Source organism: Streptomyces sp. RPA4-2, assembly GCF_012273515.2.
GTDB lineage: Bacteria > Actinomycetota > Actinomycetes > Streptomycetales > Streptomycetaceae > Streptomyces > Streptomyces kaempferi.
In genome coordinates this window covers 6705865-6821207 of the sequence record NZ_CP050975.2, presented here as the reverse complement: position 1 = coordinate 6821207, position 115343 = coordinate 6705865, and the positions used below count along the sequence as shown (strand labels likewise).

At 70.9% G+C, this 115343-nt stretch carries 90 protein-coding genes, 2 pseudogenes and 1 riboswitch (2 of these 93 only partly in view); of the genes and pseudogenes, 38 read left to right on the top strand and 54 right to left on the bottom strand.

Annotation, left to right across the window (positions count from 1 at the left end; translation table 11 throughout):
• From HEP85_RS29840 to ngcE, 6 genes are all read right to left on the bottom strand, one after another.
• Positions 1-563, bottom strand: the 5' portion of a protein-coding gene (locus HEP85_RS29840) for an ATP-binding cassette domain-containing protein (protein ID WP_168530652.1). It extends 229 nt beyond the left edge of the window; the window shows 563 of its 792 coding nt (coding positions 1-563); its start codon is at positions 561-563; its stop codon lies off the left edge, out of view.
• A 181-nt stretch (positions 564-744) separates the two neighbouring features.
• A complete protein-coding gene (locus HEP85_RS29835) occupies positions 745-1842 on the bottom strand; it encodes a substrate-binding domain-containing protein (protein WP_168534155.1) in 1098 nt (365 codons plus the stop codon).
• A gap of 133 nt (positions 1843-1975) precedes the next feature.
• Positions 1976-3175: an ROK family transcriptional regulator gene (locus HEP85_RS29830; RefSeq protein ID WP_168530651.1), complete on the bottom strand. Its 1200-nt coding sequence runs from the start codon at positions 3173-3175 to the stop codon at positions 1976-1978.
• Between the two features lie 493 nt (positions 3176-3668).
• Positions 3669-4589: a carbohydrate ABC transporter permease gene (locus tag HEP85_RS29825; RefSeq protein ID WP_168530650.1), complete on the bottom strand. Its 921-nt coding sequence runs from the start codon at positions 4587-4589 to the stop codon at positions 3669-3671.
• A gap of 1 nt (position 4590) precedes the next feature.
• A complete protein-coding gene (locus HEP85_RS29820) occupies positions 4591-5514 on the bottom strand; it encodes a carbohydrate ABC transporter permease (RefSeq protein ID WP_168534153.1) in 924 nt (307 codons plus the stop codon).
• 59 nt (positions 5515-5573) lie between these two features.
• Positions 5574-7025, bottom strand: a complete 1452-nt coding sequence (ngcE, locus tag HEP85_RS29815) for an N-acetylglucosamine/diacetylchitobiose ABC transporter substrate-binding protein (RefSeq protein WP_168530649.1) — start codon at positions 7023-7025, stop codon at positions 5574-5576.
• A 673-nt stretch (positions 7026-7698) separates the two neighbouring features.
• Between ngcE and HEP85_RS29810 the strand changes: the two genes are divergently transcribed.
• Positions 7699-11460, top strand: coding sequence for a GH92 family glycosyl hydrolase (locus HEP85_RS29810; RefSeq protein WP_211118259.1), 3762 nt, complete (start codon positions 7699-7701; stop codon positions 11458-11460).
• 77 nt (positions 11461-11537) lie between these two features.
• Here HEP85_RS29810 and HEP85_RS29805 read toward each other — a convergent pair whose 3' ends face one another.
• Both HEP85_RS29805 and acnA read right to left on the bottom strand, forming a co-directional pair.
• The gene (locus tag HEP85_RS29805; protein WP_168530648.1) at positions 11538-14810 is read right to left on the bottom strand and encodes a GH92 family glycosyl hydrolase; all 3273 of its coding nucleotides are present in this window, start codon (positions 14808-14810) and stop codon (positions 11538-11540) included.
• A gap of 590 nt (positions 14811-15400) precedes the next feature.
• Entirely contained in the window at positions 15401-18115 is a 2715-nt protein-coding gene (gene acnA / locus HEP85_RS29800; protein ID WP_168530647.1) for an aconitate hydratase AcnA, read from the bottom strand.
• A 288-nt stretch (positions 18116-18403) separates the two neighbouring features.
• Between acnA and HEP85_RS29795 the strand changes: the two genes are divergently transcribed.
• Positions 18404-18772, top strand: a complete 369-nt coding sequence (locus HEP85_RS29795) for a hypothetical protein (RefSeq protein ID WP_168534149.1) — start codon at positions 18404-18406, stop codon at positions 18770-18772.
• Between the two features lie 226 nt (positions 18773-18998).
• Complete coding sequence (locus tag HEP85_RS29790; protein WP_168530646.1) at positions 18999-19451, top strand: nuclear transport factor 2 family protein; 453 nt, start codon at positions 18999-19001, stop codon at positions 19449-19451.
• Between the two features lie 137 nt (positions 19452-19588).
• On the opposite strand, the gene HEP85_RS29785 is transcribed toward HEP85_RS29790, so the two are convergent.
• Entirely contained in the window at positions 19589-20296 is a 708-nt protein-coding gene (locus HEP85_RS29785) for an SDR family oxidoreductase (RefSeq protein ID WP_168530645.1), read from the bottom strand.
• Between the two features lie 101 nt (positions 20297-20397).
• On the opposite strand from HEP85_RS29785, the gene HEP85_RS29780 reads away from it, so the two are divergent.
• The 3 genes from HEP85_RS29780 (at position 20398) to HEP85_RS29770 (ending at position 23415) form a co-directional block, all read left to right on the top strand.
• Positions 20398-21234, top strand: coding sequence for a helix-turn-helix transcriptional regulator (locus HEP85_RS29780; protein WP_168530644.1), 837 nt, complete (start codon positions 20398-20400; stop codon positions 21232-21234).
• 144 nt (positions 21235-21378) lie between these two features.
• The gene (locus tag HEP85_RS29775; RefSeq protein ID WP_168530643.1) at positions 21379-21576 is read left to right on the top strand and encodes a DUF4236 domain-containing protein; all 198 of its coding nucleotides are present in this window, start codon (positions 21379-21381) and stop codon (positions 21574-21576) included.
• A 309-nt stretch (positions 21577-21885) separates the two neighbouring features.
• Positions 21886-23415, top strand: a complete 1530-nt coding sequence (locus tag HEP85_RS29770) for a UDP-N-acetylglucosamine 1-carboxyvinyltransferase (protein ID WP_168530642.1) — start codon at positions 21886-21888, stop codon at positions 23413-23415.
• A 70-nt stretch (positions 23416-23485) separates the two neighbouring features.
• Here HEP85_RS29770 and HEP85_RS29765 read toward each other — a convergent pair whose 3' ends face one another.
• Complete coding sequence (locus HEP85_RS29765; protein WP_168530641.1) at positions 23486-23929, bottom strand: DUF6299 family protein; 444 nt, start codon at positions 23927-23929, stop codon at positions 23486-23488.
• 242 nt (positions 23930-24171) lie between these two features.
• Between HEP85_RS29765 and HEP85_RS29760 the strand changes: the two genes are divergently transcribed.
• Complete coding sequence (locus tag HEP85_RS29760) at positions 24172-24366, top strand: DUF5999 family protein (protein ID WP_168530640.1); 195 nt, start codon at positions 24172-24174, stop codon at positions 24364-24366.
• A gap of 25 nt (positions 24367-24391) precedes the next feature.
• Here the strand turns inward: HEP85_RS29760 and HEP85_RS29755 are convergent, their stop codons facing one another.
• Together HEP85_RS29755 and HEP85_RS29750 are read right to left on the bottom strand one after the other, a co-directional pair.
• Positions 24392-24790, bottom strand: a complete 399-nt coding sequence (locus HEP85_RS29755) for a RidA family protein (protein ID WP_168534147.1) — start codon at positions 24788-24790, stop codon at positions 24392-24394.
• A complete protein-coding gene (locus HEP85_RS29750) occupies positions 24787-25959 on the bottom strand; it encodes an acyl-CoA dehydrogenase family protein (protein ID WP_168530639.1) in 1173 nt (390 codons plus the stop codon). Before HEP85_RS29750 ends, HEP85_RS29755 begins: the two co-directional genes overlap by 4 nt.
• Before the next feature lie 241 nt (positions 25960-26200).
• Here HEP85_RS29750 and HEP85_RS29745 point away from each other — a divergent pair, with 241 nt between their 5' ends.
• Entirely contained in the window at positions 26201-27901 is a 1701-nt protein-coding gene (locus tag HEP85_RS29745) for an AMP-binding protein (RefSeq protein WP_168530638.1), read from the top strand.
• 15 nt (positions 27902-27916) lie between these two features.
• Positions 27917-28735 carry a PaaX family transcriptional regulator C-terminal domain-containing protein gene (locus HEP85_RS29740; RefSeq protein WP_168530637.1) on the top strand — a complete coding sequence of 273 codons (819 nt, stop codon included), beginning with the start codon at positions 27917-27919 and terminating at the stop codon, positions 28733-28735.
• 37 nt (positions 28736-28772) lie between these two features.
• On the opposite strand, the gene HEP85_RS29735 is transcribed toward HEP85_RS29740, so the two are convergent.
• Positions 28773-31040 (bottom strand): bifunctional salicylyl-CoA 5-hydroxylase/oxidoreductase, encoded by a 2268-nt coding sequence (locus HEP85_RS29735; protein WP_365220938.1) that lies wholly within the window; start codon positions 31038-31040, stop codon positions 28773-28775.
• Positions 31041-31150: 110 nt separating this feature from the next.
• Positions 31151-31978: an enoyl-CoA hydratase family protein gene (locus tag HEP85_RS29730; RefSeq protein ID WP_168530636.1), complete on the bottom strand. Its 828-nt coding sequence runs from the start codon at positions 31976-31978 to the stop codon at positions 31151-31153.
• Between the two features lie 352 nt (positions 31979-32330).
• Between HEP85_RS29730 and HEP85_RS29725 the strand changes: the two genes are divergently transcribed.
• Positions 32331-32786: an ATP-binding protein gene (locus HEP85_RS29725; protein WP_168530635.1), complete on the top strand. Its 456-nt coding sequence runs from the start codon at positions 32331-32333 to the stop codon at positions 32784-32786.
• On the opposite strand, the gene HEP85_RS29720 is transcribed toward HEP85_RS29725, so the two are convergent.
• The 3 genes from HEP85_RS29720 to HEP85_RS29710 all read right to left on the bottom strand — a co-directional run bounded on the left by HEP85_RS29720 (position 32743) and on the right by HEP85_RS29710 (position 36987).
• Positions 32743-34317 (bottom strand): amino acid permease, encoded by a 1575-nt coding sequence (locus tag HEP85_RS29720; protein WP_168530634.1) that lies wholly within the window; start codon positions 34315-34317, stop codon positions 32743-32745. The genes HEP85_RS29725 and HEP85_RS29720 overlap by 44 nt on opposite strands.
• A gap of 151 nt (positions 34318-34468) precedes the next feature.
• Positions 34469-35476, bottom strand: a complete 1008-nt coding sequence (gene argF, locus HEP85_RS29715) for an ornithine carbamoyltransferase (protein ID WP_168530633.1) — start codon at positions 35474-35476, stop codon at positions 34469-34471.
• A gap of 287 nt (positions 35477-35763) precedes the next feature.
• Positions 35764-36987 carry an arginine deiminase gene (locus HEP85_RS29710; RefSeq protein WP_168530632.1) on the bottom strand — a complete coding sequence of 408 codons (1224 nt, stop codon included), beginning with the start codon at positions 36985-36987 and terminating at the stop codon, positions 35764-35766.
• 163 nt (positions 36988-37150) lie between these two features.
• Between HEP85_RS29710 and HEP85_RS29705 the strand changes: the two genes are divergently transcribed.
• Both HEP85_RS29705 and HEP85_RS29700 read left to right on the top strand, forming a co-directional pair.
• Positions 37151-38194, top strand: a complete 1044-nt coding sequence (locus HEP85_RS29705) for an SPFH domain-containing protein (protein ID WP_168530631.1) — start codon at positions 37151-37153, stop codon at positions 38192-38194.
• A pseudogene (locus tag HEP85_RS29700) lies at positions 38191-39084 on the top strand (hypothetical protein). The gene HEP85_RS29705 and the pseudogene HEP85_RS29700 overlap by 4 nt, the downstream one beginning before the upstream one ends.
• Before the next feature lie 171 nt (positions 39085-39255).
• On the opposite strand, the gene HEP85_RS29695 reads toward HEP85_RS29700, so the two are convergent.
• Together HEP85_RS29695 and HEP85_RS29690 are read right to left on the bottom strand one after the other, a co-directional pair.
• On the bottom strand, positions 39256-41805 hold the full coding sequence (locus tag HEP85_RS29695; RefSeq protein ID WP_168530629.1) for a polynucleotide kinase-phosphatase: 2550 nt from the start codon (positions 41803-41805) through the stop codon (positions 39256-39258).
• A complete protein-coding gene (locus HEP85_RS29690) occupies positions 41802-43277 on the bottom strand; it encodes a 3' terminal RNA ribose 2'-O-methyltransferase Hen1 (RefSeq protein WP_168530628.1) in 1476 nt (491 codons plus the stop codon). Before HEP85_RS29690 ends, HEP85_RS29695 begins: the two co-directional genes overlap by 4 nt.
• A gap of 353 nt (positions 43278-43630) precedes the next feature.
• On the opposite strand from HEP85_RS29690, the gene HEP85_RS29685 reads away from it, so the two are divergent.
• Positions 43631-44554 carry an LLM class F420-dependent oxidoreductase gene (locus tag HEP85_RS29685; protein ID WP_168530627.1) on the top strand — a complete coding sequence of 308 codons (924 nt, stop codon included), beginning with the start codon at positions 43631-43633 and terminating at the stop codon, positions 44552-44554.
• Positions 44555-44866: 312 nt separating this feature from the next.
• On the opposite strand, the gene HEP85_RS29680 is transcribed toward HEP85_RS29685, so the two are convergent.
• The 4 genes from HEP85_RS29680 to HEP85_RS29665 all read right to left on the bottom strand — a co-directional run bounded on the left by HEP85_RS29680 (position 44867) and on the right by HEP85_RS29665 (position 47760).
• On the bottom strand, positions 44867-45343 hold the full coding sequence (locus HEP85_RS29680) for a DUF6099 family protein (protein ID WP_168530626.1): 477 nt from the start codon (positions 45341-45343) through the stop codon (positions 44867-44869).
• Positions 45344-45581: 238 nt separating this feature from the next.
• Complete coding sequence (locus HEP85_RS29675) at positions 45582-45899, bottom strand: nucleotide pyrophosphohydrolase (RefSeq protein ID WP_168530625.1); 318 nt, start codon at positions 45897-45899, stop codon at positions 45582-45584.
• A gap of 155 nt (positions 45900-46054) precedes the next feature.
• Positions 46055-47278, bottom strand: coding sequence for an ATP-binding protein (locus HEP85_RS29670; protein WP_329527614.1), 1224 nt, complete (start codon positions 47276-47278; stop codon positions 46055-46057).
• A 92-nt stretch (positions 47279-47370) separates the two neighbouring features.
• Positions 47371-47760, bottom strand: coding sequence for a cell division protein SepF (locus tag HEP85_RS29665; protein WP_168530623.1), 390 nt, complete (start codon positions 47758-47760; stop codon positions 47371-47373).
• Positions 47761-48008: 248 nt separating this feature from the next.
• Here HEP85_RS29665 and HEP85_RS29660 point away from each other — a divergent pair, with 248 nt between their 5' ends.
• The 8 genes from HEP85_RS29660 to HEP85_RS29625 all read left to right on the top strand — a co-directional run bounded on the left by HEP85_RS29660 (position 48009) and on the right by HEP85_RS29625 (position 62672).
• Positions 48009-52349 (top strand): molybdopterin-dependent oxidoreductase, encoded by a 4341-nt coding sequence (locus HEP85_RS29660; RefSeq protein WP_369657896.1) that lies wholly within the window; start codon positions 48009-48011, stop codon positions 52347-52349.
• 245 nt (positions 52350-52594) lie between these two features.
• Positions 52595-53014, top strand: coding sequence for a molybdopterin-binding protein (locus tag HEP85_RS29655; RefSeq protein ID WP_168530622.1), 420 nt, complete (start codon positions 52595-52597; stop codon positions 53012-53014).
• A 103-nt stretch (positions 53015-53117) separates the two neighbouring features.
• Positions 53118-54824, top strand: a complete 1707-nt coding sequence (locus HEP85_RS29650) for a hypothetical protein (RefSeq protein WP_369658138.1) — start codon at positions 53118-53120, stop codon at positions 54822-54824.
• A gap of 137 nt (positions 54825-54961) precedes the next feature.
• Positions 54962-55384: a hypothetical protein gene (locus HEP85_RS29645; protein ID WP_211118089.1), complete on the top strand. Its 423-nt coding sequence runs from the start codon at positions 54962-54964 to the stop codon at positions 55382-55384.
• Positions 55381-56040, top strand: a complete 660-nt coding sequence (locus HEP85_RS29640; protein ID WP_168530621.1) for a hypothetical protein — start codon at positions 55381-55383, stop codon at positions 56038-56040. The genes HEP85_RS29645 and HEP85_RS29640 overlap by 4 nt, the downstream gene beginning before the upstream one ends.
• Before the next feature lie 2 nt (positions 56041-56042).
• Positions 56043-60809 carry a putative T7SS-secreted protein gene (locus HEP85_RS29635; RefSeq protein WP_168530620.1) on the top strand — a complete coding sequence of 1589 codons (4767 nt, stop codon included), beginning with the start codon at positions 56043-56045 and terminating at the stop codon, positions 60807-60809.
• A gap of 7 nt (positions 60810-60816) precedes the next feature.
• Positions 60817-61575: a hypothetical protein gene (locus tag HEP85_RS29630; RefSeq protein WP_248002119.1), complete on the top strand. Its 759-nt coding sequence runs from the start codon at positions 60817-60819 to the stop codon at positions 61573-61575.
• Between the two features lie 758 nt (positions 61576-62333).
• On the top strand, positions 62334-62672 hold the full coding sequence (locus tag HEP85_RS29625; RefSeq protein WP_168524955.1) for a hypothetical protein: 339 nt from the start codon (positions 62334-62336) through the stop codon (positions 62670-62672).
• 77 nt (positions 62673-62749) lie between these two features.
• On the opposite strand, the gene HEP85_RS29620 is transcribed toward HEP85_RS29625, so the two are convergent.
• Both HEP85_RS29620 and HEP85_RS29615 read right to left on the bottom strand, forming a co-directional pair.
• Positions 62750-64078, bottom strand: coding sequence for a class I SAM-dependent RNA methyltransferase (locus HEP85_RS29620; RefSeq protein WP_329291019.1), 1329 nt, complete (start codon positions 64076-64078; stop codon positions 62750-62752).
• Between the two features lie 139 nt (positions 64079-64217).
• Positions 64218-66269: an APC family permease gene (locus tag HEP85_RS29615; protein ID WP_168530618.1), complete on the bottom strand. Its 2052-nt coding sequence runs from the start codon at positions 66267-66269 to the stop codon at positions 64218-64220.
• Positions 66270-66798: 529 nt separating this feature from the next.
• On the opposite strand from HEP85_RS29615, the gene HEP85_RS29610 reads away from it, so the two are divergent.
• From HEP85_RS29610 to HEP85_RS29600, 3 genes are all read left to right on the top strand, one after another.
• A complete protein-coding gene (locus HEP85_RS29610) occupies positions 66799-67077 on the top strand; it encodes a hypothetical protein (protein WP_369657895.1) in 279 nt (92 codons plus the stop codon).
• 221 nt (positions 67078-67298) lie between these two features.
• Positions 67299-67970: a TrkA family potassium uptake protein gene (locus HEP85_RS29605; protein ID WP_168530617.1), complete on the top strand. Its 672-nt coding sequence runs from the start codon at positions 67299-67301 to the stop codon at positions 67968-67970.
• Complete coding sequence (locus HEP85_RS29600; protein ID WP_329291012.1) at positions 67970-68641, top strand: TrkA family potassium uptake protein; 672 nt, start codon at positions 67970-67972, stop codon at positions 68639-68641. The genes HEP85_RS29605 and HEP85_RS29600 overlap by 1 nt, the downstream gene beginning before the upstream one ends.
• 69 nt (positions 68642-68710) lie before the next feature.
• Here the strand turns inward: HEP85_RS29600 and HEP85_RS29595 are convergent, their stop codons facing one another.
• The 10 genes from HEP85_RS29595 to HEP85_RS29550 all read right to left on the bottom strand — a co-directional run bounded on the left by HEP85_RS29595 (position 68711) and on the right by HEP85_RS29550 (position 78326).
• Positions 68711-69301, bottom strand: a complete 591-nt coding sequence (locus HEP85_RS29595) for a GNAT family N-acetyltransferase (protein WP_168530615.1) — start codon at positions 69299-69301, stop codon at positions 68711-68713.
• 331 nt (positions 69302-69632) lie between these two features.
• Positions 69633-70388 (bottom strand): DUF3159 domain-containing protein, encoded by a 756-nt coding sequence (locus tag HEP85_RS29590; RefSeq protein WP_168530614.1) that lies wholly within the window; start codon positions 70386-70388, stop codon positions 69633-69635.
• Between the two features lie 3 nt (positions 70389-70391).
• Positions 70392-70790, bottom strand: a complete 399-nt coding sequence (locus HEP85_RS29585) for an OB-fold nucleic acid binding domain-containing protein (RefSeq protein WP_148010914.1) — start codon at positions 70788-70790, stop codon at positions 70392-70394.
• Positions 70791-70854: 64 nt separating this feature from the next.
• Complete coding sequence (locus HEP85_RS29580; RefSeq protein ID WP_168530613.1) at positions 70855-71538, bottom strand: response regulator; 684 nt, start codon at positions 71536-71538, stop codon at positions 70855-70857.
• The gene (locus HEP85_RS29575) at positions 71535-74078 is read right to left on the bottom strand and encodes a sensor histidine kinase KdpD (RefSeq protein WP_168530612.1); all 2544 of its coding nucleotides are present in this window, start codon (positions 74076-74078) and stop codon (positions 71535-71537) included. Before HEP85_RS29575 ends, HEP85_RS29580 begins: the two co-directional genes overlap by 4 nt.
• Before the next feature lie 124 nt (positions 74079-74202).
• Positions 74203-74895 carry an ABC transporter ATP-binding protein gene (locus HEP85_RS29570; protein ID WP_369657894.1) on the bottom strand — a complete coding sequence of 231 codons (693 nt, stop codon included), beginning with the start codon at positions 74893-74895 and terminating at the stop codon, positions 74203-74205.
• Positions 74896-74977: 82 nt separating this feature from the next.
• Entirely contained in the window at positions 74978-76192 is a 1215-nt protein-coding gene (locus HEP85_RS29565) for an alginate lyase family protein (RefSeq protein ID WP_168530610.1), read from the bottom strand.
• 274 nt (positions 76193-76466) lie between these two features.
• Positions 76467-77228, bottom strand: coding sequence for a DUF3710 domain-containing protein (locus HEP85_RS29560; RefSeq protein WP_168530609.1), 762 nt, complete (start codon positions 77226-77228; stop codon positions 76467-76469).
• A 1-nt stretch (position 77229) separates the two neighbouring features.
• Complete coding sequence (dut, locus tag HEP85_RS29555; protein ID WP_168530608.1) at positions 77230-77745, bottom strand: dUTP diphosphatase; 516 nt, start codon at positions 77743-77745, stop codon at positions 77230-77232.
• A complete protein-coding gene (locus HEP85_RS29550) occupies positions 77742-78326 on the bottom strand; it encodes a PaaI family thioesterase (RefSeq protein WP_168530607.1) in 585 nt (194 codons plus the stop codon). Before HEP85_RS29550 ends, dut begins: the two co-directional genes overlap by 4 nt.
• Before the next feature lie 58 nt (positions 78327-78384).
• Here HEP85_RS29550 and HEP85_RS29545 point away from each other — a divergent pair, with 58 nt between their 5' ends.
• Positions 78385-78846: a DUF3093 domain-containing protein gene (locus tag HEP85_RS29545; protein WP_168530606.1), complete on the top strand. Its 462-nt coding sequence runs from the start codon at positions 78385-78387 to the stop codon at positions 78844-78846.
• A 132-nt stretch (positions 78847-78978) separates the two neighbouring features.
• On the opposite strand, the gene HEP85_RS29540 is transcribed toward HEP85_RS29545, so the two are convergent.
• The 4 genes from HEP85_RS29540 to HEP85_RS29525 form a co-directional block, all read right to left on the bottom strand.
• Complete coding sequence (locus HEP85_RS29540) at positions 78979-79950, bottom strand: hypothetical protein (protein WP_329527599.1); 972 nt, start codon at positions 79948-79950, stop codon at positions 78979-78981.
• Between the two features lie 13 nt (positions 79951-79963).
• Positions 79964-80260, bottom strand: a complete 297-nt coding sequence (locus HEP85_RS29535; protein ID WP_003997302.1) for a DUF4193 domain-containing protein — start codon at positions 80258-80260, stop codon at positions 79964-79966.
• Between the two features lie 393 nt (positions 80261-80653).
• Positions 80654-81886: a cell wall metabolism sensor histidine kinase WalK gene (locus HEP85_RS29530; RefSeq protein WP_168530604.1), complete on the bottom strand. Its 1233-nt coding sequence runs from the start codon at positions 81884-81886 to the stop codon at positions 80654-80656.
• Positions 81887-81892: 6 nt separating this feature from the next.
• The gene (locus HEP85_RS29525) at positions 81893-82546 is read right to left on the bottom strand and encodes a response regulator transcription factor (RefSeq protein WP_153288146.1); all 654 of its coding nucleotides are present in this window, start codon (positions 82544-82546) and stop codon (positions 81893-81895) included.
• A 416-nt stretch (positions 82547-82962) separates the two neighbouring features.
• On the opposite strand from HEP85_RS29525, the gene HEP85_RS29520 reads away from it, so the two are divergent.
• Positions 82963-83136 carry a hypothetical protein gene (locus HEP85_RS29520; RefSeq protein ID WP_168530603.1) on the top strand — a complete coding sequence of 58 codons (174 nt, stop codon included), beginning with the start codon at positions 82963-82965 and terminating at the stop codon, positions 83134-83136.
• A 97-nt stretch (positions 83137-83233) separates the two neighbouring features.
• Here HEP85_RS29520 and HEP85_RS29515 read toward each other — a convergent pair whose 3' ends face one another.
• On the bottom strand, positions 83234-84049 hold the full coding sequence (locus tag HEP85_RS29515) for an inositol monophosphatase family protein (protein ID WP_168530602.1): 816 nt from the start codon (positions 84047-84049) through the stop codon (positions 83234-83236).
• 50 nt (positions 84050-84099) lie between these two features.
• Positions 84100-85226: pseudogene (locus tag HEP85_RS29510) on the bottom strand (ferrochelatase).
• Positions 85227-85401: 175 nt separating this feature from the next.
• On the opposite strand from HEP85_RS29510, the gene HEP85_RS29505 reads away from it, so the two are divergent.
• Positions 85402-86640 (top strand): MFS transporter, encoded by a 1239-nt coding sequence (locus HEP85_RS29505; protein WP_168530600.1) that lies wholly within the window; start codon positions 85402-85404, stop codon positions 86638-86640.
• Positions 86600-87919, top strand: a complete 1320-nt coding sequence (locus HEP85_RS29500; protein ID WP_168530599.1) for a D-arabinono-1,4-lactone oxidase — start codon at positions 86600-86602, stop codon at positions 87917-87919. The genes HEP85_RS29505 and HEP85_RS29500 overlap by 41 nt, the downstream gene beginning before the upstream one ends.
• On the opposite strand, the gene HEP85_RS29495 is transcribed toward HEP85_RS29500, so the two are convergent.
• Positions 87843-88619, bottom strand: a complete 777-nt coding sequence (locus HEP85_RS29495) for a hypothetical protein (RefSeq protein WP_168530598.1) — start codon at positions 88617-88619, stop codon at positions 87843-87845. The two genes, HEP85_RS29500 and HEP85_RS29495, sit on opposite strands and share 77 nt — an antisense overlap.
• A 438-nt stretch (positions 88620-89057) precedes the next feature.
• Between HEP85_RS29495 and sepH the strand changes: the two genes are divergently transcribed.
• Complete coding sequence (gene sepH / locus HEP85_RS29490) at positions 89058-90140, top strand: septation protein SepH (protein WP_369657893.1); 1083 nt, start codon at positions 89058-89060, stop codon at positions 90138-90140.
• Between the two features lie 140 nt (positions 90141-90280).
• Here the strand turns inward: sepH and HEP85_RS29485 are convergent, their stop codons facing one another.
• Complete coding sequence (locus HEP85_RS29485; RefSeq protein ID WP_168530596.1) at positions 90281-91132, bottom strand: sulfurtransferase; 852 nt, start codon at positions 91130-91132, stop codon at positions 90281-90283.
• A gap of 324 nt (positions 91133-91456) precedes the next feature.
• On the opposite strand from HEP85_RS29485, the gene HEP85_RS29480 reads away from it, so the two are divergent.
• Entirely contained in the window at positions 91457-92272 is an 816-nt protein-coding gene (locus tag HEP85_RS29480) for a VOC family protein (protein ID WP_329290990.1), read from the top strand.
• Between the two features lie 91 nt (positions 92273-92363).
• On the opposite strand, the gene HEP85_RS29475 is transcribed toward HEP85_RS29480, so the two are convergent.
• The 4 genes from HEP85_RS29475 to HEP85_RS29460 form a co-directional block, all read right to left on the bottom strand.
• On the bottom strand, positions 92364-93011 hold the full coding sequence (locus tag HEP85_RS29475) for a thymidine kinase (RefSeq protein WP_168530594.1): 648 nt from the start codon (positions 93009-93011) through the stop codon (positions 92364-92366).
• Positions 93012-93059: 48 nt separating this feature from the next.
• Positions 93060-94247, bottom strand: a complete 1188-nt coding sequence (locus tag HEP85_RS29470; RefSeq protein WP_168530593.1) for an alkaline phosphatase family protein — start codon at positions 94245-94247, stop codon at positions 93060-93062.
• Entirely contained in the window at positions 94247-94834 is a 588-nt protein-coding gene (locus tag HEP85_RS29465) for a DUF5998 family protein (protein ID WP_153288156.1), read from the bottom strand. The genes HEP85_RS29470 and HEP85_RS29465 overlap by 1 nt, the downstream gene beginning before the upstream one ends.
• A 110-nt stretch (positions 94835-94944) precedes the next feature.
• Complete coding sequence (locus tag HEP85_RS29460) at positions 94945-97791, bottom strand: GNAT family N-acetyltransferase (RefSeq protein ID WP_369657892.1); 2847 nt, start codon at positions 97789-97791, stop codon at positions 94945-94947.
• A 178-nt stretch (positions 97792-97969) separates the two neighbouring features.
• On the opposite strand from HEP85_RS29460, the gene HEP85_RS29455 reads away from it, so the two are divergent.
• Complete coding sequence (locus HEP85_RS29455; RefSeq protein WP_148010890.1) at positions 97970-98251, top strand: HPr family phosphocarrier protein; 282 nt, start codon at positions 97970-97972, stop codon at positions 98249-98251.
• A gap of 182 nt (positions 98252-98433) precedes the next feature.
• Here the strand turns inward: HEP85_RS29455 and HEP85_RS29450 are convergent, their stop codons facing one another.
• The 4 genes from HEP85_RS29450 to HEP85_RS29435 form a co-directional block, all read right to left on the bottom strand.
• The gene (locus HEP85_RS29450; RefSeq protein WP_168530591.1) at positions 98434-99129 is read right to left on the bottom strand and encodes a GntR family transcriptional regulator; all 696 of its coding nucleotides are present in this window, start codon (positions 99127-99129) and stop codon (positions 98434-98436) included.
• Between the two features lie 188 nt (positions 99130-99317).
• On the bottom strand, positions 99318-100082 hold the full coding sequence (locus HEP85_RS29445; RefSeq protein WP_168530590.1) for a M23 family metallopeptidase: 765 nt from the start codon (positions 100080-100082) through the stop codon (positions 99318-99320).
• Positions 100083-100095: 13 nt separating this feature from the next.
• A riboswitch (cyclic di-AMP (ydaO/yuaA leader) is annotated at positions 100096-100257 on the bottom strand.
• Between the two features lie 249 nt (positions 100258-100506).
• Complete coding sequence (locus tag HEP85_RS29440; RefSeq protein ID WP_168530589.1) at positions 100507-101895, bottom strand: pitrilysin family protein; 1389 nt, start codon at positions 101893-101895, stop codon at positions 100507-100509.
• Positions 101892-103265 (bottom strand): pitrilysin family protein, encoded by a 1374-nt coding sequence (locus HEP85_RS29435; RefSeq protein ID WP_168534139.1) that lies wholly within the window; start codon positions 103263-103265, stop codon positions 101892-101894. The genes HEP85_RS29440 and HEP85_RS29435 overlap by 4 nt, the downstream gene beginning before the upstream one ends.
• 286 nt (positions 103266-103551) lie before the next feature.
• Between HEP85_RS29435 and HEP85_RS29430 the strand changes: the two genes are divergently transcribed.
• On the top strand, positions 103552-106011 hold the full coding sequence (locus tag HEP85_RS29430; protein WP_168530588.1) for a DNA topoisomerase (ATP-hydrolyzing) subunit A: 2460 nt from the start codon (positions 103552-103554) through the stop codon (positions 106009-106011).
• A 7-nt stretch (positions 106012-106018) separates the two neighbouring features.
• Here HEP85_RS29430 and HEP85_RS29425 read toward each other — a convergent pair whose 3' ends face one another.
• Positions 106019-107065 (bottom strand): GTP-binding protein, encoded by a 1047-nt coding sequence (locus HEP85_RS29425; RefSeq protein WP_248002528.1) that lies wholly within the window; start codon positions 107063-107065, stop codon positions 106019-106021.
• A gap of 431 nt (positions 107066-107496) precedes the next feature.
• On the opposite strand from HEP85_RS29425, the gene HEP85_RS29420 reads away from it, so the two are divergent.
• The gene (locus HEP85_RS29420; RefSeq protein ID WP_168530586.1) at positions 107497-108003 is read left to right on the top strand and encodes a DUF6082 family protein; all 507 of its coding nucleotides are present in this window, start codon (positions 107497-107499) and stop codon (positions 108001-108003) included.
• Between the two features lie 297 nt (positions 108004-108300).
• Complete coding sequence (locus HEP85_RS29415) at positions 108301-108537, top strand: hypothetical protein (RefSeq protein ID WP_168530585.1); 237 nt, start codon at positions 108301-108303, stop codon at positions 108535-108537.
• 126 nt (positions 108538-108663) lie between these two features.
• Here the strand turns inward: HEP85_RS29415 and HEP85_RS29410 are convergent, their stop codons facing one another.
• Complete coding sequence (locus tag HEP85_RS29410; protein ID WP_168534137.1) at positions 108664-109962, bottom strand: citrate synthase; 1299 nt, start codon at positions 109960-109962, stop codon at positions 108664-108666.
• Positions 109963-110060: 98 nt separating this feature from the next.
• Here HEP85_RS29410 and HEP85_RS29405 point away from each other — a divergent pair, with 98 nt between their 5' ends.
• The 4 genes from HEP85_RS29405 (at position 110061) to HEP85_RS29390 (ending at position 114924) form a co-directional block, all read left to right on the top strand.
• Positions 110061-111329, top strand: coding sequence for a citrate synthase family protein (locus HEP85_RS29405; protein WP_211118088.1), 1269 nt, complete (start codon positions 110061-110063; stop codon positions 111327-111329).
• A gap of 113 nt (positions 111330-111442) precedes the next feature.
• On the top strand, positions 111443-112387 hold the full coding sequence (locus HEP85_RS29400) for a sucrase ferredoxin (protein WP_168530583.1): 945 nt from the start codon (positions 111443-111445) through the stop codon (positions 112385-112387).
• 198 nt (positions 112388-112585) lie between these two features.
• Positions 112586-114247 (top strand): sensor histidine kinase, encoded by a 1662-nt coding sequence (locus HEP85_RS29395; RefSeq protein WP_168530582.1) that lies wholly within the window; start codon positions 112586-112588, stop codon positions 114245-114247.
• A complete protein-coding gene (locus HEP85_RS29390) occupies positions 114244-114924 on the top strand; it encodes a response regulator (RefSeq protein WP_168530581.1) in 681 nt (226 codons plus the stop codon). Before HEP85_RS29395 ends, HEP85_RS29390 begins: the two co-directional genes overlap by 4 nt.
• 96 nt (positions 114925-115020) lie before the next feature.
• Here the strand turns inward: HEP85_RS29390 and HEP85_RS29385 are convergent, their stop codons facing one another.
• Positions 115021-115343: the end of an ABC transporter substrate-binding protein gene (locus HEP85_RS29385; protein WP_168530580.1), read on the bottom strand. The gene runs 736 nt beyond the window's last position; the window shows 323 of its 1059 coding nt (coding positions 737-1059); its start codon lies beyond the right edge, outside the window — the gene reads right to left on this strand; its stop codon occupies positions 115021-115023.

The following is a 115343-nucleotide window of genomic DNA, read 5'->3' as shown; positions in this document are numbered from 1 at the left end:
AGGTCGAGGACCTGGGCGGTCTGCTCGACACCGAGGGCCGCGGTGGGCTCGTCGAGGATGACGAGCTTGGGCTCGCCGAGCATCGAACGGGCGATCGCCACGGTCTGGCGCTGACCGCCGGAGAGCGAGGCGATCGGGATACGGACGCTGGGAATGCGGATGGACAGCGTGTCCAGCAGCTCGCGCGAGCGGCGCTCCATCTCGACCTCGTCCAGGATGCCGCGCTTCTTCAGCTCCCGGCCCAGGTAGAGGTTGCCGACGACGTCGATGTTGTCGCAGAGCGCGAGGTCCTGGTAGACGGTCGCGATTCCGAGGCCCTGGGCGTCCTGCGGCTTGTTGATGTGGACGGACTTGCCGTCCCACTCGATGGCGCCTTCATCGATGGGGTGCACACCGGCGATCGTCTTCACCAGTGTGGACTTTCCGGCACCGTTGTCGCCCACCAGGGCGACCACTTCGCCGGCGTGGACCTCAAGCTCGACATCGGTGAGCGCCTGGACGGCACCGAATCGCTTGGAGACCCCGCGCAACGCCAGAACAGGCGTAGCGGACACGTTAACCATCTCCTTCGCCGCCTGACCCGGCGGGAGGTTGTGCAGAAGTTTGTGGAGTGTTCCGTCCGGCGCCCCGCCCTAGCTTTGCGGGGCTGATGGATGCGGGGCGCCGGAGGGGCTTTAGATCACGCAGGTCCGGCAAGGGAATTCAGGTCCGAATTCCCTTGCACGGTCGAAGACCTGCGGCGGCTTACTTGATGCCGAGCGCGTCGCACTTGGCCTTGTAGGCGCCCGTGCAGATCTCGCTGATCGAGTAGACGCCGTCCTTGATGACGGTGTCCTTGATGTTGTCCTTGGTCAGCGAGGTGACCGGGACGAGCACCGAGGGGACGGCCTTCGTGGTGGGGCTGTCGACCTTGTCCTTGGCGACCGTGGAGAGCGACTTGCCCTGGGCGAGCGCGACGGCCATCTCGGCGGCGGCGTCGGCCTCGGGGGCGTACGGCTTGTAGACGCTCATGAACTGCTCACCCGCGAGGATGCGCTGCACACCCGCGAGCTCGGCGTCCTGGCCGGTGACCGGGACGGAGATGCCGGCGGCCTTGAGGGCGGTGATGATACCGCCGGCCATGCCGTCGTTGGCGGAGTAGACGCCGACGATGTTCTTCTTGCCGAGGGCGGTGATGGCGCCCTCCATGTTGGCGTTGGCGTTCTCCGGCTTCCAGTCCTTGGTGTCGTACTCCTTGCCGACGGTCACCTTGCCGTCGAGGACGGAGTGGGCACCGGCCTTGAACTGGGCGGCGTTCGGGTCGGTGGACGACCCGTTCATCATCACGATCTTGCCGGACTTGGCCTTGGCGCCGAGGGCGTCCAGGAGGGCCTGGCCCTGGGTCTTGCCGACCGTCGTGTTGTCGAACGAGGTGTAGGCGTCGATCGGACCCTGCGCGAGACGGTCGTAGGCCACGACCGGGATGCCGGCGTCCTTGGCCTTCTGGACCGAGCTCTTGATGGCCGCGGCGTCCACAGCATCGACGATCAGGACGTCCACCTTGTTGGTGACCATCGTGTCGACCTGCTGGTTCTGCGTGCTGGCGTCCTGCTTGGCGTTGGCGTAGACGACCTCGCCCTTGTTGTTCGTGAGCTCCTTGATCTTCTTCTCGATCAGGGGCTTGTCGAACTTCTCGTAACGCGCGGTCTGGTTCTCGGGAAGGAGCAGACCGACCTTGATCGCGTCGCCCTTCTTGGCGGAGCTAGAGCTGTCGCTCTTGTCGCTGGACTCCTTGGCACTGCCACAGGCGGCCAGCGAGACGGCCATCGCACCAGCGGCAACGGCAACGGCGGCACGACGCATACGCGTGTTCACTTCAGAAACCTCCCTGACGAGGCCGCGTCGTTGCGGCCGAGGTGGCTGGAAGTCAACTCGGCCACACGTGCGACGTCAAGAAGTAAATACTTAACGAGATGGCAACGGTGCCATGCGTTCTCTAAGTGAAGGCAGGAGTGGCCGCAGACAGCGATCCGTCCAAAAGGGTCGAATCGCCCATCTCGCTGAGCGCGAGCGCGAGCGCTCCGAGAACCTCCGCGCGACCGCCAAGTGCCCCTGGAAGCACCGACAGTTGACGTGCGGCACTGGGAATCGCGTAGCGCCCGACGGACTCCCTGATGGGCCCCAGGACGAGTTCCCCGGCCTCGGCGAGATCTCCGCCGAGCACCACTCTGCTCGGGTTGAGCAGATTGCAGAGATTCGCCACACCGCTCCCGATGTGACGTCCGACATCGGCGATCACCCGCCGGCAGCCCGGGTCGCCGTCCCGGGCCAGCCTGACCACGCCCTCCATGGTCAAGTCGGTGCCGTGACTGGACTGCAGGAGCGGCAGCACGTACCGGGCCGCCGTGAAGGTCTCCAGGCAGCCCCGGTTGCCGCAGCGGCAGACAGGGCCGGATTCGTCGAGGGTGATGTGCCCTATCTCACCTGCCGTGCCGCCCGGCCCGCGGTAGATCTTTCCGCTGATCACCAGGCCTGCGCCGACACCGCTGGCGACCTTGATGTACGCCAGGTCCCTGACCCCGCGGCCACTGCCCCAGACCAGCTCCCCGAGCGCGCCCAGATTGGCGTCGTTGTCCACGTGCACGGGCACGCCGAGCCGCCCCCGCAGCTCCTCGGCGGGCCGCGCGCCGGTCCAGCCCGGCAGGATCGAGGTGGACCCCAGGGTCCCCGACTCGACGTCGATCGGGCCGGGCACCCCGAGCCCCACACCAGCGATCTTGGTACGGTCCACCCCGGTCACCGCGATCAGGCGGCTGACCAGCTCCTCCGCCCGGTCGAACCCCTGGGCGGCCGAGGCGTCCACGTCCAGCGGCTCGGACTCCTCGGCCAGCACCTGGTGGGCGAGGTTGCCGATCGCGACCCGTAGATGCGTATGACCGAAGTCGACTCCGATGACGATGCCGGCGTCACCGCTCAGGGACACGCTGCGGGCCCTGCGGCCACCCGCCGAAGTGGGTGTGACCTCGACCGTTCCGCTGTCCTTCAGCTCCCGGACGATATTGGAAACGGTCGCGGCGGACAGGCCCGTCGTCCTCGCGATCTCCGCCTGCGTGAGCGATCCGGCAAGGCGCACCGCTCGCACGACGCGCTCCAGATTGGCTCGGTGCAGCGACGACTGCGACCCTGGAGTCTCCACGACGACCTCCCGCGTACGAGGCCGCCACGGTGAGGCCCCGCCTTTGTCCAACTAGTGAACTCTAAGCTGAGCTGTTTGGGTTACCTCCCGTCAAGAGGTTGAGCCGCATCCGGCGCGGATGAGCACACATGTGCGGTACAGACTGTGACGCAGATCCTTCTATGACCCGGGTCACATCCCTGCTGATCACAAGTTGTCACCGCCCGCGCCGTACAGGATCAAGACCACGGCGCCGACCGGCGGGACGCGGGCCCCACAAAGCCTCTCCGTACAGGAGGAGCCGATTGAGGCGGCCGCGTACGGGGGACCCGGGCATGCGTATTCCCCTCCCGCGTGTGCGGGAGGGGAATACGTGCTCCGGGGAATTCCTCGTGTTCGGGGCCAGGGCCGTGGCGGGGAGCCGGCCGATGCCTCAATGCCTCAATGCCTCAATGCCTCAAGGATTCTGCGCGCCTCCGGAGCCCGCCTGGACCGGCGAAATTCGTAGTCCGGCCTATTTGAGAGCCCCGGCCGTCAGCCCCTGGACCACCTGTCGCTGGAAGATGATGTACGCGGCCAGTACCGGGAGCATGGCCATCACCAGGCCCGCGAAAAGCCCCGACCAGTCGCCCTTGTACCCCTGACTGGTCGCCAGTTCGACCAGGCCCTGGGAGAGGACCTTCTTGTCGGGGTCGGTGTTCAGCACCGTCGGGAGCATGTACTGGTTCCACTGGCCCAGGAAGTTGAAGATCCCGACGCTGATCAGGCCCGGTTTGGCCATCGGCAGCATGATCTGGAAGAAGGTCCGGGTGTGCGAGGCGCCATCGACGAACGCCGCCTCGGCGATCGACGTCGGCAGAGTCCTGAAGAACGAGGTCAGGAAGAAGACGGTGAACGGCAGCGAGTAGGCGATGTAGACGAGGATCAGACCCGGCAGCGTGTTCAGCAGACGCATGTTGTTCAAGACGTAGAACAACGGCACCAGGGCCAGCATGATCGGGAAGCTCATTCCTCCGACGAAGAGGAAGTAGATGAAACGGTTGCCCGGAAAATCGAATCGCGCGAGGACGTACGCCGCCATCGAGCCGAGCACGAGCGTGCCGGCCAGCGAGAAACCCACCACGATGAGCGTGTTGCCGAAGTAGTCGCTCATGTGCGCCTGCGACCAGGCGCGCGACCAGTTGTCGAAATGCAGTTTGTCCGGCAGCGACCAGGGCGAGCTGAAAATGGAGTCGTCGTCCTTGAAGGACGTCATCACCGCCCACAGCAGGGGCAGTACGACCATGATCGCCCAGATGATGAGGATGCCGTGCGAGAAAGCGTTGAGAACGCCGCCCTCACTGCTCTTCGCCTTCTCCGGTGGTGCCTTCACCATGGCCGTCCGAGGACGGTCCTCGACCGGTTCCACGGGCGGCGGGGTGTCAGTGGTCTTCATGCTAGAACTCCAACCGCTCGCGCCGGCCCAGTCGCATCACGACCGCCGCGAACAGCAGCGTGACGATGAGGAGCGCGACACCGATCGTGGTGGCGTAGGCGGCGTTCGCGTCACGGAACGCCGATTGGTACACGTACAGCGGAAGGACCGTGGTCGAGTAGTCGGGGCCGCCGGGACCCACGGTCATGATCTGCACGGCGGCGAACGCCTCAGCGCCGAGCGCGAGGATCCCCATGTACACCCATCCCGACTGCACGGTGTCCCAGAGCAGCGGAAGGGTGATCTTGAAGAAGGTGGTCGCGCGGCTCGCGCCGTCGAGCAGCGCGGCCTCGTAGAAGTCCTTCGGAATCGACGCCATGCCCGCCGAGAACAGCACGACGAAGAACCCCACCGTGCTCCACAGCAGTACCGCCATCACACACCACAGGGCGAGGTCCGGGTCGCCCAGCCAGTCCGGCTGGACACTGCCGAGGCCGATGGCCTTCAACGTCCCGTTGATGACACCGTCGTTGGGGTTGTAGGCGAACTGGAAAAGCAGGGAAACGATCGCGATCGACAGCACCTGCGGGAAGAAATACGCGATTTTGTAGAAACCCGAACCGCGCACCCCGGTGATAGCGGCGCCCTTTCGGCGCCGCCCACCGACATTGAGCATGAAGGCGAAGAAGAGCGCGAGGCCCAGCGTCACCAGCGGCAGCAGCAGCGCGAACACCAGACTGTGCTGCAACGACTTCCAGAAGATGTCGTCGTGCAGCATTCTGGTGTAGTTGGCGAAACCGACCATCTTGAAGTCGGGGCTCAGACCGGTCCAGTCCGTGAACGAGTAGTAGATGGCCTGGACGAAGGGCCAGATCACGAAGATCGCGTACAACGCCAAGGGGGCCACCAAGAACCCCACGATGAACCGGTACTTGCCGTGTTGCATGGTCACCGACCCCGATCGTTTCGCGCATGCCGCCGCCGGCGACGCGTGGACACACGCCGCTACTGGTGCTTGTAGTGCTTGATGGACTGGTCCTTGGCCGCCGCGTCCGCGTAGCCCTGGATCTTCTTGATGGCCTCGGCCGGGGTCAGCCGCCCTGCCATCATCTCGCCGAGACCGGAAACACCGATCTGCTCCTTCTGAAGCTTCACGTACCAGTCCTGCAGCCGCGGGTTGACCACATTGGTCCCGGCCTTCTCCAGGGCCGCGACACCGGACTTGAGGCCCGGGGTCAGGGCGACGCCGTCGGTGCCGCCGTTGTAGGCGGTCAGCGACTTCACCTGACCGGTGAAGTTCTTCGACGAGGCCTCGCTGAGCATGATGCGCAACTGCTCCATGCCGCCCTGGGGGTTGCTCGCCTTGGCCGGCACGATGAACGGCTCGCCGCCGGAGGCCCAGATGGTGCCGAACGGCAGCTTGTCGGAGCTGTCGAGGCCGGACGGAGCGCTGACGGCCAGGTTGAAGTCCTTCGGGATGACGTTCGCGGACTCGTTCTCCACCCAGGAGCCGTTCGGGATGAAGAGCGCCTTGCCCTTGGCCCAGGCGGTCTGTGACTGGATGTGGTCGATGCCCGGGGTGCCCTTGAGGATGTAGCCCTTCTTGTAGAGCTCGTAGTACGCCTCGAACGCGGACTTGACGGCCGGGTCCTTCCAGGCGTTGGGCTCCAGGTTGTCGATCCTGTCGAGAACCTCACGGCCGCCGATCTTGGCGATGAAGGGGTAGAGCGAGAACGGCAGGTAGTACGGATACTTGCCCGCGTACGTCCAGCCGGCGATGCCCTTCTTCTTCGCCTTCTCGCACAGCGCGAGCATCGCGTCCCAGTCCTCGGGGTACGTCGAGTCGAGCTTGTCAAGGGCGGTCTGCGAGTACCAGACGCCGTAGACGGTGTACGCGTAGTACATGATCCACACCGGCGAACCGTCGAACTGGCCCATCTCGACGATGCCGGGGCGCAGCGTGTCGCGGACCTTCTTCGAGGGGTCGTCGACGGAGGGCGCGTCGAGGAGCGGGGTCAGGTCGGTGAGCTGCTTCTTACCGACGAGCACGCCCATGTCCATCTGCTGGGCACCGGAGTTGTCGATCAGGTCCGGCGGGGTGCCACCGTTGAACTTGGGCTGCAGTTCGGACTGGATCTTCTGGGTCGCATGGAAATTGATCTTGGCCTTGGGGTGCGCCGCCTTGTACTGGGCGTTGGCGTCGGTCGCGTACTTCGTACCGAATCCGCCGTCGAAGATGACGACGGAGAGCGGGGCCGTCTCGTTGACGCCCAGCGGGTTCTTCGTGGTCTTCTTGCCGGCCTTGGCCTTGTCATCGGAACCGCTGTCGCTGCTCGCGCAAGCGGACAAGAAGCTCATCGTCGGTACGGAAATCAGGCCGAGCGCTGCGGACCTCTTGATCAGGTCACGGCGTCCGAAACCCTCGTTGTTGCCGTTATCGGCGGAAGTGGATCCCATGCTCAAGTCCTCGCCTTCTCCAGGACTCAGGCGGTGAACCGGATCCTCCCCGGCACCGCGGTTAGGTCAAGCTGGGGTCGTGCATGAGGGATTCAGTGGGTCAACGCGGCGATCCCTGCCCTTGTAAACGGCCGCCGACGCCCGATTCCCCCTGGTACATGCCTGTCCGCGGCCGTCGAACGACTGGGCGGATGCCGACAGGTATAGTCCACTTCCCGCCAGCGGAGCAAGATCGAATGCAGGTTTGCCCGCGGGTCTTTTCCGAGTTGAGACCTCCCGGAAATATGGGGCGACCGGCCCCTCCCCGGCAGAAGATCGACACGGCGTCAATCTCCCCCCATGCGAGTAATGCGCACCCCACCACGCGACATTCTCCCCGGATGCCACATCCAACACCCTTGACACCGCTGACAACTTGACTCCCTACTGGTCCTTGCGCAGCAGAATTGACAACGTTGTCCACGCGCAAGCGGGTGAGTCGAAGGGACGCGCCGGTATCCGGAGAAAGAGTGCACGCGGGCCCGGAGGGCCTGGATCGGCCGCACTCCAATCCGGCCGCAGCGCCCCGGAGGTGAACGCGCCAAAACAGCAGGGAGGGTCCTCGCGGATGCAGCACGGAGCTCGATACAGACAAAGTTCCTCGGCCCGGCCGAGGTGGAGTTCCTCGATGACAATGGGGGTGGCAGCGCTTTCTCTGATCGTGGCCTCGCAGGGCACCGCGGTTGCCCTTCCGGCCCAAGCGGTCTCCGCCGACCGGCAGTTCGCCTCCTCATTCGAATCGGGCGATCCCGCGCCGGACTGGATCAATACCGTAGACACGGGACCTGACGGAAAAAAGCGGTCGTCGGGTGTCGACGGCGGTTACAGCACGGGCATCCCCGGCAACGTCACCGACCACGTCACGGACGTTCGCGCCAGCGACGAGAACGCGGGCTCCGGCGAGGTCAAGGAGAACCTCGTCGACGGCGAGTCGAGCAGCAAGTGGCTGACCTTCGCGCCGACCGGCTGGGCGGAGTTCGACCTCGACGCCCCCGTGAAGGTGGTCACCTACGCGCTCACGTCGGCCAACGACCACGACGAGCGCGACCCCAGCGACTGGACGCTGCAGGGCTCCACGGACGGCAAGGACTGGAAGACCCTCGACACCCGCTCGGACCAGTCGTTCGGCGAGCGCTTCCAGACCAAGTCGTACGACATCGCGAGCCCCGTGGAGTACCAGCACTTCCGGCTCGACATCACGAAGAACCACAGCGGGGACATCCTCCAGCTCGCCGACGTCCAGTTCTCCACCGGCGGCACCGACGACCCGACCCCCAAGGACATGCTCTCGCTGGTGGACCGCGGGCCGAGCGGCTCCCCCACCGCGAAGGCGGGCGCCGGCTTCACCGGCAAGCGGGCCCTGCGCTACGCGGGTACGCACCAGGCGGACGGCCGGGCGTACTCGTACAACAAGGTCTTCGACGTGAACGTGGCCGTCGGGCGCGACACCGAACTGGCGTACCGGATCTTCCCGTCGATGGCGGACGGTGACCGGGACTACGACGCCACGAACGTGTCGGTGGACCTGGCGTTCACGGACGGCACCTATCTGAGCGGCCTGAACCCGGTCGACCAGCACGGGTTCGCGCTCACGCCGCAGGGGCAGGGCGCCGCCAAGATCCTTTACGTCAACCAGTGGAACGACGTCACCTCGCGGATCGGTTCCGTCGCCGCCGGGAAGACGGTCGACCGGATCCTGCTCGCGTACGACTCCCCGAAGGGCCCGGCGAAGTTCCGGGGCTGGCTGGACGACGTCGCGCTGAGGACCGTCGCGCCCGAGAAGCCCAAGGCGCACCTGTCGGACTACGCGCTGACCACCCGCGGCACCAACTCCAGCGGCGGATTCTCGCGCGGCAACAACTTCCCGGCGACGGCCGTGCCGCACGGCTTCAACTTCTGGACCCCGGTGACCAACGCGGGTTCGCTGAGCTGGCTGTACGACTACGCACGTGCGAACAACGCGGACAACCTGCCGACCATCCAGGCGTTCAGCGCCAGCCATGAGCCGAGCCCGTGGATGGGCGACCGGCAGACCTTCCAGGTGATGCCCTCGGCCGCGTCCGGCACCCCGGACACCTCGCGCACCGCCCGCGAGCTGGCCTTCAGGCACGAGAACGAGACCGCGCGCCCGTACTACTACGGGGTGACCTTCGAGAACGGTCTCAAGGCGGAGATGGCCCCGACGGACCACGCGGCGGCTCTGCGCTTCACCTACCCGGGCGCGGACGCCGGCGTGATCTTCGACAACGTGACCGAGCAGGCGGGGCTGACCCTCGACAAGGAGAACGGGGTGGTCACCGGCTACTCCGACGTGAAGTCGGGGCTGTCGACGGGCGCGACACGGCTCTTCGTGTACGGGGCCTTCGACGCGCCGGTGACGGACGGCTCGTCGTCCGGGGTCAAGGGCTACCTGAAGTTCAAGCCCGGCGCCGACCACAGTGTCACGCTGCGTCTGGCCACCTCGCTCATCAGCGTCGACCAGGCCAAGGACAACCTGCGCCAGGAGATCCCCGACGGCACGTCCTTCGGCACCGTCAAGGCACGGGCCCAGAAGCAGTGGGACGGGCTGCTGGGCAAGGTCGAGGTCCAGGGCGCCACGCCGGACCAGCTCACGACGCTGTACTCCAGCATGTACCGGCTCTACCTGTACCCCAACTCAGGTTTCGAGAAGGTCGGTTCGAAGTACCAGTACGCGTCGCCGTTCTCCGCGATGCCGGGCCCGGACACCCCGACCCACACCGGCGCGAAGATCGTCGACGGCAAGGTGTACGTCAACAACGGCTTCTGGGACACCTACCGGACGACCTGGCCGGCGTACTCACTCCTGACGCCCGGCCAGGCGGGTGAGATGGTCGACGGGTTCGTGCAGCAGTACAAGGACGGCGGCTGGACCTCGCGCTGGTCCTCCCCCGGGTACGCGGACCTGATGACCGGCACCTCCTCCGACGTGGCGTTCGCGGACGCGTACGTGAAGGGTGTGCACTTCGACGCGGCGGCGGCCTACGACGCGGCGGTGAAGAACGCGACGGTCGTCCCGCCGGCGTCCGGTGTGGGCCGCAAGGGCATGACGACCTCCCCCTTCCTCGGCTACACGTCCACCGCGACGGGTGAGGGCTTCTCCTGGGCCATGGAGGGCTACGTCAACGACTACGGCATCGCCAAGATGGGCGAGGCCCTCTACAAGAAGACCGGCAAGAAGCGCTACAAGGAGGAGTCCGCGTACTTCCTCAACCGCGCCCAGGACTACGTGAACCTCTTCGACAAGAAGGCCGGGTTCTTCCAGGGCCGTGACGCGCAGGGCGACTGGCGCGTCGACTCGGCGAAGTACGACCCGCGCGTGTGGGGGTACGACTACACCGAGACGAACGGCTGGGGGTACGCGTTCACCGCGCCCCAGGACTCGCGGGGCCTGGCCAATCTGTACGGCGGCCAGGACGCGCTGGGCCAGAAGCTCGACACGTACTTCGCCACTCCCGAGACGGCCTCGCAGGACGTCGTGGGTTCCTACGGCGGGGTCATCCACGAGATGACCGAGGCCCGCGACGTACGGATGGGCATGTACGGGCACTCCAACCAGGTGGCCCACCACGTCACCTACATGTACGACGCGGCCGGCCAGCCGTGGAAGACGCAGAAGGACGTCCGCGAGGTCCTCTCCCGGCTCTACAGCGGCAGTGAGATAGGGCAGGGCTACCACGGCGACGAGGACAACGGCGAGCAGTCGGCCTGGTACCTCTTCTCCTCGCTCGGCTTCTATCCGCTGGTGATGGGCAGTGGCGAATACGCCATCGGCTCACCGCTGTTCACCAAGGCGACGGTCCACCTCGAGAACGGCCGGGACCTGGTCGTCAAGGCGCCCAGGAACAGTGCGAAGAACGTGTACGTGCAGGGCGTGCGTTTCAACGGCAAGAAGTGGAACTCCACCTCGCTCCCGCACTCGCTCATCTCCCGTGGCGGAGTGCTGGAGTTCGACATGGGCGCCAAGCCGTCCTCGTGGGGCAGCGGCAGGAACGCGGCGCCCGTGTCGATCACGAAGGACGACAAGGTGCCAGCGCCACGGGTGGACGTCCTGACGGGTGAGGGGGCGCTCTTCGACAACACCTCCGCGACGGACGCCACCGTCACGACGGTGGACCTGCCGACGGCCGCCTCCGCCAAGGGCGTCCAGTACACCCTGACGTCGTCAGGGGACCACACGAAGGCTCCGGCCGGCTGGGTCCTTCAGGGCTCGTCCGACGGCACCAAGTGGACCGACCTGGACCGGCGCTCCGGCGAGTCCTTCGCGTGGGACAAGCAGACCCGGGCGTTCTCGGTGACGCACCCGGGCTCGTACGCGCACTACCGTCTGGTCCTCGACGGCGCGGCGACGCTCGCGGAGGTGGAGCTGCTGGCCTGACGCGACACCACAGGAGCGGGCGCGGAGATCACTCTCCGCGCCCGCTCCGCTGTTTCCGGACCGGCTTCCCCCTGCCCTCAGTTCACGGCGAGGGTGAAGACGTGCAGATCCGCGGCGTCGGGCAGCTTCACGCTCTTGACGGTCTTGCCGGCCGGAGCCGCGAAGGGCTTCGTCGCGAAGACATAGGTGACGACGGGGTCCTTGTCCGCGCCCGCGACATTGCGGTACGCGGCCATGGCGACGGTCTCGTTGCCGTACTGGACGGTGCCGCCCCCGCCGCCGACCGTCCAGTCGGTGAAGGAGAGGTCGACCTGGTCGGTGCTGCCGTCGGTGTAGGTGACGGTGGCCGTGGTCCGCTGGTTTCCGTTCACCGCGCTGCCGATGAAGGACAACTGTGTGGCCGGACGGGCGAGTTCGATGCTCTGGCCGGTCGCTGCGGCGTTGTCGGGGCGGCCCGCGGGCGAGTCGGGCCAGGTGTAGGTGAGCCCGGCCACGGTGCCCTGGCCGCCCGGGGTCAGGCCCGCGTCCGCGAGGGCCTGCCGGGAGTAGCTCCAGCCGCCGCCGTCGTAGTCGGCCTCGTCGTGGTCGCCGGCGTCGTCCGAGACACCGGTGTTGTTGTAGGCGGCCAGGAGGGATCCGGGAGCCGCGACGGTCAGCGCCACCGGCTGCTGGTACGAGGTGCCGCCGGACGTCACGGTGACCTTGACGTCGTAGAAGCCCTGCCGGGCCGCGTCGCCCGCGGTCAGGGTGATCGAGCGGGAGCCGTCGGTCACGGTTCCGTCCGCGGGGGTCGCGGTCACTCCGTCCGGTGTGTCCACGTGGAAGCGGACCTCGGGGCCCGTGCCACCGCTCAGCGCCAGCGCGCGGATGTCGATCCGCGTACTGCCGCCGGGCGCGAGCGTCGCCGCGGTCGGGCCGACGCCGATCTGGTAAGGCTGCTCACCGTCGCGGAAGGACGGCGGAGCGGCGGCGGGGTCGCTGCCCCAGCTGCGGTTCGGGGTGCCGGAGAGCGTGTAGTCGAGTGTGCCGCCGTCACGGACGAAGGAGGCGGGGAGCCAAGGGCGCCCGCTGGTCCGGCCGTTGACCTTCAGCGACTGGACGTACGGTGCGTCCGCCGCCGCGCCTGCCGCCCGGATCTCGATGTCGTTGCCGCCCGGACGCTCGATCGTGACGCGGCTGAACAGGGGTGAGGAGAGGACGAGTTCGGCACGGGAGGGGACTTGCGGGTACATGCCGAGCGCGGAGAAGACGTACCAGGACGACATCTCGCCGAGGTCGTCGTTGCCGGGGATGCCGCCGGGCTGCGTCGACCACAGCTTGCCCATCGCCGCGCGGACGGTCTCCTGTGCCTTGTAGGGGGCGCCCACGTAGTCGTACAGGTAGGGGACGTTGATCGACGGCTCGTTGTCCAGCTCCGACTTGTCGCCGCCGCTGCCCGTGAACGCCCAGCTGCCGTCGGCGTTGTGGAAGAACGTGTCGAGGCGGTCGAGCGCCTTGTCCCGGCCGCCCATGGCCGCGAAGAGCCCGGCCGGGTTGTGCTGGACCATCCAGGTGTACTGGGCCGCCGTGCCCTCGACGAAGCCGTTGCCCGTGGCGGGGGTGAAGCCGGTGACCCAGCTGCCGTCCGCCTTGCGGTTGGCGATGTAGCCGCCGGTCCGGTCGGCCGCGATGTTGAAGTTGTTCTGCCACCACTGGGAGCGCTCGGCGAAGTCCGCGGCCGTCCCCTTCTCCCCCGCCGCCGTGGCCAGTTGCGAGAGCGCGAAGTCCGCGCCGGACATCTCCAGGGTCTCGGCGGCGCCGCCCCAGGCGTTGGACACGGACGGCATGTAGTGCTGCTGGAGGTACTTGTCGAGCGACGGCCGCTGCCCCGCGGACAGGACGGGCTTGCCCGACGAGGACAGGTCCTGCTCGGTCGGCACGGTCGCCGCCTTCACCAGCGACTTCAGCGCGCCCCGCAGATCGAAGCCGGTGCCGCCGAAGGCCCGGATGCCCGCGAGCGCGGTCGGTGAGGGGTCGCCGTTCATGACGTGGGTGCCGCTCGCGCCGTGCAGCCAGCGGTCCCAGACTCCCCCGTTCTGCCGGGCCAGTTCGAGCAGCGACTGAGCAATGTCGGAGCCGGTGTCCGGGCTGAGGAGGGTGAGCAGCTGGACCTGCGAGCGGTAGACGTCCCAGCCGGAGAAGGTGCCGTACTGCGCCCGGTGGCCGCGGCCGACGGCATGGATCTTGTCGTCGCTCCCCCGGTATCTGCGGTCGGCGTCACTGATGACGTTGGGATGCAGGAGGGCGTGGTAGAGCGCGGTGTAGAAGGTGGTGCGGTCGGTGTCGCTGCCGCCGCCGACCCGGATCGCGCCGAGCCGGTCGCGCCAGGCGCGGTGGGCGGCCGCCTGGACCGACCCGAAGGAACGGGACGGCGGGTTCTCGGCCTTGAGGTTGGCGGCGGCGCCTGCCTGGCTGACGTACGAGATACCGACCTTGACGTTCACCGGGCCGGTTCCGGGGGCGAACTGCACGTAGCCGCCGGCTCCCTTGCCCGTGGCGGGACGCCCGCCGTCCGAGAAGCCGCCGGTACCGCCGCTCGCCGTGGTGGATCCCGGGCTCAGCCGGTCGTCCTGCCAGGTGCCGGTGGTCTTGAAGGCCCGGTCGAAGCGGGCGGTGAAGTACAGGGTGTAGTAGTCGCGTTGTCCCTCGGGGTCGAGGTAGCCGCAGAAGTTCCCGGAGGTGACGGAGCCCGAGACCGTCCGGGTCGCCGGGTCGATGCGCACGTCCGACGCCGTCGAGCCCACCTCGGAGTTGGCGGTGCGGATCAGCAGCGAGGCCGGCTTGTCCGCCGGGAAGGTGAAGCGGCCCGAGCCGGTGCGCGCGGTCGCCGTGAGGTCCGCGGTGACGCCGGAGGAGAGACCGACCTTGTAGTGGCCGGGCTCGGCGGTCTCGTCCGCGTGCGCGAAGTCGGCGGCGTACACCGCGTCCTTGGTGTCGCTCGCCGGGGAGGAGGTGACCTCGCCCGCGTACGGGAAGAAGGGGATGTCGCCGCTGCCGCCCGCGCAGCCCGTGCCGGACATATGGGTGAGGCTGAAGCCCCGGACGCGGGTGGCGTCGTACTGGTAGCCACCGGGCGCCGCCGTGCGGGTGGCGTCCCCGCGGGTGTTCTCCGGGCTCCAGGAGAGCATCCCGAAGGGTACGACGGCGCCGGGGAAGACGTTGCCGCCGTTCTTGGTGCCGATGAGCGGATCGACGTAGGTGGTGGGGTCCCGGACGACGTCGGACGGCGCGGCGGTGGCGGCCACCGCGGGGGTGATCCCGCCGGCCGCCAGGGCGACGGCGAGCAGGACGGTTGACGGACGGAAACGCATGACGCGGCCCCTCCTCCTTCGGACGGGTCGCGCACCACGGGTCGCACAAGCCGCAGGGACAGTAACGTGCGCCACCCGTACCACGGAAGACCGCGTCCGACGCGTCGGACGCGCACGGCTCCCACCCCGCCGGCCCAGCCCGGCACTCACTCCTGCGGGGTCAACATGCTTGACATCGTTGTCCGTTGAGGCGGTAGAGTCATATGCAGACCATCAGACAACGTTGTCGCACGCCATGGTCGTCACAAGCCACGCACCATCCCGGGCCGGCACCCCCCGCCGGTCCGGGCTCGCGGACCGGGTGAGCCTCCCACCAGCCACCCGGTCCGCCCCGAGCTGATCCGGCGCCCTCCGTACATACGCGCCCTGAGACGGCCGCCCCCTGTCGTACGGGGACGCCGCCTCCCTCGCCTCGCCGGTGCCCTGTCTCCCTCGTCTCCCCCGTTTCCCCCGTCTCCCTTGTCCGCAGGGGGCGTTGGCCGGGACGATCGCGGAGGTTCCCCGCGACAAGGGCCGAAATGGCGAAGGGCCGCACTCCTCATGGTGAGGAGTGCGGCCCGACCGGTGCTCCGGATCGCCTGCCGCGGGGGCTACTTGGCGATCAGGTTGCGCAGCACGTACTGCATGATGCCGCCGTTGCGGTAGTAGTCCGCCTCGCCGGGGGTGTCGATGCGGACGACCGCGTCGAACTCGACGCCGCTGTCCGTGGTGACCTTCACCGTGCGCGGGGTGGTGCCGTTGTTGAGCTCCTCGACACCGGTGAAGGAGAAGGTCTCCTCGCCGGTCAGACCGAGCGACTCGGCGGTCGCGCCCTCCGGGAACTGGAGGGGCAGGACACCCATGCCGATGAGGTTCGAGCGGTGGATGCGCTCGTAGGACTCGGCGATGACGGCCTTGACGCCGAGCAGCGCGGTGCCCTTGGCGGCCCAGTCGCGGGACGAGCCGGAGCCGTACTCCTTGCCGGCCAGGATGACCAGCGGGATGCCCTGCTCGATGTAGTTGCGCGAGGCGTCGTAGATGAACGCCACCGGCGCGTCGGCCTGGGTGAAGTCGCGGGTGTAGCCGCCCTCGGTGCCCGGCGCGATCTGGTTGCGCAGGCGGATGTTGGCGAACGTACCGCGGATCATGACCTCGTGGTTGCCGCGGCGGGAGCCGTAGCTGTTGAAGTCACGACGCTCGACACCGTGCTCCGTGAGGTACTTGCCTCCGGGGGTGTCGGCCTTGATGGCGCCGGCCGGGGAGATGTGGTCGGTGGTGACCGAGTCGCCCAGCTTCGCCAGCACGCGGGCACCGGCGATGTCGGTGACCGGGGACGGCTCGTGCGCCATGCCCTCGAAGTACGGGGGCTTGCGGACGTAGGTCGACTGCGGGTCCCACTCGAAGGTGTTGCCCTCGGGGATCGGCAGCGCCTGCCACTGGGCGTCGCCCGCGAAGACGTCCTGGTAGGACTTGTTGAACATGTCCTCGCCGATGGCGTTCGCCACGACGTCGTTGACCTCGGCCTCGGAGGGCCAGATGTCCTCGAGGTAGACCGGCTTGCCGTCCTGGTCGGTGCCGAGGGCGTCCTTGGTGATGTCCACCTTCATGGAGCCCGCGAGCGCGTAGGCGACGACCAGCGGCGGGGACGCCAGGTAGTTCATCTTGACGTCGGGGTTGATACGGCCCTCGAAGTTCCGGTTGCCGGAGAGGACCGAGGTGACGGCGAGGTCGTGGTCGTTGACGGCCTTGGAGACCTCGTCCGGCAGCGGGCCGGAGTTGCCGATGCAGGTGGTGCAGCCGTAACCGACCAGGTTGAAGCCGACCTTGTCGAGGTAGGGGGTGAGCCCGGCCTTGTCGAAGTAGTCGGTGACGACCTTGGAGCCCGGGGCGAGGGTGGTCTTGACCCACGGCTTGCGGGTCAGGCCCTTCTCCACGGCCTTCTTCGCGACGAGCGCGGCGGCGACCATGACGTACGGGTTCGAGGTGTTGGTGCAGGAGGTGATGGCCGCGACCGTCACCGCTCCGTGGTCGATCTCGTAGGTCGAGCCGTCGGGGGCCGTGACCGTGACCGGGTTGGAGGGGACGCCGTTGGCGGCGGCCGGGGAGTCGGAGGCCGGGAAGGACTCCTTGCCCGCCTCGTCGTCGTCGGCGACGTAGTTGCGGACGTCGCTCTTGAACTGCTCGGCGGCGTTCGCGAGGACGATGCGGTCCTGCGGGCGCTTCGGGCCGGCGATCGAGGGGACGACCGTGGAGAGGTCGAGCTCCAGCTTCTCGGAGAAGTCGGGCTCGGCGGCCGGGTCGAGCCAGAGGCCCTGCTGCTTGGCGTACGCCTCGACGAGCGCGAGCTGCTGCTCGGAACGGCCGGTCAGCTTCAGGTACTTGATGGTCTCGCCGTCGATCGGGAAGATCGCGGCGGTGGAGCCGAACTCCGGTGACATGTTGCCGATGGTGGCGCGGTTGGCCAGCGAGGTGGCGGCCACACCCTCACCGTAGAACTCGACGAACTTGCCGACGACGCCGTGCTTGCGCAGCATCTCGGTGATCGTGAGCACCAGGTCGGTGGCGGTCGTGCCGGGCGTGAGCTCACCGGTGAGCTTGAAGCCGACGACGCGCGGGATCAGCATCGAGACCGGCTGGCCGAGCATCGCGGCCTCGGCCTCGATGCCGCCGACGCCCCAGCCGAGGACGCCCAGGCCGTTGACCATCGTGGTGTGGGAGTCCGTACCGACGAGGGTGTCGGGGTAGGCCTGGCCGTTGCGGACCATGACCGTGCGCGCCAGGTGCTCGATGTTCACCTGGTGGACGATGCCGGTGCCCGGCGGGACGACCTTGAACTCGTCGAACGCGGTCTGGCCCCAGCGCAGGAACTGGTAGCGCTCCTTGTTGCGGCCGTACTCCAGCTCGACGTTCTGCGCGAAGGCGTCGTGGGTGCCGAACTTGTCGGCGATGACGGAGTGGTCGATGACCAGCTCGGCCGGGGCCAGCGGGTTGATCTTCGCCGGGTCACCGCCGAGCTCCTTGACGGCCTCGCGCATGGTGGCGAGGTCGACGACGCAGGGCACGCCGGTGAAGTCCTGCATGATCACGCGCGCCGGCGTGAACTGGATCTCCTGGCTGGGCTGGGCCTGGGAGTCCCAGCCGCCGAGGGCCCGGATGTGGTCGGCGGTGATGTTCGCGCCGTCCTCGGTGCGGAGCAGGTTCTCCAGCAGCACCTTCAGGCTGTACGGAAGGCGAGCCGAGCCTTCCACCTTGTCCAGCCGGAAGATCTCGTACGACTCGTCGCCCACCTGCAGCGTGCTGCGGGCGTCGAAGCTGTTCGCCGACACGACAGTCTCCTTCATTGATGTGCGCGTTCCCACCGCATCCTGCCGCCACGATGTCTTGGCCGATCCGCTAAGGTAAGGCTAAGTTAGGTAACCCTTACCGAGATGGCGGCTGCGGTGCGCCTCGGCAGATATCTCGATGTCGAGATAACTCTAGTACATGGGGGCGGTCTGGTCATGCGCGGCCTGCCTGTGGCGTCTACGCGTCCACCGTGTCGGGTGCGGCCGCGTAGTCTCGCCTGTGTGGCACGTGATCCGAGGAGGTCCCGCCGGCTGGTCGCCGACGGGCGCGTGTACCTGTGGACGATGCGCCACAGCCACCGGGAGGACCACGACGGACGGTCCGTGGACTGCCGCCAGATCCTCACCGTGTCCCCTCAGGCCGGCGGCGCCGGCGGCCCGCTGCGCATCGTCTTTGCCGCCGGGCCCGGCCGGTACGTCCCGGGCGGGGCCCCCTTCGGCTCCGGAGACGTGGGCTTCACCCAGGGCGCGCACCTGAACCTGCACGAACCGGGCGCCGTCCGGGCGCTGCTCGACGTGGCGCCGGCCCGTGGGTGGCGACCGGAGGAGCGGCGGCCGATGGAGATGGATGGCTGGCCCCTGCTGGAGGCGGCGGCCGCCGTGCGAGCCGGGGCCGCGGGAAAGCCCGTAGACCCGTAGCCCCGTAGCCCCGCAGGCCCGTAGGCCGTAGCCGCTCCCCTCAGACGCGCCGATGTCACATTCCCGAGAGCCCTCTCGTCGTGCTGCTGGGACGAACGCACCCTCCAGCGAGCAGGAGACCCCAGGGCGCCCGGCGGGACCCCGCCGTCCACCGCCGCGGAGGCTTCCGTCGCTGGAGGACCGGTGCCGTTCGCGCACCGGGTTCACGGCGACAGGGAGGAAATCGATGAGTGACTTTCGGGCCATCGCGGATCGCGTCGAGATCGAGGCACTGCGCGGTGAGTTCACCGACGCGGTGATGTTGCGCGACTACGACCGCATCGCCCTGCTGTTCACACCGGACGGCGCATGGCGGATGCCCAACATCCCCGTCGAACTCGAAGGGCGGGAGCCGATCCGCGCCTGGGGCAGGCGGGTGCCGGACTTCGTGGACTTCCTCGTGCAGAACACGCACCCGGGTGTGATCCGGATCGACGGCGACACCGCGTCCGGCCGCGCCTATGTGTCAGAGGTCGGGCGCGGCCGCGACGGTCGCGGAGGGCTGAACTACGCCATCTACCACGACCGTTACCAGCGCACCGACGACGGCTGGCGGTTCGCCGAGCGCGTCTACGAGGTCCGGTACGAAGACGCTTCGCCGCTGGCCGGGTCGCCGCCCCGCCCAGCCGAGGATGCGTGACCGGCCCACAAGAAGACCCCGTCGCCCCCGCCGGCGAACCGGCGGGGGCGACGGGGCGACGGGCAACCGGCAACCGACCGACGGGCTCGGTGGACACCCGAACCCCGGCCGCCGGGTTCCCGGCCTCCGGCCCCTCGTCACCAGGGAAGGGAGCCCTCGAGGTCGAAGTAGCCCCCGGTCGGACCCTCCGGGCCCAGCTGGGCCGTGCGGACGATGATCTCGGCGCCCTCCTCGACGGTCTGCGTGCCCGTGTGCCCGTTCAGGTCCGTCGCGGTGTAGCCGGGCTCCACCGCGTTGACGCGGATCTCGGGGAAGGCCTTCGCGAACTGCACGGTGATCATGTTGACCGCGGTCTTCGACGCCGGATAGGCGACCCCGGGGTAGGCGTACGTGGGTGTGTCGGGGGTGCTGACCCGGCCCAGCGAAGCGAGTCCGCTGCTCACGTTCACCACGACCGGGGCCGCGGAGCGCCGCAGCAGGGGCAGGAACGCGTGCGTGACGCGGACGACCCCGAAGACGTTCGTCTCGAAGATCGACCGCATCATGTCGGCGGTCAGGTCCGCGGCGCCGACGACACCCCCGTCCGGCGTCCGCCCCTCGACACCGGCGTTGTTGATCAGTACGTCGAGCCCGCCGTCGGCCTCGATGGTCTTCGCCGCGGCGGCGACGGAGGCGTCGTCGGTGACGTCGAGGACGACCGCGCGCGCCCCCAGTTCCTCGGCGGCCCGGCGTCCGCGCTCCGGGTCCCGGCTGCCGATGTAGACGGTGTGGCCCGCGGCGACGAGGCGGCGGGCGGTCTCGAAGCCGAGACCCTTGTTCGCTCCGGTGATCAGTGTTGTCGTCATGGCTCCAGGTTGCGGCCGGGCGCCCCGGTCAGCCAGGAGCCCCGTCTTCCTGGGACTCCCAGTACCAGGCAGGTCCGGGCCGCGCGGGGCACAGTAGATGCATGGCGAGCACGGAGTTCGGGCGGACGGTACGGCGCTGGCGTGACCGGGTCTCCCCGGAGGCCGCCGGGCTCCCCGTAGGCGGGCAGCGGAGGGCGGCCGGGCTGCGCCGCGAGGAGCTCGCCCTGCTGGCCGGGATCTCGGTCGACTACGTCACCCGTCTCGAACAGGGACGGGCGGCCCACCCGTCGGAGCAGGTCGTCGAGGCGCTCGGCCGGGCCCTGCGGCTGTCCGCCATCGAGCGCGAACACCTCTTCCATGCCGCCGGGCTCCTCCCGCCGGGACGGGGCACGGTACCCGGCTACCTCACGCCGAGCGTGCAGCGGCTGCTGGACCGGCTGACCGGGACCCCCGTGGCGGCCTACGACGCGGCGTGGACGCTGCTGGTGGCCAACCCGCTGTACGCGGCCCTGCTGGGTGACCCGTCGGGGTGGCGTGACCAGGAGCGCAACGGGGTGTGGCGTGCCTTCCTCGGTCCCGCAGGCCGGGTGCGCCACACCCCGCAGTCCCGGCGGACGCTGGAGACCGCGCTCGTGAGCGACCTGCGGGCGACATCGAGCCGGTATCCGGCCGACCGGCGGGTGCAGCGGCTGGTCACGGAACTGCGCGCGGGCAGCGACCGGTTCGCCGAGCTGTGGGACACCGGGGCCGTGGGCCGCCAGGAGGCCTCCCGCAAGACCGTCGACCACCCCCAGTTGGGCCCCCTCACACTGGACTGCGACATCCTCAGCGTCGCCGGGAGCGATCTGCGCATCATGGTCTACACGGCCGAGCCCGGCACCCAGGACGCCGAACGGGTCGCGCTGCTCGGTGTACTGGGAACCCAGACGCTGGCCTGAACAGGGCCGACCCCCAGAGCAGTTCGCCTACGGAGACGTTTCACGGGTGTCGTAGATCCGTAGGCGGCCAAGGGCCGATTTCGGGGTACCCGGTGTCCGAGCCGGGACGCACCCGGTGTCGCGAACACCTCTAGGGGGCCCTCGATGGCAATCACCTTCCGCAAGAGCTTCCGCATCCTTCCCGGGGTGCGGCTGAACATCAACCGGCACTCGTGGTCGATCACCACCGGCGGACGGCACGGACCGCGGCACACCCACAGCAGCACCGGGCGCAAGACCACCTCGATGGACCTGCCGGGCCCCTTCGGCTGGCGCCGCACCACGCGGCGGCGGGACCACTGACCCCACCCGGCCCGCCGCCACCCATGTGAAGGGGTGAGCAGGCCGGTTGGCCGCCGTGACGGCGATGACGCGCACGGTGGGGGGACGGACGAGCCGGTCCCCCCACCGCGGCCCCCACCCGCGAGCGGGACACATCGGCCAAAAGGAAGGAAAGACAGGAAAGGAATGAAGGGAAGGAAGCAACCCACACCCTCCCTTTCCTGCCCCGATCTCGCCCGAACTCCCCTGCGAGTCCGCCCCGCTGACCACCGTCACCCGAATGGGCGCACTCCATTTCTCTTTATCTCACATGAGATATACGGTCGCGCCATGGCAGACGACTACCTCGTACGCATCGGCAAGCTCATCCGTGACGCCCGTCAGCACCGGGGCTGGACCCAGTCGCAGCTCGCCGAGGCTCTCGGCACCAGCCAGAGTGCCGTCAATCGCATCGAGCGCGGCAATCAGAACATCAGCCTTGAGATGATCGCCCGTATAGGCGAAGCCCTGGACAGCGAGATCGTGTCCCTGGGTTACGCGGGTCCGATGCATCTGCGCGTCGTCGGCGGACGCCGGCTGTCCGGCTCGATCGACGTGAAGACCAGCAAGAACGCCTGTGTCGCGCTGCTGTGCGCCACGCTCCTGAACAAGGGCCGCACGGTGCTGCGCCGGGTGGCCCGGATCGAAGAGGTCTACCGCCTGCTGGAGGTGCTCGGTTCGATCGGCGTCCGCACCCGGTGGATCAACGACGGGGTCGACCTGGAGATCGTGCCCCCGGCCCAGCTGGACATGGAGGCCATCGACGCCGAGGCGGCCCGCCGTACGCGGTCCATCATCATGTTCCTCGGCCCGCTGCTGCACCGCATGGACCAGTTCAAGCTGCCGTACGCGGGCGGTTGCGACCTGGGCACCAGGACCATCGAGCCGCACATGATCGCGCTGCGCCGCTTCGGTCTCGACATCGCCGCCACCGAGGGGCTGTACCACGCCAGGGTGGACCGCGCGGTCTCCCCCGCCCGCCCGATCGTCCTGACCGAGCGCGGCGACACGGTGACCGAGAACGCGCTGCTCGCCGCCGCCCGCCACGACGGCGTGACCGTCATCCGCAACGCCTCCTCCAACTACATGGTCCAGGACCTGTGCTTCTTCCTGGAGGCCCTGGGCGTACGGGTGGAGGGCATCGGCACCACGACGCTCACCGTGCACGGCGTGCCCACCATCGACGTGGACGTGGACTACTCGCCCTCGGAGGACCCGGTCGAGGCGATGAGCCTGCTCGCCGCCGCGGTCGTCACCGAGTCGGAGCTGACGGTGCGCCGGGTGCCGATCGAGTTCCTGGAGATCGAGCTCGCGGTCCTGGAGGAGATGGGTCTCGACCACGACCGTTCGGCGGAGTACTTCGCCGACAACGGCCGTACGCGGCTGGTGGACCTCACGGTCAGGCCCTCCAAGCTGGAGGCGCCGATCGACAAGATCCACCCGATGCCGTTCCCGGGCCTGAACATCGACAACGTCCCGTTCTTCGCGGCCATCGCGGCCTCCGCGCAGGGCAAGACGCTGATCCACGACTGGGTGTACGACAACCGGGCGATCTATCTCACGGACCTCAACCGCCTCGGCGGGCGGCTCCAACTCCTCGACCCGCACCGGGTGCTGGTGGAGGGACCGACCCGCTGGCGCGCCGCCGAGATGATGTGCCCGCCCGCGCTGCGGCCCGCCGTCGTCGTCCTGCTGGCGATGATGGCGGCCGACGGGACGTCCGTACTGCGCAACGTGTACGTCATCAACCGCGGCTACGAGGACCTGGCCGAGCGGCTCAACTCACTCGGAGCGCAGATCGAGACGTTCCGGGACATCTGAGCCCACCGCACGGCCATGGGGCCCGCCGGTCGACGCGAGAGCGGCCTCCGACGGGCCCCCGCGTGTGCTCTCAGCTCTCCATGAACGTGATGTCCTGCTGCCGCACCGCGTGGAACTTCGGCAGGGGCAGGCCGCCCGCGCCGGGGCTCAGCTCCATCAGCGTCGCCTCGACCTGGCCGGCTCCCGGCCGGAGAGTACCGGGCTCGCGCTTCTCGGAGTTGGTCCAGCGGTGCTCCACTCCGTCACAGACCGCCGAGGTGCCGCCGATGCCGTGACGCACTCTGGAGTCGCCCTGCCACACCGACGAGGACACGAACACCGGGCCGGTACCCGTCGGACACCGGTAGGTGCCGGAGAGCGTGATGGTGCCGTCCGCCGCGAGGTGACCGATGTCGTCGACGGTCACCGTCTCGTACGGGTCCGACAGGCCGGCGGCGGACGCGGCGACGGCGGACGGGACGAGCAGCAGGAGCGCGGCGCCGGTGACCGCGCCGATGACCTGACGCAAGGACATGGAAGTACCTCCTGGAACCGGAAGGCTCCACAGGTACCGGCCCGGTGCGCCCGGGGCGGTGATCGTCACCCCTTTGGTGGCGAGTCCGCCCCACGCGTCATGGGAACGTCCGAGAGTTGTCCGTGTGTTGTCACGCTTCTCGACCGGCTGTTCCGATGAGTTCGCCGCGGGAGCATGGTCTTGTACATGCGAGGCGGCGACAGCGCCGCAGGCACTCATCGCATCCGACGTGGAGGTGCGCCATGTGTTCCCACCAGGCTCTGTGCCCGTCCGCGGACTCCAGGCTTCCGCACGTGGTGTCGGCCCACCACGAGCAGGGGTGGAGCCTGCTGTGCAACGGCGCGATCGTCTTCGACGACAGCGGCGAGCTGCGCCCCGACGGCAGCGTGGTCGCTCCGCACCGGATGTTCGCCGAGCGGCTCACCATCGCCGCCTGATCACCCCCCCCCGGCCGGCACCGCGCTACGCCAGTACCGCGAAACCGTCGAGTTCGACCAGGGCGCGCTCGTCCCACAGGCGCGCCGCGCCGACGACCGCCATCGCGGGGTAGTCGCGCCCCGCCAACCGCCGCCACACGCGCCCGAGTTCGGCGGCATGAGCTCGGTAGTCCGCGACATCGGTGGCGTAGACGGTGACCCGCGCGAGGTCGGACGGGGTTCCCCCCGCCGCCCGCAGCGCGGTGAGCAGGTTCGTCAGCGCCCGCTCGAACTGCTCCGGGAGGGTCTCGCCGACCACCTTCCCGTCCGTGTCGAGCGCGGTCTGGCCCGCCAGGAAGACGACGCGGGTACCGGTGGCGACGACAGCGTGCGAGAAGCCGGTGGGCGGGGAGAGTTCGGGCGGATTGAGACGCTCGGTGCTCACAGTGCCTCCCATGCGGCGTACAACTCCTTGGCGATGACAGCTCGTTGGACCTCGCTCGCGCCCTCGTAGATACGGGGAGCGCGGACCTCCCGGTAGAGGTGTTCGAGGAGATGACCGCGGCGCAGGGCGCGGGCGCCGTGCAGTTGGACCGCCGTGTCGACCACGTACTGGGCCGTCTCGGTCGCCAGCAGCTTCGCCATCGCCGCGCGCCGGGGCACGTCCGGGGCCCCTTCGTCGTACGCCGCCGCGGCCGCGTACACCATCAGGCGGGCCGCCTCCGTCCGCAGCGCCATCTCGGCGACCTGGTGGGCCACCGTCTGCAGATCCTTCAGCTTCCCTCCGAACGCCTCTCGCCGGGAGGTGTGCGCGAGCGTCGCCTCCAGGGCCGCTCCCGCCATGCCGACCGCGAAGGCGCCCACGCTCGGGCGGAAGAGATTGAGGGTGCCCATCGCGACCCGGAAGCCCCGGTCGGGTTCGCCGAGCACGTCGTCCGCCGTGACCGGTACGGCGTCGAAGGCGAGGGCGCCGATCGGGTGCGGCGAGAGCATGTCGAGCGGGGTACCGGTGAGGCCGGGCCGGTCGGCGGGGACGAGGAACGCGGTGACACCTCGGGCACCGGCTCCCGGGGTGGTCCGGGCGAAGACGGTGTAGAAATCGGCCTCGGGCGCGTTGGAGATCCAGCACTTCTCGCCGGTGAGCCGCCAGCGCCCGGCCCCGTCGGCCTCGGCGACGGTCCCGGTGTCCCCCTCGTCGGCGGACAGGGCCCGGTCCGCGCGCAGGGTCAACGCCGCCGCGTCGGAGCCCGCGGCGGGCTCACTGAGGGCGAAGGCGGCCACCGCGGTGCCGTCCGAGACGCGCGGGAGCCAGTGCGCGCGCTGCGCCCGGGTGCCGTACGCGTGCACCGGATGCGCGCCGAGTCCCTGCAGGGCGAGCGCGGTCTCGGCCTCCGTACAGACGTGCGCCAGGGACTCCCGCATCAGGCACAGGTCGAGCGCGCCGGAGGTGAACAGCCGGGCGAGCAGCCCGAGTCGGCCCAGCTCGGCGACGAGAGGTCGGTTGACGTGACCCGGCTCGCCCTTCTCGGCCAGCGGACTCAGCCGCTCGGCGGCGAGCGTACGCAGCTCGGCGCACCAGGCGCTCTGCGCCGTGTCGAGCGAGAAAACGGTCACGGCCGGTCCCCTCTCCCCCGCGAGTCTCCCTTGCGAGCCCCAGGTTATCGCGGGACGTTGACTGTCGTCACCAACACGATACGCTCCTTGTGCGCAACCGAGAGCGGAGCGACAGACCACGCACGACGTGCCACGGATCACGCACCACGGATCACCCACCACGCACCATGCGCCACCAACCACGCGCCACAAGCCGCGAGTTGAGAGCCGCGAGCCCACCACGACAAGGGGGCGAACCTCCATGGACCCCGGCGACACCCTGGAGCCGACGACCTCGGCCCACCTCGACACCTTCGCCCGCGACCACCTCCCGCCGCCGGAACAGTGGCCCCGACTTCCTTTCGACCTGCCCGAGTTGAACTATCCGGACCGGCTCAACTGCGCGGCCGAGCTCCTCGGCGGCGGACATCCGCAGCGCCCCGCCTTCCGCACGCCGTCCGGCGACGTGTGGACGTACGGACAGCTCCTCGCGCGCGTCGACCGCATCGCCCATGTGCTGACCACCGAGCTGGGCGTGGTACCCGGAAACCGGGTCATGCTGCGCGGGCCCACCACGCCCTGGCTGGCCGCGTGCTGGCTGGCGGTCCTGAAGGCGGGCGCGATCGCCGTCACCGTGCTCGCCCAGCAGCGCCCGCACGAGCTGACCACGATGGGCACGATCGCCCGGGTGACCCATGCCCTGTGCGACATACGGTCGGTCGACGACCTGGCCGGGGCGGACCTCCCGGGGCTGCGGATCACGACGTACGGCGGTGACGCGCCCGACGACCTGCTGCTGCGGATCACGGGCGCGCCCGACGAGCCCTTCACGGCCGTGGACACGGCCGCCGACGACGTCGCGCTGATCGCGTTCACCTCGGGCACGACCGGCCGCCCCAAGGGCTGTGTGCACTTCCACCGCGATGTGCTGGCGACGGCGGACACCTTCTCCCGCCATGTGCTGAGGCCGCGCGAGGACGACGTCTTCACCGGCAGTCCCCCGCTGGGGTTCACCTTCGGGCTCGGCGGACTCGTCATCTTCCCGATGCGCGCGGGTGCCTGCTCCCTGCTCCTCGAACAGGCGGGTCCCAAGCAGTTGTTGCCCGCCATCGCGGATCACCGTGTCTCCGTGCTGTTCACCGCGCCGACCGCGTACCGGGCGATGCTGACGGAACTGGACGGATACGACACGACGTCGCTGCGGCGCTGTGTGTCGGCGGGTGAGAACCTGCCCGCCGCGACCTGGCAGGCCTGGCAGGCCCGTACCGGGCTGCGCATCATCAACGGCATCGGCGCCACCGAGCTGCTGCACATCTTCATCTCCGCGGCCGACGAGCGGATCAGGCCCGGCACGACGGGCCTACCCGTCCCCGGATGGCAGGCCCGCGTGGTCGGCGCCGACGGGAATCCGGTACCCGACGGCGAACCCGGCCTGCTCGCCGTACGCGGCCCGGTGGGCTGCCGCTATCTCGCCGACCCGCGGCAGCGGGAGTACGTGCGCGACGGCTGGAACCTCACCGGTGACACCTATGTCCGCGACGCCGACGGCTACTTCCGCTATGTCGCCCGCGCCGACGACATGATCGTCTCGGCCGGTTACAACATCGCGGGACCGGAGGTCGAGGACGCGCTGCTGCGCCACCCGGACGTCGTCGAGACCGCGGTCGTGGGCCGCCCCGACGAGGCCCGCGGCCAGGTCGTGGTGGCGTACGCGGTACTGCGGCCGGGCGCGCCACGGGACCCGGAGGCGCTGCGGGTCTTCCTCAAGTCCGAGCTCGCGCCCTACAAGTGCCCCCGCGAGTTCGTCTTCCTGGACGTGCTGCCGCGCACGGCGACGGGGAAGCTGCAGCGGTTCCGGCTGCGTACGGCCGTCCCCGTACAGGCGGCCCTCGGGCGCGAGTCGTCCTTTGGGGGTGAGTCGTCCCCCGGAGGCGGGTTGCCCACCGGGGGCGGTTCCAAGTGATCTTCGAGCACTAGAGTGATCAATGTGTCAGAGCAGCGCGCCCCCCGGTCCCTCATCGTCACGTTCTACGGCGCGTACGGCCGTTACATGCCCGGCCCCGTGCCGGTGGCCGAGCTGATCCGGCTGCTCGCCGCGGTCGGCGTCGACGCGCCCTCCGTGCGCTCGTCGGTCTCCCGGCTCAAGCGCCGCGGACTGCTCGAACCGGCCCGTACCTCGGCCGGCGCGGCGGGCTACGGGCTGTCGCCGGACGCGCGCCAGCTGCTCGACGACGGCGACCGGCGGGTGTACGCGACGGCGCCTCCCGAGGACGACGGCTGGGTGCTCGCCGTCTTCTCCGTGCCGGAGTCGGAGCGCCAGAAGCGCCACGTGCTGCGCTCGCGGCTGGCCGGTCTCGGCTTCGGGACGGCCGCACCCGGGGTGTGGCTCGCTCCGGCCCGGCTGTACGAGGAGACGCGGCACACCCTGGCGCGGCTGCGGCTCGATCCTTACGTGGAGCTGTTCCGTGGCGAGCACCTGGGCTTCGCGGCGACGGTGGACGCGGTCGCGCGCTGGTGGGACCTGAGTTCGATCGCCAAGGAGCACGAGGCGTTCCTCGACCGGCACGCGCCCGTGCTGCACGCCTGGGAGCGGCGCACGGACACCCCTCCCGAGGAGGCGTACCGCGACTACCTGCTGGCCCTGGACACCTGGCGCCACCTCCCGTACGCCGACCCGGGACTTCCCGTCGCGCTGCTGCCCCGGGACTGGCCCGGAGCCCGTTCGGCCGCTGTCTTCCGGGCCCTGCACGAGCGGTTGCGCGACGCGGGGGCGGACTTCACCGAGGTGCCCGCGTAGTTCACACGGGCGTCCCGGGCGTCCCTCGCGGCCGGCCTCAAGTCTCCAGTGAGAGGCGGGGTTTGGGGGCGTCGGTGCGTCCGGTCTGTGGGCGCCTGCTGCCGGCGCGGTAGGGCTTCGGCCAGGCGACGCCCGGACCCTCGTACCCCTGCTCGGCCGCCGCGTGGAGTGTCCAGTGCGGGTCGTAGAGGTGCGGCCGGGCGAGCGCGCACAGGTCCGTGCGCCCGGCCAGGATGAGCGAGTTGACGTCGTCCCAGGAGGAGATCGCGCCGACGGCGATCACCGGCAGGCCGGTCTCGTGGCGGATCCGGTCGGCGTACGGCGTCTGGTACGAACGTCCGTACTCGGGCCGCTCGTCCGCCACCACCTGGCCCGTCGACACGTCCACCGCGTCCGCGCCGTGCGCGGCGAAGGCCCGCGCGATGGCGACCGCGTCGTCCCCGGTGGTGCCGCCCTCGGCCCAGTCGGTGGCGGAGATGCGGACGGTCATGGGACGTTCCTCCGGCCACACCGCCCGTACGGCGTCGAAGACCTCCAGCGGGAAGCGCAGTCTGCGCTCCAGTGAGCCGCCGTAGGCGTCGGTGCGCAGGTTCGTCAGTGGCGAGAGAAAGCCGGACAGCAGATAGCCGTGGGCGCAGTGCAGTTCGAGGAGGTCGAAGCCGCAGCGCGCGGCACGCCAGGCGGCGGCCGCGAACTGTTCCCGGATGTCGGTCAGTTGTGCGCGGGAGAGCTCGCGGGGTGACTGGCTGTCCGGTCCGTACGGGATCGGGGACGCGGCCACGAGGGGCCAGTTGCCCTCCTCCAGCGGCTCGTCGATGCCCTCCCACATCAGCTTCGTGGAGCCCTTGCGGCCGGCGTGGCCGAGCTGGACGCCGATGGCGGTGCCGGGTGCCTGCGCGCGCACGAAGCCGGTGATCCGCCGCCAGGAATCGGCCTGGCGGTGCGTGTAGAGCCCCGCGCAGCCGGGCGTGATACGGCCCTCGGCGCTCACGCACACCATCTCGGTCATCACCAGGCCGGCGCCGCCGAGCGCCCGCGCGCCCAGGTGCACGAGGTGGAGGTCGCCGGGTACGCCGTCCACGGCCGAGTACATGTCCATCGGGGAGACCACGACCCGGTTGCGCAGGGTCAGTCCGCGCAGCCGCAGCGGTGTGAACATCGGGGGCGTGCCGGGTGGGCAGCCGAACTCGCGCTCGACCGCGGTAGTGAAGTGCGCGTCGCGCAGCCGCAGGTTGTCGTGGGTGACCCGGCGGCTGCGGGTGAGGAGGTTGAAGGCGAACTGGCGCGGCGGCTGGTCGACGTACCGTCCCACGTTCTCGAACCACTCCAGACTCGCGCGGGCGGCGCGCTGGGTGGACGCGACCACCGGGCGCCGCTCCTCCTCGTACGCGGCGAGTGCCTCGTCGATCGTGGACCGCTCCTGAAGACTGGCGGCGAGGGCGAGGGCGTCCTCGACGGCGAGCTTCGTGCCCGAGCCGATGGAGAAGTGGGCGGTGTGCGCGGCGTCGCCCAGGAGCACCAGATTGCCGTGCGACCAGCGGTCGTTGACCACCGTGCGGAAGGTGGTCCACGCCGACTTGTTGGACCGCAGCGGCCGTCCGCCCAGGGCGTCGGCGAAGATCTTGGCGCACCGCTCGACGGACTCCTGCGCGTCCAGGTCGGCGAACCCGGCGGCCCGCCACACCTCCTCGCGCATCTCGACGATGACGGTGGAGGCGTCGGCCGCGTACGGGTAGGCGTGCAGCTGCATCACCCCGTGCTCGGTGCCGGCGACCTCGAAGCGGAAGGCGTCGAGGGCGAAGTCGGCGGCCAGCCAGATGTAGCGGCACCGGTGTTCCTCCACGGACGGCCCGAACACGTCCGCGTACGCCTCCCGGATCAGGCTGCGCACCCCGTCGGCGGCGACGACCAGGTCGTACGCCCCGCTCAGCTCGGCCGGCGCCGGGGCCTCGGCCCGGAAGCGCAGCTCGACGCCGAGCGAGCGGCACCGCTCGTGCAGGATCTCCAGCAGCCGGCGCCGGCCGAGCGCCGCGAAGCCGTGGCCCCCGGAGGTGTGGTGGACACCCCGGTGCACGATGTCGATGTCGTCCCAGCGCACGAACTCGTCCTGGAGCGCCGCGTACACGACCGGGTCGGCGTGCTCGATGCCGCCGAGCGTCTCGTCGGACAGGACGACGCCGAAGCCGAAGGTGTCGTCGGGGGCGTTGCGCTCCCACACGGTGATCTCACGGCCGGGGTCGAGCCGTTTGAGCAGGGCGGCGGCGTACAGTCCGCCGGGACCGCCGCCGACGACGGCGACACGCAGCGGCGCGCCGGGCCGCCCGGTCACGGCCGGCGCGGGCAGCGCGGCGCCCGCGCGCGGCAGCACGGCGCCGGCCGGTTCCGGGGCGCCCGGATCGCGCGAGGTGACCACGGCTATCGCCCCCGCCACTTCGGCGCGCGCTTCTCGGTGAAGGCGGCGTGGAACTCGGCGTAGTCCTCGCCGTTCATCAGCAGGGCCTGCGTCGAGGCGTCCAGCTCGACGGAGGCGGCGAGCGGCATGTCCAGTTCGGCGGTGAGCAGCGCCTTCGTCTGGGCGTACGCGAGGGCCGGCCCGGCCGCCAGACGCTGGGCCAGCGCCCGCGCGGCCTCGTCGGCGTGCCCCTCCTCGGTCAGCTCGCTGATCAGGCCGATCCGTTCGGCCTCGGGCGCGCGCACGGGGTCGCCGAGCATCAGCAGCCGGGTCGCGTGGCCGAGCCCGACGACGCGGGGCAGCAGATAGGCGGCGCCCATGTCGCCGCCGGAGAGTCCGACGCGGGTGAAGAGGAAGGCGAAGCGGGCGCTGGGGTCGGCCACCCGGAAGTCGGCTGCCAGCGCGAGCACGGCTCCGGCGCCCGCGGCCACGCCGTGCACCGCCGCGATCACCGGGAAGGGGCACTCCCGTACGGCGCGCACGACCTGTCCGGTCATCCGGTTGAAGTCGAGGAGCTGGGCGGTGTCCATGGAGAGCGTGGCGCCGATGATCTCGTCGACGTCGCCCCCCGAGCAGAACCCGCGGCCCTCGCCGGCCAGCACCAGGGCACGCACCGACCGTTCCCGGGAGAGCTCGGCGAGCAGGTCACGCAGGTCGGCGTAGGCGCCGAAGGTGAGGGCGTTGAGTTTCTCGGGCCGGGCCAGGGTGACCGTGGCGACCCCGTCGGCGAACTCGCACCTCAGGTGCCGCCAGTCGGAGGTGCGGGCGGCTGAGCCGGTGAAGGGACTCATGACGGACGGCCTCCTCGGGCGGGGCGGCGGTCTGCGCGGCGGGACCGCCCGCGCTCCCTCACGAAGTTATCACCTGTCCGTGACTGTCGTCACGAGTGCGCGATAACCCTGGCGTGAAGCGACCGCCGTCCGACGCCCGCGCTCCTGGCCCGTCACGGAGTAACGGAACCGCGATAGGCCCGTAACGACAGGAGCGCGTCGCGGGAGGCGAGCCGTTGACCTGGGTACGCACCCTCATGCCCGCCGAACGTCCCGGGAGGACCCTGCCGAACGTCCCGCGAAGCGCCCGCCGAGCGCCTCTGCCCGGCCACGCCGTACCCTTCCTAAAGTTGAAAGCAGGACAGCCTGCTCCATGAACGGACCCGCCTTGCACGACACCCCCGCCCCCGCCTCCTGGCGCATCGCGCTGCCGCACACCGCAGCGGCCGTGCCGGTGGCGCGCGCCCTGGTCCGCACCGCGATGGCCGAGCTGGAGCACTCGGCCGACAGCGACACCGCGGAGCTGCTCACCGCGGAGCTGGTGGCCAACGCCGTGAAACACACCGCCGGGGACGGTCCCATAGAACTGGTCGTGGAACTGATGGCGACCGGCTGCCGGGTCGAGGTGCACGACCCCGACCCGGCGCCGCCGGGCAATCTCACCGCCCCCGGACCGGCCGAGGCTCCCGACCCCTGGCAGGAGCACGGGCGCGGCCTCCTGCTGATCCGGACCCTCAGCTCCTCCTGCGGTCACCGCCCGACCGACTCCGGCAAGGCGGTCTGGTTCAGGCTTCCCGTGGCGCCGGTTCAGCGGCGGCTGCCGGCGTGACCCCGGCCGGGCGGGCGAGCAGCGAGCGACGGCGCCCGTAGAGGACGTACACGAGGACGCCGGCCAGCAGGAACCCGGCGAACTGGATCCAGGTCGTCCAGCCCGTCTCGTACATCAGATACAGACAGAAGCCGACGCCGAGCAGCGGTACGACGGGGTAGAGCGGCACCCGGAACGTACGGGCAAGACCCGGCTCCCGCCTGCGCAGTGCGATCACCGCGACATTGACGGCGGCCATGGTGGCCAGCGTGCCGATGGTCGTCAGGTTGACGACGGCGTCGAGGGAGGCGAAGGCGGCCGGGACCGCGAAGACGAGCGCGACGATCAGGGTTCCGGCGACCGGTGTCGACGTCCTCGGCGAGATCTTCTCGAAGACGCGCGGGACGAGTCCGTCGCGGGACATGGACATGAGGATGCGGGTCTGTCCGTACATCACCGCGAGCACCACCGAGGCGATGGCGACGACCGCGCCGAACGCGACGACCGCGCCGCCGATCGTGGAACCGGTGACCACGTCGACGACGTACGAGAGCGCGGCCGGCCTGCCGCCCACCGCGTCGCCGCCGACCGCGCCGATCGCCGCGAGGGCGACGGCGCAGTAGAGCAGGGTGACCAGGCCGATGCAGATCAGGATGGCGACGGGGATGTCACGGCGGGGGTTCTTGGCCTCCTCGCCGGCGGTGGTGATCGCGTCGAAGCCGATGTACGAGAAGAAGGCGGCCGTGGTGCCCGCCCCGATGCCGCCGAGACCGGCCGGTGAGAACGGGGTGAGGTTGCCGTCCTTGAAGGCGCTGAACCCGATCGCGCAGAAGGCGACGAGCACAACGAGCTTGAGCAGGGCCATGGCAGCGGTCGCGCGGGCGCTCTCGCGCACCCCGCGGACCAGGAGCACCGCGGCCAGCCCGATCACGATGACCGCGGGAAGGTTGACGACTCCGCCGTCGGAGGGCCCGGCGGAGAGTGCCGCCGGGAGCTGCGTGCCCGTGAGGCTGTGCAGCAGTTCGTTCACGTACTGGCTCCAGCCGACCGCGACGGCCGACACGGAGACGCCGTACTCCAGGAGCAGGCACCAGCCGACGAGGAAGGCCGTGCCCTCGCCGAGCCCGGCGTAGGCGAAGGAGTACGAGGATCCGGAGACCGGGATCGCGCCGCCGAGCTCGGCGAACGAGAAGGCGGTGAAGACGCAGGTGATCGCCGCGAGGATGAACGAGACGACCACGGCGGGTCCGGCCTGCGCGACCGAGTCGGAGAGGCCGACGAAGATCCCGGTGCCGACGATCGCGCCGACACCGAAGCAGATGAGCTGGAAGAGGCCCATGGTGCGCTTGAGGCCGTGGCCCTCGCGGTCGGCGCCGGATTCGGCGACGAGGAGCGCGGGGGACTTGATCCGCAGAGCCCGGGGATCGCGGGCGGTGCCCGGGGTCCGGGTCGCGCCCGGAGCGCGGGACGCGGCGGGGGCCTCGGTGGTGGTGCGGGACGCCGGGGACGCGTGGGGGGTTCCGGGCGTGCGGGTGGTGCGTGGAGCGGGCATGCGGGTGGTGCTCATTTCCGGTGGTGCGGGGTGCGACGGTGGGGTGTCCCCCCGTTCGGGCGGAGCCGAGTGCCCGGGGTAGAGTCGCGTGGCGGCCGCGGAAGGGGTGGCTCCGGACCGCCGGTCAGGATATGGCCTGCGGCGATACCGGTCAGGCCAAGGTCGCGACCAGGACCGCCTTGATGGTGTGCAGCCGGTTCTCCGCCTCGTCGAAAACGACCGAGTGGGGCGACTCGAACACCTCGTCGGTCACTTCGAGCGAGTCGAGACCGTGGGTGGCGTGGATCTCGCGGCCGACCTTGGTGCCGAGGTCGTGGAAGGCCGGCAGACAGTGCAGGAACCTCACGTCCGGATTGCCGGTGGCACGCAGCACGTCCATGGTCACGGCGTACGGGGACAGGGCGCCGATGCGCTCGTCCCACACCTCCTTGGGCTCGCCCATGGACACCCAGACGTCGGTGGCGACGAAGTCGGCGCCCCGGACGCCCTCGCCCACGTCCTCGGTGAGGGTGACGCGGCCGCCGTTGGTCCCGGCGAGTTCGCGGGCCCGCGCGATGATCTCGTCGGCCGGCCAGTAGGCCCGCGGGGCGACGATGCGGACGTCCATGCCGAGGAGCGCACCGGTGACCAGGTAGGAGTTGCCCATGTTGAAACGGGCGTCACCGAGATAGGCGAAGGCGATCCCGTCGAGGGGCTTGGCGCAGTGCTCGGTCATCGTGAGGACGTCCGCGAGCATCTGGGTGGGGTGCCAGTCGTCGGTCAGACCGTTGTAGACGGGCACGCCGGCATACGCGGCCAGCTCCTCGACCGAGGCCTGGCTGTCGCCCCGGTACTCGATCGCGTCGAACATCCGGCCGAGGACGCGCGCGGTGTCCTTCACGGACTCCTTGTGGCCTATCTGCGAGCCGGACGGGTCCAGATACGTCGTCGAGGCGCCCTGGTCCGCGGCGGCGACCTCGAAGGCGCAGCGGGTACGGGTCGAGGTCTTCTCGAAGATCAGCGCGATGTTCCTGCCGCGCAGGTACGGGGTCTCGGTCCCGGACTTCTTGGCCGCCTTCAGCTCGGCGGCCAGCTCGATCAGACCGCGGAACTCCTCTCCGGTGAGGTCCAGCTCCTTGAGGAAGTGGCGGCCGGCGAGGGCGGTCGGGACTGTCGCCATGGGGGCGCTCCTGGGGACTGGGGGACGGAAGAGGTCATACGGGCGGGGTCTTTTGGAATTCTATACGATGCTCAACATTTCTATACGGAGCAGGTGTGGTCGGCACGCCCTTGGCGACCATGACGGCGGAGCCGCTCGGCACGGGCCGGGGCGACCGGCACGCGGCGGAACCGGACCCGGCCGTCCGCAGTCGCGGCGGTGGGCCCGGAGGGCACCGCGGGCGCGTCGGCGGCCCGGAGGCCCGACGCGGGCGGGGTACCGCTCCGGCAGCCGAGCGGCACCGGAGCCTATACGGGTGCCCGTTCGACCGGGCAGCTCATGCAACGGGGGCCGCCCCGGCCGCGGCCGAGCTCACTGCCCGGGATCTCTATGACCTCGATGCCCTGCTTGCGCAGATGCGTGTTGGTGGTCGCGTTCCGCTCGTAGGCGACCACGACACCCGGCTCGACGGCGAGGACGTTGCACCCGTCGTCCCACTGTTCGCGCTCGGCCGCGTGCACGTCCTGCGTGGCGGTCAGGACGCGGATCTCGGTGAGCCCGAGCGCCGCGGCGATCGCACGGTGCATGTGCTCCGGGGGATGGTCGGTGACCTTCAGCTCCTTCTCCCCCACGCCCGGCTCGATGGTGTACGAGCGCAGCATGCCGAGCCCCGCGTACTGGGTGAAGGTGTCGCCGTCCACCATGGTCATCACGGTGTCAAGGTGCATGAAGGCCCGCCGCTTGGGCATGTCGAGCGCCACGATGGTGCGGGCCGAGCCGGCGGCGAACAGCTTGTGCGCGAGCATCTCGACGGCCTGGGGAGTGGTCCGCTCGCTCATACCGATGAGGACCGCGCCGTTGCCGATGACCAGTACGTCACCGCCCTCGATGGTCGACGGGTAGTCCGCCTGGCCCTCCGACCAGAGATGGAAGGACTCGTCCCGGAAGAGCGGGTGATGCCGGTAGATCGCCTCGAAGTGCACGGTCTCGCGCTGCCGGGCCGGCCACCGCATCGCGTTGATGGAGACCCCGTCGTAGATCCAGGCGGAGGTGTCCCGGGTGAAGAGGTGGTTCGGCAGCGGACCGAGCAGGAAGTCGTCGAGGTCCATGACATGGAAGCGCACGGACGTGGGCTCGGGATGGACGTCCAGGAACTCCCGCTTGGTCATGCCGCCGACGAGCGCGGCGGCCAACTCGTCGGCGGGCAGCGTCTCGAAGGAGGCCCGCAGGTGGTCGGTCGCGAGCGGCCCGTACTCCTTCTCGTCGAAGACCCGGTCCAGGACGAGCGATCTGGCGGCCGGGATCTCCAGCGTCTCGGCGAGCAGGTCACCGAAGAGGTGGACGGTGACCCCCCGGTCGCGCAGCACGTCCGCGAACCCGTCGTGCTCCGCACGGGCCCGGCGCACCCACAGCACGTCGTCGAAGAGCAGCGCGTCCTTGTTGCTGGGGGTGAGCCTCTTGAGCTCCAGATCAGGCCTGTGCAGGATGACGCGGCGCAGCCGCCCGGCCTCGGAGTCGACATGGAATCCCATGTCTCCATCCTGACCATCCGGACGCCCGTTCACCCGCGGATCGGGCCGACCCGGGCCACTTGATTTCGTCCTCTTGACGATAACCCGAAGCCCGATTATCGTCTCACTGACGACAATAAGGAACGAAGGGTCGCCGGGACCGCCCGGCGACAAGGGGGTACCCATGGCCGACATCACCCGGCGTCTCGGCTGGCGCCATCTGCGCGGGGCGCCGACCGCCCACGTCCGCCACCACCGGTCGGGCCACCTCGTGCACGACGGCCCCGGGCTCAGCTTCTGGTACCGCTCCCTGACCGCCGTGCTCTCCGAAGTCCCGGTGGACGACCGCGAGTTGGCGATGACCTTCCACGCCCGTACGTCCGACTTCCAGGACGTCGCGGTACAGGCAACCGTCACCTACCGCATCAGCGACCCGGGGGTCGCGGCAGCGCGCCTGGACTTCTCCATCGACCCCGACACGGGCGCCTGGCGCGGCGCGCCCCTCGAACAGCTGGGGACGCTGCTGACCGAGACGGCCCAGCAGCACGCCCTGGACGTACTCGCCCGTACGCCCCTGGCGGCGGCCCTGATGGACGGCGTCGCCTCGGTGCGCGAACGGATCGCGGGCGGCCTGGCCGCCGAACCCCGGCTTCCCTCCACGGGGATCGAGGTCGTGGCCGTACGTGTCGTGGCGCTGCGCCCCGAGCCCGAGGTGGAGCGGGCCCTGCGCACCCCTGCCCGCGAGCAGATCCAGCAGGAGGCCGACCGGGCGACGTACGAACGGCGGGCCGTCGCGGTCGAGCGGGAGCGGGCGATCGCCGAGAACGAGCTCGCCAGTCAGATCGAACTCGCCCGGCGCGAGGAGCAGTTGGTCGACCAGCGTGGCACGAACGCGCGGCGTGAGGCGGAGGAGCACGCGGCGGCGGACGCGGTGCGGGCCGGGGCGGAGGCCGCACGGACGGTCCGCCTGGCGGACGCCGAGGGCACCCGCGTGGTGCGTCTGGCCCAGGCCGAGGCGCAGGCCGCGCGCGAGGTCGGCGAGGCGCGGGCCGTGGCCCAGGCCGCCTGGCTGCGGGTCCACTCGGACGTGGACGTGGCCACGCTGCACGCCCTGACGGGCACGCGGCTCGCCGAGAACCTGCCGCGCATCGACAGCGTCACCGTGTCGCCCGACGTCCTGACCGGCCTGCTCTCGCGGCTCGGCGGGACCCCCGGAGAGCCGGCGTGAGTCTCGCCCCGCGGGTCGTGCTCGTCCATCGCACCACGGAGTACGAGGAGTTGGTGGCCCGGCACGGGACGCACGGGCAGGCGGCGTTCTTCCTCACCTCCCGCGGCCGGGACATCGAGGAGGTCGCGGAGCGCAGCCGCCGGAACCGGCGGGCGCTGGCCGAGGTCGCGTCGGCGGTGCCGCTGACATGGCGTCAGGCCAGGGTCGAGCGCGGCGACCTGGACCGGTTCCTGTTCGGTCCCGAGGACGTCGTGGTCGTGGTGGGACAGGACGGGCTGGTCGCCAATGTCGCCAAGTACCTGTCCGGGCAGCCCGTGATCGGGATCGACACCGATCCCGGGCGCAATCCGGGTGTGCTGGTGCGGCATCGGCCCCGGGACACGGGCGCCCTGCTCGCGTCGGCGCACGGGGGCCCGGCCGACGAGTTGACCATGGTCGAGGCGGTCGCGGACGACACGCAGCGGCTGCTGGCGCTCAACGAGATCTATCTGGGAGCCGCGGGCCATCAGACGGCCCGCTATCGGCTGGGGCTCGACGAGTACGGGGGTGCCGTCGAGCCCCAGGCCTCGTCCGGGGTGCTGGTGGGCACCGGGACGGGGGGCGAGCGGGTGGCTCCGCTCGGTGTGGCAGGGGCGGGGCGGCGCGTTGCCGCTACCCCGCCCCACGGACGAACGGCTGATCTGGTTCGTCCGGGAGGCCTGGCCGTCGCCGGTCACGGGTACGTCGCTGGTGGCCGGTGAGCTCGGGGGGTCCGGGCGGTTGTCGCTCACCGTCGAGTCCGATCGGCTGATCGCGTTCGGGGACGGGATGGAGGGGACGCGGTGGAGTTGGTGTGGGGGCAGACGGTGCGGGTGGGGGTGGCGGGGGTCAGGTTGCGACTGCTGACCTGAGGGTTCTCGCCCCCGCTCGCCCGAAGCGCTCGTCCTCGAACGCCGGACGGGCTGGCTATGTCAGCCCGTCCGGCGCTTGAGGACAAGGCCCTTAAGGCCGGAGCGGGGGTCTGGGGGCGCAGCCCCCAGGACAGGACGGGTCGGGCAGGGGCGGCGGGGGCGAGGGAACGGCTACAGACGTGGGTCCACCGGTTCGGACTCCAGCGCCAGTACACCGAACACAGCCTCATGCACCCGCCACAACGGCTCCCCCTCCGCCAGCCGCTCCAACCCCTCCAGCCCCAGCGCGTACTCCCGGATCGCCAACGACCGCTTGTGGTTGAGGAACCGCCCCCGCAGCAGCGCCAGGTTCTCCGGCCGGGTGTACTCCGGTCCGTAGATGATCCGCAGGTACTCCCGCCCCCGGCACTTGACACCGGGCTGCACCAACCGACCCTGTGCGCCCCGGACGACCGCCTCCACGGGCTTGACGACCATGCCCTCGCCGCCGCGCCCGGTCATCTCCAGCCACCAGTCGACACCGGCCCGCACGGACTCCGCGTCCCCGGTCTCGACGAACAACCGCCGGGTCGTCTGGAGCAGCCCGCTCGCGTCGTGCTCGACGAGCCGGTCGATCAGCGCGAGCTGCTCGTCGTGCGGGAGCGCGGCCAGGCTGCGCCCCTGCGCCGCCAGGATCTGGAAGGGCGCGAGCCGCACCCCTTCCAGGCCGTCCGTCGTCCAACAGTACCGCCGGTAGGCGTCGGTGAACGCCGCCGCGTCGGCGGCCCGTTCCCGCTGCCGGCCCAGCAGGTCCCGCACGTCGACACCCCGTGCCGCCGCCCCTTCGAGCGCGGCCAGCGCCCCCGGGAACACCGCACCGGACGCGGCGCCGACAGCCGCGTACTGCGTCCGCAGCAGTCCGGACGCCTTGAGCGACCACGGCATCAGCTCGGCGTCGAGCAACAGCCAGTCCGTCCCCAGTTCCTCCCACAGACCCGCGGCCGCCGCCGCGTCCCGCAGCCGTCCGAGGATCTCCTCGGTGACCTCGGTGTCGGCGAAGAAGGGCCTGCCGGTACGGGTGTACAGCGACCCGGTGGGCCCGTCTGCCACCCCGAACCGCTCGCGCGCCACCCCGGCGTCCCGGCAGACCAGCGCCACCGCCCGCGAGCCCATGTGCTTCTCCTCGCACACGACCCGGGCGACCCCGTCCTCCCGGTACTGGGTGAAGGCCTCCGCCGGGTGCTCCAGATAGCCCTCCACCCGGGACGTCGCGGTCGGCGCCATCGTCGGCGGGAGGTACGGCAGCAGCCGCGGGTCGACCGCGAAGCGGCTCATGACCTCCAGGGCAGCCGCCGCGTTCTCCTCGCGCACCGCGACCCGCCCGGCGTACCTGGTCTCGACCGCCCGCCGGCCGTGCACGTCCGCGAGGTCGAGGGGACGCCCCTCGTGTCCGCCGGGCGCCTCGGAGGCCAGCGGCTTGGCGGGCTCGTACCAGACCCGCTCGGCGGGTACGTCGACGAGCTCGCGCTCCGGCCAGCGCAACGCGGTGAGCTTGCCGCCGAAGACGGCACCGGTGTCGACGCAGAGGGTGTTGTTCAGCCAGGTCGCCTGCGGCACCGGGGTGTGGCCGTAGACGACCGCCGCACGGCCCCGGTAGTCCTCCGCCCACGGGTACCGCACCGGCAGGCCGAACTCGTCCGTCTCCCCGGTCGTGTCGCCGTACAGCGCGTGCGAACGCACCCGGCCCGAGGTGCGGCCGTGGTACCGCTCGGGCAGACCGGCGTGGCAGACGACGAGCCGTCCGCCGTCCAGGACGTAGTGGCTGACCAGACCGTCGACGAACTCCCTCACCTGTGCCCGGAACTCCTCGCTCTCCCCCGCCAGCTGCGCGACGGTCTCGGCGAGTCCATGGGTGTGCTGGACCTTGCGGCCCTTGAGGTGACGGCCGAGCTTGTTCTCGTGGTTGCCGGGCACGCACAGCGCGTTGCCGGACCCGACCATGGACATCACGCGGCGCAGCACGCCGGGCGTGTCCGGTCCCCGGTCGACGAGGTCGCCGACGAAGACGGCCGTACGGCCCCGCGGGTGCACACCGTCGGCATAGCCCAGCTTGCCGAGCAGGGTCTCCAGTTCCGAGGCGCAGCCGTGGATGTCGCCCACGATGTCGAAGGGACCGGTCAGGTGGGTCAGGTCGTTGAAGCGCCGCTCGGTGCTGATCCCGGCGCCCTCGATCTCCGCCTCGCCGCGCAGCACATGCACCTTCCGGAAGCCCTCGCGCTCCAGGCTCCGCAGGGAGCGCCGGAGTTCGCGGATGTGCCGCTGGATGACACGGCGTGGCATGTCGGCCCGGTCGGTCCGGGACGCGTTGCGTCCGGCGCACACCTCCTCGGGTACGTCGAGGACGATCGCGATGGGCAGCACGTCGTGCTTCCTGGCGATCTCGATCAGCTGACGACGGCTCTCCTGCTGGACGTTCGTCGCGTCCACCACCGTGCGCCGGCCCGCAGCGAGCCGCTTGCCCGCGATGTAGTGGAGGACGTCGAAGGCGTCGCCGCTGGCGCTCTGGTCGTTCTCGTCGTCGGCGACGAGGCCCCGGCAGAAGTCGCTGGAGATGACCTCGGTCGGCTTGAAGTGCCTGCGGGCGAAGGTCGACTTGCCCGATCCGGACGCGCCGATCAGGACGACCAGGGAGAGGTCGGTGACGGGCAGGACCCGCCCCTGGGTGGTGTGTTCGCTGCTCATGCGGCCTTCTCCTCCTTCGTGTCCTGGGTGGTGGTGTTCAGGGAGAACGTGGCCATCTGGGTCGGCGGCCCCACCTCGGGGTCGTCGGGACCAACGGGAGTGAACTCCACCTCGTAGCCGTGCCGTTCGGCCACTCCGCGCGCCCAGCTCCGGAACTCCTCGCGGGTCCACTCGAAGCGGTGGTCGCCGTGCCGGGTGTGTCCGGCCGGGAGGGTCTCCCAGCGGACGTTGTACTCGACGTTCGGGGTGGTCACCAGGACGGTCCTGGGGCGCGCGGAGCCGAACACCGCGTACTCCAGGGCAGGCAGCCGGGGCAGGTCGACGTGTTCGACGACCTCGCTGAGCACGGCGGCGTCGTACCCCTTGAGCCGCTTGTCGGTATAGGCGAGCGAGCCCTGCAGAAGCTGTACGCGTGCGGCCTGCCGCTCTCCCATCCGGTCCAGCTTGAGCCGGCGCGCGGCGATGGTGAGCGCGCGCATCGACACGTCCACCCCGACGATCTCGGTGAACCGCACGTCCTTGAGCAGCGCCTGCACCAACTGCCCCTGCCCGCAGCCGAGGTCGAGGACCCGGCCGGCGCCACGGGCGTGCAGCGCGGCGAGGATCGCGTCCCGCCGCTGCACGGCGAGCGGCACCGGCCTGTCCTCGGTGTCGGTCTCCTCGTCGACCGCGTTGTCGATGTCCTCGACCTCGGTGTCGTCGGTCTCGGCGAGCCGGACGAGCTCCAGCCGCTCCATCGCCTCACGCGTCAGGGACCAGCGTCGGGAGAGGTACCGGCTGGTGATCAGCTTCTGCTCGGGGTGGTCCGCCAGCCAGCCCTCGCCCGCCCGCAGCAGCTTGTCGACCTCGTCGGACGACACCCAGTAGTGCTTGGCGTCGTCGAGCACGGGAAGCAGGACATAGAGGTGCCGCAGTGCCTCGGCGAGCGTCAGCCGGTCCGACTCCAGGACTAGGCGGACGTACCGCGACGCACCCCACTCGGGGAACCGGGTGTCCAGCGCCACGGCCTCGACGCCCACGGTCCAGCCGAGCGGCTCGAACAGCTGGCGCACGAGGTCGGTCCCGCCTCGCGCGGGAAGCGCGGGCACCTCGATCCGCAGGGGCAGCGCACGAGCGGGGAGGTCCGGCTTCGCGGCGCACTGTCCCTTCATCGCGCTGGAGAACACCGCGCTCACCGCCACGGCGAGCAGGGACGAGGCCGCGTACGGGCGGTCGTTGACGTACTGCGCGAGCGCGGCGTCGGGTGCGCCGCCGCGCCCCTTGCCCTTGCCGCGCCGGACCAGCGCCACCGCGTCGACCTCCAGCAACAGCGCGGCCGTGCACCGCTCGGCGGACACCTCGGGGTAGAGGACGTGCGCCGTGCCGTAGGAGGTCGAGAACACCTGCGCCTTGTCGGGGTGCTTGTGCAGCAGGAATCCGAGGTCGGTCGCGGGGCGTTCGGGGTCGCCGGTGGTGCTGATCGTCAGAAACACTGTGGGTCTTCCTCGAAACGTCATCTGAGTCGCGGATTTTCCGTACGGACGTGACCGCGCACTCCGGGAACGCGTGCTCCGAGTGCGTGTGCTCCGGGTGTCCGGTGCCGGTCGACGGTGAACCGCGACAGGGGAAGAGCGGGCCATGCCGTGCCCTCGGCGCGCCTGCCCAACCTACAGCGAACGTCTCGGGCGGAGCCGGGAATTTTCGCTGGTGGCGGCCCACGCCGGACTGCCGGGGACACGGGGTGGCCGACGGTCACGGCACCGCGTGTCCGGATCGCCACGATCGGTTACGGGTGTGACAGCGGTGCCAGGTGGGACGGTTGACGCGACCGGTGCATGATGGATACATGGATCTTCGAGTCTTCACAGAACCGCAGCAAGGGGCGACCTACGAGACGCTGCTCCGCGTCGCCAAGGCCGCCGAAGACCTCCATTACGGTGCCTTCTTCCGCTCCGACCACTACCTGCACATGGGGTCCGTCGACGGGCTCCCCGGTCCCACCGACGCGTGGATCACACTGGCCGGCCTCGCGCGCGAGACGGACCGGATCCGGCTGGGCACCCTTATGACGGCCGGCACCTTCCGCCTCCCCGGCGTCCTCGCCATCCAGGTGGCGCAGGTCGACCAGATGTCGGGCGGACGGGTGGAGTTCGGACTCGGCTCCGGCTGGTACGAGGCCGAGCACGAGGCGTACGGGATTCCGTTCCCCAAGGAGAAGTTCGGCCGGCTGGAGGAACAACTCGCCGTCGTCACAGGCCTGTGGAACACGCCGGTCGGTGAACGGTTCACCTACGAGGGGAAGTTCTACCAGCTCAAGGACTCCCCCGCGTTGCCGAAGCCCGCACAGCCGAAGGTGCCGGTCCTGATCGGCGGTCACGGGGCCAAGCGGACGCCGGCACTGGCGGCGCGGTACGCCGACGAGTTCAACATGCCCTTCGCCTCCATCGAGGACACCGAGCGGCAGTTCCAGCGGGTGCGGGCGGCGGCCGCGGAGGCCGGACGCGACGGGGACGACCTGGTGTACTCCAACGCGCTCGTCGCCTGCGTCGGCAGGACCGACCTGGAGGTGAAGCGTCGGGCGGACGCGATCGGGCGTGACGTGGAGGAGCTGAAGGCGAACGGTCTCGCGGGGTCGCCCGCGGAGGTCGTCGAGAGGATCGCCCAGTTCCAGGGCGTCGGCGCGCAGCGGATGTATCTCCAGATGCTCGACCTCGACGACCTGGATCACCTGGAGCTGATCGCGTCCGCGGTGATGCCGCAGGTGGGTTGAGGGTTTGGGGCGGACGCGTCCGTGTCTGGGGGCTCCGCCCCCAGACCCCCGCTCCGGCCTTGAGGGCCTTGTCCTCAAGCGCCGGACGGGCTGATGGTGCGGGCCGGGGCATGTCTTTCAGCCCGTCCGGTGTTTGAGGACGAGCCCTTCGGGCGATGGCGGGGGTCCAGGGGGCGCAGCCCCTTGGCGGGGTCCGGGGCGGAGCCCCTTGCCGGGGTCCGGGGCGGAGCCCCAGAACGGGACGATGGGGGTCCCCCCTGCTCGAGCGAAGCCGAAAGCTTGGGGGAGGGTAGGGGCGGCGGGGGCGAGAACCTACCCCGTCGCCCACCCCCGCTCCACCACCCCGTGATCCCGGTCGGCCAGCCGCCTCAGCATCTCCAGAACCCGGTCCCGTGACTCGTCCGCCGCGTCGATCGCCTCCATGCACTGCCAGTACGTCCCCTGTTCGTCCGCCGCGCAGGCGACGCCGACTAGGGCGATGCCGACCTCGGCGAGAAGCCCCCCGAGACACAGAAGCGCCTCCCTGGCGTCACCCAACTCGGTGAGCCGGGCGGCGCGCAGATCCGCGATGTCCCGCGGCGCCGCGTCGAGGACACCGCATCCCCGCCCCGCCAGCTCGGTCAGCCCGAGGGCCTCGCCCCGCAGTTCGGGTGGCCCCGAGACGGCCAGGCGACTGCCTATGGCCTGGGCGAGTGCCTGCGCCTGCCACGCCTCCGCCACCACCTCGTCCATGTCCCCGCTCCCGGCCAGGGCACGTCTGCTCACCACGATGAGCCGCACCGCTTCCATGCGCTGCCCCCGTCTGTCCCGACGCGCTGGTCGCACGTCCGCCCGAACTCCCTTGTCCACTACCCAGAGTGAGTTCTCGCGCGACGAAAAGCCAGAGGAAGCCCGAAATCTGTGGACAGAGAATCGAATGTAGACAACTCAACGACTCCGGAGAGTGACAAGGGGGTGGGACGCTCGCCCCGGGAGCCGTCCCCTGGAGGTGTCGCCCCCGCACCGGGCCCCCGCCACGGCCACTCCGCTACGGTCCCTCGGGCGCCGGGAACCTCCGCTCGTTCCGGTCGATCTTCGCGTCGAGCGCCGCCAGCGCGTCGATACCGAGCACTTCGCACAGTTGCAGGAGATAGGCCAGGACGTCCGCCACCTCGTCCGTGACACGGTGCGCGGTGTCCGCGTCGTCCATGACCCGCGCCGACTCCTCGGGGGTCAACCACTGGAAGATCTCGACCAGTTCGGACGCCTCCACGCTCAGCGCGGCGACCAGGTTCTTCGGGGTGTGGTACGGCTGCCAGTTCCGTGCGGCCGCGAACGCGGCCAGCCGGTGCTGCAGCTTCGGCACGTCAAGCCCGCCGGCGCCGGCACCCGTACCGGCCCCTGCCCCGACACCGACGACCGCGCCCGTACCCGCGCCGGCGCCGGCGCCCGTACCCGTACCCGCAGCCGCAGCCGCAGCCGCAGCCGCAGCCGGATTCTCGCTTTCGCTTCCGCTCTCGCTCACGGCGTCAGGTCTACCACCGTGACGCCCTCCACCCCGTCCAGCCCATCGGCCCCGCACACCCGGACGGCATCGCTCACCGCACCCACCAGCCGGATGTGCCCCCGCTCGCACATCCGCGCCGCCAGCCTGACCAGCTCACCGGCCTGCCGGACGTCCAGCCCGCGGTCGAGACCGTCGGCCAGCACGGTCAGCGTCTGCAACGCGGCCGGGACCTCCCCCACCGGGTCGACCTCCAGCACCCCGGGGCCGGTGAGCAGCACCAGGGCCAGCGCCAGATACCTCAACTCACCGTCCCCGAGCAGCCCGAGGTGCGTACGGACGCCGTCGCCGCGGTCGAGGAGCGCGCGGACCGTACCGTCGCCGAGCGGCTCGGCCAGGACGTCCGCGACGGGTCCCGCGCATCCGGCCCGGACCGCCGCGACCAGGTGCGCGTACCGGTGGCCGCACTCCGAGCGGGTCCGCCACAGGACGTCCGCGAGGTTGTCGCAGCCCCGGAGCAGCCGGCCCGCGCCGAGCGGGGTGGCGGCCCGCATCCGCCGCGGGCTCGGGTCGCAGGCGTACACGGAGCGCAGGGCGACGACCATCTGCTCGGCGGCGGCGAGGACTTGGCGCTCCCCCGCCGTCCGGCCCGCGAGGCGCAGCGGCAGCAGGGCGGTGCCGAGGCGGTCGTCGGGGAGCGGGCCCCGGGTGACGGCGGACGAGCCCGCCGTGTGCCAGGCCGCCTGGACCACGGGGCGCCCCGGGTCCCGCAGCGCCGTCTCCAGCAGGGTCAGCCCGCCGGCGGAGAGCCGTTCGCCGACGATGCGCAGTTCGGGCTCGGCCTGTACGGCGACATCGAGCCGTACGGGTCCTTGCGGGCCGTCGACCGTGCAGCCGATACGGAAGCCGCGGCGCCGCTGGGCGTCGGGCCGGGCCCGCTCGGGCACGCAGGCGACCGGGTCCGGGAACACCTCGCCCAGTTCGGCGCCGCCGCCGAGCCGCGCCAGCGCCTCGTACGCGCGCAGGACGGCGGACTTGCCGCTGCCGCTGGGCCCCGCGAAGAGGGTGAACGGTCCGAGCGGGAACCGGGCGCGCCGGTGCGCCGCGAAGGCCGCGAGCCGCAGCTCGGTGACGCCGGGCCGGTCGGGAGGCGGCGCGGCGGGGTCGCCGTACGGTTCGGCCTGGGCGTGGGGCGACTCGACCTGGGCGGGGGACTCGGCCGCCAGAGATGACAGGGTCATATGTGGACGGTAGGACCCCGCCCCCAGGGGAACCGTTACACCCCGATGACCTTCCTACGATCGAGGGAACCGCGCCCTCCGTATCGCCCGGTTCAGACCCCGGGAACGCCCGCGCCCTCCATCAGCCCCCGCACCTCGGTTCCGGGCGGTGTCAGCAGGAACACGTTCCGGTCGACCCGGTGCATTCCGCTCGCGAGCCCGAAGACCACTCCGGTGCTGAAGTCCAGCACCCGCTTGGCGACCTCGGTCTCGGCGCCGGTCAGGTCCAGCAGGACGGGGATGCCGGACATCAGCGTCTCGGCGACGTCGCGGGCGTCCGCGAACACATTGACCCGCAGGACCACGAAGCGGCGCCGCGTCTCGGTCGGGGCCTCGGGCATCGACCGGTGGCTCACCGCCGAGGGCCACGCGTCCCGGCCCCGCAGGGGAACGACCTGGGCGAGCCCTTCCCACTGCTCGTCGGTGACGTCGTGGCCGCTCACTGGCCCACCCCGTCCTGGCTCGCACTCATTGTCTGCACCGGGCAATTCTTACGCATGGTCACCCGTTCGGCCCAACAGCGACACGGTCCGCGACTCCACGGGCCGTCATTTCCGGGGCCTCACACGGCCCTTCGTCCGGCTGTGCAGCGCGCGTAACCCCTCGCGATCAAGGGCCGTGACATCGACGTAACGGGCAATTCGTACGCTCGGCCGCATCGGGTACCGGCGAGAGACGAGAGGGGCCGTCCGTGACGGCACAGGGTCCGCAGGCCGGCACCGCGCGGGTGCGGACCGTCTGCTCGTACTGCGGTGTCGGCTGTGGTCTGGTCCTCGACATCGGCGCGGGTCCCGACGGACGGCGTACGGTCCTGAAGGCGTCCGGCGACAAGGCGCACCCCGCGAACTCGGGCCGGCTGTGCACCAAGGGCGCGACGACGGCCGACATGCTCGCCGCGCCCGGCCGGCTGACCACGGCGCTCCGGCGGGCGGGGCGCGGCGAGGAGGCGAAGCCCGTGTCCGTCGACGCGGCGCTCGCCGAGACCGCCGGGCGGCTGCGCGCGATCATCGACGAGCACGGCCCGGACGCCGTCGCGTTCTACGTCTCCGGGCAGATGAGCCTGGAGGCGCAGTACCTGGCGAACAAACTGGCCAAGGGCTTCGTACGGACGAACCAGATCGAGTCGAACTCCCGGCTGTGCATGGCGAGCGCGGGCGCCGGATACAAACTGTCCCTCGGCGCCGACGGGCCTCCGGGCTCGTACGACGATCTCGACCGCGCCGACGTCTTCCTGGTCATCGGCTCGAACATGGCCGACTGTCATCCCGTCCTGTTCCTGCGGCTCATGGAGCGCGTCAAGGCGGGCGCCCGGCTGATCGTCGTCGATCCGCGGCGTACCGCGACCGCGGCGAAGGCCGATCTGTTCCTGCCGATCCGTCCGGGCACCGACCTCGCGCTGCTCAACGGACTGCTGTACCTGCTGCACGAGGGCGGGCACACGGACGCCGCGTTCATCGCCCGGCACACCGAGGGCTGGGAGGCGATGCCCGCGTTCCTCGCCGGCTATCCGCCCGCCGTGGTCGCCGGGATCACCGGCATCCCCGAGGAGGACATCCGGACGGCGGCGCGGCTGATCGGCGAGGCCGGCGAGTGGACGAGCTGCTGGACGATGGGGCTCAACCAGTCCACGCACGGCACCTGGAACACCAACGCCCTGGTCAACCTGCACCTCGCGACGGGTGCCATCTGCCGTCCGGGCAGCGGGCCGTTCTCCCTCACCGGGCAGCCCAACGCCATGGGCGGGCGCGAGATGGGATACATGGGGCCGGGGCTGCCAGGACAGCGGTCGGTGCTGGTGGACGACGAGCGGGCCTTCGTCGAGGAGTTGTGGGGGCTGCCGGAGGGGACCATCCGCGAGGACGGGGTGGGGCGGGGCACCGTCGAGATGTTCCGGAGGATGGCCGACGGCGACATCAAGGCCTGCTGGATCATCTGCACCAACCCCGTCGCCTCCGTCGCCAACCGCCGCACGGTCGTCGAGGCGCTGGAGGCCGCCGAATTCGTCGTCACCCAGGACGTGTTCGCCGAGACCGAGACCAACGCGTACGCCGATGTCGTCCTGCCCGGCGCGCTGTGGACGGAGACGGAGGGCGTCCTCGTCAACAGCGAGCGCACGCTCACCCTGGCCCGGCCGGCCGTCGACCCGCCCGGCGAGGCGATGGCGGACTGGCGCGTCATCGCGGCGGTCGCGCGCGCGATGGGCTACGAGGAGGGGTTCTCGTACGAGAGCGCCGAGCAGGTCTTCGAGGAGATCAAGCGGGCCTGGAACCCGAGGACCGGGTGGGATCTGCGGGGTGCGTCGTACGAGCGGCTGCGGGGCGGGCCCGTGCAGTGGCCCGTCGCCGAGGCGGACGGGCCGCGGCGCAACCCGATCCGCTACCGGCAGGGCGCGGAACTGTCGTTCCCCACCGCGAGCGGGCGGGCGGTGTTCCACGCACGGCCGCATCTGCCGCCCGCCGAGATGCCCGACGACGACTTCCCGTTCGTTCTCAACACCGGGCGGCTGCCGCACCAGTGGCACACGCTGACCAAGACCGGGAGGGTGGCGAAGCTCAACAAGCTGAATCCCGGCCCGTTCGTGGAACTGCACCCGCGGGACGCGGAGTCCCTCGGGATCGGGGAGGGAGACTCGGTGGAGGTCGCCTCCCGGCGAGGACGGGCGGTGCTCCCCGCGGTGGTGACGGACCGGGTGCTGCCGGGGTGCGTGTTCGCGCCCTTCCACTGGAACGACCTGTTCGGGGAGTACCTGAGCATCAACGCGGTGACCGGTGACGCGGTGGATCCGGTGTCGTTCCAGCCGGAGTTCAAGGTGTGCGCGGTGTCGCTGACGCGGACGCGTGGCGCGGCCGCCGTGGAGCGGAGGGATCCCGTCGAGGAAGGGGGCGCCGTCGCCCACACGGGCCCCGCGGTCGCGCACGCGAGCCCCGCCGCCCCTCCCCCCGGCGCACAACCCCCACGCGTCTCTCCACGTGACTTCGGTCTGGAGCCCGCGCCACCGCCCGTCCTGTCCTCCTCCGAACGTCAGTACCTCACCGGCTTCCTGGCCGGGCTCGGCTCCGGCCTGCCCGGCGTACCCGTCCTCCCGCCGGACGCTCCCCTCACCCCCGACCACGCGCTCTGGGTCAACGGCGCGCTCGCCGGCATGTACTCCCGCTCCGCACCCCCGGCCGTCCCCACACCGGCACCGGTATCGGCAACGGCTCCCACACCGGCTACGACATCGGTATCGACCTCGGCGGCCCGCGAGGTCGTGGTGCTGTGGGCCTCGCAGACCGGGAACGCTGAGGAGTGCGCGGCGTCCGCCGCCGAGCGGCTCGGCGCGCAGGGCCACCGGACACGGCTGGTCGGGATGGACGAGGCGGACGTCGGCTCGCTCACCCGCGGCGCCGATCTGCTCTTCGTCACCAGCACGTTCGGGGACGGCGACGCGCCCGACAACGGGTCCGGCCTGTGGGACACACTGTCCGGGAAGCGGGCCCCGCGCCTGGACGGGGTGCGCTACGCCGTGCTGGCGCTCGGCGACTCCTCGTACGACGACTTCTGCGGGCACGGCCGTCGACTCGACGCGCGACTGGACGAGTTGGGCGCCGTACGGCTCGCTCCCCGTACGGACTGCGAACCGGAGTACGAGCCGTCCGCGGACGGCTGGCTGGAGCGGATCCTCACCGCGCTCGGCACGGGAGCGGAGTCGGGCCTCGGCACGGGAGCGGAGCCGCACCTCGGCACGGGAGCGGAGTCGGGCCTCGGCACGGGAGCGGAGCCGCACCTCGGCACGGGAACGGAGCCCGGCCCCGGCGCGGGAGCCGTGCCCGCGTTCGACGCAGGGACCGTGCCCGTACCCGTGCCCGTACCCGTGCCCGTGCCCGGCGAGGACGCGGAGCCGCCGAAGGCGTCCCGGGCGACCCGCTCGGGGCCGGCCGCCGGCACCGCCCTCCTCACCGGCAACCGTCTGCTCAGCCTGCCCGGCGCCGCCAAGGAAGTCCGCCGGTTCACCTTCGACACCCGGGAGAGCGAAAGCCCGCTGACGTACGAGGCGGGGGACGCTCTCGGCGTACGACCCGTCAACTCGCGCCGCCTCGTCGCCGAGTGGCTGGAGGTCACCGGAGCACCCGGGCCAACCCCGGTCGAGATCACGGGCGTCGGGGAGTTGCCCTTCGAGGAAGCGCTCCTGCGTCATCTGGACATCACACGGATCACCTCGGACCTGCTGCGCTTCGTCGGCGAACGAACCAGGGACGGGCGGGAGTTGAGGAAGCTCCTACGGCCGGACAACAAGGGCGAGCTGGCGCGGTGGTCGTGGGGCCGGCAGTCCGTGGACGTGGTGTCCGCTCATCCGGTGCGCGCCTCGGCACGCGAGTGGGCAGGGGTATTCAGCCGGCTGCGGCCCCGGCTGTACTCGATCTCGTCCACTCCGCTCGTCGATCCGCACCTGGTCGCCCTGACCGTCTCCGTCGTGCGCTACGAGAATCCGGGCGGCCGGCCGCGCGGCGGGGTGTGCTCGTCCTTCCTGGCCGATGCCGGGCCGGGGGCGCGGGTGCCGGTCTTCGTCCAGCGGTCGCCGCACTTCAGGCCCCCGGCGGACGCGACGACCCCGATGGTGATGGTGGGACCCGGCACCGGAATCGCGCCGTTCATAGGCTTCCTCGAGGAGCGACGGGCGCTCGGGCACCGTGCACCGAACTGGCTCTTCTTCGGCGAGCAGCACCGCGCCACCGACTTCTCCTACGAGCGTGAACTGACCGCGCTGCTCGACGACGGCACTCTCAGCCGCCTCGACACGGCGTTCTCGCGTGACCAGCGCACCAAGGTCTATGTGCAGGACCGGATGCGCGAACACGGGCCCGAACTCTGGCACTGGCTCCAGGGCGGCGCCCGCTTCTACGTGTGCGGAGACGCCTCGCGGATGGCCAAGGACGTCGACCGGGCGCTGCGGGACATCGCGGTCGCGCACGGCGGCCTGGGCGAGGCGGAGGCCGCCGCCCACGTCAGACAGCTCGCGGCGGACAAACGGTATGTACGGGACGTGTACTGACGAGGCGGACTCGTCGCGGCATGCGGGCATGAGGGATACGGGTCATCACGCACGAATAGGCGCAGATGGTGAGAACAAGGCGAACACCTCAAATACATTGAACGCGGCAAGCCGGACCAAGAGGCTGGTGCGGGCAATACATCCGCGATGCGCGGGAGACACGGGCCGTGGCGTCCACCCCGCACGGCGTGCGGCACACATAATTGCCGAAAACCGACCATCCGGACCGCAATCGAGGCGCACCCATGAGCCTGAGCATCCGTAACCAGCTCCCCGGCACCGTCACCTCCGTCACCTCCGGCGAGGTGATGGCGACGGTCAGGCTCCGTCTCGACGGCGGCCAGGACCTGACCGCGGCCATCACCACGGAGGCCGTCGAGGACCTGGGCCTCGCCAAGGGCTCCGTGGTCCGCGCCCTGGTCAAGTCGACGGAGGTGTCCCTGGCCACCGGCCCGGTCGAGGGGGTGAGCATCCGCAACCAGCTCCCCGGCACGGTCACCGACGTCGCCACCGGCGGCGCGATGGCCCGCGTCAAGCTCGCGGTCGCGGGGGCCGAACTGACCTCCGCGATCACCAGGGACGCCGCCACCGAACTGGGCCTCGCAGCAGGCTCCGCGGTCGTGGCGCTCATCAAGTCCACCGAGGTCTCCCTCTCCAACGCATGAGCCGCCGACGCGCTTCTTACCGCCCTCACACCGGACTCTTCACGTCCGCCGTCACGCCCCTCAACTGCGGGAATTACCGTCCAAACCTGTGTACTTGGCAGACATGAGGCCGTCGACCATCCGCCTACGGGCCCGTACCGAGGCGCCTTCGGAAGAGGCGCCCGCGCAGTGGCACCGCGTGCTGACCCTGCTCGCCGACATCAGCCTCTTCATCGGCGCCCGCCCGATGTGGACGGCGGCGGCGAGCCATCGGCTCCCCGTCGCGGCGGTCATCTCCGTCTGCTACGCCTCGATCCTGGTGACCGGCGTGCTGACCCTGGTCGCCCGCCGCTCCCGCACGCTGGCCCGCCTCGACCTCGTCGTCCTGGTGACGGCGGTGACGCTCGCCGTGTGCGGGTACGCCATGTACCACGGGGGCGGTGACGAATCGGCCCTCACCGCGCAGGCCGCGCGTGAGTTCGTCGCCGGTCATCATGTCTACGGGCAGCCGTGGCCGTGGCTCTTCTCCCAGCACGGCGTCGCCCTCACCCCGACGATGACCGGCGGCTACGACTTCACGTACGGCTATCCGCCGCTGCCCCTGCTGCTCACCGCGCCCCTGCTGTGGGTCGGCCAAGGGGCGGCTCCGGCGGTCCTGGTCAGTACGGTGGCCCTGATCGCGGCCACGATCGTGATGTGGCGCATGCTGCCCGTGCAGTGGCGCTCGGCGGCCACGCTGGTCTGTCTCGGTCTCGGTCTGCTGCCGGCGTACGCCCGGCTCGGCTACCCGGCGATCGTCGCCTGTGCCTTCCTCGTCCCGGTGGTGGTGGGCTGGCCCCGCATGGGGTACGGCGGCCGGGGCGACTGGGCGCGGGCGGTGTGCCTGGGCGCGGCCTGCGCCTCCCAGCAGTTGCCGTGGTTCCTCACACCGTTCCTGCTGGCCGGCGTCCACGCCCTGCGCCGAGCCGATCTCGGCCCGCGTGGTGCCGCGATGGCCGTGGGCAGGATCGTCGGCGTGGCCGCCACGACCTGGCTGCTGATCAACGCGTACTTCATCGTGAGCGAGCCGCGTACCTGGTTCGAGGGGATCGTGCTGCCCCTCACCCAGAAGGCGAACATCCACGGCCAGGGCCTGGTCGGCGTCTCGCTCTACTTCACGGACGGCAGCGGCCGGCTGGCCTGGTACTCGCACGCGAGTCTGCTCCTGGCCGCGGGTCTGCTGGGGCTCTTCGTGCTCTTCGTACGACGGCTCGGGCCCGCGGCGACGGTGCTGCCCTGGTGCGCGTTCTACGTGGCGACGCGCTCCCAGGACGGCTACTACCTGATGATGACGCCGCTGTGGCTGGCCGCCGCCGTCACCGCGCCCCCACAGGCCTTCGCCGCCGCCTGGCAGCCCCGGCCGGCCCTGCTGCGCGGCCCGCGCCGGCAGGGGGCGCGCATCGCCGCGGCCGTGCTCCTGCTGGCCCCCGCCCTGGTCGCGACGACCCTGGCCGTGACGGGCTCGCCGCCCCTGCGGATGGAGCTCGTCGGGGCGCGCCGGGCCACGAAGGCCGTGACGGCGCTCACCGTGCGCGTCACCAACCTCGGCGACACGGCCCTCAGTCCGCACTTCACCCTCACCACCGGCCAGGGCATGGGCCGCTACTGGTCCATCGCCTCCGGCCCTGCCACCCTCGGCCGGCACACCTCGGCCCGCTACGAGATCCTGCCGCCCGACGGCAAGTTCACCCTCCCCGGCACCGGAGTACGCATCCGCCTGCGGGCGGTCTCCGCCTCACCCATGACGCTGTCCAGCACGGACATCCGGCTGACACCCACGAGCAGCCGTTAGCCCCGCGACAGGTTCCGTCCGACCGTACGAGCCTCCACGAGAACGAGAACCGTCCCCTCCTTCCCACGCGTCCCGCCCTATGGTGCGATCAGTCACCCAAGGCCTGCGATCTGTCACCTGGGACCGGGGAGGAAACCGTGCAGCAGCCCAAGGCGGCGCTAGCGGAGCGCATCGCCGAGCGGAGGACGGGAGGCGACGACCCCCGTGCGCTGGTCGGCGAGATGCGGCGCTCGGTCCTTCTCGTGCCGGTGGCCGACGGAGGTCTCTGGTCGGTGCGTTCGGGCGGAGTGCGGTGGATCTGCGGGTTCACCGACGAGATCGCGCTGGCCAGGTTCGCCCTGCGTCACGCGTCCGGCGACCAGCCCATGGACTACGCGGCGTTGCTGGGCGCGCGCATCGTCGACGAGATCGTGCCCGCGCTCGGCGAACCCGCCGGTCTCGCCGTCGACATCGCCACCGAGGACGGGTCGATGTTCTTCCCGCCGGTCGTCGGCATCGTGCCGGACGCGGTGGCCGTCGACGCGGGCGCGGGTGCGGATACGAGGGGGGCACGGGCATGAGCGGCGACGAAGCGGATCTGCATCTCGACAAGGCGTCGGTCGCCAAGTTCACCCAGGGCATGGGGGCGACGATCGACCAGCTCGGTGAACTCGGCGGCCCCACCGGCGCGGTGATGGGAAAGGGCTTCTCGGGGCTGGCCATGACCGGGATGGAGGCGGGGCACCACGGGCTCTCGGTCGACTTCGAGGACTTCTGCGAGCGCTGGGAATGGGGTGTGCGCGCCCTGGTGCGGGACGCGAGCGCGATCGCGAACCGTCTGGGCCTCGCGGCGGGCACCGTGTGGGAGGAGGACCAGTACGTCGGGGACTCCCTCAAGGTGGGCGCCAACTCCCTGTTCGGCGGGAACCCGCACGCGAGCGAGGAGGACATCGCCAAGCAGGACTGGGGGGACATCTTCACCCCGGACTACCTGAACCCGGACTGGAGCCCCGAGTCGTTCGACAAGGCCGGTCACGACATGGAGCAGACCTGGAAGGACACCGGCCGCACCGTTCTCACCGAGGGCCAGGGCGGCCGGCAGTCGGAGGTGCTCAACCACGCGCTGGGCATCTCCGACGACCAGTGGAACCAGGCGCTGGACGACACCTTCGGGCCTTCGCCGGACGAACGCGCCCAGCAGGAACAGCCGCCGCAGGGTGAGTCCGGGGGGAACTGATCGTGGGTATAGGCGACTTCATCAGTGACCTCACGCCCGACTCGGTCGAGAACGCGGTCGAGGACGGCGTCGAGTGGGCGGGAAACCGGGTCGAGGACGCGGGCAACTGGACCGCCGACCGCCTGGACGACGTCGGCTGGGAGTCCGGCGCGGACTGGGTGCGTGAACAGTCCCGTTCGGTCGCCAACCGGATGGGCGCCGAGGTCGACGAGATGGACCTCGGGCAGACCGAGGACAAGACCAAGCTGATCTACGGCAGTCCGGGAAAGATCAACTCCACCGCCGCGGAGCTCCGCGCCTTCGAGTCGTCCTTCGACGACACCGGCGACGGCCTCAGGGGCCTCGACTCGTCCCGGCTCAAGGGCGAAACGGCCGACGCGCTGCGCACCGCGGTCGGCACCCAGCCGCACAGGTGGTACTCCGCCGGCGAAGCCTGTGTGAAGGCGATCGGCGCGCTCGAGGCGTTCGCCGACACGGTCACCTGGGCGCAGGGACAGGCGCAGACGGCGATCGACAAGTGGAAGGAGGGCGTCAAGGCTTCCGAGGGCGCCGCCGACGCCCACCGCAAGAAGGTCGACGACTACAACAGCGCCGTCGACCGCTACAACGCGCAGCCCGCGGACAAGCGCGATCCGGCCTCGCTCCCGCCCAAGCCCGCGGCGACGTTCGACGACCCCGGTCAGAAGCTGATGAAGGACGCTCAGGACCTCCTCGCCGAGGCCCGCAAACAGCGGAACTCGGCGGCGGAGACCGCGCGCACGGCGGTCCGCGCCGCCCGCGACATGGCCCCGGAGAAGCCGTCCTACGCCGAGCAGGCGCGCGACGGGCTCCAGGAGCTGCAGATCATGAGCGACCACGTCGGCGGCGGCCTCATCAAGGGCACGGCGGGGCTGCTCAACTTCGTCCGCAGTGTCGACCCGATGGACCCGTACAACCTCACGCACCCGGCCGAGTACGCCACGTCCCTGAACAGCCTCGCCGCCGGACTGGTCGTCGCCGCCAACGACCCGGCCGGCACCGGCCTCCAGATGGTCAAGGACTTCATGAAGGACCCGGCCGAGGGCTTCGGCCGGCTCATACCCGACCTGGTGCTGACCGTGGCCACCGACGGCGGCGGAGCCGCGGTGAAGGGCGCGCGCGCCGCCGAGGACGCCGCCGAGGCCGCGCGGCTGCGCAGGCTGGTCGACGACGCCCCGGACGGGACCCACCACCGGCCGGACGGCGAGCGCCTCACCGACGGCACCGACCCGGTGGACCTCGCCTCGGGCCGGATGTTCCTGCCCCAGACCGACCTCGAGATACCCGGCATCCTGCCGCTGGTCTTCACGCGCCGCACCGAGTCCGGCTGCGCGACCGGCCGCTTCCTGGGGGCCGCCTGGTCGTCCACCGTCGACGAGCGTCTCGAGGTCGACGCGATCGGTGTCGTCCATGTCACCGCCGACGGACTCCTCGTCCCGTACCCGCATCCGGTCCCCGGCCTGCCCACCCGGCCGCACTCGGGCCGGTTCCGCACGCTCCTCTCCCGGGACGCCGGCGGCGACTACACACTCACCGAACCCGACGCGGGTCCGACCCGCCACTTCACGGCCCCGGCCGGCGGCGATCCGGGCGGCGACGGCACGGCCTGGCTGTCCGGCATCACCGAACGGGGCGGCCACACCGTCACGGTCGACCGCGCCGAGGACGGTCTGCCGCTGGCCCTCGTCCACTCGGCGGGCCACCAGCTGCGGCTGTCGGCCGTCGACGGGCGGGTCACCGCCCTGTCCGTGCCCGGCGCGGGCGAGAACGGTGCGGACCTGCCGGTGGTGGGCTACGGCTACGAGGACGGCAACCTCACCACCGTCACCCTGCCTTCCGGCGCCGTCACCACGTTCCTCTACGACGACCGCCGCCGCGTCATCGCCTGGATCGACTCCAACGGGCACCGCTACGACTACGTCTACGACGACCACGACCGCGTCATCGCCGAGGGCGGTGCGGCGGGGCACGTCCAGATCACCCTGGCCTACACCGGACCGGACGCCGGGACCGGACACCGGACGACCGTTCTGACCACCGCCGACGGCCGGGCCACCCGGCACCTGATCGGCCCCGGCTGCCGTGTCCTGGCCACCACCGACGCGCTCGGCCGCACGACCCGCTTCCGCTACGGCTCGGGCGGCGAACTGCTGTCCCGTACCGACCCGTTGGGCGCCACCACCGCCTTCACGTACGACGAGGACGGTCGTCCGCTCACGGTCACCGGACCGGACGGCGGCGAACTACGCCTCGTACGCGGCCCGTTCGGGCTGCCGGTGGAGACCGTCGGCCCGGACGGCTCCCGCAGGACGTACGCCTACGACGAACTCGGCAACCGCACGTCGCTCATCGATCCGGCCGGACACACCACCCGCATGTCCTACGACGACGCCGGACGGCTCACCGCGGTGACCGACACCCTCGGGAACACGACGCGCGTCAGGTGCGACGCGGCGGGACGGACCATAGCGGTGACCGATCCGTCCGGCGCCACCACCCGCACCGAGCGGGACGGGCTCGGCCGCCCGGTCCGTACGACCGACCGAACGGGCGGCGTCACCCGCCTGGAGTGGAACGCGGACGGCCGACTCGCCCGCCGCACCGGCCCGGACGGTGCGAACGAGTCATGGACCTACGACGGCGAGGGCAACTGCACGGCCCACACCGACGCCGTCGGAGCCGTCACGCGCTACGAATACACCCACTTCGACCTTCCGCTCGCCACCACCCGTCCCGACGGCGGCCGTTACGAGTTCGAGCACGACGCCGACCTCCGCCTCACCCGGGTCACCGGCCCGCGGGGCCCGAGCTGGACGTACGCGTACGACGCGGTCGGCAACATCGTCTCCGAGACCGACTTCGACGGGCGCACCCTGACCTACCGGGTGGACGCCGCCGACCGTCTCGCCGCCAGGACCGACGTCCTCGGCGGCACCATCTCCTTCGAGCGCGACTCACTCGGCCAGGTGCTCGGCAAGACCGTCGACGGCCGGGTGACGACCTACGCGTACGACCGGGCGGGCCGCCTCCTGGAGGCGGTAGGACCCGACAGCGAACTGCGCTACCAGTACGACCGCGACGGGCGCGTCAAGACGGAACTGGTGGACGGCCGCCCGATGCTCTACTCCTACGACGCCCAGGGCCGGCGCGTCCGTCGGACCACCCCCACCGGCCATGTCACGTCCTACGCCTACGACTCCGACGGCCTCCCCGCCCGACTGGACACGGGTGGACAGCACATCACCTTCACTCACGACGCCGCGGGCCGCGAACTGGCCCGTGCCTTCGGGGACGCGCTCACCGTGACGTCGGCCTGGGACGAGGCCGGCCGGCTCGCCACGCAGCACTTCACCGCCGGAGCCCGCGCCGTCAACAGCCGTGCCTACGCCTACCACGCCGACGGACACCTGCTCTCCGTCGCCGACCGGCTTTCCGGGACCCGTACGTTCGACATGGATCCGATGGGCAGGGTGACCGCCGTCCACGCCCCGGCCTGGACGGAGCGGTACGCGTACGACGACACGGGCAACCAGACGTCCGCCTCCTGGCCCGACAGCCACCCCGGCAGCGAGTCGGCCGGCCCCCGCGCGTACGACGGGACCCGTGTCACCCGCGCCGGAGACGTCCGCTTCGAGTACGACGCCCTCGGCCGCGTCACCCTGCGCCAGAAGACCCGGCTGTCCCGCAAGCCCGACACCTGGCGCTACGAGTGGGACACGGAGAACCGGCTCACCTCCGTCACCACCCCCGACGGGACCCGCTGGAGGTACCGCTACGACCCGCTGGGCCGTCGTACGGCGAAGCAGCGCCTGGCGGCGGACGGCGCGGGCGTGGACGAGGAGACCCGCTTCACCTGGGACGGCCTGACCCTGTGCGAACAGACCAGTCACGGAATGGACCAGCCGAACCCGGTGGCCCTCACCTGGGACCACCGCGGCCATATACCCCTGGCGCAGACCGAGCGCATCCTCACCGCCGATGACCGGCAGAGCGAGATCGACCGCCGCTTCTTCGCCATCGCCACGGACCTCGTCGGCACCCCCACCGAACTGATCGACGAGTCCGGCGGCATCGCGTGGCGCTCCCGGTCCGCACTGTGGGGCGCCACCGCATGGGCCCGCGACGGCATCACGTACACCCCTCTCCGCTTTCCCGGCCAGTACTACGACTCCGAGACCGGCCTCCACTACAACTTCTTCCGGCACTACGACCCGGAGACCGGGCGCTACACCTCCCCGGACCCCCTCGGCCTCGCTCCCGCGCCGAACCCCGTCAGCTACGTGGACAACCCGCTCACGGGGTGCGACCCGCTGGGCCTGATGCCCAACTACACGAAGGAGGAGAGGGCCAAGAAGCGACTCGACAAGATCGTGGACGGGGTCATCGACAGGGCTCAAAACGGCGAGGTCAGGAAGCACGTCGACTACCACGGGGACACGATGCACGGTATGAGCGACGAACGGGTTCTGGAGATCCTGAAGAACCCGGACGCGGTGTACCAGTCGACGGGCACGGCCGGAAGGCTCACGTTCCGGCAGGGCGAGGACATCGTCGTGACCGAGGGGCCCGGCAGCACCCAGGGTCAGGCTGTCACGGCGTACGGTCCGTCAGGTGTCAAGGGCGACTCCGGAGCGCAGGCACTGGGCGGCAGGCCCACCGACCCCGGTCCACCGGTGACGCACGAGGACATCGTGGAGGGCAGAATTCCCGGTAAGGGCGGCAACCTGGCCCCCGCGGTGCGGATCAGATGAGGCAAGGATGACCATGAAACTGTCGTTCGACGGCGGCTGGCACGCCATGGTGACGGACGATCCGCTGCACATCACCCCCCGCTTCGACGGCGACTCCGTACGCGTCGTGCGCTACGCGGATGCGAAGGAACGTGAGCGGTTCGTCCTGGATACCTTCGGCAGCCAGCACCGCCTGTGGGACGCGCCCGATGTCTTCCGCTTCGACCCGGCCGGCCGCCAACTCGTCGCTGTCGAGCTCCAGTTGCCGGAGGAGTCCACCTCGGCCGAGGACGCGGCCCGCCTCCCGCTCACCCTGGCGGTGCGCCCGGGCGGACTGCGCGCGGTCGAGGCCAAGGACTTCCGGCACGAGATGTGCGCGCTCCTGTGCCGCGCCCCCGGAGACGCCGTGCTGACTTCTCTGCGCGACCCCGCCGTCCTCGACGCTCCGTTGGAGGCCTGCATCGGCATCGCCCCGGACGTGGCACTCCTCGTCCAGCACGGCACCGTCGTCGGCTGGAGCCTCACGGACCCCGCCCGCTACCTGACCACGGCGTACACCGACCCCGACCCCACCCCACCGACCGACACCACCCGCCGCCTGCTCACCGACTGCCTGGACCTGATCACCCAGCCGCTGATCTACGACCTGGAAGACGGCGACCCGACCGCCCTGGCCCGCCTCCGGGCGACCGACGAGGCCCTGCGCGCCCAGCGCGAGGACCGGCGCCGCGCCGACGTCCTGCTCTCGCTCATCGGCAACCTGATGGAGGGCTACGGGAACCGGTGACCTTGGAACCGTGGCGGTGCTCCCAGCGGTTGTCGGCGGCCGGGACGCGGTGGAGATCGGCGAGGAGAACGCGATCGCCGTCAGTCCCGCTCGGCGCGGCGGAAACGCTGACGGGGATGGTCGTGACGCTCGTTCGACGCTCTGGGCGTCCGCCAGGCCACTCCATGTGACGGGCACCCGCGCCGGCCTGCGACGGTGCGACGCCCGGCCTCGGTGACGTGATCTCGATGACGCATCATGTGGAGTGCGTCGCCATCCTGGGGCCGGTCAAGTCCGGCTCCCTGTCCGCTTGTTCGAGAGGTTCCGAGTCCGGCCGGGGCGCTCGATCCGTCCCGCGGTTCACGCGTAGAGCCCTTCACAGGCTTCCACTACGCGTCCCACCCGCGGCTCCGCGCGGCTCTGGGCGGACGGGGAGCGCTCAGCCGCAACCTCGTCAGGAGCGGCGGTCGTCCGCACGTCCGCGTTCCCGCACGACGCCGCCCGTCGTTTGCGTGGTCACAGCGCTGCGGGTGACGCGAGGCGGTTCTCGATGCCGCCCGCAGTCCGTGTCCGTTCACTCCTGCCGTCTTACGACGCCCCAAAGAACCGCCCCTTGTTCCTGCGCGTCCCCCTCTGCGGTCCCATCAGCAACCAGGGCCGGAGGACACCGTGCGGCAGCCGAATGGGGCGCTCGCCGAGCGGCGAAGAAGAGGACGTGGTGGAGGGCGGGATTCCGGCCAAGAACGGCTACATGCCTCCCGCAGAGAAGGTCAGATGACGTGGCATCCACCATGAGAATCACCATCGACGACGACCGGACCGCGACGGTGACGGGCGCTCCCCTGCGCCTCGCCCCGCGCTTCGACTTCAGGGACTTCCATGTGCGCGTCGCGCAGTACGCGAACGTCGAGGAACGCGGCGGGTTCCTTCTCGACACCTTCGGCAGCGGGCCCTGGCTGTGGAACACGCCTGACGAGGTGAGACGCCGGGATCCGGCCGCCCTGGCCAGGCTCCGGCGGCTCGACCACAGCCTGCGGAGTCAGCACGAGGACCGCCACAGAGCCGACGCCCTGCTCTCGCTCATCGGCGAACTGGTCGAGGACTACGGGAACGGGTGACGGACGGCTGCGCACGCGGCCTCGGCCGGTGCCCGGGTGACCTTCGGACCAGGGACCGAACCGGGATCACGACCGTCTCAGAGTTCGTCCTTGACGGGTTCGAGGATCGCGACGCACTCCACATGATGCGTCATCGGGAAAAGATCGAACGCCCGCAGCGTCCGCACCTTGTACCCACCGTCACGGAAGTACGCCAGGTCACGAGCCAGCGCCGCCGGGTCGCAGGCCACGTACGCGATCTTTCGTGCGCCCATCGACGACAGGAGTTCGACCGTCTTCTTGCCGGCGCCGGCGCGGGGCGGGTCGAGGACGATGAGGTCGACCTCGGTGATGCCGGTGCGCGGGAGGACCGCCTCGACCTTGCCCTGTTCGATGCGGACGCGCTCGAAGGCGGCGAGGTTGTGGCGGGCGTCCTCGACCGCGCGCTTGCCGGACTCGATGCCGAGGACCGCGCCCTTGTCGCCGAGGCGGTCGGCGAGGGCTCCGGCGAAGAGGCCGACGCCGCAGTACAGGTCGAGGGCCATGTCGCCCTTGCGCGGCAGCAGGCCCTGCATGACGGCCTTGACGAGGGTGTCGGCGGCCATCGGGTGGACCTGCCAGAAGCCGCCGCTGCCGACGCGGTAGGTACGGCCGTCGGCCCGCTCGCGGACGAAGGCGCGGCCGTGGACGCGGTGGATGCCGCCGTCCTGTTCGGCGACCCGCATCACGGAGACCGGCTTGTCGAGCTCGACGAGCGGAAGGCGGGCGCCGGGCTGCGGCTCCAGGATGACCATGCGGTCCTGGGATCCCGTCGCGGCGATCGCGTCGACGGACACCATGCCGGCCCAGTCGCGCTCCTCGATGCCCAGTTCGCTGACGCCCGGCGCCGCGATCATGCAGTGTTCGACCGGCTCGACCTCGTGCGAGCGGTGGCGGCGCAGTCCGGCGTTGCCGTCGGCGTCGACGGCGTACTGGACACGGGTGCGCCAGGCCGGGACCTCACCGGCGGGCAGCTTGTCGCCCTCGGCGGGCATCACGGTGCCGTCCCAGCCGGCCTCCTCGGGGGTGAGCCCCGCGAGACGCTGCAACTGCTCGGCGACGACCTCGCCCTTGAGGCGGCGCTGCGCGCCCGGCTTGGCGTGCTGCCAGTCGCAGCCTCCGCAGCGGCCGGGGCCGGCGTACGGGCAGGGGGCCTCGACGCGGTCCTTCGAGGGGTCCAGGATCTCGACGGCGTCGGCGCGCAGGAAACGCGCGCCCTCCTCGCCCTCCGTCACGCGGGCGACGACACGCTCACCGGGCAGGGCGTGCCGGACGAAGAGGACCTGGCCCTCGGTCGTACGGGCGATGCAGTGCCCGCCGTGCGCGACGGGACCGATCTCCACCTCGTACTCGTCCCCCACCAGCGACTTCTTCGGTTCTGCCTGCATGGCGGGGTGACTCCAGGTGCGAAAGGGGGGTGATGCGGGGGACAGGAACGGGGGTCTCGGCCACCCCCGCGGACGGGAACGGCCGGACAACAGCCCACCAGTCTACGTGGACCGTGCCCGGCCGTTCGACACGAGTGCGTCAGCCCTTGGGAGCGCTGGACTCCTTCGGCCGCTCCTCCGCCGGACCCCGGCGCACCGCGCCCGGCGCGTTCCAGTCCTGGCGCCTGCGGGCCCGCTGCTTCGCGGCCTCGGAGGACTCCAGCTGATAGGGCACGGAGGTCACCATCACACCGGGCGTGAACAGCAGCCGGCCCTTGAGGCGCAGCGCGCTCTGGTTGTGCAGCAGGTGCTCGTACCAGTGGCCGACCACGTACTCGGGGATGATGACGGAGACCACGTCGCGCGGCGATTCCCTGCGCAGACCCTTCACGTACTCGATGACCGGGCGGGTGATCTCGCGGTACGGGGAGTCGAGGACCTTCAGCGGTACGGTGATGCCGCGCCGCTCCCACTCCTCGCGCAGCGCCTTCGTCTCGGCCGGGTCGACGTTGACGCTGAGCGCTTCGAGGGTGTCGGAGCGCATCAGCTTGGCGTAGGCGAGGGCCCGCAGGGTCGGGCGGTGGATCTTGGAGATCAGGACGACGGAGTGGACGCGGGAGGGGCGCACGCTGTCGTCGGAGGGGCCCTCGGGGGCGGCGATCTCCTCGGCGACCCGGTCGTAGTGCTTACGGATCGCGCTCATCGTCGCGTAGAAGATCATCATGCCGAGCAGGGCGACCCAGGCGCCGTGCGTGAACTTGGTGACCAGGACGACGACGAGCACCAGGCCGGTAAAGAACGCGCCGAAGGTGTTGATGGCCCGGGAGCGGATCATGTGGCTGCGCTTGGCCGGGTCCGTCTCGGTGCGCAGATGGCGGTTCCAGTGCCGGACCATGCCGGTCTGGCTGAGCGTGAACGAGACGAAGACGCCGACGATGTAGAGCTGGATGAGCCGCGTCGAGTCCGCGCCGTAGATGACCACCAGCAGGGTCGCCGCGCCCGCGAGCAGCACGATGCCGTTGGAGAAGGCGAGGCGGTCGCCGCGGGTGTGCAACTGGCGCGGGAGGTAGCGGTCCTGGGCGAGGATCGAGCCGAGCAGCGGGAATCCGTTGTACGCGGTGTTCGCCGCGAGGAACAGGACCAGCGCGGTGGCCGCGGCGAGCACGATGAACAGGAAGCTGCCCTTGCCGAAGACGGCCTCGGCCACCTGGGAGATCACCGGGTTCTGGACGTATCCGGAGCCGATCGGGATGCCGTTGTGAATCAGGTCGGTGGCCGGGTTCTCGGCCATCCGGACCTTGGTCGTCATGGCCAGCGCGATGATCCCGCAGAACATGGTGACGGCGAGCAGGCCCATCGCGGCCAGCGTGGACGCGGCGTTCTTCGACTTGGGCTTGCGGAAGGCGGGGACGCCGTTGGAGATGGCCTCGACGCCGGTCAGCGCGGCGCAGCCGGAGGAGAAGGCGCGCAGCAGCAGGAAGATGAGCGCGAAGCCGGCGAGACCCTGGTGCTCGGCCTTGATGTGGTAGCCGGAGGTCGGCGCCCGCATGGTGTCGTTCAGGACGAGCCCGCGGAAGGCGCCCCACGCGATCATGATGAAGACGCCCGCCACGAAGACGTACGTCGGGATCGCGAAGAGCTTTCCGGACTCCTTGACCCCGCGCAGGTTCATCAGCGTGAGCAGCACGATGACGACGACGGCGCAGAGCACCTTGTGCTCGACGACGAAGGGGATGGCGGAGCCGAGGTTCTCGATGCCGGACGCGATCGACACGGCGACGGTGAGCACGTAGTCGACGAGGAGCGCGCTGGCGACGGTGAGACCGGCCCGGGGGCCGAGGTTGGTGTTGGCGACCTCGTAGTCGCCGCCGCCGCTGGGGTACGCGTGCACGTTCTGGCGGTACGACGCCACGACCGTGAACATCAGCACGACGACCGCGACCGCGATCCAGGGGCTGAAGTGGTAGGCCGACACGCCCGCGATGGAAAGGACCAGGAGCACTTCTCCGGGGGCGTACGCCACGGAGGAGAGCGGGTCGGAAGCGAAGACGGGGAGTGCGATGCGCTTCGGCAGGAGCGTCTCTCCGAGCCGATCACTGCGCAGTGCGCGCCCGATCAGGATCCGTTTGGGCACGTCGGTCAGTTTGGACACGCAGAGGATCGTAAGCGTTCGAACGGGGGGTCGCCCACCCGCCGTCCCGCATCACCTCAGCTTCCCCTCCCCATCTGCTCTCCGAGTGAAAACGGGGACGGGTCCCGTTGCGGATTCCGCACATCCGAGAGTCGCATGCCTATATGACGAAGTTCCCTTTTTGCCCAGTTATGGAGGTTCCATGCACGCGACCGCGCAGCTCATCGGCGCCGCCGCAGGACTCGTCGGCCTCGGAATCCTGACCCTGGTCAGCGTGCGCAGCATCAGCCGGCGCTGAGCGGGGCGACCGGAGAGGCGGATTCCGTTCACATTGTGGTTCTTGTCTCTTTTCCTGAACTTTCCCGAAGGATGACCCGGCTCTGCTCGGGTCTCCCGCCTCCTCCTCCTTCCGGCGCCCTCCGTTCCCCTTCTTGCTTTCCCGCCCGCGTCCCTCCCCCGCCCCTCCCCCGTCCCTCCCGCGTCCCTCCCGCGCGTCCTCGCCGCGTGGCAGGGGCTCCGTTCCTGGCCGGTTCGGGTCGTTGTCCGGGGTATGGACGCTCCCGACAACGCCCCGGCCGAGACGACCGGCGACCGGCGCCAGGGCGCCCCAGCAGCCCCGACAGCCCCGGCCGCCCTGGCCGTACCGGCCGGCCCGACGACCCTCGCCACCCCGGCGGCACCCGCGGCTCCGGCTGCTTCGGCGGTCTCCGCGACCTCACCGGCCTCCGCGACCTCGGCGACCTCGGCGACCTCGGCACCGGCGCGCTCCCCCATGGCCTGGGTGGTGCCCCCGGGCCTGCCGCCCCGCCCGTCGCACCCCGGCGCGTAACGCGGCGGGAGGACCCCACCACGTGCGCCGGTGGGACCCCGCCCGGGATCACCACAGGAGATCCCCGCATCGATGAGGGCAAGACCGCGGTTGCGCCTTAAGCTCGTTCCCGGCAACGCCGCATGCCGTTGCCTCGTGAGGGCCCGGCAGACTGAGAGAGAAGAGTGAGCAGGGTGTTTTCGCAGGTCAGCGGGATGACCAGGACTGCGGGGTTGGGCTAGGTGCACATCGTCATCATGGGCTGCGGCAGAGTGGGTTCCGCTCTCGCCCAGACCCTGGAGCAACAGGGGCACACGGTCGCGGTGATCGACCAGGACCCCACCGCCTTCCGACGACTCGGCTCCGGTTTCGGCGGCCGTCGTGTCACCGGAGTCGGCTTCGACCAGGACACCCTGCGCGAGGCGGGCATCGAGGAGGCCGGCGCCTTCGCCGCCGTGTCCAGCGGGGACAACTCGAACATCATCGCCGCCCGGGTCGCCCGGGAGATGTTCGGCATCGAGAACGTCGCGGCGCGCATCTACGACCCGCGCCGGGCCGAGGTCTACCAGCGCCTGGGCATCCCGACCGTCGCCACCGTCCGCTGGACGGCCGACCAGATGCTGCGCCGCCTGCTGCCGTCGGGCGCCGAGCCGTTGTGGCGCGATCCCACCGGTGGGGTGCAGCTCGCCGAGGTGCACGCCTCCGCCGCCTGGGTCGGCCACAAGATCAGCCGCCTCCAGGACGAGACCGGCGTGCGGGTGGCCTTCCTGACCCGGCTGGGCGAGGCGATTCTGCCCACCTCGCAGACGGTGCTGCAGGAGGGCGACCTCGTGCACGTGATGATGCGCACGGACGACGTCGAAAAGGTCGAGGCCTCGTTCGCCGAGGGCCCCGAAGAGGAGAACGGTCACTGATGAGGGTCGCCATTGCCGGCGCCGGCGCCGTGGGCCGCTCGATCGCGGGCGAGCTCCTGGAGAACGGTCACGAGATCCTGCTGATCGACAAGGCGCCGACCGCCATCTCGGTCGAGCGCGTCCCACAGGCGGAGTGGCTGCTCGCCGACGCCTGTGAGATCACGTCCCTGGACGAGGCGGCACTTCAGCGCTGCAACGTGGTCATCGCGGCCACCGGTGACGACAAGGTCAACCTGGTCGTCTCGCTGCTCGCCAAGACCGAGTACGGAGTGCCGCGCGTCGTCGCCCGGGTCAACAACCCGAAGAACGAATGGCTGTTCAACGAGGCCTGGGGCGTCGATGTCGCCGTCTCCACACCGCGCCTGATGTCGGCCCTCGTGGAGGAGGCGGTGAGCGTCGGCGACCTGGTCCGGCTGCTGCGCTTCAGCCACGGTGACGCGAACCTGGTCGAGCTGACCCTCCCGCCGGAGTCGGCCCTGGCCGGGACGCAGGTGGGTGACGTGGAGTGGCCCCAGGACACCTCCCTGGTCACGATCATCCGCGGTACCCGGGTCCTCACCCCCTCCCAGGAGGACTCCCTGGAGGCGGGCGACGAGCTCCTCTTCGTGGCCGCCCAGGCCCGCGAGGAGCAGCTGGAGGACCTGCTCTCGGTCCGCCGCGAGGACGCGTAGAACCAGCCCGGCCCCCTGAAAGAACGGTGAAGCCTCCGCGGGACGCCCGTGGAGGCTTCACCGTTCTCGTCAGGACCCCTGGAGATCGTCGGCGGCCGGTCCGTACGGCAAAGCGAAGGGCAGACCCAGGTCGCCGGGCAGCAGCGCCCCGAGCCAGGTGTCCCGCAGACCGTCCCGCCCGGTCTGCGCGGCCCGCAGCGCGCCCTCCCATACGAAGCCGGCCTTCCGGGCGACCGCCCACGAGCCACGGTTGCCCGCCTCCGCCCGCCACTCCAGACGCTGCACGCCCAGCTCGGTGAAAGCCCACCGCGCCAGCGCGCCGACGGCCTCCGTCGCATAGCCCCGGCCCCGGTGCTCCGCCACGGTCCAGTACCCGATGCCCCAGATGTCGGCCTGCCGGTGCACGTTGACGGACGCCACGAGGGTGCCGTCGCCGTCGTCCCGCCGCTCCGCCGCGAAGTGGTACATCGAGTCGTCGCGCCAGCCCCGCGGCACCAGCGCCCGCAGGTAGAAGGCGGCGTGCCGGCGCTCGTAGGGCGAGGGGAAGTCCGTCCACCGCGCGATCTCGGGGTCCTGGCAGGCGGCGAGGAGCGCGTCCTCGTCACGCGCGTCGTGCGGGCGGATCAGCAGACGCTCCGTGGTGAGCGAGACAGGTTCCATGAGCGGCGATTGTGACGCCCGCCCCGCCGCGCGGCCACCGAATTCCCCCGATGGCGGGGCACGGGCGCGGGGCGCACCGGTACAGGACGGGAGCGCCCGGATACGAGTGTGGGGCGCCCGGAGATCTCCGGGCGCCCCACACTCGTACGGGTGACTAGGGCGTGTTGCGAAAGTCCCGTCGTCCGCCCGGAGGGCGGGCCTCGCGGCGTCTGGTGCGTGCTCTCGGCGGGCCGGGCGGAAGCCCGCGTACTGGACGTACTCGGGTTTTCGCCCGGTGCGGCGAGAGGGCGTGCCAGGCGTCGCGAGGCAGGCGGGACTTTCGCAACACGCCCTAGGTGTCGCGGCGGTGACGGCCGGCCGTGGCCTCGGCGTCCTCCTGCGCGAGGGCGGCCTCGCGCTCCTTCTCGGCCTGCTCCTCCGCCTCCATCTCCGCGAACACGTCGATGGGGGCCGGGGCCTTCGCCAGGAACACCCAGGTGAGCCAGACGGCCAGCAGGAACGGCGGGATCTTCAACGCGACCAGGACCCAGCCCAGTTGCGCGGTGTTGGCCCACCAGTAGAGCGGGAAGAGGACCGCGCACTTGGCGAGCAGGATCAGGCCCCAGGCCCAGCTCGCCTTCGCGTACGCCTTCTTGCGGCCCGGGTTGCGGGTACGCCAGGAGAGGTTCTCCTTGAAGACCGGGCCGAGGATCAGGCCGATCAGGGGCACACCCGCGAGGGTCGTGACGATGTAGGCGACGGCCAGGCCGAGCGTGTAGAGCATGCCCGGCAGGTAGAAGTCCTTCGCGTTGCCCGTCATCATCGCGAAGACCACGCCGAAGGCGACGCCGAAGACGCCACTGAAGGCGTGCTTGACGGTGTCGCGCATGACGAGGCGGACGACGACGAGCAGCAGGGACACTCCGAGGGCGGCGATCGCCGACCAGTGGAGGTCCTTGTTGATCGTGAAGATGGTGACGAAGAGCAGGCCGGGGACCACGGTCTCGACCATGCCCCGCACACCGCCGAACGCCTCGAAGAGCGCGGCCTCCGTCACCGCCCTCGCGTCCTGCTGGGGGTCTTCGGTCGGCTTGTCGAGCGACGTCACCGGCTACTCCCGTCCGAGCGGTCTGAGTTCGTACTTCGGGTTGAACAGCACCCTACGGCCCCGGCTCATCGAGATGCGCCCCGAAGCGATCATCTTGCGCCCCGGCTCGATTCCCACGATGGAGCGTCTGCCGAGCCAGACCACGTCCAGAGCCGCCGAGCCGTCGAACAGCTCGGCCTCCAGCGCCGGGACTCCGGCTCGTGGACGCAGAGTGACCGTGCGCAACGTACCAGTAACCGTGACGATCTGCCGGTCGTGGCAGTCGCCGATGCGGGTGCACCCCGTCGTCTCGGCTTCCTCGCGCAGCTCCTCGGACTCCAGGTCCTCCTGGGACGAGGAGAGCCGGTCTATCATGCGCCGGAACCGGCCCGCCGGCTTTTCGGAACGAGGAACAGCACTCATACCGAAAGCCTACCGGGGGCCGATGACAGCGTCGTACCCACGACGTCGCTCTCTCAAGCACCGCTCATCTCTCGAACCGGTAGCCCATCCCCGGCTCCGTGACGAAGTGCCGCGGATGCGAGGGATCCGCCTCCAGCTTGCGGCGCAGCTGGGCCATGTAGACCCGCAGATAGTTCGTCTCCGTGCCGTACGACGGCCCCCACACCTCCTGGAGCAGCTGCTTCTGGCTGACCAGGCGGCCGGTGTTGCGGACCAGTACCTCCAGGAGGTGCCACTCCGTGGGGGTCAGCCGGACGTCGCGTCCGGCGCGGTTGACCTTCTTGGCCGCCAGGTCGACCGTGAAGTCCTCGGTGTCGACGACGACGTCGTCCTCGCCGGACCCGGTGGGCTCGGCGCGGCGGACGGCGGCGCGCAGCCGGGCGAGCAGTTCGTCCATGCCGAAGGGCTTGGTGACGTAGTCGTCGGCACCCGCGTCGAGCGCCTCGACCTTCTCGTCGGAGGAGTGCCGGGCGGAGAGCACCAGGATCGGTACCCGGGTCCAGCCGCGCAGCCCCCTGATGACCTCGACGCCGTCCATGTCGGGCAGCCCGAGGTCGAGCACGACCACGTCGGGATGGCGTGCGGCGGCGAGCTGGAGCGCGGTGGCGCCGTCGGGGGCCGCGTCGACCTCGTACTTGCGTGCCTTCAGGTTGATGACGAGGGCTCGGGTGATCTGCGGCTCGTCGTCGACCACGAGAACCCGGGTCATGAGACCTGCCTTTCTGCGACTGCGGGTGAGGTGAGCGGGTCCGGACGGCGGTCCACCGCCCGGACCGTGAGCACCATGGTGAGTCCGCCGCCGGGGGTGTCCTCGGCGTTCAGTGTGCCGCCCATCGACTCGGCGAAGCCACGGGCGACGGCGAGCCCGAGGCCCACTCCGGCGCCGCGCGGGGCGTCGCCGTAGCGCTGGAAGGGCGCGAAGATGCGGTCCTTGGCCTCGTCCGGGACGCCGGGGCCGCGGTCGACCACGCGTACCTCCACGCGGTCGGCGATGGCGCTCGCGGAGACGAGGACCCGGTCGTCGACGGGGCTGTACTTGACGGCGTTCTCGACGAGGTTGGCGACCGCCCGCTCCAGCAGCCCCGCGTCGACGGCGACCATCGGCAGGACCTCGGGGATCTCCAGGTCCACGCTGTCCTCGGGTACGCCGCCCAGCGCCATCGGCACCACCTCGTCGAGGTCGATCTCCCGGATCAGCGGGGTGACCGTGCCGGTCTGGAGGCGGGACATGTCGAGCAGGTTGCCCACCAGGTGGTCGAGGCGGTCGGCGCCCTCCTCGATCGCCTCCAGGAGCTCCGCCTGGTCCTCCTCCGACCAGGCCACGTCGTCGGACCGCAGTGAGGACACGGCGGCCTTGATCGCGGCCAGCGGGGTACGCAGGTCGTGGCTGACGGCGGCCAGCAGCGCGGTGCGGATGCGGTTGCCCTCGGCCAGCTCCTTGGCCTGGTCGGCCTCGTGCTGGAGGCGCTGGCGGTCCAGCACGACGGCGGCCTGGGCGGCGAAGGCGGCGAGCACCCTGCGGTCGGAGGCGGGCAGCACGCGTCCGGAGAGCGCGAGCGCCATGTGGTCGCCGACCGGCATGTCCACGTCCGCGTCCTCGGGCCGCAGCGGCGACCGCGGGCCCACGCTGCCCGCGCAGGTCCACGGGTCGACGCCGCCCGCCCGCTCCAGCAGCGCGACCGACTCCATCCCGAAGGTCTCCCGGACCCGTTCCAGGAGGGCTTCCAGGCTGGTCTCACCGCGCAGGACGCTGCCCGCGAGGAAGGACAGGATCTCCGACTCGGCGCGCAGCCTGGCCGCCAGGTGGGTGCGGCGGGCGGCCAGGTCCACCACGGAGGCCACCGAGACCGCGACACCCACGAAGATCGCGATGGCGACGATGTTCTTGGGGTCCGCGATCGTGAAGCGGTGCAGCGGCGGTGTGTAGAAGTAGTTCAGCAGCAGGGAGCCGAAGGCCGCCGAGGCGAGGGCCGGGAACAGGCCGCCGAGCAGGGCGGCCGCCACCGTCACCGTCAGGAACAGCAGCATGTCGTTGGCGAGGCCGAGGTCGACGGTGTTGAGCAGCAGCGCGAGGGCCACCGGGCCGCCCACGCCGATCAGCCAGCCCCAGATGATCCGGGAGCGGCCGAGCCGCGCGCCGCGGGCCGCGGGCAGTCCGCGGCCCTTGGCGACCTCGTCGTGGGTGACGATGTGGACGTCCAGGTCGGGGCCGGACTCCCGGGCGACCGTGGCGCCGACGCCGGGCCCGAACACGTACTGCCAGGTCTTGCGGCGGGAGGAGCCGAGCACGATCTGGGTGGCGTTGACCCCGCGTGCGAAGTCCAGGAGCGAGACGGGGATGTCGTCGCCGATGACGTGGTGGAAGGTGCCGCCGAGGTCCTCGACCAGGGTGCGCTGGACGGCCAGTTCCTTGGGCGAGGCGTTGGTGAGTCCGTCGCTGCGCGCTATGTAGACGGCCATGACCTCGCCGCCCGCGCCCTTCTCGGCCAGCCGCGCGGCACGCCGGATCAGGGTGCGCCCCTCGGGGCCGCCGGTCAGACCCACCACGATCCGTTCGCGCGAGCCCCAGATCTTGGAGACCCGGTGCTCGCTGCGGTACTCGGTCAGGTACTCGTCGACCCGGTCGGCCACCCAGAGGAGGGCCAGCTCACGCAGCGCGGTGAGATTGCCGGGGCGGAAGTAGTTGGACAGGGCCGCGTCGACCTTGTCGGACTTGTAGATGTTGCCGTGCGCCATACGGCGGCGCAGTGCCGGGGGCGACATGTCGACCAGCTCGATCTGGTCCGCCCGGCGGACGACCTCGTCGGGGACGGTCTCCCGCTGCCGTACGCCGGTTATCGACTCGACGACGTCGCCGAGTGACTCCAGGTGCTGGATGTTGACGGTCGAGACGACGTCGATCCCGGCCGCGAGCAGCTCCGCCACGTCCTGCCAGCGCTTGGCGTTGCGGGAACCGGGGACATTGGTGTGCGCGAGTTCGTCCACCAGGGCGACGGCCGGGGCGCGGCGCAGTACGGCGTCCACGTCCATCTCGGTGAAGGAGGAGCCGCGGTAGTCGAGCTCCTTGCGCGGGATCTGCTCCAGACCGTGCAGCATCACCTCGGTGCGCGGCCGGTTGTGGTGCTCCACGAAGGCGACGACGCAGTCGGTGCCGCGCTCCATGCGCCGGTGCGCCTCGGAGAGCATCGCGTACGTCTTGCCGACGCCCGGTGCCGCGCCGAGGTAGATCCGAAGCTTGCCGCGTCCCATGGCCCCATTGTCTTCCTGTCAATGCTCTGTACGCTGCGTCGACCTTACGGCCCATAATTACGACAAATGGGGCGCTCGGTCGACGGGTGACCGTCTTTGACGCAACCCTGATGCGCAGGTCGGGTCAGCGCGCGGTGAGTTTTCCGTCGGTCAGCTCCAGCACCCGGTCGGCCGGGGCCGCCGGGGCGGCGTCACGTGCGGCGACCAGGGCTGTCGCGTGTTCGTGGCGGACGACGGCGTGCAGCAGTTCCAGGAGGGCGAGGCCGGTTTCGGCGTCGAGCCCGCTGGTCGGTTCGTCGGCGAGCAGGAGCGCGGGGCGGTGGACGAGGGCGCGCGCGACGGCCACGCGGCGGCGCTGTCCGGCGGACAGTTCCCCGGGCCGGCACGCCGCGTGGCGGGCCAGGCCGACGAGGGAGAGCAGCCGCTCGACGCGGTCGCCGTGTTCGTGCGCCGGGGCCCCGGTCAGCCGCAGCGGCAGAGCGACGTTCTCGGCGACGGTGAGGACGGGGACGAGTCCGGCGGACGGGAGGAGGAAGCCGATCCGGTCCCGGCGCAGTTCCAGCAGCGCGTCCTCGTCCAGGGCGCCCGGCTCCAGCCCGTCGACGGTGATCCGCCCGGCGTCCGGCTCGTCGAGGCCGCCGACGAGGTTGAGGAGCGTGCTTCTGCCCGCCCCGGGGCGGGCACGCAGGACGACGAACTCGCCGCGCGGCACCTCGAGGGAGACACCGCGCAGCGCGTGCACGGCGGCGGCACCGCTGCCGTACGCGTGGTGCACGTTCTCGACGCGTACCGCGGTGTCCGTGGCGACCTGGCTCATGCCTCTCCCGTGCCGGCCGGATGCCTCCCGGCGGGACGTCCGGGCACACGGTGTCGCACCGGTGCCCGGACGGGGCGGCGGGTCAGCTGGGGTTGTCCCCGTGGGTCAGAGTCTCCCAGGCGACGAACAGGTTGTTGCTGCCGGACGGCCGGTTCTGTTCGGTCAGCCTCTGGGTGTTGGTCATCGCGATGCCCAGCCGGTTGTGCAGGGCGTTGTAGCCGACCTCGGTGACCGGCCCGAGCCCGAGGGTGAGGGAGCCTCCGCACAGTGAGCTCGGCACCGCCTCGCCCAGCTGGTACTTCGACTGGAAGCCGAGCGCCTGGCGCAGCCGCTCGCCGACGTCGGTGCCGTAGAGGTCCGCGCCCTGGATGCGGCTGGTCTCGGCGATGTGCGAGATGGCCGAGATGCCGTATCCGGTGTGGGTGAAGTCGCGGCAGGTCTCCTGGGTGAGTCCGGTGACGAAGGTGGACTGCCCCTGCCAGTAGCTGACGATCTTCGCCTTGGTGTCGAGGTTCTGGCTCGGCACGGTCTTGGGCAGGTCGCCGTCGGAGGCGAGGTAGACGTACGCGGCCGTCCGGGTCCGGAACTTCGCCATGGCCTTGTCGTACGAGGTCTTGTCCTCCAGGAAGACGGAGATGCCGACGGCGGCCTCCATCATCGACAGCTCCCAGTTCCCGTTGGAGTTGGAGCCGTTGATCACCTCGGGCAGATAGACGTTGCGCAGCATGGTCGAGAAACGCCCGGAGTTGGCCCAGGTGCCGGTGTAGGTGTACTTGATGATCTCGGCGGCCTTGGGCCAGGAGGAGCCCGCCCAGCCGGTCTGCAGGGGCGCGTTGCTGTTGGTGTGTTCCTTGATGACGCCCGACCAGGCGTCCATGAGCTCGATGGACTTCTTCGCGTACCGGTCGTCGCGGGTGATGTACCAGGCGAGGGCGTCGGTGTACGCGGCGATCGCGTCCTCGCGCTCGTCGGTGCAGCCGTAGTTGGGGTTGGAGTACGAGCCGCACTCCACGGTCGCGCGGGGCTTGGCGGTGCGGGTCAGCGAGGCGTACTTGCTCGCCATCATCTGGTCGTACGCGCCTTTCCAGGGCTGGGCTCCCGCGTTGACCTGGGTGCGGGTGAAGTCCAGTTGCGCCTTGGAGACGGTGACTCCGGGGTGCGCGAAGGCGGCGGGGGCGGCGTCGGCGCGGTGGGCGGCGGGCCAGGTGAGGAGGCCGGAGACCAGGGCGGCCGTCGCGGCGACGGCGAGGAGGGCGGTGCGTGGCCGACGGCGATGACGTGCGGGGGCGTCAAGCATGTGGGGGATATCCGTTCTCGTATGTGAACGACACACTGGTTTCTGAACACGCGCGCTGGCCGGTGACCATAGGTACGGACCAGACTTCCGTCAAGAGCCGAAGAAGGACGCGCAGTTCAACTGCCGTTCATGGATGAGAACTTGCCGCAAGGGGACGGTCGTGACGCACGGGCACCCTCGCCCCGAGTCCCCGTGCGCCCACGGAGAAAGGGCCGCACCCCTTGTCGGGGATGCGGCCCTTTCGTACGTTTACGTTCTCGGTGTGCGCCGGTGGCTAGCGGACCTCGGTGATCTCCGGTCCGCGCTGCAGCTGACCCATGCCGCCGGAGAAGCGGGAACCGGCCTGCTCCTCCTGCTGGACACCCTCGGCCACCATCTGCGCGTCGTCCGGCAGCTTCAGGACGATCGGGTCACGGGGGGCCATCGGGCCCTCGCCGCGCACGACGACCGTGTCCCTGAAGATCTGCTCCAGCAGTCCCGCGGCCTGCGGCTGCACCGCGCCCTGCCCGGAGATCACTCCGCGCAGGAACCAGCGGGGGCCGTCCACACCGACGAACCGCACGACCTGGAAACCGCCCGTGCCGTCCGGCAGCTGCACCGGCACCTGCGCCCGCAGCTCCCAGCCCAGCGGGCCCTCGACCTCGTCGATGACACCGCCCTGCTGAGTGATGCCGGAGGCGATCTCCTCCCGCACCTCGCCCCAGATGCCCTCGCGCTTGGGAGCGGCGAAGGCCTGCAGCTGCACGGCGCTGTCCTTGAGGACGACGGTGGCCGCGACGATCGCGTCGCCCGCGACCTCGACCCGCAGCTCCATGCCGTCGACTCCGGGGATGAAAAGACCACCCAGGTCCACCCGGCCCTCGGCGGGGTCCCGCACCTCCGAGTCGTCCCAGGGTCCGTCGGGTCGCGGCTCCGGCTCGAGCCTCACGCGCTCCCGCTCCGCCCCGTCCGTCTCAGTGTCGACTCCGTCGACGACCTGCTCGGCCTCGCCCGCCGCGTCCTCGGCGGCACTGCCCTTCTTGCGACGTCCGAACACGTCACTGTCCTTCCCGGTCGGATACGACCGAAGCGTATCGATTCCCACCCGTGGTGCCGCCCACGGCGGCATGACCGCCGGTGGACCCGAGGCCCCCTGCGGCCCGCGCCGAGTCGGGAAGCTCCGCCACCTCATGGAAGCGGACCTTCTCGACCTGCTGGACGACCAGTTGGGCAATCCGGTCGAAGCGCTCGAACCGCACGGACTCGTACGGGTCGAGATTCACCACGATCACCTTGATCTCCCCACGGTACCCGGCATCAACCGTCCCCGGGGCATTCACGAGGGCGACACCGCAGCGGGCGGCGAGCCCGGAACGCGGGTGCACGAAGGCCGCGTACCCCTCCGGCAGCGCGATGGACACTCCGGTGGGCAGAACGGCACGTTCACCCGGCTTCAGCTCACGCTCCTCGGTGGTGCGCAGATCGGCACCGGCGTCACCGGGATGCGCGTATTCGGGAAGCGGAACGTCCGGATCTACGCGCCGGATCAGCACGTCCACGGGATGACGGGTCACGGGTTCACCTCGAAGGCACGGACACGGCGGTTCCGGTCCGGGTCGTTCATGGCGGCCCGGATCTCCTCCGGGCGGCCGTTGTCGATGAAGTGGTCGACCTTGACCTCGATGAAGAGGGCGTCCGCACGGACGGCCAGGGGCCCCTCGGGCCCACCGATCCGGCCGGTGGCGGTCGAGTAGATCTTGCGGCCGGCCACGGCGGTGACCTCGGCCTCCAGGTACAGCACGGTGCCCACGGGGACCGGCCGCACGAAGTCGGTCTCCAGACGGCCGGTGACGGCGATGACGCGCAGCAGCCAGTTGAGCGAGCCGAGCGTCTCGTCGAGCGCCGTGGCCAGCACGCCGCCGTGCGCGAGCCCGGGAGCACCCTGGTGGGCGGCCCGTACGGTGAACTCCGCCGTGATCCTGACGCCCTCACCGGCACGGGCCGCCAGATGCAGTCCGTGCGGCTGCTGACCGCCGCATCCGAAACACTGTTCGTAGTGCGCGCCGAGGAGCTCGCCGGGGGCGGGCGCGTCGGGGTGCCGCACCGGCACGACGGCGTCGGGGGGAGGCTTCAGAGCTGCGGAAGTACCACTCACAGGCGCAGACCTTACCCGCGCGTCGGCGGGGTGCACGCACCGTGCCAAGCTTGGCTCCATGCAGCTCTCCGCCTCCCCGTACGAAGAACGCCTCACCGCACCCCGCAGCTGGTGGGCGGTCTGCTTCCTGGTCGGGGTCGCGCTGGCCCTGGTCTTCCTCCCCTTCGGGACGCTGCCCCTGCTGGGCGGGCTGGTCGGCGGCACCGCGGTCTCCGCCGTCGTGGCCAGCTCGTACGGTTCGGTCCGCATCCGTGTCGTCGGCGACTCGCTGATCGCGGGCGAGGCCCGGATCCCGGTCGCCGCCCTGGGCGACGCCGAGATCCTGGACCAGGAGGAGGCGCGCGCCTGGCGTACGCACAAGGCGGACACCCGCGCCTTCATGCTTCTGCGGTCCTACATCCCCACGGCCCTGCGCGTGCAGGTCACGGACCCGGCCGACCCGACCCCGTACCTGTACCTGTCGACGCGGGAGCCGGAGCGCCTGAGGACGGCCCTGGAGTCGGCGCGGGCGTCGGCCTAGCCGCGCGCCCGGACAAGCCCGGGTAAGGCCCGGGTAAAGCACGGATAAAGCACGGATGAAGTCGGTCCACCCCGCGCCCGGGTATGAGGGCGCGGGACGGCGTCACCACGGGCTGGTGACGCCGAGGGTCGCTCAGGGCCCCAGTTCCTTGGGGATCTCCCCCATCCGCAGCGGATCCGCCGGTTTCTCCAGGGGCGGCAGTTCGGGCAGCTCGGCCCAGGGCACCTGGTTTCTGCGGAGGTCCTTGCGGATGCGTGCCGCGAGACGTTTGGTGTCCCGGCGGTTCATGACCGCCCCGACCGCGGCGCCCACCATGAACGGCATCAGGTTCGGCAGGTCGCGGACCGTGCGTTTCATGATCTGCTGGCGCAGCTCCCGCTTCATCTGGCCGCCCAGCGCCGCGTTGAGGGTCGACGGCTTGCTCACGTCGATCCCGCGCTCGGAGGACCACGAGTTCAGGTAGGCGGTGCTCCGCTGGGGAAGGGTGCCCGGCGGTCGCAGGCCGTAGACCTCGTGGAGTTCGGCGATCAGCTTGAGCTCGATCGCGGCGACCCCGGTGATCTCGGCGGCGAGTTCCGTGGGCATCGCGGGCGGTACCGGCAGCATGGCGGCCGCGCCGATTCCGGCGCCCACCGTGGACGTCGCGTTGGCCGCGCCCGCGACGAGTTTGTCCGCGAGCTGCTCGGCGTCGAGGCCGGGGAACTGTCCGCGGAGGGTCGCGAGGTCCCGGACCGGAACCCGGGGCGCGATGTCGATGATCCGGTCGGCGAGGTAGGCCAGGCCCGCCCTGGCCTTGCTGCCGCTCTTGCGGACGCCCTTCCTGACCCCGTCCCGAACGGCCGCCGCACGGCCGCCTGCGGCGGGCGCGGGGGCGTCCGTGTGCACCTGGTCCTCACCCGGTGCGGGGGTGCCGGCCGGCGTTGGGTCACCGGCCCGCGTGGAGGCGCCTGTCGGCGCTGTGGCGGGCGCCGGGTCGAGCGAGGCTGATCCTGGTCGGGAAGAGCCCCGCTCGTCGTCACGCACGCCTTCAGGGCCCTGTGACGGCCCTTCGTCCGCGTCCCTGTGGGGGAAGCGGCGCTTCCAAGGAGGGGTCGAGCCAGTCACGGCCGACCCTGCCTCAGTCGCAGTCGCGGCAGATCGGCTGACCGTTCTTCTCGCGGGCCAGCTGGCTGCGGTGGTGCACCAGGAAGCAGCTCATGCAAGTGAACTCGTCCTGCTGCTTGGGCAGTACCCGGACGGCCAGCTCCTCGTTCGAGAGGTCGGCCCCGGGCAGTTCCAGGCCTTCTGCGGCCTCGAACTCGTCTACGTCGACAGACGACGTGGACTTGTCGTTCCGGCGAGCCTTCAGTTCTTCAAGGCTGTCCGAGTCGACGTCGTCGTCGGTCTTGCGTGGGGTGTCGTAATCCGTTGCCATGTCGCTCTCCCCCTCTGGGTGTCTGCGGTGTCTCCAGCGCACGTAACGCGTGAGAGGCCGGACTTGTGCCCGACCTGAGGCGGAGATTTTGCCTCACATCAAGGTCTGTTACTCAATCGACACCCAACCGGACTCCTGAAAGGTGATCGGCTTGGATGGCGATGCGGACCGTACACGGTCTGAAGGTCGCACTTCAAAGGCGTCCCACCGTGTACTTCCCGTGATCAAGACCCCCGAAAACCCGGATTTTCCCGGCTTTCCGGCAGCTTGCGCGACCACGGAGAGTAGATGGCCGGAATATCGCCCTTGTGATCGATCACACACGGGCCTCCCCGAGGGGTGACCAGAAAATTCCGCGCAAAGCGAACATCCTCGTGTGTGGGGGTCATGCTCTCAGATCGGAAGGGTGACTCGCATCACGAGACCACCTCCCTCACGCGGCTCCGCGGCGATATGGCCCCCGTGGGCGCGGGCCACCGACCGGGCGATCGACAGGCCGAGGCCCACACCCTTGTCACTGCCCGTGCGTTCCGTGCGCAGGCGCCGGAAAGGCTCGAAAAGATTGTCGATCTCGTACGCGGGAACCACCGGTCCCGTGTTCGAGACCAGCAGGACCGCGTGACCGTGCTGGACCAGGGTCGTGACCTCGACCCAGCCGTCCTCCGGCACGTTGTACCGCACGGCGTTCTGGACGAGGTTCAGCGCGATCCGCTCCAGCAGGACGCCGTTGCCCTGGACGACCGCCGCGGCGCGCTCTCCGCCGATCCGCACACCCTTGGCCTCGGCCTCGCCGTGCACCTGGTCCACGGCCTGCGAGGCGACCTCGGCGAGGTCGACGGGCTTGCGCTCCACGATCTGGTTGTCGCTGCGGGCGAGCAGCAGCAGGCCCTCGACGAGCTGCTCACTGCGCTCGTTCGTGGCGAGCAGTGTCTTGCCGAGCTGCTGCAGTTCGACCGGCGCGCCGGGGTCGGAGAGATGGACCTCGAGGAGCGTGCGGTTGATCGCGAGCGGCGTGCGCAGCTCGTGCGAGGCGTTGCCGACGAACCGCTGCTGGGCGGTGAAGGCCCGCTGGAGCCGCTCCAGCATGTCGTCGAAGGTGTCCGCCAGCTCCTTCAGCTCGTCGTCCGGGCCGTCCAGCTCGATCCGCCGGGACAGGTCCGAGCCCGCCACCGCGCGCGCGGTGCGGGTGATCCGGCCGAGCGGCGAGAGCACCCGGCCCGCCATCGCGTAGCCGAAGGCGAAGGCGATGATGGCGAGGCCGAGCAGCGCGAGCAGGGAGCGGCTGAGCAGGTCGTCCAGAGCGTGCTGACGCTGCTGGTTGACGCAGACGTTCATCGCGTTGTTGAGCTCGTTCGGCGACGGCGCGGACGGGAAGTTGCACGTGCTGCTTCCGACCTGGCCCGAGAGGATTCTGAACGGGAGCTGGCTGCCCGCGTTCAGTGCCTGCGCGGCGAGCAGGTAGATGATCGACAGCAGCATGATGCCGGCGATCAGGAACATGCCGCCGTAGAGCAGCGTGAGCCGTATGCGGATGGTCGGGCGCAGCCAGGGGAACGGAGGCTCCGCCCGCCGGGGGTCCCAGGTGGGCTTCGGGGGCGCCGTCGACGGCGCCGGAGTCGTGGCCACCGCCGGTCAGATCCGGTACCCGGAGCCGGGCACGGTGACGATCACCGGGGGCTCGCCGAGTTTGCGGCGCAGGGTCATCACGGTCACGCGCACGACGTTGGTGAAGGGGTCCGTGTTCTCGTCCCAGGCCTTCTCCAGGAGCTGCTCGGCGGAGACGACGGCGCCCTCGCTGCGCAGCAGCACCTCCAGGACGGCGAACTCCTTGGGCGCGAGCTGGACCTCCTTGCCGTCACGGAAGACCTCGCGGCGGTTGGGGTCGAGCTTGATCCCGGCGCGCTCCAGGACGGGCGGCAGCGGCACGCTCGTACGGCGGCCGAGGGCACGCACGCGTGCCGTCAGCTCGCTGAAGGCGAACGGCTTGGGGAGGTAGTCGTCGGCGCCGATCTCCAGGCCCTCGACACGGTCGCTGACGTCGCCGGAGGCGGTCAGCATCAGGACGCGGGTGGGCATGCCCAGCTCGACGATCCTGCGGCAGACGTCGTCCCCGTGCACGAGCGGGAGGTCGCGGTCGAGGACGACCACGTCGTAGTCGTTGACGCCGATCCGCTCCAGGGCGGCCGCGCCGTCGTACACGACGTCGACGGCCATGGCCTCCCGGCGCAGTCCGGTGGCCACCGCATCGGCGAGCAGCTGCTCGTCCTCGACGACGAGTACGCGCACGTCGCTTGTCCTTCCTCTGTCCACCCGCGCAGCGCCTCCTCGGCGCGCGCGGGTGGGGGGTCCGTCCCGGGTAAGACCTCCATCCTGCCTTTTTCGGCCATAAACCGGCTGTAAGACGGGTGAGAGGGCGTCCGTCGCGGGGGTTCGGGGCCCCGGGAATGCGGGATTTTCTCTTCGGGTTGAGGTTTCCACGGAAGAGAGCGGGGGGAGGACGGATTTACACCCCGCGATCACGCTCTGCATGTGGCAAGCCACCTTGTGGTACGTCCAACCGCTTCCGCAGAGCGGGCGTGGGTGTCCGGCACCGTCGCCGCCCAGCCCGGGCAGCGCTGGGCACCCTCTGGAGACGTGATCGCCCCTTCCCAACGGCACACCCCCGTGCCATCGACCCACGACCCAGGACGAGGGGGCGCAGCATGGACGCATTCACCGCAGGACTTCTGCAGCGCATAAAGGCGACCGAGTCCGACCTGACGCGGGCTCGCGAGACAGGCGACGACTTCCTCGCGGAGGTCGAGCAGGCCGAGCTCGAGGACCTTCGCCGCCTCGCCGCCGAGCACGGTGTGGAGGTCGGCGCGACGCGCGTCTGATCAGTTCGTACGCGAGCGGGGCCCCGGTGTCGATCCAGTACCGGGGCCCCGCTTCGTTCGCCGTCGCGGGGACGGCGCCCGTCCCGCTCGGACACCGTCAGTCGTGCCAGGCGCCGAACTCCTCCAGGAGCCGCTGGAGGGGCTCGAAGACGCCCGGTGACGCCGCCACCGCAAGCTCCCGCGCGGGCCGCTCTCCGGGGCGCCCACCGGTCAGGGCGCCCGCCTCACGGGCGATCAGGTCGCCCGCCGCGAGGTCCCAGGGGTGGAGGCCGCGCTCGTAGTAGCCGTCGAGGCGGCCCGCCGCGACGTCGCACAGGTCGACCGCCGCGGAGCCGGAGCGCCGGATGTCGCGCACCAGCGGGATCAGCCGCTGGGCGACGTCGGCCTGGTGGACCTTGACCTCGCTCACGTAGTTGAAGCCGGTCGAGACCAGGGCCTCGTCCAGGGGAGGCGAGGGCCGGCAGGTCAGCCGGCGCTCGCCGACCCAGGCGCCGGTGGCGCGGGCGCCCCGGCCGCGCACGGCGTTGTAGGTCTCGCCGCGCATCGGTGCCGCGACGACCCCGACGACGGTCTCGCCGTCCTGCTCGGCCGCGATGGACACCGCCCAGGTCGGCAGCCCGTAGAGGTAGTTCACCGTGCCGTCGAGCGGGTCCACGACCCAGCGGATGCCGCTGGTGCCCTCACTGGCGGCGCCCTCCTCACCGAGGAAGCCGTCGTGCGGGCGGTGCTGGGAGATCAGGTCGGTGATCAGCTTCTCGGCGGCGATGTCCATCTCGGTGACGACGTCGATCGGGCTGGACTTGGTGGCGGCGACCGTGAGGTCGGCCGGGCGCCCGTCGCGCAGCAGCTCGCCGGCACGGCGGGCGGCGTCGTGCGCGAGCTGGAGCAGTTGGGTGTGCAGGGGCTCGATCACGGGGCTCCTCGGGAGATGTCGTCTGGGTCAGTCCGGCGGGACGACATCCCCTAGGCGTACGGGCTGTCGGCGCCCGCGGCGCGGGCTTGGGGGCACGGGCGGGGCAGCAGCCCACCGGGCACAGGTCCCGGCTCGGGCCGAGGGTGCCGAGGACGCAGGGGGCCGGCCGCCGCCCGCTCTCGGTCGCGGCGCGTTCCAGGACGAGGTCGCGGACCGCCGCGGCGAACCGGGGGTCGGCGCCGACGGTCGCCGAGCGGCGCACCGGCAGCCCGAGCTCCGCCGCCTTGGCGGTGGCCTCCGTGTCGAGGTCGTACAGCACCTCCATGTGGTCCGAGACGAACCCGATGGGGGCCATCACGACGGCCGGGACCCCGGCGCCGTGCAGCTCCTCCAGGTGGTCGCAGATGTCGGGCTCCAGCCAGGGGATGTGCGGGGCGCCGGAGCGCGACTGGTAGACGAGCCGCCAGGGGTGCTCGGTCCCGGTCTCCTCGCGCACGGCGTCGGCGATCAGCCGGGCCACGTCCAGGTGCTGTCCGACGTAGGCGCCGCCGTCGCCGTGGTCCTCGACGGGGCCGGAGGTGTCGGCCGCCGCGTCCGGGATCGAGTGGGTCGTGAAGGCGAGGTGCGCGCCCTCCCGTACGTCCTCGGGCAGGTCGGCGAGGGACTTCAGGACGCCGTCGATCATGGGGCGCACGAACCCCGGGTGGTTGAAGTAGTGCCGCAGCTTGTCCACCCGGGGCGGCTCCAGGCCCTCGGCCTCCAGCGCGGCCAGGGACTCGGCGAGGTTCTCGCGGTACTGACGGCAGCCCGAGTACGAGGCGTAGGCGCTGGTGGCGAGGACGAGGACGCGGCGGCGGCCGTCGGCGGTCATCTCCCGCAGGGTGTCGGTCAGGTAGGGGGCCCAGTTGCGGTTGCCCCAGTACACGGGGAGGTCCAGGGCGTGCTCCGCGAAGTCCTTGCGGAGGGCGTCGAGCAGGGCACGGTTCTGGTCGTTGATGGGGCTGACCCCGCCGAACAGGAAGTAGTGCCGGCCCACTTCCTTGAGCCGTTCCTTGGGGATGCCTCGCCCGCGCGTCACGTTCTCCAGGAACGGAACCACGTCGTCCGGGCCTTCGGGGCCGCCGAACGAGAGCAGGAGCAGGGCGTCGTAGGGACGGGCATCGAGCGCATCTGGCATGCGTCCGATCCTGCCATCCGCCGCTGACGGCGGGACAACGGCCACGGCCGGGGCGGACCCGAGGAGTGCATTAGGGTCACCTAACCCGTAAGCTGTATCGGCTACCTTCACGCCTTACCGGAGTTCGGACGCCCATGGTGACCGGGTGGCCGGGCCGAGCCCACCGGAGACACCCGTGCCCAGCCCGTACAGCGCCCTGTTCACCGCCCCCGGCTCCAAGGGCTTCTCCGCCGCGGGCTTCCTCGGCCGGATGCCGCTGTCGATGATGGGCATCGGCGTGGTGACCATGATCTCCCAGCTCACCGGGCGCTACGGGCTCGCGGGCGCGCTGTCCGCGACCATGGCGCTGGCGGCCGCGGCGCTGGGTCCGCAGGTCTCCCGGATGGTGGACCGGTACGGGCAGCGCCGGGTGCTGCGCCCCGTCACCCTGTTCGCGCTGGCCGCGTCCGCCGGGCTGCTGCTCGCCGCGCACTTCGACTGGCCGGACTGGGTGCTGTTCCTCTGCGCGGCCGGGATCGGCTGCGTGCCCAGCATGGGCGCGATGGTCCGGGCCCGCTGGGCCGCCCTCTACCGGGACACCCCGCAGCTGCACACCGCGTACTCGTTCGAGTCCGTGGTCGACGAGGTCTGCTTCATCTTCGGGCCGATCCTCTCGATCGGCCTGTCCACGGTGTGGTTCCCCGAGGCCGGACCACTGCTCGCGGCCTGCTTCCTGGCGGTCGGTGTCTTCTGGCTGACGGCCCAGCGGGCCACCGAACCCGTGCCGCATCCGCGCGAGCAGCACCACCGCGGCTCGGCGATGAGCTCGGCCGGACTCCAGGTCCTGGTGGCCACCTTCGTCGCTACGGGGGCGATCTTCGGGGCCGTCGACGTGGTCACCGTGGCCTTCGCCGAGGAGCAGGGGCACAAGGGTGCCGCGAGTGTCGTCCTGGCGCTCTACGCGGCCGGCTCCTGCCTGGCGGGGGCCGTGTTCGGGCTGTTGCACTTCAAGGGCTCGGCCGAAGCCCGGTGGCTGCTGGGCATATGCGCGATGGCCGTGAGTATGATCCCCCTCCTACTGGTCGGAAACTTGCCGTTCCTGGCCGTGGCGCTGTTCGTTGCGGGGCTGTCCATCGCTCCCACGATGATCACGACGATGTCCCTCATCGAACAGCACGTACCACGCGCGAAACTGACCGAGGGCATGACCTGGGTGAGCACCGGACTCGCGGTCGGGGTCGCGCTCGGCTCCTCCGTGGCCGGCTGGGTGATCGACGCCGCCGGCGCGAAGGCCGGGTACGGGGTTCCGGCGGTGGCCGGGGCCGTCGCGGTCGCGGTCGGTTTCCTCGGGTATCGCCGGCTGAACAGGCCGGTTCCGCAGCGGGAGGGGACCCATGAGCACCACAGTGAGCGGGAAGAGCGGCACGTGGCGTAACTGGGCGGGGAACGTAACCGCCCGTCCCGTACGGGAGGTCACCCCCGCCTCGGTCGAAGAGCTCTCCGCCGCCATCCGCGCGGCCGCGGACGAGGGCCTGAAGGTGAAGGCCGTCGGAACCGGGCACTCCTTCACCGCCGCCGCCGCGACCGACGGCGTACTGATCCGCCCTCAGCTGCTGACCGGCATCCGCGCCCTCGACCGCGAGGCGGGCACCGTCACCGTCGAGGCGGGCACCCCGCTCAAGCGCCTCAACGTGGCACTCGCGCGCGAGGGACTGTCGCTCACGAACATGGGCGACATCATGGAGCAGACGGTGTCGGGGGCGACCAGCACCGGAACGCACGGCACGGGACGCGACTCGGCCTCGATCGCCGCCCAGATCAAGGGCCTTGAGCTGGTCACGGCGGACGGCTCGGTCCTGACCTGCTCCGAGAAGGAGAACCCCGAGGTCTTCGCGGCCGCCCGGCTCGGCATAGGCGCCCTGGGGGTCGTCACGGCGATCACCCTCTCCGTGGAGCCCCTGTTCCTGCTCACGGCCCGCGAGGAGCCGATGACCTTCGACCGGGTCACCGCCGACTTCGACGAACTGTTCGCCGAGAACGAGCACTTCGAGTTCTACTGGTTCCCCCACACCGGCAACTGCAACACCAAGCGCAACAACCGCAGCGCCGGTCCCGAGAGGCCCGTCGGACGGCTCGGCGGCTGGATCGAGGACGAGTTCCTCTCCAACGGCGTCTTCCAGGTGGCCAATCTGCTCGGCCGCGCCGCGCCCGCCGCCATCCCGGCGATCGCGAAGATCTCCAGCCGCGCGCTCTCCGCGCGGACGTACACCGACATCCCCTACAAGGTCTTCACCTCCCCACGCCGGGTGCGCTTCGTGGAGATGGAGTACGCGGTCGCGCGCGAGGCCCTCGTCGACACCCTGCGCGAGCTGAAGACGATGGTGGACCGTTCCGCCCTGCGGGTCAGCTTCCCCGTCGAGGTGCGCACCGCCCCCGCGGACGACATCACGCTGTCCACCGCGTCCGGCCGGGAGACCGCCTACATCGCCGTACACATGTTCCGGGGTACGCCCTACCAGGCGTACTTCACCGCGGCCGAGCGGATCTTCACGGCGCACGAAGGCCGCCCGCACTGGGGCAAGGTGCACACGCGGGACGCGGAGTACTTCTCCCGGGTGTACCCGCGCTTCGGCGAGTTCACGGCGTTGCGGGATCGGCTGGACCCGGATCGGCGCTTCGGGAATGACTACCTGCGTCGGGTGCTGGGCTCGTAGACGCGCTCGGCGCCGGGGTCTCGTCCGGCGCCTGTGGGCCGGCGCTGGAACTCGGCGTCGGTGTGGGGGTCGTCCCCCCGTCCCCACCGCTCGTCGTGCCGGAGCCGTCACCCGAACCGGAGTTCGAGGGCTGCGGGGAGGAACCGGTGGGGGGTGTCCTACCGGAAGTGCCGGACTCCGGCGTCGGGCCCGTGCCGGACCTGCCGTTGCCGGAGCCGCTCCTCTGGAAAGCGTCACCGACGGTGGTGCTCCTCCCGTCCCCGCTGAAGCTCTGCCCCGAGACAAGTTCGTACGTGGTGACGCCCGCCATGGTGACGCCGAAGACGAACGCCGCGGCGACCAACGGCCGCTTCCAGCTCCTGACCCGGGCGCGGTAGACCGTCCCCTCGCCGAACTCCCCCGGCAACGGCGCCGGCCGGAACCCCGGCCGCGCCGGTTTCGCCTGGACTCCCACGTCGCGTATCTGTTCGCCGGTGCGCCTGAAGAAGTGCTGGAAGACGGTGCCGCCGCAGGTGGCGACGACACTGACCAGGCCCGCGCCCAGGATCGTCCCGTAGACACCGAAGTAGGAGGCGAGTTTCGCGGCCACCACGGCGGCCACCGCGCTGCCCGCCACCTGCGGAAGGCTCAGATCCAGCCGTTTCCTCCCGGCCGCCGCTGCGGCACTCGGATCTTCTCCGGAACCCGGCACTCCACGCATACCCGGACCTTGCCTGCCTTTCCCGTACTTGGTCGACCTACTGCACGAGAAAGGACGGCTGAAGGAAACCTTTAGTTCCGTTTCCGCCGGTTACGTGAAGTACGCCACGTTTCGGGGTCACGAAAACGGCGCATCGGACGGCCAACTACCACCCCCCGCTAGAAGTTGGGCGGCGTGCCGATCCACGCACATGGCCCGAATGGAGTACTCTTGCGAGCCCTGGGTCCGGACTCCCGCCAGGGTGTCCGGGGCCTGCCAGGACCGCCGGGAGGGGGCTCGTTGCACAGGGTGATGGAGTTCGTCACTTAGCGTTGCGAATAGGTAACCGTGCCATAACGGCGGGGCCGGGCCGGTGCCCGACACGCCGGGCAACTCGGCAAGGTTGTGGCAGGCTGCACCCGGGCAGGCCACACTCGACTAGCGGAAGCAGCGACGCACGTGACGTCGGCAGGCACCACCCGGGAGGTCCCCATGCCGGAACTGCGTGTCGTGGCCGTCTCTAACGACGGCACACGGCTGGTGCTGAAGGCTGCGGACAGCACGGAGTACACGCTTCCGATCGATGAGCGTCTGCGCGCCGCCGTCCGCGGCGACCGTCCCCGCCTCGGCCAGATCGAGATCGAGGTGGAGAGCCATCTCCGCCCCCGGGACATCCAGGCGCGGATACGAGCAGGTGCCTCCGCGGAGGAAGTCGCCCAGCTCGCCGGAATCCCCGTCGACCGGGTGCGCCGTTTCGAGGGCCCCGTGCTCGCCGAGCGCGCCTTCATGGCGGAACGCGCCCGGAAGACTCCTGTGCGCCGCCCCGGCGAGAACGCCGGACCCCAGCTCGGTGAGGCGGTCCAGGAGCGGCTGCTGATCCGCGGCGCCGGGAAGGACACCGTCCAGTGGGACTCGTGGCGTCGCGACGACGGCACCTGGGAAGTCCTGCTGGTCTACCTGGTCGCGGGCGAGCCGCACTCGGCGAGCTGGACGTACGACCCGCCCCGGCGGCTCGTCCAGGCCGTCGACGACGAGGCGCGTTCGCTGATCGGCGAGTCCGACGATCTCGCGGCGCCCGAGCCGAGCTTCCCGTTCGTGCCGCGCATCGCACGACTGCCCCGTGACCGTCCGCTCGACCGTGCCCTGGACCGGCAGATGGAGCGGCCGAGCCTGCCGCCGTCCGAGCCGGTCGACGAGGGCGCGGGCGACCGCGACTCGCTCACCAGCCTCCTGGAGGCGGTGCCCAGCTTCCGGGGCGACATGGTGGTGCCCGAGCGGCCCTCCACCACGGAACTCCCGCCCGCGGAGGAGCCCGCCCCGGAGCCCGAGACGGAGGAGCCCCCGGCTCCCGCCGCCTCAGCCGGTGCTTACTCCGCCTACGCTGACGTCCTGATGCCCCGCTCGGTCGGCAGCCACCGCGACCGTCTGGTCGGCGCGACAGACCGCCAGGCCGAGGCCGACGGCGTCCGCCCCGGCCGCAGAGCGGCGGTACCGAGCTGGGACGAGATCGTCTTCGGCACCCGGCGCAAGAAGCAGGACTGAATGAAGAAGCCGGCTTGAAGCGGCGGGACGAGAGTCCGGACGCGGCCGGAACGCGACGACCGGCCACTCGGCCGGTCACTCGTACGAGCGATGGGGCCCACACCGGATTCACGTCCGGATCGGTGCGGGCCCCGTCGTCGTCACTGGGGGTCGGGCCCCACGGCGACCGGCCGGTTCCCGTCCCGGGACCACTCCGACCACGAACCCACGTACAGCGCGGCCGGAATGCCCGCGACGGCGAGCGCCAGCACCTGATGGGCGGCGGAGACGCCCGAGCCGCAGTAGACACCGACCTCCGAAGTGCCGGTCACACCCAGGGACTTGAAGCGGTCGGCCAGCTCGGCGGCGGCCCTGAACTCCCCGCTCTCGGTGACGTTCTCCGTGGTCGGCGCGGACACCGCGCCCGGGATGTGACCGCCGACGGGGTCGATCGGCTCCACCTCGCCCCGGTACCGCTCTCCCGCCCTCGCGTCGAGCAGCAGCCCCGTACGGGCGAGGGCGGCCGCTCCGTCCGCGTCGAGCAGCGAACGGGCTCCCGGTACCGGGACGAAGCTTCCGGCGGCGGGCGAGGGGACTTCGGTGGACAACGGTCCGCTCCACGCGGCCAGGCCGCCGTCCAGCACGCGCACCGACGGGTGACCTGTCCAGCCCAGCAGCCACCAGGCGCGCGCGGCGGCCCACCCGGCACCGCCGTCGTACACGACGACATCGCGGTCCTCGGACACGCCGGCGGCCCGCATCGCCGCGCCGAAGACCTCGGGATCGGGCAACGGATGACGGCCGGCGTCACCCGCCTTTCCGGCCAATTCGGCGTCCAGGTCGACGAAGACCGCACCGGGGATGTGGCCGGCCTCGTAGGCGGCCCGGCCGTCGAAGGGCGCGGCCCCGTCGGCCGTGGCCAGGGTGAGCTGCCAGCGGATGTCGAGCACGACCGGCGGGTTCGGCCCCGCCAGATCGCTCGCGAGTTCGGAGGCGGAGATGATGGCGTTCATGGCCACCATCCTCGCGCACGGGGTGGCCCCGGCGTCCAGCTCCGGCTACTCTGCTCGGCCGGACAGGTCCGATCACGAGGCGTACGGGATCGGGCACGTGCTGTACAGCCGATGGACACCCTGCGGCAATGGTGCGGAAACGGACGGGAAATGGCACATCGGGCATCCTCCGGCAGTGGACCGCGACATGACGGTGCGGTCAGGGCGCGCAGGGTGACGGGTAGTGCGAGCATCGACACGGGGCGTACACGCGCGCGGCTGCGGTACGCGTGTTGGTAGGCGGAAGGTGAACGGCCACCGCGAGGGGCCGAGGAGAGAGTGACGATGACCGAGGCACGGGGGCCGGCCGGCCTGAACGGCACAACGCACACTCGGCACGCGCCCGGCGTTCCCTGCTGGGTGAGCCTGATGGTGCACGCAATGGACACGACCCAGGAGTTCTACGGAGAACTGTTCGGCTGGCAGTTCGAGCCGGGCCCACAGCAGCTCCCGCGGCAGCTCGGCCCCTCCGCGCGGGCCCTGCTGGACGGTCACGAGGTGGCGGGCATCGGGCAGATGCCGCCCGACCAGCATCTGTCGATCGCCTGGACGCCGTACTTCGCCTCGAACGACGTGAACCAGACCGCCGAATCGGTACGGCACTGTGGCGGCACCGTGGGTGTGGGTCCGCTCGACGCGGGCGACGCCGGGCGGCTGGCGATCGGTCTGGACCCGACCGGCGCGGTCTTCGGGATCTGGCAGGCGGCGGCGCATCTGGGCACCGGGATCATCGGGGTGCACGGCACGCCTGCCTGGATCGAGCTGGTGACCCGCGACACCGAGAGCGTCGTCAAGTTCTACCAGGGGGTCTTCGGGCACGAACTGGAGCCCGTCGTCTCGGCCGACTTCGACTACGTGACCCTCCAGTCGGGCGGCCGCGCGGTCGCGGGCATCCACGGCGTCGGTCACGGCCTGCCCCGCGACCGCGGCCCGCACTGGCTGACGTACTTCGAGGTCACGGATGTCGACGCCGCCACCGCCCAGGTCACCGAGCTCGGCGGGCACATCCTCAGGGCCGCCCACGACTCGACCTACGGGCGCGTGGCCACGGTGGCGGATCCGGAGGGCGCGGTGTTCTCGGTCATCCACACCGACCGCTGACGGGGCCGCCGGAGCGGACGGCCGGTCGATGCCGGACGGCCGGTCGGGCTGCCGCTCCGGCGGACGGCCGGCGGGGGCGGTCCCGACGCGGTCAGACGGAGGCGATCGGGAGCACGTCCGGGGAGAGGGCACCCGCGCGGGCGGTCGCCGCCGTCATCCGCCGGCGGTGGTGCCGACGGCACAGGACCTCGTAGCCCACGTTCTCCGCCTGGTTGACGTCGCCGACGACCACCTGGGCGCCCTCGACGACCATTTCGCCGCCTATCGTGCGGGCGTTGTGGGTGGCACGCGCGCCGCACCAGCACAGGGCCTCGACCTGGAGGACCTCCACCCGGTCGGCCAGCTCCACCAGGCGCTGCGAGCCGGGGAAGAGCTTGGAGCGGAAGTCGGTGGTGATACCGAACGCGAAGACGTCGATGTCCAGTTCATCGACCACCCGTGCCAGTTGGTCGATCTGCAGGGGAGCCAGGAACTGGGCCTCGTCGGCGATCACGTAGTCCGCGCGACCGCCCTGCGAGAGGTGCTCGACGAGATACGCGTACAGGTCCTGGTCGTCGGCGACCTCCACCGCGTCCGTGACCAGACCCAGGCGTGAGGAGAGCTTGCCCTCGCCCGCGCGGTCGTCGCGCGTGAAGATCATGCCCTGCAGGCCCCGGGCCGAACGGTTGTGCTCGATCTGCAGAGCCAGCGTCGACTTCCCGCAGTCCATCGTTCCGGAGAAGAACACCAGCTCGGGCATGGGGAGTTGAGCACCTTTCGGCGAGAAGGAAGGACGGACGGGGAGGGGTCAGGAACGTACTTCCAGGAGCGGGACGTGCTGCTCCGCCGATGTCATCGAGCCGTGGTTGCCGACCATCGCGGACTCCTTCGGCTCCCGCTCGGTCGCGATGATCAGGACGTCGTCCCGGGCCGCCGCGACGACATCGCCGATACGGGCGTACACCCGTTCGTCGACATGGGGTCCGAACCAGCCCGCCGCGATCGCCTCGTCGCGCGAGGCCACCCAGAACTGCTCGCCGAGCACCTCGCGCCAGCAGGTCAGGACGTCCGCCTCGGCGCCCGGGACCGCGTACACATGCCGGGCCCGGCCCTCGCCACCGAGCAGCGCGACCCCGGCACGCAGCTCCCAGTCCTCGTCGAAGTCGATGCGGTGCTGCTCGTCGAACGGGATGTCGACCATGCCGTGGTCCGCGGTGACGTAGAGCGCGGAGCGCGGCGGCAGCTGCTCGGCGAGGCGCTGGACCAGCCGGTCGACATACATCAGCTGGCCGCGCCAGGGGTCCGAGTCGACGCCGAAGCGGTGGCCCTTGCCGTCCACCTCGGCGTAGTACGTGTAGACCAGGGAGCGGTCGCCCGCGGCGAGTTGCGCGGCCGCGAAGTCCATACGGTCCTCGCCGGTCAGCCGGCCGTGGAAGGTGCCGCCGCTCAGCGCGACCTTGGTGAGCGGGGTGTTCTGGAAGGTGGGGGACGAGACCTGGGCGGTGTGCACTCCGGCCGCGTCCGCGAGCTCGAAGACCGTGGGGTACGGCTGCCAGGTGCGCGGCTGCGTCCACGGGGTCCAGCGGAGCTGGTTCATCAGCTCGCCGGTCCCGGGGTTGCGCACGGTGTACCCGGGCAGACCGTGCGCGCCGGGCGGCAGGCCCGTGCCGACGGAGGCGAGGGAGGTCGCGGTGGTCGCCGGGTAGCCGGCCGTGATCGGCCGTCCGGTGCCGCCCCGGGAGGACGCCAGGAGCGACGCCATGAAGGGGGCCTCGTCGGGATGCGCCTTCAGTTGCTCCCAGCCGAGACCGTCGATCAGGAAGACGCAGTTGCGGTCCGCGCCGGTCAGCTCCGGTATGGCGGCGGTCATACCGGGGACCGACATGCCCGCGGCGAGCGTGGGCAGCAGATCCGCCAGCGATCCCGCGCCGTACTCGGGGACGGGCGCGGACCCGATGGCCAGGGGTTCCGGGTGTTCCCAGGTGGAGAGGGCCATCAGTGCGCGGGGTCCGCGGTCGCCTCGGAGAGGGACTGCGCGAAGGCCAGGGCCTGGCGGACCGTCTCCGGGCCGTCCCCTGCCTCGCTGACGCGCAGGCTCAAGTCGTCGGCCGTCGAATTGCCGGTGTAGCCGTGGTCCGCCTCGCAGTTGGGGTCGCCGCAGGCCGCGGGCTCCAGGTCGATACGCGCGACCGCGCCCCAGCCGATGGTCAGGACGACCTCACGGGGCAGGGTGCCCGGCGCGTACGACTCGGGGTTGGCGACGACACGGCTGACCACGACCGACGAGATCCGGCCGAGCTTCACGGACTCCGTCGACGTGGTGGCGTAGGGCGTCGGCGAGGTCGTGTCCGCGTTCTGCTCGTCGGTGTGGCTCACGATGAAGCGGTTGCCGGTCAGGACGAGCACGGTGACGTGCCGGCGCACCTCGTTGGCGTCGAACGTCGTCTCCTGGTGGACCAGGTACGACCGGATGGCCTCGCCGCCGATCGCGGCCTCCACCGCCTCGGCCACGAGGGCCGGGTAGTAGCCGCTGCGCTCGATCGCCGCTCGCAGCCCCTGGGTCGTCGTACTGGTCTTGGCCATGACGTCCATCCTACGGGGGCCCACTGACTGCGAGGCACCGCTCGTGGGTCTCTGTCGTGGACGGATCAGAACGAAGGCGGGACGGCACCGGTGCGGCGCGGGGCCGCCGCTCAGACGACGGGCAGTGTCCGGGGGCCGAGGTCGCCGCGGAGGGGGGCGCGGGCCAGCCGTACGGTGGCGCCGAGCACGCTCAGGCCGTGCGGGGCGACGACCACGGGCTCCAGGGAGACTCCGACGACCTCCGGATGATCGTCCACCAGGCGCGACACCCGCAGCATCACCTCTTCGAGGGCCGCGGTGTCGACCGGTGCCGAGCCTCGCCAGCCGAACAGGAGCGGCGCCGTCCGGATCGACCGGACCAGCGAGCTCGCGTCCCGGTCGGTGACCGGAATCAACCGGTGCGCGGTGTCCCCCAACAGTTCCGAGGCGGCTCCGGCCAGGCCGAACGAGAGCACCGCACCGGCCGCGGGGTCGATGACGGCCCGTACGACCGTGTCCACCCCGCGCGGCGCCATGCCCTGCACGACCGGCCGCAGCTCCTCAGGCGTTCCGAAGAGCTCGGTCAACTCCGCGTACGCCCTGTGCAGTTGCTCCTCGTTCGCCAGGTCCAGGCGTACTCCGCCGAGGTCGGCGCGGTGCCGCAGGTGCGGGGCGGTGGTCTTGAGGGCCACGGGGTAGCCCAGGGCGCGCGCGGCCGCGGCGGCCTCGCCGGGCGTCGGTGCGGGCAGCGCGCGGCGTACGTCGACGCCGTACCGCGCGAGCAGCGCGCAGGTGTCCTCGGCCCCCAGTGTCAGCCCGGTGCCCCGGGACAGCAGCGCGTCGATCTGCTCGGCGGCGCCCTTCTCGTCGATGTCCTCGTACTCGGGCACCTTGCCGGGCTCGGCCGCCTCGCGTCGCCACTGGGCGTACTTCACGGCTTCGGCGAGCGCGCGGACGGCGCGCTCGGCGGCGGGGTAGGCGGGGATGAGGCGCGTCTCGTCGGGGGCTCCGGTTCCGGCGGACGGCCGCCGCGGGTCCTGCCGCCCGACAGGGGCGGAGTGCTCGCCTGGCCGGGCGGCGTCCGTGGTGCCGGCGGGCCCGGGACCGGTCTGCGGGGCCGTACTGGCGGCGGCGGACAGCGCCTCCGCGAGCCCGCCGAGCTCGACGTGCGCCACCAGTACCGGCTTCGCCGGGGACGAGGCCGAGGCCGAGCGCAGCGCCTCGGCCAGGGCCGCGTCCCGCACGGAGGTCTCCCCCACCGCGGGGATGGCCGTGACCACGACGGCGTCGCACCTGTCGTCGGCCAGTGCCCGCTCCAGCGCCCGGTGGAAGTCCTCCGCCGAGGCCGCCGTGGTCAGGTCGAGCGGCGGCAGCGGCCGCAACCCCTCCGCGAGGCACGCGTCGAAGGTCAGCAGTCCCAGCGACTCGGAGTTGCCGAGGATCGCCACCCGGGGGCCGGGAGGGAGCGGCTGGCGTGCCAGCAGAAGGCCCGCGTCGACCAGCTCGGTGATCGTGTCGACCCGGATCACCCCGGCCTGTGCCAGCAGCGCGGAGACGGTGGCGTGCGGCAGCCGGGTGGCCCGTACCGCGTGCCCCTGGGGAGCGGCGGCGTGCCGGGCACCCTGCACCACGACCAGCGGCTTCGCCGCCGCCGTCCGCCGTGCCAGCCGGGTGAACTTGCGCGGGTTGCCGATGGATTCGAGGTACATGAGGGCGACGTCGGTGTCCGGGTCGTCGTACCAGTACTGGAGGACGTCGTTGCCGGACACGTCCGCGCGGTTCCCGGTGGAGACGAACGTGGACACGCCGGTGACGCCCGTGACGCCGCCGCCGCGCCGGTGCAGCCGGGACAGCAGGGCGATGCCGATCGCGCCGGACTGGGCGAACAGGCCGATCCTTCCGGGGCGTGGCATCTCCGGCGCCAGGGAGGCGTTCAGGCGCACGTCGGGAGAGGTGTTGATGATCCCGAAGGTGTTGGGGCCGATGATCCGCATGCCGTACGTACGGGCCTGGCGGACGAGTTCGCGCTGGCGCTCGCGACCGCCGGGGCCGCTCTCCGCGTACCCGGCGGAGACGACGACGAGGCCCTGCACCCCGTGCTCGCCGCACTCCGCGACGACCTCGGGGACGTACGGCGCGGGCACGGCGACGACCGCGAGGTCGACGTGCTCGCCGATGTCGCGGACGGAGCGGTGCGCGGGAACCCCGTCGAGCTCCTTCTCCTCGAGGGACTTGTTCACCGCGTACAGCCGGCCCGTGAAGCCGGCCTCGCGGAGATTGGCGAGGACGCTGCGGCCCACCCCGCCGGCCGTACGTCCCGCGCCGATGACGGCGACCGAGCCGGGCGCGAGCAGCCGCTGCACGGAGCGGGCCTCGGCGCGCTGCTCCCGCGCGCGCTGCACGGCGAGGGAGCGGTCGGTGGGTTCGAGGTCGAACTCCAGGCGTACGACGCCGTCCTCGAAGTGCCGCTTCTGCTGGTACCCGGCGTCCGTGAACACTTTGATCATCTTGGTGTTGGCGGGCAGCACCTCGGCGGCGAACCGGCGGATGTCCCGTTCCCTCGCCACCGCGGCGATGTGTTCGAGGAGGGCCGAGGCGACGCCGCGGCCCTGGTGGGCGTCCTGGACGAGGAAGGCGACCTCGGCCTCGTCGGCGGGCGCGGAGGCGGGCAGGCCACCGGCACCAATGCGGTCATAGCGTACGGTGGCGATGAACTCGCCGCCGATCGTGGCCGCGAGCCCCACCCTGTCCACGAAGTCGTGGTGCGTGAAGCGGTGGACGTCCTTGGCGGACAGGCGCGGGTACGGCGCGAAGAAGCGGTAGTACTTCGACTCGTCCGAGACCTGCTCGTAGAAGCTGACCAGGCGCTCGGCGTCGTCGACGGTGATGGGCCTGACACGGGCCGTGCCTCCGTCACGCAGCACCACGTCGGCCTCCCAATGGGAGGGGTACTCGTGCCGGTCCGACGAGGTCTGCATGGGGCCCAGAGTACGGCTCGCGTCCGTCAGCGGCGCGAGGCAGGCTAGGGGCAGCGGATTCGGATCCAGGCCGGGGTCCGAAGCCGGGTCCGGGGCGGGTACGACACCCGCTTCGGGCGCGCTTCACTCTATGGAACACTGGTCTAGACAACCCTGAACCCCTGAAGGGCAGCATCACATGGCTGAGCGCCGCGTCAACGTCGGCTGGGCCGAGGGCCTCCACGCCCGTCCCGCCTCCATCTTCGTCCGGGCGGCCACGGCCTCCGGCATCCCCGTGACGATCGCCAAGGCGGACGGCAACCCCGTCAACGCGGCCTCCATGCTGGCGGTGCTCGGCCTGGGCGCCCAGGGCGGCGAGGAGATCGTCCTCGCCTCGGAGGCCGAGGGCGCGGACGCCGCCCTCGACCGGCTGGCCAAGCTGGTCGCGGAAGGCCTCGAGGAGCTTCCCGAGACCGTCTGAGGCGCCCCCCTCACGGGGCTCCCCCATTGACGGCGGCGAGGTTTTCCGCACCGAAGAACATCGCCCCGTTGACATATCGAAGGGCTCGCCCGAAAAAATCGGGCGAGCCCTTCGCTTTTTCGAATTACGGGCAGCAGAAATAATCTCCCGCGAATTACCCCTCTTTGTATACGGCCCCCGTGTTAATGACGCAGGCCCGTCATGTTTACGGGATGTTGCGAAGTCCTCACACGGTCCGGGCGGTCTCCCGCACCGGGAAACCTCAGCCGGTGCGCGGCCGTCGCGCGCTCGGTGTGCAGCGCCGTGATGGCCCGGGCCCGCTCGCCGTCACCGCGCGCCACCGCGTCCACGATGCCGCCGTGCTCCGCCCAGGACTCCGCCGGATCGGCGGGCGCCTCGACCGCGTACATCCACGCGATCTTGTGCCGCAGCTGGGCCAGCGTGGACGTCAGCGCAGGACTCCCGGAGGCCTGGGCGAGCGTCTCGTGGAACCAGCCGCCCAGGGAGCGCAGATCCTCGCTGTTCCCCCTCCTGGAGCGCTCCTGACCCAGCCTGACCAGGCCTCGCAGCACCTTGAGGTGGGCTTCGGTGCGCCGCTGGGCGGCCCGGGACGCCCCCAGCGGCTCCAGGAGCATGCGCATCTCCAGCAGGTCCGCGGCCTCCTGCTCGGTGGGCTCCGCCACGCACGCGCCCGCGTGCCGCCGGGTGACGACGAATCCCTCGGCCTCCAGGGTGCGCAGGGCCTCGCGCACCGGGACCCGCGAGACGCCGTAGCGGCGCGCGAGCAGTTCCTCGGTGAGCCGGCCGCCGCGCTCGTAGACACCCGCGACGATGTCGTCGCGGATCGCCGTGCATACCGAGTGCGCGGGAATGCGCATGACCGGACCTCCGCCTTAATCCCCGCGAAACGCGGTCGATTGACGCTCGTTCGGCGACTCTATTGCAGCGAGCCGGAATTTCCGATGGCGGGCCGGAATCCATGGATATTTTTTGGACAGACAGCCGTTCGAAACGACGAAGCCCCGACTCGGGTGAGCCGGGGCTTCGGAAGTGCGGACGCCGGGCGTCAGACGTTCACGCCGTGCGAGCGGAGGTAGGCGACCGGGTCGATGTCGGAGCCGTACTCCGCCGTGGTGCGGGCCTCGAAGTGGAGGTGGGGTCCGGTGGTGTTCCCGGTGGCCCCGGAGAGGCCCAGTCGGCCGCCCGGCGTGACGGTCTGGCCGAGGGAGACGCCGATGGACGACAGGTGGCCGTACATCGTGTACGTACCGTCGTGCATCCGCAGGACGACCTGGTTGCCGTAGGCGCCGCCCCAGCCGGCCGTGACGACCGTGCCCGCGCCGACCGCGTGGACCGGGGTCCCGGACGCGGCGTGGAAGTCGACGCCGGTGTGGCTGCCGGAGGACCAGAGGCTGCCCCCGGCCTTGTAGCCGGTGGAGACGTACGAGCCGGGGATCGGCGGGACGAAGGTGTTGAGACGCTTGCGCTCGGCGGCGCGGGCGGCGCGCTCCTCGGCCTCGCGCTCCTTCTTGGCCTCCTCGACGGCCTGCTTGCGCGCGGCCTGTTCGGCCTTCAGACGGGCGGCGGCCTCGTCGGCGGCACGCTGCTGCGCGGCGGCCTGCGCGTCGATCTGGGCGGCGACCGTGTCGCCTATGGTGACGGCCTGGGTCAGCCCGGTCTGCTCGACGGAGCGGTCCGCGGCGAGGGCCGGGGCGGCCAGGGTTCCGATGACACCGGTGGTGGTGAGCGCCGCGACGCCGACGGCGTTCGACGTGGTGCGCTTCACGCGGCTCGGACGACGGTGTTTCCCGGTGCCACAGGTGAACGCCATGAAGGGGCTTGGTCCTTTCCTTCCCTCTCGCCTACCGGGTTAGCTGACGGGTTCGGAGCAGGAAGGTCTCCTACGGACGCCCTCGCGGGGAGGGGGTCCGATTCACCCCAGGGACTGCGTACGGGTCCCCGGCTCCCCTGGCTCGCGCCGTACGGGGACTCGGCGATGACTGTCCGGTGCCGCGGACGCGGCGCACTGCCTGACGAACAGCCGGACCGACGCTAAGGGGGCCCTCTTTCAATCAACAAACGGATCGCGGTTTTTGTAGTGCATGCCACAGGGCAGAAAGGCAACCTCCCTATCAATACGGACAAATTGAGGGTGTTGTCAGGGCAAAAGGGGACCCGGGCGACTCTTCGGTCACCCGGGCCCCTCCGTGCTCGCGTTGTCCGCCGCGTCGTCCGCGGCGTTGTCCGCTCCGCTTCTACTCCGCGGCCACGACGGTCACTTCACCGATACCGAGCGCCTTGACGGGCTCCTCGACCTGCGTGGCGTCGCCCACCAGGACGGTGACCAGACGGTCCACCGGGAAGGCGCTCACCGCCGCCGCGGTGGCCTCCACGGTGCCGGTCGCGGCGAGCTGCTGGTACAGCGTCGCCTGGTAGTCGTCCGGGAGGTACTGCTCGACCTGGTCGGCGAGCGTGCCCGCGACGGCCGCCGCGGTCTCGAACTTGAGGGGCGCCACGCCCACCAGGTTCTGCACGGCGACGTCCCGTTCGGCGTCCGTCAGACCGTCCGCTGCGAGGGTGCGCAGCACCTTCCAGAGGTCGTCCAGCGCCGGCCCGGTGTTCGGGGTGTCCACGGAACCGCTGATGGCGAGCATCGCGATGCCCGTGCCGTCCGGGGCGGAGCGCATCACCTGGCCGAAGGCCCGCACCCCGTAGGTGTAGCCCTTCTCCTCGCGCAGCACGCGGTCCAGGCGCGAGGTGAGGGTGCCGCCGAGGCAGTACGTGCCGAGCACCTGGGCGGGCCAGACACGGTCGTGCCGGTCCGAGCCGACGCGGCCGATCAGCAACTGCGTCTGGACCGCGCCGGGGCGGTCCACGATGATCACGCGGCCGGTGTCGTCGGCGGTGACCGGCGGCACGGGACGCGGCTCGGCGGAGGAGCCCGTCCAGGCGCCGAGCGTCTCGGCGAGCAGCCCGTCGAGGTCCACGCCGGTGAGGTCGCCGACGATCACGGCGGTGGACGTGGCCGGGCGGACGTACCGGTCGTAGAAGGCGCGGACACCCGCCGCGTCGATCTTCTGGACGGTCTCCTCGGTGCCCTGCCGGGGACGGGACATCCGCGAGGTCGCCGGGAACAGCTCCCTGGAGAGCTCCTTGGCGGCGCGGCGGGCCGGGTTGGCGCTCTCGTGCGGGATCTCGTCGAGCCGGTTGCGCACCAGCCGCTCGATCTCGCTCTCGGTGAACGCCGGTGCCCTCAGGGCGTCGGCGAGCAGACCGAGAGCCTTGGGCAGGCGTGAGACGGGCACTTCGAGTGAGAGGCGTACGCCGGGGTGGTCGGCGTGCGCGTCGAGGGTGGCGCCGCAGCGCTCCAGCTCGGCGGCGAACTCCTCGGCGGAGAGCTTGTCGGTGCCCTCGGAGAACGCGCGCGCCATGATCGTGGCGATGCCGTCGAGACCGGCCGGCTCGGCGTCCAGCGGCGCGGCGAGCAGCACCTCGACGGCGACGACCTGCTGGCCCGGGCGGTCGCAGTGCAGCAGGGTCAGGCCGTTGTCCAGCGTGCCGCGCTCGGGCGCGGGGAAGGCCCAGGGCTTGGGCCGGCCGGCCTGGGGCTGCGGGTGGAAGTCCATGGTGGCGAGCTCGGTCACTTCGCCGCCTCCTCGTCGGTGTCGTCGGCGGCGTCGGCGGCGTCGGTGGCGTCGTCCGTGCCGGTGGCTTCGTCGGCGATCGGCTCGTAGACGAGCACCGCGCGGTTGTCGGGGCGCAGGCGGGCCTTGGCGACCTCCTGGACCTCCTCGGCGGTGATGTCGAGGATGCGCCGCACTGCCGTCAGGGCGAGCAGCGGATCGCCGAACAGGACCGCGTACCGGCACAGTTCGTCGGCGCGGCCCGCGACCGTGCCGAGCCGGTCCAGCCACTCGCGCTCCAACTGGGCCTGGGCGCGCTCCATCTCCTCGGCCGTGGGGCCCTCCTCGGCGAACCGGGCGAGCTCCTCGTCGACCGCGGTCTCGATGACCGGGACCTCGACGTCGCCGGACGTCTTCACGTCCAGCCAGCCCAGGGAGGGCGCCCCGGCGAGCCGAAGCAGGCCGAACCCGGCCGCGACGGCGGTGCGGTCGCGGCGTACGAGCCGGTTGTACAGGCGGGAGGACTCGCCGCCGCCGAGGACGGTCAGGGCGAGGTCGGCCGCGTCGGACGCGCGCGTGCCGTCCTCGGGGAGCCGGTAGGCGGCCATCAGGGCGCGCGCCGGGACCTCTTCCTCGACGACCTCGCGCAGCTGCCCGCCGATGGTCTCGGGCAGGGAACCGTCGCGCGGGGCGGGCTTTCCGTCGTGCCCGGGGATGGAACCGAAGTACTTCTCGATCCAGGCGAGCGTCTGCTCGGCGTCGATGTCGCCGACGACCGAGAGCACCGCGTTGTTGGGCGCGTAGTAGGTGCGGAAGAAGGCGCGGGCGTCCTCGAGGGTCGCCGCGTCCAGGTCCGCCATGGACCCGATGGGGGTGTGGTGGTACGGGTGGCCCTCGGGGTAGGCGAGCGCGGTCAGCTTTTCGAAGGCGGTGCCGTAGGGCACGTTGTCGTAGCGCTGCCTGCGCTCGTTCTTGACGACGTCCCGCTGGTTCTCCATGGACTCGTCGTCGAGCGCGGCGAGCAGCGAGCCCATCCGGTCCGCCTCCAGCCAGAGGGCGAGCTCCAGCTGGTGGGCCGGCATCGTCTCGAAGTAGTTGGTGCGCTCGAAGCTGGTGGTGCCGTTGAGCGAACCGCCCGCGCCCTGCACCAGTTCGAAGTGGCCGTTGCCCTTCACCTGGCCCGATCCCTGGAACATCAGGTGCTCGAAGAGGTGGGCGAGTCCGGTACGGCCCTTGACCTCGTGGCGCGAGCCGACGTCGTACCAGAGGCACACCGCCGCGACCGGGGTCAGATGGTCCTCGGAGAGCACCACGCGCAGGCCGTTGGCCAGGCGGTGCTCGGTCGCTGTCAGGCCGCCGGAGCCTGTCTCAGCTGTGGCCGTGTGACCCATGGGCATGTACGTCCCTTCGATCGCGGAAACTGCAGAATTCCTGCCGGTCCTGCCACTGTATGCAAGCGTGCCGACAGGTGGCGAAGTTCCCGCGCCCCGTACGCCGAGAGCGAGATTCACCTGCGGCGGGAGGGCGGGCTTCCGCCCGCCCTGAGCGAGCGGAAAGGGGCTCCGCGCAGCCCCTACGGACGGGTCGCGGTCCGCGTTGTCAGTGGGGCGGTCCACAATGGTGCGCGTCAGATCCCGTTCATGCCCCGGCAGAGACTGTGAAGGAGCCGCAGCAGCGATGGCCCGCCGCAGCACGAAGACCCCGCCGCCCGACGACTCGTACGAGGAGAAGATCCTCGACATCGACGTCGTGGACGAGATGCAGGGCTCCTTCCTCGAATACGCGTACTCGGTCATCTACTCGCGAGCCCTGCCGGACGCCCGTGACGGCCTCAAGCCCGTGCATCGACGCATCGTCTACCAGATGAACGAGATGGGGTTGCGCCCCGACCGCGGCTACGTGAAGTGCGCGCGCGTCGTCGGTGAGGTCATGGGTAAGCTCCACCCGCACGGCGACGCGTCGATCTACGACGCCCTGGTGCGGCTGGCCCAGCCCTTCTCCATGCGCCTGCCGCTCGTCGACGGGCACGGCAACTTCGGCTCGCTCGGCAACGACGACCCGCCGGCCGCCATGCGTTACACCGAGTGCCGGATGGCCGACGCCACGTCACTGATGACCGAGTCCATCGACGAGGACACGGTCGATTTCTCGCCGAACTACGACGGCCAGGAGCGGGAGCCCGGCGTCCTCCCCGCGGCGTACCCGAACCTCCTCGTCAACGGCTCGTCGGGCATCGCCGTCGGCATGGCGACCAACATGCCGCCGCACAACCTCGGCGAGGTGATCGCGGCCGCCCGGCACCTGATCCGCTATCCGGGCGCCGACCTGGACACGCTGATGAAGTACGTGCCGGGCCCGGACCTGCCCACGGGTGGCCGGATCGTCGGCCTGTCCGGGATCAGGGACGCGTACGAGTCGGGCCGCGGCACCTTCAAGATCCGTGCCACGGTGTCGGTGGAGGACGTGACGGCGCGCCGCAAGGGTCTCGTCGTCACCGAACTGCCCTTCACCGTCGGTCCGGAGAAGGTGATCGCCAAGATCAAGGACCTGGTCGGCGCCAAGAAGCTGCAGGGCATCGCCGACGTGAAGGACCTCACCGACCGCGCGCACGGCCTGCGCCTGGTCATCGAGATCAAGAACGGCTTCGTGCCGGAAGCGGTCCTGGAGCAGCTCTACAAGCTGACGCCGATGGAGGAGTCCTTCGGCATCAACAACGTTGCCCTGGTGGACGGTCAGCCCCTCACCCTGGGCCTCAAGGAGCTCCTGGAGGTCTATCTCGACCACCGCTTCGAGGTCGTGCGCCGGCGCAGCGAGTTCCGCCGCGGCAAGAAGCGCGACCGGCTTCACCTGGTCGAGGGTCTCCTCGTCGCGCTGATCGACATCGACGAGGTCATCCGTCTGATCCGGTCCAGCGAGAACTCGGCGCAGGCCAAGGAGCGCCTGATCGAGCGCTTCTCGCTCTCCGAGGTCCAGACGCAGTACATCCTGGACACCCCGCTGCGGCGCCTCACCAGGTTCGACCGTATCGAGCTGGAGTCGGAGCGCGACCGGCTCAACGGCGAGATCGACGAGCTGACCGGGATCCTGGAGTCGGACGCCGAGCTGCGCAAGCTGGTGTCCACCGAACTGGCAGCGGTCGCGAAGAAGTTCGGCACCGACCGGCGCACCGTGCTCCTGGAGTCCGGCGGCTCCGTCGCGACGACGGTTCCGCTCCAGGTGGCGGACGACCCGTGCCGGGTGCTGCTGTCCTCGACGGGCCTGCTCGCCCGTACGGCCAGCGGTGAACCCTTCGCCGAGGCGGAGGACGCCAAGCGCACCAAGCACGACCTGATCGTCTCCGCGGTGTCCGCGACGGCCCGTGGTGAGATCGGGGTGGTCATCTCCTCGGGCCGGCTGCTCCGGCTGAACGTGATCGACCTCCCGCAGCTGCCGGAGACCGCGTCGGCGCCCAACCTCTCCGGAGGCGCGCCGATCTCGGAGTTCCTGTCCTCCCTGGAGGCGGACGAGACGGTCATCTGTCTGACGACGCTCGACGAGTCGTCGCCCGGCCTGGCCCTCGGCACCGAGCAGGGCGTCGTCAAACGTGTGGTACCCGACTACCCCCTGAACAAGGAGGAGTTGGAGGTCATCACCCTCAAGGACGGCGACCGGATCGTCGGCGCGGTCGAGCTGCGCACCGGCGAGGAGGACCTGGTCTTCGTCGCCGACGACGCCCAGTTGCTGCGCTACCAGGCCTCTCAGGTCCGCCCGCAGGGCAGGGCGGCGGGCGGGATGGCGGGCATCAAGCTCACCGACGGCGCGAAGGTGATCTCCTTCACCGCGGTCGACCCGGCGGTGGACGCGGTGGTCTTCACCGTGGCCGGCTCGCGCGGCACGCTGGACGACTCCGTCCAGACCACGGCCAAGCTGACACCGTTCGATCAGTATCCGCGCAAGGGCCGGGCCACGGGTGGCGTGCGCTGCCAGCGGTTCCTGAAGGGCGAGGACTGCCTGTCGCTGGCCTGGGCGGGTGCGGCTCCGGCGCGGGCCGCGCAGAAGAACGGCACACCGGCGGAGCTGCCGGAGATGGACCCGCGCCGCGACGGCTCGGGCGTGTCGCTGGCGAAGACGGTGTCGGTGGTGGCGGGTCCGGTGTAGCGCCGGTTCAGCCCTCCGGACTCTGCTCCTGTACGTAGCGCAGGACGCCCCACATGCTGTGCTCGTCGGCGTGCGGGGCGTCCTCCTCGCACGCCGTCAGGTCCTTGCCGAGGGCGGTGGTGTCGATGCCGGAGCCGATCAGTACGAGCTGGGTGCGGCGTTCGCCGGCGGCGGCCCTGGGCTCCGGGCCGCCGGCCCAGGGCTCCGGACGGAACCGCAGGAACGGCCCGACCGCGTGCACGGCGTAGCGGTTGCGGCGGTCGTGGGCGCCGAAGTCGACGTACCCCTTGATGCGGTAGAGCCCCTCGGGCCTGCTGTCGAGGAACTCCATCAACCGCCTCGGGGAGAGCGGGACTTCGGAGGTGAAGGAGAGGGATTCGTACGCCGCGTGCAGGTGACCGGCGTGCCCTTCGCGGTCCGTGCGGCCGGCCTCGTCGTGCGTGTGGAGGTCGTCGAAGGAGAGCTGGCCGACGCGGTCCTCGCTCGGCCTGCGGTCGAAGAGGAACTCGGGGTCGACACGGCCGTGGGCGGCGGGCACGACGGCGGCGTGGTCCACGAGGTCCCGTACGGTGCGCAGCACCCGCTCGCCGCCGTCGGCGCGGTCGATCTTGTTGACGACGACGAGGTCGGCGAGGGCGAGATGCCGGTCGATCTCGGGATGCTTCTCACGCGTGCCGTCGAACTCGGCCGCGTCGACGACCTCGACGAGTCCGCCGTAGACGATCCGCGGATTCTCGCTGGCGAGCACCATCCGCACGAGCTCCTGGGGCTCGGCCAGGCCGCTCGCCTCGATGACGATGACGTCGATGCGGGCCGAGGGCCGGGTGAGCCGCTCCAGATAGTCGTCGAGCTCCCCGGCGTCGACGGCGCAGCACAGGCATCCGTTCCCGAGCGACACGGTGGAGTCCCCGAGCGCTCCGGCCACCGCCATCGCGTCGATCTCGATCGCCCCGAAGTCGTTGACGACGGCGCCGATGCGACTGCCTCCGCTGTGGTGCAGGAGGTGGTTGAGCAGAGTGGTCTTGCCCGCGCCGAGGAATCCGGCGAGGACGATGACGGGAACCTGCGGGTCACCGGGCGGGGGCCGTCCGTCCGAAGCGAACGGGACCTGCTGCGGGCTGGACTGGCTCAACGGGCGACCTCTTTCACACCGACGCGTGCACCGGCTCGTGAACCGGTTCTTCGACGAGGGCGGCTCGTGGACCGGCGCTCGTACGGGGAATGGCTGTCGTCCCAGGATACGAGCGGGAGGAATCGCCCCGAAGTGAACGATTGTTAGCGGCGCTCGCGGGGCACACGTTGGGCATGGCGCCGGGACGCGCAACCCTCACTTCCCTCCGTGCGCCTCCTCTCCGCCTCCCCGCCGATCAGAGCCGCTCGGCAAGACTGGGAGGCGGCAAGCGCGCCGCCCACCGGTCGCCGGTCCGCTCCCTGTCGCCCCACAACCGACGGCCGGCGGAACGGTCGCCTTATTCGGGGGTTGACATGGCCACACAGAACTCCGCGATACGGAGGTTCGGCTCAGGTGCCTGGGCCCGGCTCACCGCCGCGGCCGGTACCGTCACGGAACGGAAGACACGGCCGCGCAGGCGGGCCGTACTCACTGAGCAGCACCGGCTCCACTTCGATCTGTTGTGCAAGGCCATGGACGATCCCGCTCTCGCCGCGGTCCTCAACACGTACGAGACGGAGATCACCGACGAGGAGCAGCGGCAGTACCTCTTCGCGAACGCCCTGTACATCAATGCCCTGTACTTCCACCGGATCGGGGCCCTGACGCGGGCGGAACTCCACGGCCACTTCCGCATCATGTGCCAGAACCAGATCTTCCGGGCGTACTGGGCCGCGACGGAACACCACCGCAAGAGCCTGGCCGACTCCTCCGAGGAAGCCGAACTGGGCCGGATGATGGAGAGCCTGATCCAGGATCAGACCGATTCCGACACCGACGAATGGTGGGTGGTCGGCGAACCCGACGAGGGACCCCAGTAGCTCCCGGCGTCGACGGCGGAGTTGCGCGACTTCACTCCACGGCTTGTGACGGCGTCGCGCACCATTCGCGCCCCACAGGCAACGGAATTCACTCCCCTGCTTGTGATGGCTTTGCACACCACGGGCAATCGGACGCGCTAGGTTATCGTCTGCCCGCTCCGCGGGCACTCCGACGAACACCCCGCGCTCGGAGACCTTTGGCTCCGACGAACATCTCCGCCCGGAGCCGGCCATGCTCCGAGGACCCCAGAGCTCGGAGGCACCCATCAGTCCGAGCCACAAGATTGGTACCACCCCGTGAAAATCGTGCGACGTGTCGGAGCTACGCCACGCGAGCGCGGCAGCGCCACTGGTCAGTCGTGCCCCGACATCTTCGAGCTCAGTGACGGCAGTTTCGCCGTCATCGGGCGCGAGGCCACCCTGGAACTCGACCCCGAGCTTCCGCCCGACGCCGCACGAGCCGACTACGAGCGGATCGTCATCATCACGCGCGACACCCTGGTCCGCGCGAAGAAGGACATCCCCGACGTCTGACCTCGTCACCGCCAGGAGCTGACCACGGGTGATCCGCGGTCAGGATCGACCCCCTGCGGCCACGACGCCAGGCCCGGCATCCCCTGGATGCCGGGCCCTTCATGTGCCGCGGACACACACCGCCCGTCAGCGAACCGTCGGCGCCTCGGCCCGCGGCGCCGACGCCGGAGGGACAGGCACCGGCGGCACCGGCCCCACATACCGCGCGGCCGGACGGATGATCTTCGAATCCTGCGCCTGTTCCAGGATGTTGGCGCTCCAGCCGACGACCCGGGCCGCCGCGAAGGTGGGGGTGAACATCTCGCGCGGGAGGCCGCACAGTTCCATGACCACACCGGCGTAGAACTCGACGTTGGTGTGGAGTTCGCGGCCCGGCTTGAGTTCGGCCAGGATCCCTTCCACCCGGTGTTCGACCTCGACGGCGAAGCCGACCAGGGAGCCGCCGAACCCCTGGGCGATGTCGCGGAGCATCCGGGAGCGCGGGTCCTCGGTGCGGTAGACGGCGTGACCGAAGCCCATGATGCGCTCACCCGCGAGGACCCGTGCGCGGATCCACGGGTCGATACGGTCGGCGGTGCCGATCGCGTCGAGCGTGTCCAGGGCACGGCTCGGCGCGCCACCGTGCAGCGGCCCCGACAGCGCCCCCACGGCGCCCACCAGACAAGCCGCCACGTCCGCACCCGTCGACGCGATCACCCGCGCCGTGAACGTCGACGCGTTGAATCCGTGGTCAATGGTGGAGATCAAGTACTGCTCGACCGCCCGCGCCCGCTCCGCGTCCGGCTCCGCGCCCGTGAGCATGTACAGGTAGTTCGCGGCGTACGGGAGGTCCTCGCGCGGCTCCACCGGCTCCAGGCCCCGCCCCAGCCGGTAAAGCGCGGTGAGCAGCGTCGGCACGGCCGCGCACGCGGCGAGCGTGTCCGCCTGGCGCCGGTCCGCGTCGATGTCGTACAGCGGTCGGAATCCCGACGCCGCCCCGAGCAGCGACAACGCGGTCCGCAGGCCCGCGAGCGGTCCGGCGGGGCCGGTCGCCGCCGCGATCGCGGGCAGCGCCGCGCGCACCTCGTCCGGGAGCCGGCGCAGCGCCGCGGTCCGCGCGGCGAAGGCGGCACCGTGGGCCGCGTCCGGCAGTTCACCGTGGACCAGAAGGTGCCAGACGTCCTCGAACCCGCGGGTCCGCGCGAGTTCGACGGCCGAGTACTGGCGGTAGTGGTAGAAGCCCTCCAGCCCCCTGACGTCACCCAGCGCGGTCTCGGTGACGACGACGCCCGCGAGTCCTCGCGGTATGTCGACAGGGGCGGGGGCTGTCGCGACGGCAGCGGGTGTCGCGGTGGCGGGGGCTGTCGCGACGGCAGGGGTTGTCGCGGTGGCGGGGGCTTTCGCGGTGGTGCTGGCGGTGGCGGTGGCGGCCCGGTTGTTCGGCATGCGTTCCTCCCTGAACTTGATTCGACTGTCCATGCTTGACTCGATCTCTGTCAATATTGATTGGATCAATATGACGATCCACGGATACGGTGTCGCCCATGAGGGATCAGGAAACGGGAACGCAGGCGCACGCGGGCCGGCGGCTCAGCACCAGGGAGACCGCCGACCTGCTCGGCGTGAAGGCCGAGACCGTGTACGCGTACGTGAGCCGCGGTCAGCTCAGCAGCCGGCGCGACCCCGGCGGCCGGGGCAGCACCTTCGACGCCGAGGAGGTGGAGACGCTCGCTCGACGCAACAGGCGCGATTCCAGCGGGAGTCCGAGCGCGGGCGGCGAGCTGTCCGTCCGCACCCGCATCACGTTGATCGACGAGGACCGGTACTACTACCGCGGAGTCGACGCGACGGAACTCGCCGCGCGCCACTCCTACGAAGAGATCGCCGAGTGGCTGTGGACCGGACAACTGCGCCCGGGCATCACGTTCACCGCTCCGGAGGCGACCGTCGCCGCCGCCCGCCGGGCCGTCGACGCGCTGCCCGACCACAGCGGCCCGACGGACCGGCTGCGCGTCGCCGCGATCGCCGCCTCGGCCGCCGACCCACTGCGCTTCGACCTGTCGGAGAGTGCCGTCCTCGGCAGCGCGCGCACCCTCATCCCCACCCTCGTCGCCGCCCTCCCGCCGAAGCGGCACGACCACCGCGACGAGGGCCCCCTGGCCCACCGTCTGTGGCCGCGCCTCACCGGCCGGACGCCTGACGGTGCGTCACTGCGGGTCCTGGACACGGCACTCGGTCTGCTCGTCGACCACGACCTGGCCGCCTCGACGCTCGCGGTACGGGTCGCCGCGTCGGCCCGCGCGCACCCGTACGCCGCCGTCTCCGCGGGCCTGGGCGTCCTCGAAGGGCCCCTGCACGGCGCCGCGGGCGGCCTGGCCCACCGGATGCTCCTCGACGTGCTGGACCAGGGCACCGCGGCGCCGGTCGTCGCCGACGAACTGCGCGCCGGACGTCGCGTCCCCGGTCTCGGCCACCGGCTCTACCCCGGAGAGGACCCACGCGCGCGTGCCCTGTTCGCCCTCCTGGAGGAGGTACCCGGAGCGGCACCGGCCCTGGCGGCGGCGCGGGACATCGTGACCACCACCGCCCGCCACACCCCGCTGCACGCCAACGTCGATCTCGCGCTGGCCGTGTTCACGGTCTCCTCCGGCATGTCCGCCTCCGCCGCGGAGACGGTCTTCGCCGTCGCCCGCACTGCGGGGTGGATCGCCCACACCCTGGAGGAGTACGGGGAACGGCCGCTGCGCATGCGTCCGAGTGGCCAGTACGTGGGAGCGCGGCCACCACAGCCGCTCCCTGAGTGCGCCCCCTGAAGCCTCTCCACGCGCCGAATGCGCTGAGAGTGCGCCCCCGTCCACACGGCCGGGCCTCACCCTGGCCCTAGGTCGGAAGTCACCCTGGTCGAAGTCAGGTTAGGCTCACCTCTGTGAGTACGTGCACGACCGCGTCCCGCGACTTCGACGAACCCCTCGCGGGGACCGCGGCGACCGCGAGGACATGGCTGCTGCTCGAGCAGCCCGGACCCTGGGGTGCCAAGGCGCTCACGTCGAGCCACCTGGACCCCGAGCTCGGGCGTGCCCTCGAAGCGGCCGCCGAGGGCACCGGCGTGCGGATCGCGCTCATCCGACGCCCCGGACGGCACGCGGACCGCGATGCATCCGCCGAGCGCCACGTGTATGCGGCCCACACCACTCCCGGACACACATGGCTGCACAGCGCGACGACCCGCACACCCGGGCAACTGCTCGACCTGGACTTCACCGCACTCGGTACGGGTGACGCGCACACCTTCGACACGGTGCTGCGAGGCCGTCCGCACCGGGGCGACCCGCTCGCGCTCGTCTGCACCAACGGCAAGCGTGACCGTTGCTGCGCCCTCCTGGGCCGGCCTCTCGCCGCCGAACTCGCGGCCTCGGGACTGGAGGGCGCGTGGGAGGTCACCCATCTGGGTGGTCACCGTTTCTCCCCCACGCTGCTCGTCCTGCCGTACGGCTACGCGTACGGACGGACCGCGGCACACTCCGTCAAGGAGATCCTCCAGGGCGTGCGGGAGGGGCGCATCGTCACCGAGGGCTGCCGGGGCGGTTCCGCCTGGGAGCGGCCGGGACAGGCGGCGGAGCTGGCCGTGCGCACGGCCACCGGAGAGCACGCGGCGGACGCCTTCCGGGTCCTGCGCACCCACGGGACGACACCGCGCTGGGAGGTGACCGTCGCCCACACCGACGGTCGCGTGTGGCGTGTCGTCGTCGCGCAGGGCGCCTCGTTGCCGCCTCGCCCCGAGAGCTGCGGCTCGGCGCTCGGTTCCCCGGCCCGCATGGACGTCGTGGCCGTGCGGGAGCTGCCCCGGACACCGATCCCGATCGCCTGCTGACCAGGGCCCACCAGCGCCTGCCACACGCCTCCGCACCCGGGCTCCGCGCCCCACCACCCCCACACGACGCACACCCCTTGTGGCACCCCCTGGGCCCCGCCCGGACCCGGCCCCCGTCACCGCCTCCCGTACGAAGCCCGGGAGATCCACGCCACACCCCCTACGGCGGAGAGCGCCCTCCCCCGTACGGTCATGTGCATGAGCTCCACTCCCCGTGCACGACGCTTGCACCTCCGTCTGCCGCGGCGGATGTTCTCGCAGGTGCTGCTGATGCAGGTGGCGATCGCCGCCGGAGTCGCCGTCCTCGCAACCGGGCTGTTCCTCGCCCCGCTCAGCGCTCAGCTCGACGACCAGGCCATGCGCCGCGCGCTCGCGATCGCGCAGACCACGGCGGCCCAGCCGCGCATCGCCGAGGACCTGCAGACGTCGCTGCCGTCCGTGAACGGGCCCGTGCAGACTGCCGCCGAGCGGATCCGCCGGGCCAGCGGGGCCGAGTACGTGGTGGTGATGAACACGAACGGCGTGCGCTGGTCGCACAGGGACGTCACCCAGATCGGCCAAGTCGTCTCCACCGACCCCCGCCGGGCCCTCGCCGGCAAGGACGTCATGCAGATCGACAGCGGCACACTGGGGCGCTCGGCGCGCGGCAAGGTGCCGCTGCGCCTCCATGGACACATCGTCGGCGCGGTCTCGGTCGGCATCAAGTACGACAGTGTGCGCAACCGGCTGATCCACGCCATCCCGGGCCTCTTCGCCTACGCGGGCGGAGCCCTGGCCGTCGGTGCGTTCGCCGCCTATCTGCTCTCCCGCCGGGTCCAGCGGCAGACCCGTGACCTGGCCTTCTCCGACATCTCGGCGCTGCTCGCGGAACGCGAGGCGATGTTGCACGGCATCCGGGAGGGAGTCGTCGCCCTGGACCGGACCGGCCGGGTACGCCTCCTCAACGACGAGGCCCAGCGGCTGCTCGGACTCGACGCGGCGGCCATCGGCGGTCCGCTCGACGACGTGCTCGGTCCCGGCCGTACCACCGACGTGCTGGCCGGACGGGTCACCGGCACGGATCTGCTGACCGTGCGTGGTCAGCGCGTCCTGGTCGCCAACCGGATGCCGACCGACGACGGCGGCGCCGTGGCCACCCTGCGCGACCGCACCGAACTGGAGCAGCTCAGCCGTGAACTCGACTCCACGCACGGACTGATCGACGCTCTGCGGGCCCAGGACCACGAGCACGCCAACCGGATGCACACGCTTCTGGGACTGCTCGAACTGGAGATGTACGACGACGCCGTGGAGTTCGTCGGCGAGGTGGTCGGCGACCATCGGATCACCGCGGAACAGGTCACCGAGAAGGTCCACGATCCGCTGCTCGCCGCCCTGTTGGTCGGGAAGGCCACCGTCGCGGCCGAGCGCGGGGTGGCCCTGTGGATCTCGGACGGGACGCTGCTGCCCGACCGGCTGCTCGACCCGCGCGGACTGGTCACCGTCGTCGGGAACCTCGTCGACAACGCGCTCGACGCCGTGGCCGGTACGCCGCACGCGCGCGTGGAGGTCGAATTGCGGGTCCAGGGGCGTACGGCCGTGCTGCGCGTGCGGGACACCGGGCCGGGCATCCCGGCGGAGCGGCGGGAGCTGATCTTCACGGACGGGTGGACCACCAAGAAGCCGCCGGCGCACGGCAAGCGCGGGATCGGTCTCTCCCTGGTGAGCCGGTTCGCCGAGCGGCAGGGCGGCAGCGCGGAGGTGGCCGAGGCGAGCGGCGGGGGCGCGGAGTTCACGGTCGTCCTGCCGGAGGCGCTCACGGAGGCGGACCTGGCGGCGGAACCCAGCGCGCCCACGGCCGCCGAGGAGGGGTCGCGGTGATCGAGGTGCTGGTCGTGGACGACGACACCCGGGTCGCCCGGGTCAACGCCGCCTACGTCACGAAGGTGCCCGGGTTCCGGGTCGCGGGAGAGGCGCACAGCGCCACGGAGGCGATCCGGCTCATGGAGACGCTGCCGAACCTGGACCTGGTCCTGCTGGACCACTACCTGCCCGACGAGACGGGCCTCGCGGTCGTCCAGGAGATGCGGCGGCGCGGTCACCAGACCGACGTCATCATGGTGACGGCCGCCCGCGACATCTCGACCGTGCGGGCGGCCATGCGGCAGGGCGCTCTGCAGTACCTGGTCAAGCCGTTCGCCTTCGCGGGCCTGCGCGCCAAACTGGAGGCGTACGCGGCTCTGCGCCGTACCCTCGACGCCGGCGGAGAGGCGGAACAGGCCCAGGTGGACCGCATCTTCGGCGCCTTGTCGACGACTGCCGAGCCGCCCCTGCCCAACGGGCACTCCCCCACGACGGCCGAGCTCGTGCGCCGTGCCCTGGTGAACGCCGAAGGGCCGCTGTCGGCCCAGGAGGTCGCCGAGGAGACCGGACTGAGCCGGCAGACCGCCCAGCGCTATTTGAAGCTCCTGGAGCGCGCGGGAAGGGCCCGGCTGACCCTCAGGTACGGCGACGCGGGCCGCCCGGAGCATCGGTACGTCTGGGCGACCCGCAGGTGAGGCCACGGCTCAGGAGGCAGGGGCCGGAGTCCGAACAGGCCACGGCGTACGGCTGCCGGGGAAGCACAGCCGTACGCCGTGGACTGTTCGGGCCGTTCAGCCGGCGGCCTTCTTCACGAACTCCGTGGTGAAGGTCCTGCCGAGGTCCACCTTGGCGTTCTTGATGTTGGGGTTGAACGCCTTGAGCACCTTCTCGACGGTCTCGGGGCCGCCCTCGGGCATCACCCCGTCCTTGGTGAACATCGGCAGCGTGCTCTCGATGGCGGTGGCGTAGAGCGCCTTGTCGCCCTGTGAGTAGTCGGCGGGCATCTTGGCGGCGATCTCGGACGCGCTGTGCGTGGCCATCCACGCGAGAGTCCTCACGAAGGCGTTGGCCAGCTTCTGGACCGTCTCCTTGTGACCGTTCACCCAGTCCGTCT

Bases quoted from the DNA above. Each gene is read 5' to 3' on its own strand.
- HEP85_RS29640 (WP_168530621.1), top strand. From the start codon at position 55,381: ATGAGCGGCGACGAAGCGGATCTGCATCTCGACAAGGCGTCGGTCGCC.
- HEP85_RS29810 (WP_211118259.1), top strand. From the start codon at position 7,699: ATGGGGGTGGCAGCGCTTTCTCTGATCGTGGCCTCGCAGGGCACCGCG.
- HEP85_RS29470 (WP_168530593.1), bottom strand. From the start codon at position 94,247: ATGGCCCTCTCCACCTGGGAACACCCGGAACCCCTGGCCATCGGGTCC.
- HEP85_RS29565 (WP_168530610.1), bottom strand. From the start codon at position 76,192: ATGCTTGACGCCCCCGCACGTCATCGCCGTCGGCCACGCACCGCCCTC.
- HEP85_RS29720 (WP_168530634.1), bottom strand. From the start codon at position 34,317: ATGCCCGCTCCACGCACCACCCGCACGCCCGGAACCCCCCACGCGTCC.
- HEP85_RS29450 (WP_168530591.1), bottom strand. From the start codon at position 99,129: ATGCGCATTCCCGCGCACTCGGTATGCACGGCGATCCGCGACGACATC.
- HEP85_RS29465 (WP_153288156.1), bottom strand. From the start codon at position 94,834: ATGGCCAAGACCAGTACGACGACCCAGGGGCTGCGAGCGGCGATCGAG.
- HEP85_RS29785 (WP_168530645.1), bottom strand. From the start codon at position 20,296: ATGACGACAACACTGATCACCGGAGCGAACAAGGGTCTCGGCTTCGAG.
- HEP85_RS29775 (WP_168530643.1), top strand. From the start codon at position 21,379: ATGGCAATCACCTTCCGCAAGAGCTTCCGCATCCTTCCCGGGGTGCGG.
- HEP85_RS29580 (WP_168530613.1), bottom strand. From the start codon at position 71,538: ATGACCCGGGTTCTCGTGGTCGACGACGAGCCGCAGATCACCCGAGCC.
- HEP85_RS29495 (WP_168530598.1), bottom strand. From the start codon at position 88,619: ATGCGTGGAGTGCCGGGTTCCGGAGAAGATCCGAGTGCCGCAGCGGCG.
- HEP85_RS29730 (WP_168530636.1), bottom strand. From the start codon at position 31,978: ATGAGTCCCTTCACCGGCTCAGCCGCCCGCACCTCCGACTGGCGGCAC.
- HEP85_RS29695 (WP_168530629.1), bottom strand. From the start codon at position 41,805: ATGAGCAGCGAACACACCACCCAGGGGCGGGTCCTGCCCGTCACCGAC.
- HEP85_RS29455 (WP_148010890.1), top strand. From the start codon at position 97,970: ATGGCTGAGCGCCGCGTCAACGTCGGCTGGGCCGAGGGCCTCCACGCC.
- HEP85_RS29820 (WP_168534153.1), bottom strand. From the start codon at position 5,514: ATGCAACACGGCAAGTACCGGTTCATCGTGGGGTTCTTGGTGGCCCCC.
- HEP85_RS29680 (WP_168530626.1), bottom strand. From the start codon at position 45,343: ATGGAAGCGGTGCGGCTCATCGTGGTGAGCAGACGTGCCCTGGCCGGG.
- HEP85_RS29835 (WP_168534155.1), bottom strand. From the start codon at position 1,842: ATGCGTCGTGCCGCCGTTGCCGTTGCCGCTGGTGCGATGGCCGTCTCG.
- HEP85_RS29535 (WP_003997302.1), bottom strand. From the start codon at position 80,260: ATGGCAACGGATTACGACACCCCACGCAAGACCGACGACGACGTCGAC.
- HEP85_RS29745 (WP_168530638.1), top strand. From the start codon at position 26,201: ATGGACCCCGGCGACACCCTGGAGCCGACGACCTCGGCCCACCTCGAC.
- HEP85_RS29405 (WP_211118088.1), top strand. From the start codon at position 110,061: ATGAGGGATCAGGAAACGGGAACGCAGGCGCACGCGGGCCGGCGGCTC.
- HEP85_RS29460 (WP_369657892.1), bottom strand. From the start codon at position 97,791: ATGCAGACCTCGTCGGACCGGCACGAGTACCCCTCCCATTGGGAGGCC.
- HEP85_RS29685 (WP_168530627.1), top strand. From the start codon at position 43,631: ATGGATCTTCGAGTCTTCACAGAACCGCAGCAAGGGGCGACCTACGAG.
- HEP85_RS29545 (WP_168530606.1), top strand. From the start codon at position 78,385: ATGCAGCTCTCCGCCTCCCCGTACGAAGAACGCCTCACCGCACCCCGC.
- HEP85_RS29520 (WP_168530603.1), top strand. From the start codon at position 82,963: ATGGACGCATTCACCGCAGGACTTCTGCAGCGCATAAAGGCGACCGAG.
- HEP85_RS29655 (WP_168530622.1), top strand. From the start codon at position 52,595: ATGAGCCTGAGCATCCGTAACCAGCTCCCCGGCACCGTCACCTCCGTC.
- HEP85_RS29420 (WP_168530586.1), top strand. From the start codon at position 107,497: ATGGCCACACAGAACTCCGCGATACGGAGGTTCGGCTCAGGTGCCTGG.
- HEP85_RS29760 (WP_168530640.1), top strand. From the start codon at position 24,172: ATGTGTTCCCACCAGGCTCTGTGCCCGTCCGCGGACTCCAGGCTTCCG.
- HEP85_RS29570 (WP_369657894.1), bottom strand. From the start codon at position 74,895: ATGAGCCAGGTCGCCACGGACACCGCGGTACGCGTCGAGAACGTGCAC.
- HEP85_RS29705 (WP_168530631.1), top strand. From the start codon at position 37,151: ATGGCCGACATCACCCGGCGTCTCGGCTGGCGCCATCTGCGCGGGGCG.
- HEP85_RS29445 (WP_168530590.1), bottom strand. From the start codon at position 100,082: ATGGCGTTCACCTGTGGCACCGGGAAACACCGTCGTCCGAGCCGCGTG.
- HEP85_RS29670 (WP_329527614.1), bottom strand. From the start codon at position 47,278: ATGACCCTGTCATCTCTGGCGGCCGAGTCCCCCGCCCAGGTCGAGTCG.
- HEP85_RS29790 (WP_168530646.1), top strand. From the start codon at position 18,999: ATGAGTGACTTTCGGGCCATCGCGGATCGCGTCGAGATCGAGGCACTG.
- HEP85_RS29650 (WP_369658138.1), top strand. From the start codon at position 53,118: ATGAGGCCGTCGACCATCCGCCTACGGGCCCGTACCGAGGCGCCTTCG.
- HEP85_RS29770 (WP_168530642.1), top strand. From the start codon at position 21,886: ATGGCAGACGACTACCTCGTACGCATCGGCAAGCTCATCCGTGACGCC.
- HEP85_RS29485 (WP_168530596.1), bottom strand. From the start codon at position 91,132: ATGAACGCCATCATCTCCGCCTCCGAACTCGCGAGCGATCTGGCGGGG.
- HEP85_RS29780 (WP_168530644.1), top strand. From the start codon at position 20,398: ATGGCGAGCACGGAGTTCGGGCGGACGGTACGGCGCTGGCGTGACCGG.
- HEP85_RS29595 (WP_168530615.1), bottom strand. From the start codon at position 69,301: ATGGAACCTGTCTCGCTCACCACGGAGCGTCTGCTGATCCGCCCGCAC.
- argF (WP_168530633.1), bottom strand. From the start codon at position 35,476: ATGGCGACAGTCCCGACCGCCCTCGCCGGCCGCCACTTCCTCAAGGAG.
- HEP85_RS29725 (WP_168530635.1), top strand. From the start codon at position 32,331: ATGAACGGACCCGCCTTGCACGACACCCCCGCCCCCGCCTCCTGGCGC.
- HEP85_RS29600 (WP_329291012.1), top strand. From the start codon at position 67,970: ATGAGGGTCGCCATTGCCGGCGCCGGCGCCGTGGGCCGCTCGATCGCG.
- HEP85_RS29765 (WP_168530641.1), bottom strand. From the start codon at position 23,929: ATGTCCTTGCGTCAGGTCATCGGCGCGGTCACCGGCGCCGCGCTCCTG.
- HEP85_RS29395 (WP_168530582.1), top strand. From the start codon at position 112,586: ATGAGCTCCACTCCCCGTGCACGACGCTTGCACCTCCGTCTGCCGCGG.
- HEP85_RS29430 (WP_168530588.1), top strand. From the start codon at position 103,552: ATGGCCCGCCGCAGCACGAAGACCCCGCCGCCCGACGACTCGTACGAG.
- ngcE (WP_168530649.1), bottom strand. From the start codon at position 7,025: ATGGGATCCACTTCCGCCGATAACGGCAACAACGAGGGTTTCGGACGC.
- HEP85_RS29610 (WP_369657895.1), top strand. From the start codon at position 66,799: ATGGACGCTCCCGACAACGCCCCGGCCGAGACGACCGGCGACCGGCGC.
- HEP85_RS29500 (WP_168530599.1), top strand. From the start codon at position 86,600: ATGAGCACCACAGTGAGCGGGAAGAGCGGCACGTGGCGTAACTGGGCG.
- HEP85_RS29805 (WP_168530648.1), bottom strand. From the start codon at position 14,810: ATGCGTTTCCGTCCGTCAACCGTCCTGCTCGCCGTCGCCCTGGCGGCC.
- HEP85_RS29410 (WP_168534137.1), bottom strand. From the start codon at position 109,962: ATGCCGAACAACCGGGCCGCCACCGCCACCGCCAGCACCACCGCGAAA.
- HEP85_RS29710 (WP_168530632.1), bottom strand. From the start codon at position 36,987: ATGGGATTCCATGTCGACTCCGAGGCCGGGCGGCTGCGCCGCGTCATC.
- HEP85_RS29435 (WP_168534139.1), bottom strand. From the start codon at position 103,265: ATGGGTCACACGGCCACAGCTGAGACAGGCTCCGGCGGCCTGACAGCG.
- HEP85_RS29475 (WP_168530594.1), bottom strand. From the start codon at position 93,011: ATGCCCGAGCTGGTGTTCTTCTCCGGAACGATGGACTGCGGGAAGTCG.
- HEP85_RS29620 (WP_329291019.1), bottom strand. From the start codon at position 64,078: ATGCAGGCAGAACCGAAGAAGTCGCTGGTGGGGGACGAGTACGAGGTG.
- HEP85_RS29480 (WP_329290990.1), top strand. From the start codon at position 91,457: ATGACCGAGGCACGGGGGCCGGCCGGCCTGAACGGCACAACGCACACT.
- HEP85_RS29825 (WP_168530650.1), bottom strand. From the start codon at position 4,589: ATGAAGACCACTGACACCCCGCCGCCCGTGGAACCGGTCGAGGACCGT.
- HEP85_RS29630 (WP_248002119.1), top strand. From the start codon at position 60,817: ATGACCATGAAACTGTCGTTCGACGGCGGCTGGCACGCCATGGTGACG.
- HEP85_RS29575 (WP_168530612.1), bottom strand. From the start codon at position 74,078: ATGGGACGCGGCAAGCTTCGGATCTACCTCGGCGCGGCACCGGGCGTC.
- HEP85_RS29585 (WP_148010914.1), bottom strand. From the start codon at position 70,790: ATGAGTGCTGTTCCTCGTTCCGAAAAGCCGGCGGGCCGGTTCCGGCGC.